Raw genomic sequence first — 115,343 nt, 5'->3', positions numbered from 1 at the left:
ATATGATCCTTGCCATTGGCTATCGTGTTCGTTCTAATATCGGGGTACAGTTTCGTACTTGGACAAGCAAAATCCTTAAAGAATATATGCAAAAAGGATTTGTAATGAATGATGAGAGATTAAAGAATCCTAAAAAGTTTGGTGAAGATTATTTTGATGAACTGTTAGAACGTATTCGTGATATCAGGGCATCTGAAAAAAGGTTCTATCAGAAGATTAAGGATATTTATAGCCTGTCTGTTGATTATAATCCTGCTCTTGAAAGTACAAAAGATTTCTTTGCAACTGTTCAGAATAAATTACTCTATGCTGTTACAGGACAAACTGCAGCTGAACTTATTACAGAAAGAGTAGATAGCTCCAAAGACAATATGGGTCTTACTGCTTTTAAAGGAGCTGTTGTTCGTAAAGGAGATATTAATATTTCAAAAAATTACTTACAAGAAGATGAGATAACCGATCTTAATCGAATTGTAACTATGTTTCTTGACCATGCGGAAGATATGGCAAGAGGGAAAACTCCTATGTCAATGAAAGACTGGGAAAACTCCCTCAATGAATTCTTGCAGTTTAGACGTAGAGAAATCTTAGAGGGAAAAGGAAAGGTTTCTCGTGAAGATATGGAGCGTAAAGTATTACAGGAGTATGCAATCTATAATACTAGGAGACTAAAGACTCCACCAGAAGATGAAATAGTAGGTGAACTACCAACAATTGAAGAATAGATTTTAAGATAACCTTGATATGTAACCTTGTTGCCGCCTAGCCCTCAAGGGTCTTCGGTTAGCGTTTTCGATGAACTCCGCTAACACTGCGCCCTTGACAGCCGCCATGTATGTGATTTTTTACTGTATTGACTCCAATCTAAAATGGCGGATAATTCCATGATAAGTGACGGATATATAGTTTTTGACGTATAAATACGGAAAAAGATGGGGGGAATTAACGCTTTAAAGGCCCAGAGTAATATAAAAAGGCAGATGGGCTTTCCCCACCCGGTAAGGGTGGGAGGAATTACTCCAGGCCTCCCACAGAGCGCTCAGGTTGTCATCCCCAAGACATTGCCCTACCCTCTCCGTGAGAGGAAAACCCATCTGCTTTAAAAATATAGAAAGAAATTAAAATGATAAAATACCGGATAAATACCTAAGGGCCGAGGCTACGGTAGCAGCATCAATAACATTTTCCATAGCGAACGTTAACTTTTCTTGATTGTAAAAGATGTCCTCTAAGGAACCTAAGTGGCATCCGGCCTGGAAATCAGGGATGCAGGCAAAGAATCCGGAACACGTTTGGCCAATAAGGATACGAATGCTGGAACGACTTTGGATGGAAATTTCATAATGGCTGCCATAAGAGTAGATGTCAGCAATACGTCCCGTCCAATTTTCTTTTTTACCATTTTCCCAACAACAGGAACATGAAAAATTCATTAAAATCCACTCCCTCCATTAATACTGGAACTCAGAAAGAACCCGTTCTAATACTTGGTGATCTGCCAATTCCAGTTGATTGGAATCCATATCAATGAGACAGTGTCGACAAATCTGATTAATGACCCTGGGAATCCCGGAAGTAAACTGATGGATACGGTTAACAACATCCTCAGGAAATAGCATCTTAAGTTGAGAAAGATTGAGATGATGCGAAATATATTCGTATGTTTGTTTCTCATCCAAAGGTGAGAGACGGTAGTGAGCGGTAATACACTGGGAAACTGCCTCAAAGGAACGAAGTTTTAAAGTATCCCTTAATTCAGGGTGGCCCACGAGGATAAGGGACAGTAAACTTTTGGCATCAATTTCAAAGTTTAGTAGGTAACGTATCTCCTTAATAGTCTGGATAGGTAAATCTTGAGCGTTATCAATAACGATGATGGGTAGGCGGTCATGAGTATCATATAAATTAACTACGGCATCACGAAACTGTTTTTTCATCCGATCCAGATAGGTTGATGGCTGTACGGATAAATAATAAAGAATTTTGCTATACAGGTTTTTTGGTTTTAAATCTGCATCATTGATATAGCAAAAAAGAAACCGTGATTTATCCAGGGAAGCATCAAGAGTGCGTAAAATTGAGGATTTTCCCATACCTGGGGACCCGGTCATAACACCAAAACCTTTCGATGCAATTATGTATTTAAGACGGGCAAGAGCTTCCCTGTGCTGTGGGAGAGAAAGTAAACCTTCCGTGGGGATTTCCCGTAAAAAAGAAAGTTGAGCCATCATTTTAAATCACCTTCCAACCCGGAAAAAGAAAGGGCTTGTTTCTTAGTTAGTTTAGTTTCGGCCAGCTGTTCCAGAAAATTCAATCCAGTAACAGGAGGTGTAGAAGAAAGCTCTTTTTGAAACCCTTTCTTGCTATGACGGTGAATTTTAGCAGGTACGGCATCCTTAAATTGTCGGCCATCATAGAAAACCCTAATTCCGCATGAAAAGTCATAGGGATCGTAACGGAGGGTAACTTTTTTACCACAAAGAAAAGGTTCCACTTCATATTGATTTGTATCCACTGAGATAATACCTGTAAGAGAGACTGTTCTTTCGTCTTTCCAAAGAAAGGCTTCTTGAAGGGTATCGACAGGTGGATGCTTCAATTGATAGGAATTTCCTATTGTTGGTGAATTATCTAAGAACAGTCAATTTGAGTTCTCTTATGGACACGAGGTAGCGGAGGCCATTAAAGATGGGTTTGAATTATTAATACCTTTCGAGAATATTAATAAAGTATACAAAATTAATACTTTATTTCCTATATTCTCCAGTAGATTGCCAGATAGAAAACGAAGGGGTATTGAAAAGATTCTCTCAAAATATGATCTTCAAGAATATGATGAGTTTAAATTATTAAAAAGAAGTGGTGCCAGATTACCAATTGATACCCTGGAATTTATTGACCCGATATTTGAAGAGTATGACATTACAATTAATAGAATCTTTTATATTGAAGGTGTGAGACATTATTTTGGTTGTGATGGGGAAGATTGTGATAAGACATTTAATTTGGACGCTGGGGATAAATTAAAATTTGAACTGGAGCCTGAAAATGAGTTTGATAAATATGCAATTAAAATTATGGATACAAAGGGGGACCATGTGGGCTTTTTACCAAGGTACTACAGTAAGAGCATGACTAATCTCCTTAAACATGGGACCAGTTATAATTGTACCGTATTAGAAGTAAATAAAGAACATCAGTGTCGTGAATGTTTGAAAGTAGAATTAGTAGTTAACGCTGATACTGTTGACACCGGTGGAATTGAAAAAATAAGTTAAGGGATTGTCAGGGGGGGTGTTGACAATCTGTTGTTAGCTGGAAAGAAATAAATCAGTCTAACAGTCCTGGGCTATGTCGACGTACCATTAGTGATATTGATCCTACCAAAGAGGTAGGGGATAGGGCTATAGCCACTTGCACCGTGGACTTTACAGCCGATGAAACGAGGCTAAAAGATGGATACGCTACAAATTAAGCTTACCAAAAACGTCACCAGTGATATGAGAAAAGTATACCAAATCTATGGTATGCTTTTTTTAGCGTGCTAAGGGAATTTATTACCACAAAAATAACCACTAAAATATAGAAAAAGTCTTGAAGGTTTTAATGTTATATGTTACCAGCATTCAACCCTTCAAGATTCCCAAAAACAAAATGATAATAACATTAATTGATACGAAAATCAATATATACAGCAACAATTTTTACTGCAATTTAGAACAAGAAATTTTGGATGAGCTTAAAAGCTGTTCACTGCTCAGGCGAAAAAATCTGAGTTATAAATTTGTCATTAATAGTCAGGAGAAACAACTTACTTGCCCTATGCTTAAGTTTCCTGATAAGAAAGAAGTTGTCCTTTGGCCATCCATTAAACTACCAAACAGAAAATACCCTGTGAATGTATATCTTTATGGAATAGCACTGTATTTCACCTCAAAAATCAGCATGAGGGAGGCTGCTTTGAGAGTGTGCCAGAAATTTGGCCTTGCCAAGTTCGGGGATCAGATTAAATTCTGGGCTATTATTCGTGAAAATTACAATGGAAAACATAAAGAACTTTATGCAGAAACTATTGCGGAATTATTAAAACATTGTAATGTAACAGTGAATGATTGCGTAATTGCGGTCGATAGAGTTGAAAAAGTTGATCGGTATATGAACCGGTATATAAACAATATAAAAGAAATACTTCAGATGCCCCGTTTAAATATAGGATTTAATGATTCGCAAAAGGAAAAAGGTCTTCAAATAGCTGATGCAATAGCAGGCAGTATATCGCGGGAATATATTTCGGGTGATTACGAAACATCTCATGCCGTTATTATAATTGACCAGATCTGTGACGATGTGAAAAGAATAAAAAAATAAAACAGTATGGTCGTTTGTGTCACAGGTACCTTGGTTCCAAGGATTTACCACTGCACCTCTGCCCACTCCCGCAGGCTGACCATACTGTACATTTCAACTTTATTTAAGTTTAATATTATTATTCACTATTTTCAATGATAAATATTCGTAAAAATAAGTGAAAATCATTCAAAAATGATAAAAAAGTTATCATTTTTACTAGCAATCTTATTTTTACGTTTATTTTACCTCTTTCTCAACTAAGGAAACATAATTATCTTTGGTAGGGATGGGGGTTAATGCCGCTTATATAACTCGCTTCTCTTTAGCCCGTTTTTCTTAGCCTGCGGCCGCCAGCTCATATTAGCGATCTGCTTATATAAGAAGCGAGGAAGGTTGGGGTCAAGGGTAATGTTCTCAAATGAGCGTCTTTGCAAAATGGTTTCTGCCAGTGCATCTAGTGTTTTCCCCAGTCGGGTGAACGGTCCTGAACCGATTGGAATACCTTGCACCATACTTCCGGCACCGATCCCGATGCCCTGCCCCCATGTCAAGTTGGCTTCCTGTGTAAAATGCTGCATCATCTCTAAAGCCAAGGTATTTTGGCAGCCGTCATAAAACCCGTTATTCACAAGCGTATATACCTTTGCCTGCGGGGCAGCCTGCGCAATAGATGGGCAAATTTGCTCCAGCTGGCGCAGCAGGTTGGCGGGAATGCCATCCACATACAAAGGAAAGGCAAACACGAGGGCGTTGCACCCGCTCATGGCGTGAAGCAATGCCGACGCATCTCCGGACGCACTATCATAACATGTGATCTCAACATCCAATGTGATTTCAACATCGGTCAAGCGCTTTTCCAGCGTCTGCAAAATGATTTTGCTTGCGCTATTCCCGCGCTTTGGGCTTGCATTTATTAAAGCAATTTTCATAAAAGCACCATATGCCCTCCATTTAGGGATCCGTAGGGATCCGTGCCTGACACCTACTTATCAACTTATTGACATCCTACATATCGTTCCTTCTCTCAGAAAATGATCTTCAAGAATATGATGAGTCTAATTTAAATTTAAAATAGATCGTTATGGGTTCCCGTACGTGTTAAAGATAGTGTTAGGACATTTTATTTGCCACATTAAATGAAAAGAAGTTTGTCTAAGGCTAGTGTAATCACTTTATAAAAGTTAATTCGTATGATATGATGTGAACAGAAAACTATTTAATTGGCGGTGACTTTAATGGGTAAGATTCTATCTTCGGAGGAACTCATGAAATACATTTTTAATATGGATAGTGAAAATTCGGTTTTTCAGTTTACAATACCAGGTAAAGGTAAGTTTACTCTTGTTTTGCAAGAAGAAAATGTGCAATCAATAAAAGCCGATGTCGAGGTAAATCCAACGCTTGAGCATATGTTTAAAAACGGTGAAGAACAATACAAGAAAGGACTTGGAATTACGACCTCCGACCTTTTAAAAACACTTTCGGAAAAGGATTTTATGTGATGGATTATCGTAATGTTATATGGACTCCTGTTGTTAGGGGAAAAATTATTGAATTTAGGAGTGAAAGATTTACTCCAGAGGAAACATTGAATTTTATTTCTCAGATTATCATAGAAACTGAAGATTTTTTAAAAAATCCTATTATCGGCAAGACTTACACAGAAGAATTCGGAAGATATAAAGGTGTATCAAGGATTGTTGTTAATAAGTTTAAGATTTATTATAAACAGTTTGATAATGATATCGTTATTATTGGGGTGTTATTCCCGGGTGAAAATAAATAGATGCATGGAAAGGTCTAGCCTACCACCAGTACTTAAACCTTAAGCACTGCCTGGTAACAACAGTGTTGCATAGATTGTCGGAGGGATTGTCGGAGGGACGGGGTTGTTGACAACCTGCTGTTAGCTGGAAAGAAAGAAATCAGTCTAATGGTCCTGGGCTATGTCGGCATGCAAATAGTGGTATTAATTCTACTAAAGAGGTGGGGGAAGAGGCTGTAGCCGCTCCACCATGGACTATGCTGCCGATGAAACGAGACTAAAAAAAGCCAAGTTCAATAACTGATGTACTGGGAAGCGAAACAGCTGCATTTTTTAGAAGTTTAAGTAACGCTTAAGTTCCTTATAGAAAATTTCTCTAGTGCCAGCCATGATAATAACCACAATATCACCATTTTCTAATGCGGAAACTCGATAGGCCAGTTCGTAGTTGGTGCGATTATAATAAATATCCATGCTAAATAATCCATTTAAGTCACCAGTTTTTGCTTGTCCAACATATGGATTTTTACGTATGCTAGTTATTGCTTCCTGAAAGGCTCTTTTTAAGCCGTTATCTTTTAGCTTCTTAAAGTACTTTTCAGCTACAGGTGTATAAATTACAGGAAGCATTTTCTAGTCCTCCGTTTCACTATCTAAGCCGAAAATTTCATCAGTACGGTCTACATAGTTAACAGAGACTTCCCTTGCCAATGCGTCAGCTTGTTCGATAACCTTTTCTATGGCTGGACGTATCTGGCGGTTAATGCGTTTAAATTCATTTAATAATTTCTGACCACTATAACCCTGATCTATAAGGTCTGATAATATCTCTTCTGCAAATGCTGAATCTTCATTTTTTACGGGTGTGAGAATCAACATATTATTTGAATAGATGCAATTTACTTCGTCTGAAAGGCCTAAAGCTTCAAAGAATTTAGCAGGAATGGTGATTTGCCGTTTTGATGATATGTGAATACGACGCTTTTCCATAGGATTTTTATCCTCTCTTTTTCTATCTAATAAAATATTATATGCTCCTTTTATTAAAATGATACATTAGTAAGGAAACTTGGTTTCCTTACTAATGTATCATATAGTATCATACTTTATTTTTTTATTAATTGTCAATAGCAGTTTCAACTAGCGAAACAACTTCGGATAATCGGTTGTGCCATGGACTATCCTATAAACATAGATCGTGTCGTCAATTAGTCGGTATACACAAATGTATTCACCGCATACCAGCTTGCGATATCCTTTCTCTTGCAGAACAGGGTCCGAATGCTCAGTGCCAAGTAAAAGATACTCACCAAGCTTTACTATGGAATCAAGCAACCTATAAGTAATTTTCTCTGCTGATACCGATCCGGCTGCAAGTAAGTGGTAATCTGCAATTCGGTCAATGTTGCCGGATGGCAGGGGGCCATTTTGTAATGGCCCTTGCCTTAAGGGTTTTGGTATTGTCTGGCCGTCAAGTGTCCCCGGTTAGCGTCTTCGATTGAATATTACGTGTTGGAGGAGCCACCAAATCTCCTGAAATAGAGCTACACAATCCGTAATATAGAGCCATTGAGTTGATGGTGGGAGCCATCTGAATATTTCACTCTTTAATAGCTCTACCTTATCGCTAAAACTTAACCACTTTTACATGAAATTAGAGCCATTTTCACGGTTGCAAGGCCATCTGTAAAAGATCAATAGCCGGTGCCCGACACCAACTTATCAACTTATTGGCATCCAAGATAGCCAACATAAGTTGTATTATCGGAATTGCATGTAAAGAGAAGGATTCTATTATCAATGGGCGGCTCCGGGTGGTGTCTGACAGAGCGCATGTGATCGGTTGTGAAATATGGGGATGAGAATCCCAGCGGGCAAGGTAGACCAACCGCCCGTAGCTTTCCACCCATGACCGGATTTGGTCCAGCTCCAAGGGACGTAAAGGGCGCCTAAATTCCCTTGCTGCCATTACTGCTGCAGCTGCAGTCGTTTCTGCAATCTTGGCCACACCTGACACTTTAGCCACATCAGCAACATCAGCAACATCAGCAACATCAGCAACATCAGCCATATCAGCCAGTTCTGCTGTTTCTCTCTTTTCTGCCCCTTTTTTCGTTGCTGCCAATTCTGTCGCTGGTGCCCCCTCTGACCTTGCTGTAATCACAGTTGTTTCCGTTATTTCCATTTCTTCCATCGCCGCCGCTGCCGCTGCCTCTATTTCTCGAGGAGTATCGGAGTTCAGGTTAAGGGAATCAGAAATAGGGTTAAAGGAATCCGGCATCAGGATAGGGGAATCAGGAATCAATTTAAAGGAATCAGCCGGAGTGGTTTCCGCCTTTTCAGGACTTATCGCGATATTTCCCGATTTTTCCGTCGGCGCAGGAATACTGCTCTCCACTTCGTTTTTGTGGGGATTTTGATGCTTCTTGAAATTAATCACCCAGATATAAGCCTTTCCCCCCACCTGATATCTTTGGATCAAGTCATGTTGGAACAGATCCTCCAGCAATCCATCCACATCACAATCATCATAGGGCAAAAGCTCAGCTTTGATTCTTTTGGGCCGATCTTCCAGACGGCCTTCCCGATCGGCAATGGTCCAAAGGCCGGCAAAAAGAATACGCCCCAAAGGTGCTATCTCTGCCAACTGGTCATTAACAAAAAATCCTGGTTTAATATTGCGAGAACGGGCCATGTTACTTTTCCTCCTCATAAACGTTAAGTTGTATTTTTATCATAAATATGAATGTTTGTTCGTTTTGTTCATTATAATTCTGGGAGGTATGATTTTCCAGATGGGCATATCAGGACATCTCCGGAAAAAGAGGACAAGAGGGACAAATGAGGATAAAAAAAACTACCGACAGCGGTAGTCTTCTTTTAGGTGTCAGAATTAACATGATTATTAGCCAAAAATTTCTTGATTTCTTTTAAAGAGAACCTTTTGTGCCCTCCTACAGTGTTGAAATAAGGGAGAAAACCATCTTTGCACCAGCGGCGCAGAGTTCTGGAGCTGACACCCAGTATTTTGCAAGCAGTTTTGGTATTAATTAATCGCTCCCCCATAATCATGGTTTGATCCATCATTTGATTCGTCGTTTCTTTAATTGTTTCATTCATTGACTTGTCCGTTTTTTCCATATTATTGATCCCTGTCCTTCCTTTCTTCTCTCAGAACATATGTTCCATAACTTGATTTTACCGAATATATGATCCCCTGTCAAGGAAATTTTTCCAAAGGGGGGCTTTGATCAGCATATTGGCAGCAAGTTCTTAAATGCCGGTATCGGCTATGGCGGATCTTGTTTTCCAAAGGATAATAGAATATCCCGCCAGTTTTTTTATCTCGAATTTGTTGACAAATCGATTAAAAAGAGTAGAATAAAAAAGTATTTAAATGGTTACCTTGGGTAACTAATTTTTATAAAAGTATAACTGGGGCTTCCGTTGGACATGGTCCGTGAAGGCGGATGCCTTTCGCTATGCTGGGCATAAGCCAATTTTCTTTAGAGGAGAGGAAAGAAAATGCAAGGATTCTTTCAACGTTATTTTTTATTGTATCGACCGCTGATCAGTAAGTTAAACGAGTTACTGGGCGAATATGAGTTGTCCTACTCGCTATGGCAGGTTATTCTTTATGTTAAAAATAATGGGCCATCCACACTTGTTGAAATTTCTGCCCACTATAACGTAGAAAATCCAACGATAACAAGGAGAGTCCAATGTCTAGAGGAGAAACTCATCATAAATGTTTTACCGGGTAAAGATCGGCGCGAAAAAATAATTCAATTGACGGAGTACGGAGAAAGCCTTTATCAAAATTGTCGGGAAAAGATAACGAATCTGGAGGCTGAAGTCATGGAGGGTATTCCGGAATCCGAACAAATTGCTGTCTTTGAGGCTCTCCCTAAACTACGGAAAAACATTCAAAACCTAAAAGGAGTCAATCATGAATAACCCTAAATTATGGACAAAGGATTTTTTAATTATCTCAATAGCCAACTTTTTTCTTTACTTTACCTTTTACTTATTGATGGTATCGATTACTGTTATTGCAACGAAAAAATTTGCAGCAACACCAAGTGAGGCTGGCATTGCTTCCGGCATATTCGTCCTTGGAGCACTGATCGCCCGTCTTTTTTCCGGTAGGTCGATTGATCGGGTGGGGTGGAAGAAGATGCTTTATTCCGGTTTTATTCTCTTTATCATCACGACATGCTTTTATTTTATAGTTAACAATATGACTTTACTTTTGTTCAACCGTTTATTGAATGGAATTACCTTTGGTATAACATCGACCGCAACAGGTACAATTGTTGCAAGGATTATTCCAAATGAGCGGCGCGGCGAAGGAACAGGCTATTACGCGCTGAGTGTAACTCTTGCGGCTGCGATGGGGCCTTTCTTAGGAATGTTTTTTATTCAGCATGCCGGTTATACGATGAATTACATACTATGTATTATTTTATTAGTAATCGGTTTAATGACGTCCTTTTTTATAAAGGTCCCCAATGTAGAAATAACACCGGAACAACTTGAAAAAAGGAAAGGATTTTCTCTTCACAATTTCATTGAAGCCAAGGCTTTTCCAATTTCAATGATTGGCTTTTTCATTGGTTTTTGCTATTCAAGTATCCTTACTTTCCTCACTCCCTATATGCAGGAGATTAACTTAGAAAGTGCCGGCAGTTTCTTCTTTATCGTGTATGCAGTATTCATTCTCATTTCAAGACCCCTTACCGGCCGCCGGTTTGATCTAAAAGGGGAAAATAGTGTCATGTATCCATCATTTTTATTGTTTGCGATTGCGTTAGCGATATTAAGCCAAGTTCATCAAGGCTTTGCCCTTTTAACAGCCGGGGCCTTGGTCGGTCTAGGATATGGAACATTAACTTCAAGCGGTCAGGCCATCTCCGTGAAAGTTTCGCCGAAGGACCGAATTGGATTAGCAACTTCGACCTGGTTTATCTTTTTGGATGGAGGATTGGGTATCGGTCCTTATATCATGGGATTGTTTATCCCGTTCATAGGTTATAGGGGTTTGTATATGGCAATTGCGGTCATCGTTTTTGCCTGCCTGTTCTTATATTTTTCCCTGTATGGCAGAAAAGCTGGGAGACTAGAACTGCAAGTTAATCGAGCTAATCGAGCTGAGGTTAAAGAGCTGACGATATAGCAGGATTTTAGCTTGATATAAAGCATATACAGATAAAAAGCCCCGATTAAGGGGCTAAATTATTACTACTCAAGCAGAAAGTCTATGATATTTTTTACTTTGATCCCAGAATAGTCATTAAAGACGGTTTGATAGTCAAGCGGTCAGGTTAAATATTTAGTAGGAAAAATCAAAGTTACATATTGACATATCTATAATTGTAGATATAATAGAAGCATGGATATTTTAGAAATTTGCAAGGCGTTAGGCAATGAAACGAGACTTAATATTTTGAAATGGTTGAAAGAACCCGAAAACTATTTCACCCGGCAGGAATATCAGGTGGATGAAAGGACTGACTGGGACATTGGGGTATGTGTGGACAGCATACAGAAAAAAGCAAATGTATCACAGTCTACCATTTCACATTATTTGGATATCATGCAGAGAGCAGGACTCCTGATTGCTGAGCGCAGAGGCAAATGGACATATTATCGCCGGAACGAGGAAACAATTCAGCGGACTGCAGATTATGTGGCGCACGAATTGTAGAAGCGGTTGATAATTTTTCGGAGGAAGAAAGGCAGAGAAATCTGCTTTTTCTCGGGCATATCATATCGACAAAACGAGATAAGTAGTTGAATAAATGAATAAACGGAGGAAATGATCATGCATTACAATAGTCCCATCGTCCGTCCTCAGACGGACGCAAACGACCTGTTTATTGAACTCACTGTAGGCTGCACACACAACAGTTGCACGTTCTGTAATTTCTATGACGGGTATCCGTTTCGGGTAGCTGACTGGAAGCAGATTGAAGAAGATTTGCAGGAGGCGGCAGCGGTTTATCCCCATACGACGAAGGTATGGGCGACGGGCGGTAATCCGTTTGCGCTTTCTGTGGATAAGTTGAAACGGTTTGCTGATCTGACAAAAGAATACCTGCCGGAAGCAAGGATTGGAACCTATGCACGGGTGAATGACCTGTATCATAAAAGCGCGGAGGAAATCCATATTCTCCACGAGGCAGGATACGATAATATCGTTCTTGGAATTGAAAGTGCGGATGACGACGTTCTTTCCCATGTGAAGAAGGGATACACAGCAGAGGACATTCTGAGGGAGTGTAAGAAGTTGGAAGAAGCTGGGATGCCCTACCGCATCATCTATCTCGGAGGACTTGCAGGTGCCGGAAACGGCGAAGAGAGTGCAAGAAGGACGGCGGCGGTTCTGAATCAGCTGCATCCGTATTACATGTTCCTGACAACAGTTGCAATTCTTCCGGGTACAAAGCTCCATCAGGAAATGCTGGACGGTACTTTCAAAGAAGAGACCGAGTTGGAGCGGTTAAAGGAATTTCGCAGGCTGATTCAGGATATGAAGAACCCAATTGGGGTGTTTTCTGCTACCTCTACGGATGTACTCGCATTTACGGCACATTTCCCGGAGGATAAAGATAAAGTGCTGAAAAAGTTCGATAAGGCAATTTCTACATTTAGCGCGGAAGACGAAGCGTATTTCAATGCAAGAAGACATGCAATGAGGTCAGTCTAAAGGGAAAGGGGCGTTTGAGTATGGAATTTAAGAAAAAACATGGCGTTCCTGAAGAATATGAGCTTGTTAGCCCCGATTAGAGGGTGCGTCTTAGGGATTTTTAATCCCGGAAAAATATCGGCATAGTTTGGTATATATTTACCGGCTATGCCGATATTTTTCTTGTTCAGTGGTGGATGTAGAAACCGATGGGTCAAATTCGCCAATACAGTTATAAACTATTTTGATACGCTGTACTCGTCTGCCGTTAATGCGCTCTGCCTTATAAACATAGATTTTTTCAACCGCTTATGATTTTGGATTGCACTTTTATTGTGGGTACTCCATTATTGTTATTGTATAATATATTTTTCAGCAAATTCACTTGGAGTCAATATCTCAGGTTTTTCAATCTCGACATCTGAAAAATCCTTATCTCCAGTAACTAAGATATCCACATCTTCAATTATTGCTGTGTTTAGCACGGGATAATCCATTTTATCCCTAATCTTAAACAAATTTTCTTTCATAACTTCAGGAGTATAAACTAACTCATAGGGTAATACAGTTAAAAATCATCAAGCGCGCCCAATTTTCCTGGAAACTTTTTCAAAACAACCCGTTTCAACTCATCGACTACAAATGAAGATAAAACAAGTCTATGCTCAAGTAAAATAGTTTCAATAACCTTATTCATAGCACTGCTTTTAAATATGAAAGCAGAAATTAAAACATTTGTATCCAGCATTATCCTCATATGTTATTTCCCTGCTTTTCTTGATGTGCTTCTCTTCTAATTTCTTTTACTAAGTCTACAACGTCATCTTCTGTTCCTAGACCTAATCTTTCTGCTTCACCCTCAAAAGAAGATTGAATCTTTTGAAGAGCCAACATAGCTGAATTTACCACAATGATGTTTCCATCCTTCTCAATAAATACTACCTTATCACCTTCTTTAAGGTTGAGTTTTTTTCTGATATTAATTGGAATTGTTACTTGCCCTTTAGACATTACTTTTGCTAATTCCATAATCCTGCCCCCTACTTTCCCTACTTTACTAATATTATATGCTAATAATGAATATTTATCAACTAATTTGAAGGTGAAATAGGGCGGGCGAAATCGAGTACGAGCCGGTGCCTTACACCAACTTATTATTGGCATCGGAAAAGCAGCCCAATTGGAACCCGAGAGGCCGGAAGAAGTACGGGTTTGAGACCTTCTGCTATGGTCCTTTGAGATGTAAGTTGTATAAGGCCGGGCCTAACTGAAAAGTCCAAGGTCGGAACGGGAGGGTGTATGTCGAGGAAGACTGGGTTGATGAGGAGATGACGACATAGGGATGTCTCTCTTAAAGTATTACGGTAATATCCTCAGGATAATTGTAATACTTTCAAAGGTGGCTCCCAACAGCGGAACTGTTTCAGTGAATTTAGGGAAAATTAGATCCATATATTTTCTATTAGATGATATTGTGACTTAAATCCTAGAAATGATAAATAAAAGCCACATTTAGGGTAAAATGTATGGAGCATTTTTAGTGTTTCGATAGGGTTGAATTGCGTATTTTCTACGACCTCATATCCAACTATGTCAGAGAGCAGGCGAAGATTTTTACTCATCCATGCTTCTACAATAAGGGGTACATCCAAATATTTTTCTAATACTTCATCAACGACAGCGTTTCTCTCAATAATTGGCTGAGTTATAATAAATGATGCACCAGCGTCTATCTTTTTTTGTAGTTTATTAAACTCAGGTTCTTTCGGTTTATATGGATTAAAAGCTACACCTAGAATAAAAGTATCTTGATATTTTTCTTTTATATATTTTAATAATTCAACAGAGGTAACTAACTCTGCCATTCCTTCAATTCCCAATTCTGAAGGTTGAAGCTTTGGCAGACGTTCTGAACCATCACCACTCAAAACTAACAGATATTTGATTCCTTTGGATTCGCATCTATCAAGGATGCTGTGTAAGTCTTCTTTGGTATGGAATGTATTAAGGTGAATTATTACCTGTTCAGGATTTATATCAAGTTTTAACTCTTCTATAATTTCTATGCCTTTAAAATAAAGATTTCCCATAGGGTTATCTCCAATACAAGCACAATAACCACTTTTCATAACTTTATTGAATTTTTTAGCAAAAAGTTGAAGATCATCTTCCAGCCTTTCGGTATCTTGTTTTGGGGGAAGTGTTTCAACAAGGTATATCTTATTTTTTATATGATTTCTCATTTATCTTACCGTCCTTTAAAAATAAATGAAGTTGCGTGCCTGACACCAACTTATCAACCATCATGACTTGCGGCACAAAAGGAGAATGAAAATAGGGTATAGATTATCTGCTTTCGTGTGAACTTATTTAGTTTTTTGATGAACTATATAGATGAACCTTAATTATTCATAAGGGCTCATCAAATAGTACCTTGTACTGCTTAGTTAAAGTGTTTCGCGATTTTATTGCTTTCACCTAAAAAGTGAAGCTCAATAAATAGAAAAAGAGTTCTAATTTTGTTAAAATGAAGTCGATAAACAAATCACAAACAAAGGAGAAACTATTTTATGACCAGTGTAAGCTTACTTCAGTTAGAAAGCAATAGTAAAATTAGCAGGAATGATCCATATTTTCGTCAATTCGAAAGCTGGTTAACGAACCCTAAGTTTCATGTTTTTAATCATGCAAATACTGTTTTGGTTATTTATGGTAATGCAGAATCGCATTGGCATGTTTATTAATGCAGCCTTGCAGCAGGTAATATCATGTTAGCTGCTCATAGCATGGGAATAGGAACTTGTTGGATCGGCTTTGCAGAACCAATTTTAAATACTAAGGAATTTAAGATAAAACATGGCATTTCTGAAGAATATGAGCTTGTTAGTACCTTGAGCATAGGTTATATGAAATTCGCTTTGCCTTCATCTAAAAGAAAAAAACCTATAATATGATTCCACTGCGAAAACCCCAATAAAATCCTCATTTCCAGGAGGAAATTAATCTCTTCATATCGAATAAACAAGTAATGATTAGAAAATAGAAGAAACAAAGAGATAAATAAATTATTTGGGGTGTTAGCAGATGTTTAGAGAAAACAATGAACATTTACAACAAAACTTATTTAATAATCTTTTTACTATGGATTCACGACTTGCTAAAAAACTTGAAAAGTCCTGGCCAGCATTCTTTTATGAACATGTTTTTTGCAAAATAGATGAAAGCTTGTTTTCTCCGTTATACTGTAGTGATAACGGACGTCCCAACTTCCCTGTAAATATTTTAATGGGTCTGGATCTAATCAAAGAAATTCGTGGATATACAGATGAAGTTCTTCTTGAAGAATACGCCTATAACTTTCAAATCTCATATGCTTTAGGCCTTAGAACCTTAGAGGAACGCTACTTTGCATCCCGAACTCTATATGAGTTTAGAGCCAGGCTTTACAATTATTCTCTTGAACATCCGGAAGAAGCAGACCTTATTTTTACTCAGTTTGAAAAACTTACAGATCATTTTATTAAAGTTGCCGGACTTGATACCGATGAAGCACGTATGGATTCCACCCAAATTATGTCCAATATAAAACTAGCTGGCCGTATCTCACTGGCTTACGATGTTCTAGTCAATGGAATAAAGGTTCCGATATCGTTGAAGATGCAAAGACCCAAGGGATTGAAATCCATTACACAGATATGACTGGCCGCAAAAAAACCAGCGATAAACTTCCTTACAATGATTTTGAGATTGAGAATAAAGAAAATATTCTTCGTTGTCCTGCAGGTCAAGAGTCCATCAGATCGGAATTTAATGAAAAAAGCAAAACACTGAGTGCCCATTTCAACCGTGAAATTTGTAATGAATGCCCCCTTAAAGAAAATTGCCGAGTCAAATTCCAGAAAAAAGATACTGTCGTACGGGTAACCCAAAAGGCCTTAGTTGCCGAAGAAACTCGCTTAAAGCTTGAAGCTAAAGAAGAACGAAAAGAAGCCACAAGTAAAAGAGCCGCTATTGAAGGAACAAACTCAACATTAAAAAGAGCACAAGAAATGGATAAACTTAGTGTAAGGGGTATCATAAAAGGCCATCTAGTTGTAGGAAAAAAGTTAATCGCCCATAATTTTCGCCAGTTAACTATATTCTTTAACGGAGATATCCGCAAAAAAGTAAAAGAATCACTCAAACCAAACCAAGGGATACCTGTCGCTATTTAACAAAGAAAAATAAAGAACTTGATGGAAAAGGTGAATAAATATGCATTGTAAACTTAAATATTACCTTTTTATATCGCGCATATGGGATTTTTAAAGAACGTTATCCTTAATTTACTACCAATAATGTGGTTAGAAAGTTAGGTTTTACTGCTTTCAGCAGTGGAATCATGAATGCATTAATGAAAAAAAGACCTTTGACCTTGAACATCCTGTCCTTAAGGACGACGGCAGCATTGGATGGACTCATTCCTGTGCGGTGCCTACATTTGACGAAAAAGGGGAGATAAAAGAATGGTTCGGTATGGCGAGTGACATCACTGTGCAAAAGAAGGCGGAAGAAGAATTTCAGCGCTATTCGGACGAACTAAAGCGGAAGGAAAAGGAGACGCTTGAGCTGATTGACAGTTTTACAGAAGGCAGCTGGATCGTAGACCCTGTGGCGGGCACGATAATGTGCTCGGAAAAGTGGGCCAAGTGCATCGATCTCGACCTTGTGCGTGTGCTCTTGGCGCACTTTATCTCCGTACTTTTCGGGCCAAGTGCATCGGTCTCGACCTTGTGCCCGAGGAAGAACGTCTGGCATATACGCATACACTGATCCATCCCGACGATACAACAGGGGGCAACTCTATTCCTTATTACATAGAAATCGGAGCCGCCAGGTTTGATCTGGAATACCGCATAAAGACCGTGGACAGCGGATATATCTGGGCGAAGCACCGGGGGAAGATCGTTTATAATGAGAAGGGGCAAGCGGTCAAGGTCTATGGAGTCACATTTGATATTACCGAGCGTAAGCACATGGAGGATGCGCTGCGGGAGAGTGAAGCAAAATATCGCACTATTTTTGAAACATCACAAGAAGGTATCTGGGTAATAAACGGCAACGATCAAACCATACTGGTAAACGAAAGACTTCAGCAGATGCTCGGCTACTCCTTTGATGAATTGATGGGCCGGTCTCCCCAGGCATTTATGGCCCCGGAATTTCAAGCCGCGGCTAATGAGAGACTGGCTGATCATATGGAAGAAAACAAGCAAGTAATAGACTACAGATTCATTAAGAAAGATGGAAGCTCTCTGTGGTGTATCCTCTCCTCAACACCGTTATTTGATAAAAACGGCAAATTTGATGGTTCGATTGCTATGTTCTCCGACATCACCGATCGCAAAAAAACCGAGATAGAAAAAGATCATTATATGAAAATCGCAGAAGAAAGAGCTGATTGGCTTCAAGCCATAATGGATTTAATACCTGCCGGTATTTGGGTTTCGGATCATACGGGAAAAGTGGTTATGGTGAATCAAGAAACGGTAAATATGTATAGGGGCAGTTCTCCCTTGTTCGGTAGCCTTGAAGAATACACTTCACATAAATTATTCCTGCCCGGCACCGACGAACCGGTAGTATTTAAACCATTCCAACCGAAGGAAGCACTGATTGGTGTGGTCTTGGATTTTGAACGGTTTGACGGCACGAGGGGGACCCAAGTCGCTTCAACCGAAGCTCTACGTGATAAGGAAGTAAATATTATCAACTATGTGGTTGTTGCAATGGATATAACTCCCCTAAGAGAGGCAGAAAAAGCTCTTAAGAAAAGTGAAAATAATGCCTTAGAATTAGTTGATAAACTGAATCAAGCGAAAGAAGAATTAACAAATGCGCTGCACCTAGCTGAGCAAAAGTCAGCCGAATGGAATGCTATCGTCGACGCAGTACCTGATGGTTTAACTGTATATGGAAAAAGTGGAGAAATTCTATATATGAATGATGCCGTCAAAAATATTATTGACAACTATGATGCATCGATATCAGATGGTGTTGAATGAAGTGTGCAACGGAGGGAGAAAGGAAGGTGAAGGATGAAAGCATACCTGGACCAACTGTTTGATACACCGTTATTTCAAAATATAAACCCCAATGATGCGAAGGATCTTCTTATCTGCCTTACACCCACGACAAAATCCTATGCTAAAGGCAATTATATCACTCGCTCCGGGGAAAATATCCATGCCATCGGTGTTGTTTTGCAGGGCATGGTGCAAATGCTGAAGGAAGATGTCTGGGGTAACAGAACTATTTTGACGGTAATGCCGGAAAAGAGCATTTTTGGGGAAACTTTTGTCTGCAGCGGATATTATAACAGCACCGTTTCCTTTCAGGCAGCTGCAGACTGCACGATTCTTTTTCTTTCTTTTGACCGGATCCTCCATTCCTGCGCCAAAGCCTGTACCTTTCATCACCGTTTGATTGACAATGTTGTGATCATGATTGCCCAGAAGAATATTCAACTGATGGAGAAGATAGAATTAACTTCGATGAAAACCCTGAGAGAAAAGATCCTGCTTTATCTTTCCTTGCAGGCACAGCGAAACAACAGGCTTTATTTTACCATCCCTATGAGTAGACTAGAAATGGCGGAATACCTGGGTGCGGAACGAAGTGCTTTGTCCCGGGAATTATCACGGATGAAGAAGGACGGCCTGATCGATTACGATAGAAATACCTTCAGGCTTTTAGGAAAGTAAACTAAAAAAAAGCAGCAGCTCTTTTTCTGGCGAAATCCCCTTTTCCATATTTGCGGCAAATACGTTGCCTAGGCAACATACCACTTTCACGAAATCGAATATAATCCAAATTGTCAGAGAGAACCTGTGTGCAGCAATAAATTAAGCTGCTATGATAAAAAATTAAAAAATTTGGGGAGGAAGATCAATGAGTATGTTCTGTTATCAATGTCAGGAAGCCGCAAAGGGAACCGGCTGCAAAGTGAAGGGCGTGTGCGGGAAAAACGAACAGGTGGCCAATCTTCAGGATATTTTAATTTACACCCTCAAAGGTGTTGCGGAAATCGTTGTTAAAGGAAATTTGGATGTAAGGGATTTCAGACAGGTAAATCAGCAAGTATTTAACAGCTTGTTTATGACGATAACCAATGCCAATTTTGATGAAAATGCCATTGAAAAAGAAATCAAGAAAATGATTGCCATGAGAAATGATCTGAGAGGCAGACTCTTTGTGGAGACCCCAAAGAGCGGATTTTTCCAAAGAATTTTCGGCGGCAAAAGCGAAGCTCCTGATCCGGCTGTGGTGTATAAACTTCATGATGCCGCTACTTTTGAGGTTAATACCAGAGAGGATATGCTGAAAAAATCAGGCACAGTAGGCGTACTTGCCACTGAAAACGAAGATGTACGCTCTTTGAGAGAACTAATCACTTACGGCTTGAAAGGTCTGGCGGCTTATGCCCATCATGCGGTAAACCTGGGCAAAGAAAAGGATGAACTCTATGCCTTTACCTACCAGGCTTTGGCTGCCACCCTCGATGACAGCCTCTCTGCTGATGATCTGGTGGCCTTGACCCTAAAAACAGGTGAACACGGTGTGAGCGTGATGGCTTTGCTGGATGAAGCCAATACTTCCAAATACGGCAATCCAGAAATCACCCAGGTGAATATAGGTGTAAGAAAGAATCCGGCTATTCTGGTTTCCGGCCATGATCTGACGGATCTGGAACAGCTTTTGAAGCAGACCAAAGGTACCGGGGTGGATGTCTACACCCATAGCGAGATGCTTCCTGCCCACTACTATCCGGCCTTCAAAAAGTACGATCATCTGGTAGGTAACTACGGCAACGCTTGGTGGAAACAGGCAACGGAGTTTGAGTCCTTCCACGGGCCGATTCTCTTTACCACCAACTGCATCGTTCCGCCGAAAAGTGAGGAATTAAAAGCCAGAATCTTCACCACCGGTGCTTCCGGCTTTCCCGGCTGCCAGCATATTGAAGCAGATGTCCAGGGCAAAAAGGATTTTTCCGAAATCATCAAGCTGGCCAAAACTCTAAAAGCACCTAAGGAAATCGAAACGGGATCCATCGTCGGTGGTTTTGCCCATGAACAGGTTTTTGCTTTGGCAGACAAAGTGGTAGATGCAGTGAAATCCGGTGCCGTAAAGAGGTTCTTCGTGATGGCAGGCTGCGATGGCAGAATGAAGAGCAGAGACTACTACACTGATTTTGCCAAAAAGTTGCCCCAGGATACCATCATTCTGACTGCAGGTTGCGCCAAATATAAATATAATAAGCTGGATTTGGGTGATATTGGCGGCATTCCCAGAGTATTGGATGCGGGACAGTGCAACGACTCTTACTCCCTGGCCCTGATTGCGCTGAAGCTAAAAGAGGTATTCGATCTTAAAGATATAAACGATCTACCCATCGCTTATAATATCGCTTGGTATGAGCAGAAGGCTGTTATCGTTTTGCTGGCTCTACTGTATCTGGGCGTGAAAAACATTCACCTGGGACCGACACTTCCGGCCTTTTTATCACCTAATGTGGCCAAGGTACTGGTAGAAAACTTCGGCATCGCCGGTATCGGCTCTGTTGACGAAGATATCGCTCTCTTCATGGCTCAGTAATGCTTCCTTATTTAATGCTTGATATCCACGACGTCTTCGTGACACGTGACAGATGACAAATAAAAACCCACCAGTAAACCATCTATGTTCGGAAATGATGTCGAAGATAGAAAGGATATTGGTGGGTTTAATGGTGCTGGACCAGTTTTAGCATAAGTAGTGGCAGAGGTTACATTCTTTTTGCTTCCATATTTAATGCCTGATATAATGGATAAACACGAAGGATGTAGTAATAAATGCCAAGGAAAATTCCTCTGGTTATTTTGTTATTTGCTATATTATCGTTATCATCTATTGGATTAGCTCACCCGGGGCGTTTGGATAGCAACGGTGGTCATTATGTGAGGAAAAGTGGAGACTTTTAATGAGATGGTGCTATGAATCTGAAAGAAAGCTACCTGTACTTGGTTATCTCGACGACATTATCATCTTGCCTGCGTTAATCGCGTTAACAATTAGGCTCATTCCCCATGATACTTTTGAGCGATTCAGGAATGAAGCCGAGGAGATATGGAAAAACGGGAAACCAAAAAAGTGGTATTACGCTATTCCGATTGCCGTGATTTGGCTGTTTATAATTTGGCTGATTATTAAAGCTGTGTTTTTGTGAAATGTTTTGGCAAGTATGCTTTACATTTGATTTAAAGGAAGGTGGCGAGTAATGCAGCGACTGGTAGTAACGGATTACAGAATAGCAGCTGATGTGTCTAAACAGCTCACCATCGCAATAGTCGCCGATCTCCATGATAGAAGCTGGGAGGCAATGCGGGAATCGTTGGACTCCCGAAAGCCGGACATCATAGCGGTTCCGGGCGATCGGTGGATTCCTCGTCTTGGAAATCCTCCGGAGCTGGTGTATGTGATTATCGGCTAAATATCCCATGAAATTCATTACTGAAACCTATTGGATTATTAGAGGAAAGATCAATAGCAAAAGATTACGGCTAATGGAATTATTTGGCAAGGACTTATTTTCTGGTATAATATAGATGTGATAGAAAATGGATTTACACGTAATAAGATCATTATGGTGAAATTGAGATTTATTAAAGGAGGTCATATAAATAGCGCAACCGGAGGACGGTTGCGCTCTGTTTATAAAGCTTTTACTGTTGATTTTTTGACTTCGTAGCGCCGGAATAAAACACGACACGCCGGAAGGAACCCCGCAAGGAGGTTGCTGTTCACCGATTTTGGCAAACATATACCTACACATGGAGCATTGTTTTGCCCTAATTGTCATGAGCAATTAGCAACAAAAGCAAACTTAAAGAGAGAAAACAAAGAAGTCTATAAAATGATTCGCAGTGCTTTTAATACCAGGAAGTATTAATGTTAAAAGACAAACAGGAGCAGGTGCACTCAGTTTCATAACACAAAACCATTGATCGCTGTCTTTGTTGTATCTAATAGCACTTCATTTTTCTTGTGCCCTTCCCCTGTGTCTTTTAAGCTCATTATTCGGATGTTTCCTCATTGGATTTCTTGATGCGACTGAAATACGGATGAATGTCAGGGTGTTGAATACCTTCTATCTTACAATCTTCGCAAATCTTTTGGCCGTTGTCTTCATAAGGTTCATCATTAGAAACTTCAAGTCCACATTTTTCGCATTTAGGCATTCTGGATCCTCCTTCATTTTACTTGAATCAATTTGAACATAATTCCTATTGCTTATTTCTTTGTGTCTAATCAAGCAATACCAAGGCAAAAAAGTTCCATTGACCATAGGTTTCTTTTTTTGTATCGATCTGGAAGCCATTATCTCTAGCGGTTTTGAACACATCAATTCCGCAAGCCTCCATTAAGGGTCTGGCATCTTTGTTTTTTCCTTGGGGTACGGATGACTCAGCCTGAGTCGTGTTTTGGTCGGATTGTCAAGTGGGGCTGGTACCAAAGGGCAATGATAATAGAGCAAATGCTTTATAATATCCTATAGCATAGGCCTCATGCTCAATCATAATGGCCTTTTGAGATAGTTTAGGTCCATCGGGGCCGGCAAGTAATAGGGCATAATCATATTCTTTAATTACTTTCCTGGTTTCTTCTGCACTGGGTGCAAATGGAGGATGTAAAGTATCTTTGTTGTATAAGGGGCATCCATATTTACACTTCAATTGCACCCATTCTGCAACGGCAATTGTATCTGTCTGAATGATCTTGGCGTTTTGAGCACCCAATTCCAGTGCTTTTTTCTGTAGTTGTTCCATTTTGCTTAAACTTTGTATCTCTTCCGCATAATAGTTATTATTTGAATGACAATGAATTTCTGCCGTTTCATCCGGCCGATAATAAGGGCATTTCTCCATGCGGCACCCGTGGGGATGGCGTGTCACATAGGTGCATACCAGATCCTTGTCTGCGGTTTCCAAGGAAACATTGAAGTACTTTTGGGCGTATTCAACTGCCTGATCCAGGGAAACCCTGACAAAAGCCTTGCAGCAGCATGGGCCCGTATGGGAGGCAATGGCATGAATGACATCCCCGACCACGCTCATGGTCTTTGATGTTTCCTGGTCTTTGGGACAGGATGCTCCTAATATCACGCTAAAACAGGCTCCCATGGCTGGAGCAATGCCGCAGACACCGGTTAATCCGCAATACCCGCCAAGGGCTTGTTTTCTCGTGCGCTGCAAAGCCTCATGAATCTGATCGTCGGTTACTTTGAGTGTTCCTTCGTTTTTCAGCGCTGCGAGGAATGATCCGGCGGCAATCCAGGCATTCTCACAACCCAACATGGGCACTCGTCCATGACCCATCAATTCCTCGGCAATCATAAATGGATTCTTTTCCGGTGTGGTTTCAATCACCTGCAAAATGACCTCAAAAAGGTCTTTTCCGTGGCAATCGTCACAAATATAGTGGTCGTTAGGACAATAAATATTGCCGATTTCAGTTTTGCCACATTGATGGCAGGTCAATTCTTTGCCCACACTTAAATAGGTTAGAGGTTGACCGCACATTTGACAGTGCTCAGTATTAGTAATGGCATTAGTCTTAGTATTAGTCTTAGTATTAGCATTTGTCTCCATAGGGTGTTGACCAACATCCTTCTTCGGAGGTCAGCAGCTTTCCGTCGACTGAGTATTGTTTAACATTTCAACCATAACAATCACCACTCCTTTTTCTTTTTGTTTTGTGGGCATAATCGATAAGAGGATTAAATGATTAATGATTAAATCTCTATTTTTGTTGAATAGCTAGCAAAAAATATCTACAGTCTTTGATGATCTTCCAGATCACCGGGTCAACTATTCAGTAATAGTTAAAGCTTGCGCGGCTTTCCGCACGGGCTATCCCTGCCTTAGTCAAGACCTTTAGATGGTGAGATGTTAAGGGCTGGGAAAGACCCGCCAACCTCGCTATCTCGTTGACGCTTTTGCACTCTAAGGAAAGAACTTCAATTATCTTAAGTCGGCTAGCATCTGCAAAGGCTTTAAAAAAGTTCTGCTCTTCGATGTAATTTTCCATTTCATCACTCAGTTGTTTTTTTTTAGAATATCATAAACGATCATTTATATCAATGATTGTTTATGCACTAACCAATTTTAATCAAGTGTAATTTGTGATATACTTTAAAAAAACAGGAGAAGAAAAGAAGAATTCATCATGTTAAAAATAAACTATTTCAATAACGTCGAAAATCATCTATTTAAATACGCATAATTGTTTCAGACACCATGAAAAATGGGAATTATGAAGGGAATATCTTCAAAAGACGAGGGGGAAATGAAACTTGGGTAATAATCATGTGAATGACTCGTATAAATGGGTTATTCTGGCGATCTCTTTTTTAATAATGATGGGTTTTGCTTTTTCCTTGCAGGCACTGCCGCCTTTATTTAGTCAAATTGCAAAGGATGTATCTTTTTCTAACTCCCAGGAAGGTATGTTAATGGGTGCTTACGCTATTCCAGGGATTTTTCTGCCCCTTTTAATAGCTTATATGGCCAACCGATTTGATATGAAGGCAATGATACTTGCAGGGTTACTAATTATGATTGTGGGAGTAACAGCATTTTCTTTAGCCGGTTTTTTTTCACTATTGTTTTTTTGCAGATTAATAGCCGGGGTAGGAGCGACGGTAGTAATAGTACTTGCTCCCATATTAATTACTATGTTTTTTGACGAAAAGAATATCGGTCTTGGTATGGGTATTTTTAACATAGCCGTACCAACAGGTACTGTTTTGGCGGCTAATCTCTTCGGTTATCTTGGAGGAGTTGTAGGATGGAGAGGCATTATGTGGATAATTGCCGGCTATTTGGCAGTGGTTTTAGCTCTGGTATTCTTCGCACTTTATTTACCTAAAAATGAAATCGGGAATAATTCCAGTAGCTCGGGGTCATCCTCAAATATCGGTGGCAATTTGGGTGTTTGGCTGCTTGCTGCTATCTGGGCTTTAGCAAACCTTCAGCTGTTATCTTATATGACCTTTGGCTCCAAGTTGTATCAGTCCCTGGGGATATCTGTCCAAAGTGCCGGATTTCTCACTAGCTTAATCATGCTTGTTTCGATTTTTCTTGCACCTATCATAGGGATAATATTTGATAAAACCGGTCGCAAGAAGCCGTATTTACTTATTGGGTCTTTCATCTCCTTAGTTTCTTTTGCTTTCTTGGCAAAAAATATCCTGCCCTTACCCTTGTTGGCTCTGGGCCTCGGGATAGGATTCACTCCGATACCTGTTTTTGTTTTTGCTTATCTCCCGCAAATAGTTAAACCGCACCAGATAGGAATGGGTATGGGGATACTGACAGTGGCCTCGAATTTAGGTACAACAATAGGGCCACCAGCACTGGGATCCATCCTTGACCTCACAGCGGGGAATTTCTCTATTGCCTTTATGGGATTGTCACTGGTATCATTAATTATCATTCTTATTACCTGGCTGGGGCTGAAACCGGTGAAAGCCGGACAAAATTATTTATAGTTGTTTTTTTGTTCAGTAGTTAGCTCTTTCGGTGCTAAATAATCATTGATGTGTTCCAGGGGTTCCGTAATACCCTTATTTGTCGAACAGATAAAAAGTGGACAACCATTAACTGTTACAGACCCCAATATGACGAGGTTTTTAATGTGCCTCGATGAAGCGGTAGAGCTTGTAGTCTTTGCATTTCAAAATGCGGAAGCAGGAGACATTATGGTTCAGAAATCACCGGCATCTACTATAGGTGATTTGGCACTGGCGATAAAGGAACTATTTAATGCTGATAATGAAATAAAGATCATTGGCACACGTCATGGTGAAAAAAGATATGAAACCCTTTTAACAAAGGAAGAATATATAAAAGCAGAAGATATGGGTGGTTTTTTCAGAGTACCCGCAGACAAAAGAGATCTTAATTATGATAAGTATTTTATTGAGGGGGACCAAAAACTTTCTGCTGAGATAGAATACAATTCCGATAACACCGATAGGTTAAATATTGAGCAGATAAAAGAAAGACTATTATCACTAGATTTTGTACGGCAAGAACTAGAGTATTATACTGCCAGAAACGAAGCAGCAATTACAACAGAATCATCAAAATAAATTCGAAAGGCCGGTATAAATTTATCAATAAATGCAGATTGCAATGCTTTGATTCGGCGATTAAACAAGCCCCTAAGGACAGCAGGTGCACGTTCTGTAATTTCTATGACGGATATCCGTTTCGGGTAGCTGACTGGAAGCAGATTGAAGAAAGCCCCGATTAAGGGGCTAAATTATTACTATTCAAGCAGAAAGTCTATGATATTTTTTACTTTGATCCCAGAATAGTCATTAAAGACGGTTTGGTCCATGGTAAGAATATATTTTGGATAATTATCAGATATGGACTCAAGAGGACGTAATTCTCGTTCTCTTGTTTTCTCATCTAAAATTGTAGCTGAGACCTGATAATAGATTTTCTCATCTGCTTTAGTTGCGACAAAATCAACCTCTAATTTACCAACTTTTCCAATTGTGACGTCGTAGCCCCGTCTTAATAGTTCCAGATAAACAAGATTTTCTAAAATATGGCCATAATCGGTATTACGCAGTCCTGCAAGTTGGTTGCGAATGCCCATGTCTACAATATAGTATTTTTCAAGGGTTTTTAGAAACATCTTCCCCTTTAAGTCATAACGATTTGCTTTGTAGATAATGAATGCATTTTCAAGCATTCTAAGATAATTATCGATCGTATCACTGGTCGTCTTTCTGCCACTGCTGGTCAGATAATCACTTATTTTTTTAGTTGAGACAATACTGCCGATATTAGCAGCTATAAATTTTAATATACTTTCAAGAAGGGCTGCATCTCTTACACCATTTCTTTTAATAACATCTTTGATCAGCACAGTATTGTATATCCCTTCCAGGAAGGGACCTATTGTATCTGGATTATCCATTAAATCAACTACAGTGGGAAGTCCACCATACTTAAGGTATTGATTAAACTTTTCTTGAAGATTGCAGATTTTATCATTTTCAGTGAAATCTAAATACTCTTTAAAGGACAATGGCTGCATTTTGATTTCAACATATCGACCAGATAGCAATGTGGAAAGCTCGGAAGATAGTAAGTATGCGTTGGATCCAGTAATATAGATATCGACATTTGCATCGACAAGAAATGAATTTACAACCTTTTCCCATGATGATACCTGTTGTACTTCGTCAAGAAGAATATAATGCTTATCACGGTTATTAATAAGTCGTTCTTTTATATAGGCATGTAGTTCTTTGTAGCTAGTTATTTCATCAAACTCAAAGGATTCAAAATTCATACGAATAATATGGTCTTTGACTACACCGTTTTCTATTAAATAGTTCTCAAAAAGAGAAAGTAGGGTTGACTTACCACAACGCCTCAATCCGGTTATGACTTTTATTAATGGCTTATCCCTGTATTGGATTAGCTGTATGAGATAAAGATCTCGATTTTTCATGAAGCCACCTCTTTCTAAGAGTATAACCAAAAAATTAAAATATATCAATAATTATCCGAGTATAGTAGAAAAAAATAAATAATAGGATGACAAATCAAATATAAAATGAAATATAACAGAAGGTGGCAGTGGGTAAAATATATGCTTGACAAACACATCAGTTTTATGATATTTTAGTTAAAATTTAATAGCTTTACCAAACCGTTGAAGCGGAGATAACGGTGATCATGATCCCAAAGAGAGCCCGTGGTGCTGAGAGTCGGGTGGAAAACAAGTCATCAAATGGACCGCTGAGGGCGCAGTCAAAGGCGAAAGCCGAGTATTCTGCGACGTGAAGGCATACGTAAGTTGCCAGGGATATGATGGTATCCTGTTAAGTGTACAGCTTTGCTGTAAAACAAGGTGGCACCGCGGATAATATTGATTATTAATTCGTCCTTGACCGATCATTTCATTAAGATAAGATCGGTCAGGGACTTTTTTATTGCTCATTTATTGCCAAAAGGAGGGAGATCATGGTCATGGTAAAACCAAGCCTTAAGGAAGTCAGAAAAATTGCCGAAACGGGAAAGTACAATGTTGTTCCTGTGAGTACAGAGATGATGTCCGACATCAAGACACCGATAGAAGTACTCAAAATCCTGAAAAATGTCTCAAACAACTGCTATATGCTGGAATCCGTCACAGGTGATGAAAAATGGGGACGATACACTTTTCTCGGCTTTGATCCAAAGCTTGAAATAACCTGCATTAACGGTCAGATGAAGATTGGTCTGCTTTCTTTTGAGACGGAAGATCCCGGAAAATATATCCGTCAGGTGCTTGATCAATATAAAAGCCCTAGGTTCGATGATCTTCCATCCTTTACCGGTGGGCTGGTGGGGTACTTTTCCTATGATTATCTGAAATATTCGGAACCGGCCTTTACCTCTGATGTCGAGGATCCGGAGGGGTTTAAGGATGTTGACCTGATGCTCTTTGATAAAGTGATCGCATTTGATAATTTTCGGCAGAAAATAACCCTGATCGCAAATATAGAGCTTGCGGATCTTGAGAAAAATTACAATAAGGCCATGATGGAGCTGGAAAACCTGAAGAAGCTGATCAAAAATGGGAAACCCTGTCTGGATGAGCCCGGTAAGCTCACCAGTGAATTTAATCCACTTTTTGATGAGGCCCGGTATTGCGCTATGGTCGAGAAAGCAAAGCATCACATCCGTGAAGGAGATATTTTCCAGATCGTGCTTTCCAATCGCCTCGAGGCCGGATTTGAGGGCAGCCTGCTCAATACTTACAGGATGTTGCGGACGATTAATCCCTCACCATATATGTTTTTTTTCGCTTCCTCGGACATTGAAATTGCCGGGGCATCACCGGAAACCCTGGTCAAACTGGAAAACGGGGTGCTGCACACCTTTCCCCTTGCCGGTACGCGTCTCCGGGGTAATTCGGAGGCAGAGGATAAAGCCTTGGAAGAGAGCCTTCTTAGTGACCCCAAGGAGCTGGCGGAGCACAACATGCTGGTGGATCTGGGACGAAACGATCTCGGCAGAATCAGTAAATTCGGCACCGTTGAGGTGAGTAAGCTGCACACCATTGAACGATTTTCCCACGTCATGCACATCGGGTCAACTGTATGCGGTGAAATACGGGAAGATAAAGATGCCCTGGATGCGGTAGATGCCATACTTCCCGCAGGTACCCTTTCCGGGGCGCCGAAAATACGTGCCTGTCAGCTGATCAATGACCTGGAAAACAACAGGCGCGGAATTTATGGCGGAGCCATCGGGTATATTGATTTTACCGGAAATCTGGATACCTGCATCGCCATCCGCATCGCTTATAAGAAAAACAACAAGGTTTTTATCCGAAGCGGCGCGGGGATTGTCGCCGATTCTGTTCCGGAGAATGAATATCAGGAATGCATCAACAAGGCGACGGTAGTTGTCAATGCTATTAAAATGGCGGAGGAGGTGGAATCATGATCCTCTTGATCGATAATTATGACAGCTTTTCTTATAACCTTTATCAGCTGATCGGCTCAATTAATCCCGATATTAAAGTGATCCGAAACGATGATATGACGACAGATGAAATTGATGCTTTGCGACCGGAAGCGATCATCATTTCGCCCGGTCCCGGCAGACCGGAGGCTGCTGGGATCTGTATTGAAACTGTACTTCGCTTTGGTGATCAATATCCAATACTGGGCGTTTGTCTGGGCCATCAGGCCATTTGCCAAGCATTCGGCGCCACGGTATCTTACGCAAAAGAGCTGATGCACGGTAAGCAATCCAGGACATTTCTTGATACGGACAGCGCCTTGTTTAAGGGTTTGCCGGAGGTCATTCCGGTGGCGAGATACCACTCTCTGGCCGTTATTGAGGACACGATCCCCCAATGTCTAAGGATCATCGCCCGTACAGAGGACGGTGAAATAATGGGTGTAAAGCATCAAGAATATAACCTTTTCGGGCTGCAGTTTCATCCGGAGTCCATCATGACACCGGATGGCCCGCAGATGCTGAGAAATTTTCTGAAAGAAATTTCTGAAAGAAATTACTGAAGCAAATTAAATGAAGCAAATTAAATGAATATAAAGCATTGAACAAATTGAGCAAATAAAACAAATAGAACTAATAGAACAAGCAGAGAAAATTGAACAAATTGAGCAAATAGAGAAAATCTAACAAAAAGAGAAAATTGAACAAATAGAACAAATAGGGAAAATTGAACAAATATAATTAATAAATGAAGGAGGAGCAGATCATGATTAAAGAAGCAATCGTCAAGATCGTTGATAAACAGGATCTTACCTTTGATGAAGCCTATGCCGTAATGAGTGAAATAATGGGTGGCGAGACCAGCCAGGTGCAAAATGCTGCTTTCTTAAGTGCTCTTTCCACCAAAAGCACAAAAGCGGAGACGATCAACGAAATCTCAGGATGTGCTGCAGCAATGCGCAGCTTTGCCACAAAGGTGGAACACGGCATGGATGTTCTGGACATCGTGGGCACCGGCGGTGACAGAGCATGCAGTTTTAACATATCCACCACGGCAGCTCTTGTTCTTGCGGCGGGCGGGGTCAAAGTAGCCAAGCACGGTAACCGCGCTGCGTCTTCCGCCAGCGGCACTGCTGATTGTCTAGAGGCACTAGGGGTCAACATCAACCAAGATCCTGTGCAGTGTGAGGAGCTTCTTCGTAAAGTAAATATCTGCTTTATGTTTGCCCAGAATTATCATACTGCCATGAAGCATGTTGGTTCGATACGCAAAGAACTGGGGATCAGGACTGTACTGAACATCCTGGGTCCCCTCACAAACCCGGCATCCCCCACCATGCAGCTGCTGGGCGTCTATGATGAAGCCTTGGTGGAACCCCTGGCGAAAGTGATCTCAAGCCTGGGTGTAAAACGTGGTCTTGTTGTTTATTGCCAGGATAACCTAGATGAGATCACGACCTGTGCCCCAACAACTATATGTGAAATCAAGGATGGCTACTACAAGACCTATGATATCAATCCGGAAGATTTTGGATTTGTGCGCTCAGCTAAGGCAGATCTTGCCGGCGGCACACCGGAGGAGAATGCGGAAATCACCCGGGGCATTCTGCGAGGGGAGCAAGGGCCAAAGCGGGATACCGTCCTGATGAATGCGGGAGCAGGATTTTATATTGCCGGCAAGGCAGCGTCCATCGCCGACGGCGTGCATCTTTCCGCTGAGATAATCGCTTCGGGTCAGGCAATGGCAAAGCTTGAAGAATTCAAGGAGGAGTCAAATAAAGGTGGCGTCAAATAAATGAGGAGTTAAATAAATGATGAAAAACATACTGAGTACCATCGCTGAGCACGCAAGGGTGCGTGTGGCGGAGAAAAAGAAAATCATACCCTTGATCAAGATGAAAGAGGCAGCTCTTTCCATGGACTGCAGAACCGGATTCCCCTTTGAACAGGCACTTAAGGGTGACGATATTGGATTTATTTGTGAATGTAAAAAAGCTTCACCGTCAGTGGGCCTCATTGCACCGGAGTTCCCTTATCTGGAAATTGCCAAGGAGTACGAAAAGGCTGGTGCAGCGTGTATTTCAGTTTTGACAGAGCCGAAATGGTTTATGGGACGGGATCATCATCTTAAGGAAATAGCAGACTCTGTTTCGATTCCGTGTCTCCGTAAAGACTTTACGATTGATGAGTACATGATCTATGAGGCAAAAATACTTGGTGCATCGGCGGTGTTGCTGATATGCTCCCTTCTTGATCGGGAAATCATCGGATCCTATCTTGATATTTGCGATAGCCTGGGGCTTTCGGCAGTTGTCGAAGTCCATGACGAGTATGAAATCTCTGAATCATTAGAAGCAGGAGCAAGGATAATCGGCATAAACAATCGCAATCTTCGGGATTTTACAGTCGATGTGCATAACAGCGAAAGACTGCGCAAACTCGTGCCGCATAACTTGCTGGTTATCGCGGAAAGCGGCATCAGATCATCGGCAGACATCGATCTGCTGAGACGGGCAAAAATTAACAGTGTGCTGATAGGTGAGACGCTGATGCGAGCAACGGACAAAAAAGCGATGCTGGATGATTTGAGAGGTAAAGGGGGTCAAGAGGTGCAAGAGGTACAAGGGGTGCGAGAGGTGCAAAATGAAAAATTCAAAAATTAAAATATGCGGCATAAAAAGAGAACAAGATATTGATTATGTGAACATGCTAAAGCCTGACTATATCGGTTTCGTATTTGCTAAGCAGAGTCGAAGATATATTACTCCTGATATGGCCGCTATGCTGCGCAAGAAGCTGTTGCCCGGTATCACCCCGGTTGGTGTTTTTGTCAATGAATATGTGGAAAAAGTGGCCGGGCTCATGCTAAGAGGTATCATTGAGATCGCCCAGTTTCATGGTCAGGAAAATGAGGATTACATCGCTGCTTTCAGACAATTGACCGGCAACCCGGTCATCCAGGCATTCAGGATCGATCGTCCTGATGATGTAATCAGAGCAGCTCAGTCCTCGGCGGATTTCATACTTTTGGATAATGGAGCCGGTGGAACAGGTACTACCTTTGATTGGACCCTGATTCAAAACATCCAGCGTCCTTTTTTCCTGGCGGGTGGACTTAATGCGGATAATGTTGATGAGGCAATCCGCCTGTCAAACCCCTATTCCGTTGACATTAGCTCTGGTGTAGAAACGAATAATATTAAGGATTACGCTAAAATGCAAAAATTCATCAACCGTGTCAGGTAGAACAGGGGACGGTTCTTTGTTTGATTCGCAGAATTCTAAACAAAGAACCGTCCCCTGTTCTATACCTGTTCTATACCCAGTTCTATAGTCTAATATTAACCACTAATCTCTTCCAGTGTTTTGCCCATAGTTTCTTTCCCCAAGATTGCGACAACCAAAGCTACCAGGATAAAAACCAGCGTTAACATGATAAATACATAGGTATAACCAACATCTGTTCCAAAGTAATTGTAAATAATCGGAACAATAAATGGCGCTGTAAAAGCTCCCACGCGGCCAAAAGCAGTAGCCCAGCCAGCCCCGCTAACCCTGGCAACAGTGGGGTAAACCTCCGGTGTATATGCATAAACACATCCCCATGCACCTAAACTAAAGAAGTAAAGCAAACAGCCAAAGAGGAGTACTTCGTTTGTGCTGCCTGCATGCCCAAACAGCCAGGCTGCAATAGCAGTACCAGCAAAATAAACTGAAAGGACCTTCTTACGACCAATCCGCTCTACCAGAAAAGCCGCACTAAAATATCCGGGAAGCTGCGCCAAACACATAATCAGTGTATATTCAAAGCTTTTCACCAAGTCAAAGCCCCGATCCACCAGAAGTGTTGGGGTCCATAAAACAAATCCATAATAACCAAAATTAATCCCAAACCAAATGATCCATAAGACAATTGTGCTCCTGATATATTTCTTGGACCATAAATCCTTAAAAGTTATACGTTGAGTTTTAACTACCTCCGGCTCTTCCTCATAACTATTTACTTCACAAACTATGCCTGCCTCTTCTTCCATACGTCTTACCAGGGCATCGGCTTCTTCAATTTTACCTACTGCTTCCAGATAACGGGGTGATTCCGGTACCACCCTTCTTAAATATGCTGCAAAAAGGGCCGGTACAGCACCAATCCAAAAAGCTACCCTCCAGCCATAAACAGGAATCAGCAGATAAGCTACCAATGATGCAACAATCCAACCCCAGGCCCAGAAACTTTCTAAAAATATGACATTGCGCCCTCTAACCCTGGTGGGAGAAAACTCGCTAACCAAAGTAGAAGCAGCCGGCAATTCTCCTCCCAGGCCAAAACCTGTAATAAACCTTAACACCAAGAGCATGGTAAAGTTAGTAGAAAAACCGGAAAGACCGCTCGCCAGACCGTAGATAATTAAAGTCCAGGTAATTACTTTTTTGCGGCCCCATCTGTCTGCAGCCATACCGGACAGAGCTGCGCCTATTGCCATTCCTAACATACCTGAGCTTCCCAGAAGTCCCAATTGCCCGGTACTTATCTGCCAGTCCTTGCCAATCGCCGCCATAACCCCGGCTACCATACCTTGATCCATGGCATCAAACATCCAACCAAATCCAACAATGATGAGAATTTTCCACATCATTGGAGTATTTGGCAAATTATCAATTCGCGCAGTTATTTTCGACATTTTTTCCCCCTCCTATTCTGCCTATTCTAATTGTTCTACCTAATCGATCGGGAAACGATATATTTCTATTTCCCTTTTCCCTCTTAAAAAGCTTAAAAATTATTTATAAATTGTTATGTTATGTGAATGGAGATCCGGAATACATATTTATCACCTCCATTACCTTAATTTACATTATATTGTCACCTTATGGTATCAATATAACAGAAGTTAACTGTATTTGTCAACTTAAAATTAGGCCATATAGTCATTTAATTTTCGGCCACTAAGAAAAAAAAATTTAGTCGTTTCATAAGCATATTTAGTTTTCAAAGAGCATTGTTTCACGATGAATGCTAACGCGCTATCGCTTGTTACACCCTGTATAAATGTTTATCAAAAACATGATAAACCTTTATACAGGGTTATTGTTTTTTTCTTCATGCCAGTTGCTGTTGTTGTAACCACTCCTTCGTTTCTTTCATGCGGTACGAGTTTCCATTCATGTTGACGATGTATGACTGATGCGTCAACCGGTCAATCATGGCCGCCGTCATCACGGGATCCTGAAAAATTTCACCCCATCGTTCGAAGGATAAGTTGGTTGTGATGATTGTCGATTTGCGACCAGCCCTCAGCGACAAATGGGTAAACAATAATTCAGATCCTTCCTTATCAAAAGATATATAACCCATTTCATCGGCAATAACCAAATCATATTTTTCAAAGCGGTTCTGGAAGGCTCGAAGAGTTTGCTCTGCTCGGCATTCTTTAATCCGGTTAATGAGGAGGGGAACAGTTGTAAACCATACTTTATATCCCTCCAGGCAGGCCTTTAAGCCTAGCCCAATACTCACATGCGTCTTGCCTGTTCCCGGGTTCCCCGCCAGAATAATGTTGCGCCCCTCCTGAATAAACTCTAATGTTTTCAGCTGCTTTAACTTCTTTTGGGCATCATCTGGCAAATCCGCGATGACCAAATCTTCAAGGTACTTTTTATGTGTAAATTCAGCCAGACGAATGCGATTATGCCGCGAGGCTTCCCGACGAGCATCACATTCCTTCTCCAGTAACTGCGCCAGAAATGCTTCATAACTGGCATCCTGCTGCGTTGACTCCCGAACTTGCTCATCCAAATGCTTACGAATCATAGGGAGTCTCAGTTCTTTGCTATATTCCAATATCGCTTCCTTAAACGCCTTGCGCGGCGCGTTACTCATGCAACGTCCTCCTTTGCTTTTGGTGTATGGGTATCAAACATGTCATCGTACATGCGAAGCTGCTGTGCTGACCGCTCTACAATCTCTTTTCCCGTTTTCGAGAGATTTGGTTGAACAACAGGCATCGCGTCACGATTCCTAGCACAAAGCACTTTAATTTTATCCGTAGTCACTTGAGCCGGATGAATTTTCTCCAGCTCCCGAATAGCTTGCTCGACTTCCGCAAATGGGACATCGTCTCGAATATATTGCAATAGCTGTATAAATTCCTTGTCTTGTTTGGTATAATATGTTTCGTATATTTCTTTTATCCTTTTAGGAGCCTGCTGCCATGCCGCACTACCGGCAAATGCACCAGGTTTTTTCCTTAGCGTATCCAAATAATGATTCAGATCAAGCCGCCACTCGTGGTTGCCGGTTAATCGCACATGCTCCGCTACCAAGGATTCCTGATGGAAGCATCGCACCCGGGTCGCATATGCTTTAATCATGATCGATTCACCTACCAAATGATCCGGTACTGAGTAACGATTCTGATCAACGATGATGGTGGAATATTTGTTCACCCGTCCATAAATCACGCGAGCTGCATCAAATGGTGGAAGGGTGGGCAGCAATGCGGGGCGCTCTTCTTCCAATCGTTCCTCCGCCGTCTGGCCGTTGTACTCATCATGGGACTTACGATTACGCTTAGTGCACACATCCTGCAAATATTGATTTGCCTCCTCCAGGGATTCAAATTCGTCCCGAAAAGCGAAGGCTTTTCGGCGAACGACCTCGACGCTTCGCTCCACATGACCTTTTTCGTTGCCCTTGCGAATATTGCAAAACCGATACTGAAAACCATAGTAGAGCGACAATTGAAGCAATCCTTGCGTCGGCTCCTTCTCCGTTCCAATAAACCTTTTCACCGCGACTTTCATGTTATCGTACACCATGGTACGATACACTTGGCCGATATGCTGGAAAAACAGGGCGTGTGCTTCCTGAAAACACTCTGTTGTTTGTTTGGTGAACAGATAAGCAAAGCGATAGTTCCCGTAAGCCGTTGTGAATACGGCCATCTGAAAAACTTGAAATTTTCCATTAATTTTTAGTTTAACCTCACCCCAATCAAATTCGCAAATGTCTCCAAGTTCATACAGAGCCTTAATAAACGCTTCCTTTGGTTTCCGTTCCAAGCTTCTAATGGTTCGAAGAACGGTACTGTAACTTAGTTGAGTACCCTCGGCTTCCAGTGCTTCAAAGATATCAATGGCTTTTTTTTGCTGCTTGTGCCGCCCCTGATTTCGCTTAGTTTCATTCTCGTCAAGATAGAACTGGATCCTGTTCACAACCTCGTCAGTCATTTTTCTTTTGGGTCGAATGCCCACAGTATACTTGGGGGCAGAAGTGAGGGTGTCGACTAGTGCCTGGATATCTGCCGACCCGCTCGACAATAATTGCTGTCTCCCTTCCTCATATTGTCCAATGTACTTTCCTACGGTGTCCCGATTGATCCCTGTTATTTTCGCAATTTCCCGGCGCGATTTCCCTTCATGAATATGCATCATTAAAATTTGTTGCTTGATGTTCATTGTGATCATCTCTCCCAGCCCCTACCTGTTGAATTTCCTCTCAAGTAGGTTAATCTATTGTGGCCGGTTTTTCAATGACTACGGTGGCCTACTATTAGATTACCATAGACAGTTAACTTCATTTTCTATATTTATTTAATATTTTAATTGATAGAATAATAGAACAGGAGTAGAACAGGGGACGGTTCTTTGTTTGATTCGCAGAATTTAAAACAAAGAACCGTCCCCTGTTCTACGCCTACCCCTGTTCTACTCGAGTTGTTAGTATTTTGGTAAATCTATAAAGGGAATTATATTTTTATGTAGAACTACATAATACATAGTACCTATAGCACATAGCACACATAGCACACATAGCACACATAGCACACATAGCACATAGCAGACATAGGGAAAATGCAAAGGGGGAAATCATATTGCTGCCTATAAAGGATAAAGAAGATTTTAAAAATCAGTATGTGGAAATATTCAGCCGTGTGGAAAGCAGCCCTCTGGAATTAGCAAACAACTCTGAAAAATACCATGCCTTGGTGACCTTAATCAAACAAGTGATGAATAAGCAATGGGTTAATAACATTCAATCCAACATTAAAGCAGATAAACGGCGTATTTATTACTTATCCATGGAGTTTTTAATTGGAAAAATGCTTTCCTACCATCTGACAAATTTGGGGATCGAAGATACTGTGCGGGAAGGATTGGCCGACTTAAATATATCCTATGACCAACTTTTGCATGAAGAAGAAGAAGCACCCTTGGGGAATGGCGGCTTGGGAAGATTGGCTGCCTGCTATTTGGATTCCATGGCCCATGATCAAAAAGCCGGTTATGGCTTCGGCTTTGGGATCCGCTATAAATATGGCCTCTTTAATCAAAGAATCGTCAATGGGATGCAGGTGGAAGAGCCGGATACCTGGCTGAGTAACGGGTATGTCTGGGAAACAATCAAAACAGACCGAATGATGACCGTTAAATTCAAAGGGAATGTCCGGTCTGAAATCAAGGATGACCGCCTGGTATTTATTCATGAAAATTATGATCCCATATGGGCGGTTCCTTATGATATTTCCTTTTTAGGTTATCATGATGAGAAAAAGGTTACCTATCTCAGATTATACAGTGCGGAGCCTATGACGCGGCAGTTCGATCTTGATGTGTTTAATCAAGGGGACTACGAGAGAGCCTCCGCATACCGGGCGGAGGTAGAAGCCATCAGCAGCATTCTGTATCCAAAGGATCAAACTGCTTCCGGCCAGGAGCTGCGCTTGAAGCAGGAGTATTTCTTATCAGCGGCCAGTATCGGGGATAGTGTTTCCTATTATAAATCGGTTTATGGTTCAGTGGATGATAAATTTGTTCAAAGAATGGCCTTTCATATTAATGATACCCACCCCGCAGTCAGCATCCCAGAATTGATGCGCATCCTGATTGATGAGGAGGGCATGGATTGGGATAAGGCCTGGGCGATTAGCAGGAATGTCTTTTCCTATACCAACCACACTATTCTGCCGGAGGCCCTGGAAACTTGGCCTGTGGAGCAATTTCGTACCTTACTGCCCAGAATTTATATGATTGTTGAAGAGATTGACCGGCGATCTCAAGAGGAAATCAGGGTTAACTATCCCGGAGATGAAAATTTGCTCATGAATACTGCTATTATCGTTGATGGCAGGATCCATATGGCCCGTTTGGCGGTCATAGGCTCTTATTCCGTCAATGGGGTTTCCAAAATTCACAGCCAAATCCTGAAAGAGAAGATCTTAGCCGCTTTTTATCGCATTACCCCGGAAAAATTTTGTAATGTTACTAATGGCGTCAGTTATCGGCGTTTTCTTCATCTGGCCAATAAACCCTTATCGGATTTAATTTCTCGAGCCATCGGTGAGGAATGGCTTTCCGATGCCAATGAACTGGAGAAATTATTAGAGTTTAAAGGGGACCGTGGTTTTTTGGAAGGGCTGGCCCAGGCAAAATACAAAAACAAGGAACGATTGGCAAATTTCGTTTCCCAGCAGCAGGGAATCAAGATTGATCCCGCCTCCATTTTCGATATTCAAGTAAAACGCTTTCATGGATATAAACGACAGCATTTGAATGTCTTAAAAATTTTAGATCTTTATAATCGCTTCAAGGAAGGGAAAACTATCCAGCCCACCACCTTTATTTTTGGGGGGAAAGCTTCTTCCAGTTATTGGCGTGCTAAGGACACGATCAAATTAATCCATACTGTCGCAGATATTGTTAATCGTGATCCCTATGTCAAAGAGTATATTCGTGTTATCTTTCTGGAGAATTTTAATGTCTCCCTGGGAGAAATCATTTATCCGGCAGCGGATATCAGCGAACAGATTTCCACCGCCGGCAAGGAAGCCTCCGGTACAGGGTGCATGAAATTTATGTTTAACGGAGCACTTACCATCGGCAGCCGAGACGGTGCTAATTTGGAAATTGCTGAGGCTGTGGGAGATGAGCATATTGCTCTTTTTGGTATCACGGCGGATCAGGCTATGGAGCTTTATGGTGATCCCGGGTATAAATCGTGGAATGATTACGCAGGTACACCCAATCTGAAAAGAGTAGTGGATCAGCTGGTCAATGGTTTTTTACAGACAGATTATAGTTTTCAGGGTATCTATGATTCTCTTTTGCAGGAAAATGACCAATATTTTGTCTTAAGGGATTTTAGCTCTTATACGGAGACTTGGGAAAGGTTAAATAATAAATATGCCGTACAAGAAAAGTGGCTGGAAAGTGCCTTGTATAATATCGCAAAAGCCGGTATCTTTTCCAGTGACCGAGCCATCCATGAATACGCGGATTTGATTTGGAAGACAGAACGGTAACGGCGCAGGGGGAGTGTTTCTCTTGCTTCCTGATTTTTAATCTGATATAATGCCCCCTAAAATACCAATGAAAAATACTGCCCCCTAAAATACCAATGAAAATTTTTACCTGCACTGGTTCATTGAAGACAAATGTTTTTAAAATTATTTCAAAATGATTTTGCAAGGAGGAAATGATGAGTAAATTATTAAAAATTGTAAGCTTGCTGACCATGGTCACATTGCTCTTAGTGACTGGATGCGCTGCCAATTCAAATAATAATGGTGATCAAAATGAGTTCACCAAAGAGAAGATCAACGGGACTCTGGAGGCTAATGAAGAGGTTTTTCAGATAACCTGGTCTCCCGACGATCAAATGGTTCTTTTTATCCAGAGCGGCAACGAAGAGAAACAGGGGATGGATGAAGCCTATTATTGGAAGGTAGGGGAGGAAGAGGCAAAGTCAGTCAGAGACGTTCAACCCACAACCCTTGGATTTTCTTGGTCTCCCGACAGCAAGTATTTTATAATCAGTGAAAAATTGGGTGAAGGGGCCGTGAATAGCATTGTCAATGCGGAAACGATGAAGGAAGGCTCATTTAAGCCCAAAAGCATGCACATCCCAGTCTGGAGTCCAGATAGTACCGCTATTGCCTATGGGAATGAGTTTCATGAGTATGGTGAAAGCTGGGGCTTCCTGGAAATATACAAAATCGGGGAAGAAAAGAATGGCTATCTCTGGAAAACCAAAAATTATCTCTATAAAGTAGAATCCTGGGACCAAGATGGGAATATCAATTACATCGAAACCGATAACCAGGGACAGGAATCTAAGAAAAGTACCCCGAATATCAGACCCAGCATATCCGGTGTCCACTTGGAAGATACTCGGGAACAGGTAATTGCCGCCATGGGCAAGGATTATATTGAAATTGCACCCAGCGAAGAATTAGGACATTTTCCTGAGCTAGTTTACCGTTGGGATTATGATGGAACCAGGGTGTTTATCGGGACTGATTCTGGAAAAGTATTAGAGATCTATACTACCTCGCCCCAGGCTGAGACCAATTTAGGGATCAAGATAGGGGATCGTGCGGAAAACGTATTTGAAGCCTATCGAGGCAAATATATTGAACCGGAAAGCATTCATGGCGGCAAGCTTTATGGGATATTTAAAGTGGAAGGTGCCGCTGCTTTAGCCTTTAACTTTGATACAGACCCAGCTCAATATCCAAGACAGATCAAACCAGATAATAAGGTCATAGGGATGACGTTAACCTATCCGGAGATCATGGATGATTCTTTTTAGGGAGTAGAACAGGGGACGGTTCTTTGTTTTATCCGCAGAATTCAAAACAAAGAACCGTCCCCTGTTCTACCCCTGTTCTACCTGATTAGGGGGCTAATTGGAATAAACCCGTACTAAGGTATTTTTCACCCCGGTCAGGGAATATGACCACCACAAAGCCTTCTTCTATATCTTTGATGCATGCCAAGGCAGCCACCATAGCTGCTCCACTGCTCATCCCGACAAACATACCTTCCTGCGCAACGATTTTTCGAGCCATCGCAAAAGCTTCCTCGGATTCAACCATCACACTGCGGTCGATCTGGGTGGGATCATATATCGCCGGGACAATAGCCTCCTGCATGTTTTTGAGGCCCTGTATATAATGGCCCAAAACCGGATGTGCCTCAACGATCTGGATATCAGGATTTTTTGCTTTTAAGCCCATGCCTACGCCCATGAGTGTGCCTGAGGTGCCAAGCGCGGAAACAAAATGGGTAACCTTGCCCTCGGTGTCCTCCCAGATTTCATGGGCGGTTGTTTCATAATGGGCAAGCTTATTATATTCATTGGAAAACTGGTTGGGCATAAAGTATTTTTCAGGATAGCTGCGGCAAAGTTCATGAGCTTTCATGATGGCTCCATCCGTTCCTTTGGAGGGATCCGTCAGAGTAGTCTTGGCTCCAAAAGCCTCAATCATTTTCCGACGTTCCACCGAAACCGCTTCACTCATCACTATTTCAACCGCATATCCCTTTACGGCACCGATCATCGCCAACCCAATCCCTGTGTTGCCTGAGGTGGGTTCAATAATGGTTTTGCCAGGTGTGAGAGCGCCGCAAGCCTCAGCCTGTTCAATCATTTTTATTGCAATACGATCTTTAATGCTCCCTGTGGGGTTAAAGCCCTCTAACATGGCGTAAAGCGGAATGTGTGGTTTGGGGTTTAATTTATTTATCTTAACGATTGGCGTGCGGCCAATAGTCTCGATAATATTATCGTACATAAGCTTTTTCCCTCCCTGATTTAATATGTAACACGATAGATGTGCTGTCAAACATATTTATTATATATGATCAGCCGTGATAAGTGTAGCAAAAGCTTGAGCGAAAAGAAAAACAATTATATGCAAGGGTGTATGCAAGGGGAAGGTTCGCCCAATGGAAGGGTGAATTTGATGAAATAAATCGATATGGCACAAGTGCTTGCTACAGTGAATTGGATGCCACCAAAATCAGTCCGGTCAAAATAAAAAAAGCACCTAAAGTTTCTAAAAATGAGATACTTTCCCCCATAAAAAACCAGCCTATGAGTAAGGTGATTATTGGCGAAACGGATAATACCAAGGATGTATTGCCGATATTACCCCATTTTATGGCTGCATAATATGCTAAATCACCGGCAAAGGTCGCAAAAAATGCTTCTATAGCTAGAAAAAACCAAGCCCGGGAAGGTATAGAATGTAGTCGAAACAGGCTACCGCTAAACCCTGCCCAAGTTCCTACCAGCAGCAATGTAATTAATGTTCTTGCCGCCAGGCCATCCATTGGATGAATTCCTCTTAAACCTATTTTTCCAAACGCTGGGGCAATTCCCCAACATATCGCTCCAAAAAGTGCAAGTAAAAAGGTATACAAAATTCATCCATCCCTCATAAATGTTTGTTACTAATGCTATTAATATTCTTCCTGAAACAAACCATTCCAGAAATTCTTGATATTATTGGACGAAAAGAATTAAAAGATGTGATAAAAAGATGTTAAATATTTCAAGTTTGGAGGAAATTAATATTGGAATACTAATTAAGGCCTAAATTCTCCATTAAATTAGCGCAGACAAAACAAAGCTAAAATTTTCGGGAATTTAGGTTAAAAATTAATTTATTTTTCGGGAGAATATTAATAATGAGAAGAATTATCCAATCCCTGCTTATGCTCATCTTAACCACTACATTTTTACTTTTTTCTCCTGTAATGTAAGCGTCAAATCAAACCCACATATTCGTCCTTTTCTTACTATGAGATAATGAATTCGAAAAGAGGGACAAAACCTCCTCCATGACAATCACAAGGAAGTGAGTGTGGCTATGATGTTAGGCCGAGTAGACACGGTTTATCTTGCAGCCGGCGCAACGGATCTTCGCAAGTCTATCGATGGCTTGGCTGTAATCGTGCAAGAGCATTTCCGCTTGGATCCATTCTCTAGGCATCTTTTTGTCTTTTGTAATCGCAAAAAGGACAAAGTCAAAGTCCTAGAATGGGGTGGCGATGGATTCTGGCTCCATTACAAGCGCCTCGAGAAAGGACACTTTCAGTGGCCAGATGGCAATAGCCAGTCACTTGCTGTCAGCCAGCGAGAATTTCGATGGCTGCTCGATGGTTTACCCCTTCATCAGGCAAGTGCCAATCCGGAAATAAGCGAGAGAATCATCATATAAAAACTGCGAAAAACCTTGATTCTATGCGGTTTTTGGCTATCTTTCATTAGCGAAAAATGATATAATAAAGCCATGGAAAACATAACTGAATCAGACGCAAACCATCCTCAAACGGATGAACATATACAAAGTCTTAAGGACAAAATTTCTGTTCAAGAGCACCAAATCGAAGAGTTGTCCGCTAAGCTGAAATGGTACGAAGAACAGTTCCTTTTAAGCCAGAAGCGGCGATTCGGTGCATCCAGCGAGAAAACCAATCCAGATCAATTAAGTTTCTTCGATGAAGCGGAACAAGAAGCCGATCCTAAGGCATCTGAACCAACGGTTGAGGAAATTACATATAAAAGACGCAAGACCAAGGGCAAGAACGACAAAATGCTTGATGATCTTCCCGTAGAGACTGTGGAATACCCCTTATCGGATGAAGCACAAACTTGCCCACAGTGTGGTGAGCATTTACATCAGATGAGTAAAGAAATCCGAAAGGAGATCAAGGTTATTCCAGCTCAGGTTAAGGTAGTCAAACACGTGCGACACGTATATACATGCCGTAACTGTGAGAAAAATGACATCTCCACGCCGGTGATCACTGCACCCATGCCTGCCCCTGTGCTTCCGGGTAGCTTTGTCTCACCGTCTTTAATGGCGTTTGTGATGGATCGAAAATATACTTTAGCTGTTCCGCTTTACCGGCAGGAGCAGCAATTCAAACACTTTGGTATTGATTTATCTCGCCAAACAATGGCCAACTGGATGATTCACGGTGCGAATGATTGGCTTGTTCATCTGTACAACCGCATGCATACCAAGCTAATTGAGCATGAGATTTTACATGCGGATGAAACGATATTGCAAGTGCTGCGTGAAGAAGGAAGAACAGCCGCTAACAAATCATATATGTGGCTGTATGCTACAGGTCATACGGATGTGCCGATCTATCTTTATGACTATCGTACGACCAGAGCCAGTAAGCATCCGCAAAACATGCTTGACGGTTTTAATGGATATTTGCATACTGATGGCTATATAGGGTATAACGGCATTCCAGGTGTCAAACCGGTCGGTTGCTTCGCTCATGCCAGAAGGTATTTTTCTGATGCACTCAAAGCCTTGCCAAAAGGCTCCGACCAGACATCTTCTGTTGCGAAAGAAGGGCTGGATTATTGTAACCAGCTTTTTCACCTAGAGCAAGGGTTCAAGGATCTGGATGCTGACGAGCGATACGACAAGCGTTTGGAACAAAGCAAACCGGTTCTTGATGTCTTCGAAGCCTGGTTAAGAACGAAGAAAAGACAGGTTCTTCCGAAAAGTGCTTTAGGAAAAGCCATTGATTACAGCCTGAAGCAGTGGGATAAACTGTGCGCGTTCTTGCTTGATGGTCGGCTGGAAATCAGTAATAACCGAGCAGAACGAGCCATCAAGCCTTTCGTAATCGGAAGAAAAAACTTCCTCTTCAGTAACACTCCGAAGGGTGCTACGGCCAGTGCAATCATCTACAGCATGATTGAGACGGCAAAGGCCAACCATCTGAGCCCTTTTCATTATTTGACGTATCTATTTGAGAAGTTGCCCAACATTGACTTGGGAAATATGGCTCAACTGGATGCTTTGCTCCCATGGTCGGACACGCTTCCGGAATCCTGCAAAGTTTCTTCAAATAACTGATAGCGTCTTAACGACATCAGAGAGAAGTTTGGGATTGAATCCCGGACGCACTTCAATAGTTGCTTTGCCTACACGAACGGGCAAAGCTTCTTGAGGTTCGCTTACTTCTAACCCGCCGATCTCCACGGAAAGCCACTGCATTTTCTTCTCTGCTGACTTGCTTTCTGACTTAAACTTACGCATCCAGTAGCGCAGCTGATTGATCTTCAATTCATGTGCTGTGCACCATGCTGTAGCCGTTTGGCCACTCGATTTAAATTCATTCACCCTGGATTTCCACATTTGGCACTTTTCAACTTTGGTCAATGAGCAGGCCTCCTTATAGTTATCATGGAGACATTATCTCATAGCTAGATTCAAAAGAATATGTGGGTAGTATTTGACGCTTACCCTGTAATGAGGTCTAGTTCTGCGGAAATTACCAGTCCGGATGACTATCCCCCCGATTATTGGAGACAAGGCATAATCTATAGTCAACCCCTTCCTTGGAATGATGCCCCCCAATTTCGCCAAATGATTAGTGAAAATAAAAACATGGTCTTAATGGCAAAATATCAGGCCACTTTAAAAGAGCCTCTGCCCGGAGAAATGAACAATGTCGGTCTTGCAGCAGACAAGTTGGCAGGAACAATGATTCCAGACGGCAAAGTTTTTTCTCAAAATAGGGAAATCGGCCCTTACACATCTGCTAACGGCTATCAGTCAGGACCTATGTACAAAGGGACAAAAATTGTCACATCTACCGGTGGGGGCGTGTGTAAAATTGCTTCCGTATTATATAATCTTGCTATTTTAAGCAATTTACCGGTATATGAACGTTATAATCATTCCATGACCGTTCCATATGTCCCGCCAGGACAGGATGCCACCGTAAGCTATGGGGTAAAAGATATACGTTTTTTAAACAATACCGGAGGGCCTATTGTTATTTGGGCGGAAACTGTAGGAAATACCTTATATATGGCATTCTATGGACAAGAAATCCCGCCCCAGGTAACATGGCACCATCAAGAATTAAAAAGAATTAAGTATTGGATAGTTTATCGGTATAACGAAAACCTGGGAAAAGGCACAGAAAGGCTGCTTGTCACAGGCCAGGACGGTTTAGTTGTCAAGTCTTGGATTACGATAGAATATCCGGACGGTGAAACAAAAATTAAAGAACTGGGTAAAAACTACTATGATGCATTGCCTGAAATAATTGAAAAAGGCCGGTAATTAACCGTCAAATATAACCCTATATTACTTAGGTGAATGAAATCAGCCTTTTGGAGGCGGCTGGTTTTAAGAAAGCTGCAGCTTGCACTTTCCATATATAGGCATGATTTGGTATTTGGGAAAGATGACATACTAAATAAGTGCACGTGCAAAGTATAAAAATTCGACCATTTTATCTTATGATAAAGATAGGGGTATGTTTATGGTACACAGAAAAAGTGTTTGGATTTTTGGTTTTGTATTTTTAATTTTGATTTTGTTTCTGGCGATAAATAACTTACATCGGGGTGTTATGATACTTCATTATCATGCTGTTAATAATGATAAATCTTCTTCGGAGAAACTGATTAGAGTTTATCCGCAAGAATTAGCCTGGCAAATGAACTACCTGAAAAAAGCAGGATATCATGTTGTCACACTGGACAAAGCTGTTGACTATCTTAAAAACGGCAGCAAATTGCCTTTTAAGTCTGTTGCTATTACCTTTGATGATGGATATGAAGATAATTTAACCTTTGCCTTACCAGTTCTAAGAAAGTATCATTACCCGGCCACAATTTTTATTCCCACAGGAGAAATCGGGGGAACAAATTCATGGGATAGGGAAAGAGTACAAAGCATGAAATTGTTGAATTGGTCCCAAATGGAAACAATGCAAAAGGAGGGTGTTTCCTTTCAGGACCACACTGTACACCATTTAAATATCACGAAAATTTCCCAAGAAAAAGCCATCTATGAATTGACAGCATCTAAGGATGTTTTAGAAAAGCATTTGAAAACAAATATTGATTATTTTGCTTATCCCTTTGGCAGTTTGCATCAAAATGCTGTGGAATTGGTGCAAAAGGCCGGTTATAAAGCTGCTTTTACAAGTTCCCCAGGTACCAATGTCTATGGGAAAACAGATTTATTCAGAATCCGCCGTATGTCTGTTAAAGAGATGCATGGAGGCTTTTGGGGACGACTGCTGTTTGTCCTGGAATTAAAATTTAGTTTCTGGAAAATCTAAAATGTGTTTATCAGTGAGTCATCTTTATGTTTAGGGCATCCTCTTAAGGGATGCCTCTTGCTTTTTTATCGCTAAATATTTTTTAGAGAAATTTTTCCGGATTCATCGGGTTATGAAAGGGGAAATATAAATTTGAAATGTTCAATTTAAGGGGGTATTGCCTATGAAAAAGTTATATTTCAGTTTTTTCAGTTTTTTAATTATAGTTTCTTTAGTGCTAAGTGGTTGTGCCCCGGTAAAGAAACCGGATAACACCAAAAAGACGGAAGTACCAAAACAGACGGAAGTACCAAAACAGATAGAAAAAAAGGAAGTTGACGAATCAAGTAGAGAAAAAAGAGAAAAAAAGAAAATTAACGAATCGACGTTGATATGGGAAAATAATCCTAAATTCCTTCAGGCAAAGAGGGATAATAATACTCCTGTAAGGCTATCAAGTTATCAAGCCACATTACCTGATCCTATCCTTCATGAACGTGATAATATTTCCCTGGCCGCGGATTATTTGGCCGGTGCTGTGGTTAAGCCTGGAGAGGTGTTTTCTTTAAATCAGAGAATTGGCAGGCGTACAGTGGAAAATGGTTTTAAACCGGGCCCAATGTATAGTGACGGACAAATTGTTTCTACCATTGGCGGGGGAGTTTGTAAAATTGCCTCTGTACTTTATAATGTGGTAGTTTCGGCAGATCAAGAGGTTGTGGAAAGATTACCCCATTCCATGACTGTACCTTATGTGCCCCCAGGCCAGGATGCTACAATATCTTATGGTACCAAAGACTTTAAATTTAAGAATACTACCGGTGCACCTATCTTGATTTGGGCTGAGAACCAGGAAGGTACGCTTTATTTGGCATTATACGGCTCTGTTCCCGCACCCAAAGTCAGATGGGTGCATCAGGTTTTAAAAAAGACACCCAGTTGGACGGAGAAGATAAATGATCCTTTACTTCCAGAGGGAACGGAAAAGGAAATATTTGAAGGTTCTCCGGGAATCAGCGTTCATTCATGGGTAATTATAACTAAGGATGGCAAAGAAACAAAAAAAGATATGGGTATTAGTTCTTATCGTCCGTCACCCCGTGTTGTGGCAAAGAGTTCAAAATAAGAAAGATATAGGTACCAATTGCTACTTATTTTATCTTACCGGAACTAAAAATTTTTTCAGGTGGCGAGTCATAGGATACTTTGTACTTACAGCATGCTATAATAAAGCTGTTAGCCTTGTTACGAGAGGGGAATAAGGATCACTCTTTATAGTGAATATAATTTTGGAGGTGATTGTATGGACAGTGACCCTGCGGATAGTAGATGTATATTTTATGCTAGGAATAGGAGGTTAACCATACAGATCACCCTGTATTATTAACCTCCTCAGTAAAGGAGGTTAATAATGTTAACAATATTTCAAAGCAGAAACGATAATATTGTGTGTTTATCAACTAATGATATGGAAAAAGGTTCTTGGATCAATCTGGTTAATCCATCAGAAGAAGAATTGCAGACGGTGGCTCAAAACACAGGAATATATTATGATTTTTTGAAGTATCCTTTGGACGATGAAGAACTGCCCCGTGTAGAAATTGAAGACAATAATCAGGTATTGATTATTATAAATGTCCCGGCGTTTCACAAGAAGGATCTGATTTATGACACCTTCCCCTTAGGAATTGTATTGACTGAAGATTATTTTGTTACCATCTGTTTGCAGCCTATTGACATATTAAAAGAATTCGCCCAGGGAAAAATTAAAGGACTGGCAACTTTTAAGAAAACAAGGTTTGTCTTCCAAATCATGCAAAAAACTGCAAACCTTTACCTAAAATATCTGAGGGAAATTAACAAAAAAACCGACGAAATTGAGTATGAACTTCAAAAATCCATGAGGAACAAGGAACTAATCCGTTTGTTGGATTTAGAGAAAAGCTTGGTTTATTTTACCACCTCTTTAAGGTCCAATGAAAAAGTAATGGAAAAATTGCTGAGAGGTAAAACCTTAAAAATGTACGAAGAAGACCAAGATTTATTGGAAGATGTTATTATAGAAAACAAACAGGCTATTGAAATGGCTGATATCTATAGCAACATTTTAAGCGGGATGATGGATGCATTTGCCTCTATTATTTCAAATAACTTAAATATTGTCATGAAGTTTTTAGCGTCAATTACCATTGTACTGGCACTTCCCACTATGGTAGCCAGTTTTTTCGGAATGAATGTGCAAATCCCTTTTCAAAATTCACCTCACGGTTTTTTTATTGTGTTGAGCATTTCATTAGTCCTTTCGGTTTTAAGTGTTATGTTTCTAATTAAACGAAATATGTTTTAGGGAAGTTACATTAACTCGCAAGGCTAGCAGATCCCAAGATATTTAACCTCAGCAGGGAAGCAGAAGAACCGTCCCCGTGATTCCCCCATCCCCGTGATTCCCGTGAAAGTATACTTAGAAGGGATGTCGATTATGGAAAAAGATTTTTTTAAAACCCACGACACCTTAAGAGAAATTTTCGATCATCTAAGCGATGCGGTTTATTTTATTGATGATCGTGGGGTCATGCTTTTTATGAATCAGGCTGCGGAAAAACTAGACGGTTATTCTCTGGAAGAAGCCGAAGGGCATACCGTTTCGGAGCTTTACGGCCTGGATACGGATCAAAGTCCCCTCCTAACCGTGGCTGCGGGCAGAAAACCTCTTCACGATCATACCTTTCGCTATTATGTGAATAACCGGGAGGTTTATCAAATCTGCAATACCTTTCCGATAGAGTTACCGGACGGCACTTGGGGGGCCTTTTCCATTCAAAAAGACGTGACCAAATTAAAAGCAACTATTGAAAAAAACATTGAACTGCAGAAACAGCTCTTTGGTTACCAGGAGGATATACCAGAGAAAAGCGGAAAAGAAGGGAAGCTTTATACCTTTAATGATATCATCGGGGAGCACCCAGTGCTTAAAGAATGCAAAAATCTGGCCTACAATGCCGCCCAAAGTGATTCTCCCATTTTTCTCTGCGGGCTGACCGGTACAGGAAAAGAATTGTTTGCCCAAAGTATTCATTCCGCGAGTAATCGAAAGGATGCTACCTTTTTAGCCATTAACTGCGCCGCCATTCCCGAAACCTTGTTGGAAGGACTTCTTTTTGGCACGGTAAAAGGGGTTTACACCGGGGCCACAGAACGTAAAGGACTTTTTGAACAGGCCAGCGGAGGCACTTTGTTTTTGGATGAAATCAATTCCATGCCCCTTTCTTCCCAGGCCAAATTATTGCGGGTGTTGGAAGAGAAATATGTGACCCCTTTGGGAAGCAATGAAAAAATTAAAATCGATACCAGGATCATCAGCAGCTGCAATGTCTTTCCCAGAGAAGCAATTCAAAAACAGCAAATCCGGGAAGATCTATTTTACCGCCTGGCGGTGATAAATATTTTGATTCCTTCTCTCTTAGAAAGAAAAAGTGATATTTTTCTTTTAGCTCACCATTTTATTTCCCTATACAACGTCAGGTATAAGAAAAAAATCCTGGCGATGGAAGACGAGGTGACCACCTTTTTCTTAGATTACCCTTGGCCCGGTAATGTACGCCAGCTAAAATACTGTATTGAATGTGCCATGAATCTGGTGAATGATGACGAAATGACAATTAAAGAGAAACATTTGCCCTTCTATTTAAAAGAAGAATCAACAAATACTCATCCGACAAATACTTTTTCTTTAGATCAGAATTTTTATCCTTTGGATGATGACATTGAAAAGATCAATATCCCCAAAAGTAAATTCTTAAAACAAGAGCCGGAGGAGAATAGTCTCTTGGGCACCATTCGCCAGAAGGAAAAGGAAACCATTGTGCAGACCTTAACCAAAAATCAAGGTAATGTTAGCAAAAGCGCCCGGGAGCTAGGACTTTCCCGGCAAACCCTGGTTTATCGCATGAAAAAATTCGGACTGAAGTGAATAAAAATTATCAATCCCCTAAAAAGCATAAAAGCTAAATGGTCAAAAAGCAAAAGATACCCATCTTTTTCAGGTGGGTATCTTTTTATCTTTTATTTTGCCATCTTTTTTTATTAGAGCAAAATATTCAACATTATGCATGATTTTTTGATCTTTTTTTGCTTTTTGCATGATTCATCGATAGGTTTAAATCTATCGGACCAGATGGACCTCTGGTTATTTCCCTTAGTAGAACTCACTTTTATCATGGCGCTATGTTTTTTATGAAGGGCAAAGATATCTTGGCATGTCTTTTGCTATAGATATAGGCATAGGTAAGCAATTATTAAATTGATTAAAATAAAAAAGGGGGTAATATTGTGACACAACAGACACAACAAAGCAAAGGCGGGAAAGAAGTTCTGATAATCTCAGGGGCAATCACTGTCGCTTTCGTCATCTTTGGGATCCTTTTTCCTGATCAGCTGAGCAGCGGCTCATCTTGGTTATTTGGCTTCTTAACGGCAAAATTCGGCTGGCTTTATCTGATTTCTGTTAGCTTTTTTGTCCTTTTTGCTTTGGGTTTGGCCATCAGCCCTTATGGCAAAATCAAACTGGGCCAAGATGATGACAAACCGGAATTCAGTAATTTTCAGTGGTTTGCCATGCTTTTCGGCGGCGGAATGGGCATCGGCCTGGTCTTTTGGTCCATTTCTGAGCCGATCATGCATTTTCTTTCGCCCCCTTCCGCAGAACCGGGAACAACAGCTGCGATGTACGAAGCCATGCGGACCGTGTTCTTTCATTGGGGCATTCATCCTTGGGCCATTTTCGCCACTGGTGGTTTGGCCTTAGCTTATTTCCAATTTAGAAAAGGTTTGCCTTTCCTGATCAGTTCCTCCTTTGAACCCCTTTTGGGTGACAGAATCCATGGACCCATCGGAAAAACCATCGATATTCTAGCTGTTTTTGCAACTATCTTCGGGGTTGCCACCAGTCTGGGATTAGGTGCCGGGCAAATTGTCGGGGGACTGAACAACATTTGGGGCATTGAGAACAACACTCTGGTGACCTCAATTGTCATCGCCGTGATTACCGTGATTTTCACCGTGGCTACCGTTTCCGGTTTGCATAAAGCCATGCAGATGGTGGCTAACTTCAAGGTTTGGCTCTCAGTAGCCTTTATGGTCTTTCTCTTCATTTTTGGGGGGACGGTATTCATTTTAAATATTTTCACTAATACCACTGGAGGTTATTTTGGCAATCTGATCCAACAAAGCCTGTGGATGGAAAATGAATCCTTTATCCAAGGTTGGACTGTTTTTTATTGGGCATGGTGGATTGCCTGGGCTCCCTTCGTGGGGCAATTTGTTGCCCGTGTTTCCAAAGGACGGAGCATTCGGGAGTTTCTTTTATCGGTGATGTTACTGCCGGCCGGCTTTGGTTTCATCTGGCTGTCCATATATGGAGGCGCAGCCTTTAATTTAGATGCGATCAGCGGGGGTGCCATCCAAGCAGCCGTCGGTGCCGATTATACCACCGGTTTATTCGCCACCTTGCAGCAGTTACCCCTTTATGCCCTGACCGGTCCCTTAGCCATTATTCTGATCTTGGCATGTTTCGTGGGGGCAGCGGATTCCGCAACCTATGTTTTGGCGATGCTTACGTCTAACGGCAGTATGAATCCCAGCAAAAATTCCCGTACCGCTTGGGGTATTGCCCAGGGCGCGGTGACTATCATTTTAATTATTGCCGGCGGATCTACCATCTTATCCATTTTACAGACAGTATCCATTGTAGCGGCATTTCCCTTTATGTTTGTGATGCTCTTTATGTGCTATTCGATTATCAAAGCATTAAGAACGGAAAAAATTTAAGTTTGTCATCCCTTGATCTTAAATAAAATAATTATTTGAAAGGAGATTTATCATGATACCTAAATTCGATGTTTTAACAAAGGAAGAAGTTTCTCAAATCCACGAAAAAACCATGGAAATTTTAGAAACAGTAGGGGTAGAATTCACCTATGATCCGGCCATTGCCATCTTTAAGGAGTGGGGTCAAAGGATAGAAGGACATCGGGTATATTTCCAAAGATCATTCGTTGAGGAAATGGTGCAAAAAGCACCGGCCTCCTTTACCCTTCATGCGAGAAATCCGGAAAAAAACGTCCAATGCAACCATAGGGATATTATTTTCACCCCTTCTTATGGACCCCCTTATATTTATGAAGCCAATGGCAACAGACGTTATTCTAACATGAATGACTACGATAACATTGTTAAACTAGCAGGAGCCAGCACCAACATCCAAGCCACCGGAGGCAATGTGTGTGAACCCAACGACGTCCCGGATGAAATCAAGCACTTAAAAATGATCTACAGCCATATCAAAAATGCCGATAAGAATTTTATGGGCAGCGCTTATGGGGAAATGGGCGCCCAAGACTCCATTGAAATGGCATCTATGCTTTTTGGCGGTCGTGATATTCTCAAAAAGAATCCGGCGCTGATTACCTTAATCAATTCCATCACCCCTTTAAAATATGACGATCGCATGCTGGCCGCAATGATGACTTATGCCGCCGCCGGTCAGGTCAATTTGATTTCTTCATTGGTCATGTCCGGTTCCACCGGGCCTGCCACTATGGCCGGTACCATAACCCTGCAAAATGCAGAGGTTTTGGCCGGGATCGTTTTAACCCAATGTATCAATCCGGGAGCCCCTGTCATTTACGGTTCCACTTCCGGCCCTGCTGATATGAGAACAGTGAGCCTTTCCATCGGCAACGCGGAAACAGCTCTTTATACCGCCGCGAGTGCCCAAATGGCTCGATTCTATGGTGTACCCAGCCGTGGGGGCGGAGGACTGAATGACAGCAAAACTGTAGATGCCCAAGCCGGTTACGAAGCCATGATGGTTTTGATGTCCGCCGCCATCTCCGGTATTAACTATGTGCTTCATGCCGCCGGTATCATGCATTATTACACTGCTTTCTCCTTTGAGAAATTCGTCATGGATGATGAAATTGCCGGTATGGTTCTAAAATACAGGAAAGGCTATGACTTTAGCGATGAAATGTTTGCTTTAAATGATATCAAAGAAGTCGGCCCAGGGGGACACTTCCTCTACCAGGCCAGCACCCTGGAAAAACATCGCCAGGAGCTAAGAATGCCCGATCTGAGTGACCGTATGGGTTATGAAGCTTGGGATGCTGACGGCCGTAAGGATACCAATACCCGTGCCAAAGAAAGATGGCAGAAAATCTTAGCCGAATATGAAGTTCCCCATTTGGATGAGGCATTGGACAAAGAGCTTTGCGCTTTCATTGAGCGGAGAAGTCAGGAGTTAATGAAATAGAAGAGTAAGCATTAAAAGCAGTAAAGATTAGTAGCAAATACTAGCAGCAAAGATTAAGAGAGCACTTTATATAGAACTGCATCACTTTAAGCTAGACAGTAGACAGTAGACCGGAGACAGAATGGTGTACGGAAACTACTGAAACTATCTTATTAAGGGATGCAGTTCTGTTTACATTTCTGCTTACTTACTTCCATTCCCTCAGGTGATAATACCAGCTTATTAAAATTTATCCGATAACTAACTGCCACTAATACCAAGATCTCTGTTTATCTGATGATCCCCACGGGAATCAATTTTCACATTTACCTCAGCCCGAGGCAGTTTTGGGCACTTCCGCAGGCAGTTCTTCAAACTCGGCGGTCAAGTCGTCTATACTCTCATTTGCTGCAGGCGGGGCTGCAGCCCCGATCTGGGCGGAAGTATCCGGGGCAGCCGGTTTATCAGCCTTATCAACTTCATCAACTTTATTGGGGCTTGATGCTGCGCTTCCTTGAGAAGGCATTGCAGAAGGTTGGTGAGCGGTTTGTTTTTCCGGCGCTTTTTTCGGAGCAGGTTGCCTTGTTAGATCCGCAGATGAACCTTCGGTCCCTTGCTCGATTTTTTCAGATTCTGCAATCTTTGCTGAAGCCTTTTTCGAATTCTCTTTTGCCTGAGCCCCCGGTGCCGGTGTTGCCTCTGTCTTTTGCTCTTGTTCAGATTTATTCAGATCTGATACCAATTTTTGGTCATCCTGATTTTCTCCCCCTTCGGTGGTTTCCTGGAGAACGGTGGGCAGCGGCGGATAAAATAATCCGTCCCAGTTATACCAGACCATAAGCATCAGCAGGAGAGGCAGCAGAGCAGCAGACCTTTTCCACCAAAACATGGAGGCCAGGAAGACAAAACCGGCGGCCAGTAAACAATAATGACAGGGGACGATACCGAAGCGCTGCCAGGTCCAAAGGGAATAACCGGTCAGGATCACGTGTACCCCCAGGGCAAACCACAAAAAGAGCGATGCTCTTTGATGATTTTTGAATACCAGGACGAAGCAAATCATATAAAAGCCGATCCCTAAAAAGGCCAGTTCATTGCCTCGCCCCCAAGCGGAAATCATGGCGAAAACCAGGGCCGCAAGCACGACCAATCTTTTATCCCCAATTATTTTCTTCATGTTCATCTTATGCTCCTTTGCGCTTAGATCAATTCTTCGGCGTACATCTTATTTTGATTGCCTCTTTTTAAAAAAATCAACTGTTTTGCTTTTTTTGATGATTATAATTCTTTTTGTAATGATATGATATGATTAAACTTATTATATTCTTTTTTCCCATATAATACAAACAAAAACAAATGCAAGAAGCCTCTCTGTGCAGTTAATTGAATAGTTATGTAAATTAATTTCAACTTATTGACGCAGGTCAAATGTTTTTCATGAAAGTCGTGCTAAAATGTACATACAAGATAAGTGAACTCGTTCAGTAAAAACAAAAAAATAAATGAAAGAAGGAGAGGAGGAGGAGACATGCAGCGCTATATTTTAAAGAATAAAAACCTAATCACATTAATCAGTGGTGTTTTAATTGCCACCGCATTTATTAACTTATGGACAGTAGGCAATATGGATATCTTTGTTTGGTCATTGGTAATTGCCTCCATACTGGGTGCAGCACCTATTGCCATCCAAGCTTATCAGGCTTTACGCGTAAAAGTAGTTAGTATTGATGTTTTAGTTACAATCGCTGTTATTGGGGCGTTATTAATTCAGAGCTATGAAGAGTCGGCAATTGTTACATTTCTATTCTTATTCGGCGCTTTTTTAGAGCAACGCACCTTAAATAAAACCCGTTCAGCCATAAAAGAATTAACTGATATGGCACCGGAAAGTGCACTAAAACAAATGGAAAATGGAGAGTTCGTAGAAGTTGAAGTGGATGATGTTGACGAAGGTGATGTTTTACTTGTCAAAACCGGGGCCAAGGTTCCTGTTGACGGTACAGTTTTGACCGGTGAAGGCAGTATTAATGAAGCAAGTATTACAGGAGAATCTCTCCCCGTGGGCAAGGATAAAGGTTCCAATGTATTTGCCGGTACCATCTTAGATAATGGAACGATCCAAATTGTTGCAGACCGTGTAGGTGAAGACACAACATTTGGTAAAATCATTGAACTGGTCGAGGAAGCACAAGACTCAAAATCAGAAGCAGAGCGTTTCATAGACCGTTTCGCGAAATATTATACACCGGCAGTTCTGGTGCTGGCTTTCATCGTATGGTTATTCACCCGGGATATTGAGCTGGCAATTACTATTCTGGTGCTGGGTTGTCCAGGTGCTTTAGTTATCGGGGTACCGGTATCAAACGTTGCCGGTATCGGAAATGGGGCCCGTCATGGAATATTACTAAAAGGCAGTGAAGTAATCAGTGATTTCAGCAGATTGGATACCATGATATTCGATAAAACGGGTACCCTAACTGTAGGAAATCCTTCGGTTGCAGAAAAAGAATATTATGGCGATAATATTGATGAAGCATTAGGATATCTTGCCAGCGTGGAACGTGAATCAGATCACCCCTTAGCAAAAGCAGTATTAGAGGAAATTGGTGCAACCACATTCTCACCGGTTGAAAATACGGAGGTTGTCAAAGGCGGCGGAATTGTCGCAAGTGTCAATGGGCACAAAGTTGCGGTAGGTAATCTTGCCCTAATGGAAAGAGAAGATATTGAAATTAATGAAAAAACGAGATCCGATGTTGAACGTTTCGAAAAAAACGGAAACTCACTGGTATTAACCGCTGTAGATGGAGAGCTGAAAGTGTTGATGGGGGTACGTGACCGGATACGTCCGGGCGTTAAAGAAGATCTTCAGAAGCTAAAGAAATTAGGAGTAAAGAACCTGGTAATGCTATCAGGCGACAACCAGGGAACTGTTGACGTGGTTAGTCGTGAGTTGGGCTTAACCGAGGCTCATGGCAATATGTTACCTGAAGATAAAGCAGCGTACGTCAGGAAGTTGATTGAAGAAAAAGGTCAGAAAGTTGCTTTCATCGGCGATGGTGTTAATGACAGTCCTTCACTAGCATTGGCAAATATCGGTATCGCCATGGGAAGTGGTACCGACGTTGCTATTGAAACATCAGATGTTGTTTTAATGAATTCAGATTTTAGTCGTTTACCCCACGCTCTGGGCTTAACAAAAGCTACGGCCAGAAATATGAAGCAAAACATTTTTATTGCGGTAGGCGTTGTATTAGTATTGCTGGCCAGTTTATTATTCAGTGAATGGATGAATATGTCAATAGGAATGTTGGTGCACGAAGGCAGTATCTTAGCAGTTATTCTAAACGGGATGAGATTATTACGTTATAAACTGAGATAAGATCAAAAAAGTAAAAACTTGACTAAATCAGAGCATTATTTAGTGAAATAGATTATAATTAAGCTACAAGAAATAAGAGTAATAAGAAAAAGTCTAAGAAAACTCAACCAAAAATAATTAATGAGAGGGGATTATAGTATGAAGTCAGCAGCAATCCAATTAGAAACTTTAACATGTCCGGCATGTATGCAAAAAATTGAAGGTGCACTTAAAGGTTTAGATGGTATCGATAAAGATTCTGCAAAAGTATCATTTAACTCAAGCAAAGTAAAACTGGATTTTGATGAAGATAAGATCTCAATCGAAGATATAGAAGGTGCAATTACTAAACTAGGTTACGATGTTATTAAATCTAAAGTAAAATAAGATGCCAGGATGGAAGCAAGGGGACGATTCTCTTGCTTCCTGATTTTTAACCAGTTGTAATGCAGTTAAATATATTTCGTACTTCAATATTTAAAGAAAATGGATCAGAAAGCATGGCACCCTAAATATTTCTTTACAAATGGAGCGTTCCTATTATAATGAAATTAAAAGAGGTGAAAATTATGACTACTTTTACGCGATCAATTTCACTTGCTTTAAAAGGTGCCGCACATGCATTTGAGGTTTTTCCGGCTGCGATCCTGAATGCCCTGGCCTTTGCAATCGTAACGGTTATCAGAATTGAACTGGATTGGCCTCAACAGGAACCTTATAATTTCTTATTTAATTGCTTGCATTGGTCTTTTGCCTTCGGAGCCATTTTCAGTTTAGCAGTTATCACCGCTTCCTGGAGCCGATTTAAAGATAAAAAAGCTTTTTATCTTAGCAATCTTCTTGGTATTGCAGGAACCGGGGTGGCTTTTCTTTTGCTTTATTTTTTTGGCAAAGCTGCACCCGATCCGAATATATCCCGCTTTAGTGTTCTTTCAATGCTTGCTGTTGCTCGTGTTACAGCGGCCATTCTGGTCAGTTTTCTGGCTTTTATCATGCTGGCCGGTTTCCCCAAAGAACAATCCGACCTTTCCCGTTCCTTCTTTATGACGCACAAAGCTTTTTTCATTGCTTTAATATACGGTAGTGTGATCATGGCCGGTGTTTCCGGGGTGGCGGGGGCAGTACAGGCTTTGCTTTATCATCAAATGAGCAGCAAAGTCTATATGTATATTGGGACAGTGACCGGATTTTTAGCATTTACCATTTTCATCGGTTATTTCCCGGATTTCCGTATGGATAGGATTGATCCTCATCGGGAAATTGCCCAAAAACAGCCCCGTTTCGTTGAGGTTCTGTTTGGATCGATCATGATCCCCATCTTTCTGGCTTTAACCGCTGTACTTCTGATCTGGGCGGGTAAAACACTATGGGGCGGCATGGGATCCTCCTTTGTGCGTCTTTCCGGCATCGCATCCTCATTTGCGATTGTTGGTATCTGGCTCCATATGATGACGGCACATCATGAAACAGGGCTTGCAAAATTTTACCGAAGGTTTTACCCCATTGCAGCGCTAATTATCCTGGCCTTTGAAGCCTGGGCATTATTCACCCAGCTGGAAAAATCAGGCCTAAAGATAACAGAATATTCCTTTATCCTGTTATGGATTTTGACTGCAGCAGCTGCTGTTTTATTAATTCTGATCAAAGACAAAGCTTATCCGGTAATTTTTTCATTAACCTGTATTCTGGCAGTAATTTGGGTATTACCGATCATCGGAGCTCATGCTTTACCGGTAACAGCTCAGGTTAACCGCCTGGAAAATCTATTAACTGAACAGGCGATGCTGCAAAATGGTGAAATAGTGCCTGCTGTTTCTGAGCCGGACAAAAAAGTACGGGAGTCAATTACTGATGCCGTCCTATTTTTGGCTTATTCCGAAGATGCCAAATTACCTGCATGGTTAGACAAGAGTCTGGGTAGAAGTGATATTTTTAAGGCAAAAATGGGTTTTGAACAGACTTGGCCGGAACCGGATGGTGTTGATGTTCCGGGCGGATACCTGGGCCTTTCCTTAACCTTGCCCGCCGAGGCTGTGGATATAAGTGATTATCGATGGTCTGTCTTGCTAAGAGAATACTATGTCAGGTCTGGTAATGATGAGGGATATACCACTTTGAAAGGTGATAAGGGAACCTATCAAATATATTGGATTATTAACGAGAAAGATAATATACCCACATTAAAAATCCTGCTTGATGAACGGGTGATAATTGAACAGGACTTGAATGATTATTTAGACCGACTTACGAAAAAATACCCACCGGGAAAATCGGCAAAATACGTACCCTCCTTCGATGACATGAGTTTGAAATTAGAAACTCCTGAGCTGAAAATGTTGCTGGTAATCAACAATATCGATATCAATGTTGATCCGTCGAATGACATCATTAATTACTGGATGAATCCCTATGCTTTATATCTCAGTGAAAAATAAGAATGAAGGGGAGATTGCACTCCCCTTCATTCATTCTTTAGCAGATTTTTGCAGATTAATGATGCTCTCCACATCTTTGTTCGCCGCAGGTGTGCCCATGATGTTCCCCGTGATGGTCGCAAGTCGCATCTGAATCAAATTTCAATTCTCCCGAAAGTAATTGATCTACTGCCTTATCGGCATCGCCGGAGACACCACCATAGAGCTTAATACCCGCTTCAGCCAGTGCCCTCTTTGCCCCTCCGCCGATACCGCCGCAAATAAGTGTATCAACACCTATCTTTTTAAGAATGTCGGCAAGTGCGCCGTGACCGCTGCCATTTGTGTTGACAATCGTGGTTACCGTAATTTTTTCGTTTTCAATATCATAGATTTTAAACCTTTCGGTGTGTCCGAAGTGTTGAAACACCTCTCCATTTTCATATGTCACCGCAATTTTCATGTTACATGCCCTCGCTTTCTATTGATGTTATTAAAATTATAATTGGCATATGCCATAAACTACATAAAGTATAATGGGATTTATATCATATGTCAATATCCCAGTTCATATCCTAATCTTGCGCATTCTGTCCCTTATATCCGGTATTAAAATCAAAAACATTATAGACATATACCCCAAATGCGATATAATAAAACTGTTAATATCATAAATCATAAACCAGGGTCATAAATATCTTGTCCAACCCTTGTCCCTCAAACGGTATACCGTAAAGGACACTTCGGATATTTCTAATTTGATAAAATAAAGAGGAGAGATTTATGGCAAGACCGATAAAATGGAGAAAAGTTTGTTCTCTGCCCGAGTGTAGTAAATTCGGACCGCTTGATTTACCTGCGGATGCGAATAATCATGTGCATATGACAGTTGACGAATACGAAACAATTAGACTGATCGATTTGGAGGGTTTTACTCAAGAAGAATGTGCCAAAAAAATGAATGTCGCTCGTACCACTGTTCAAGGCATTTATTTTGAAGCAAGAAAAAAGCTGGCTGAATCATTAGTTAACGGCAAGGTATTGTTGATTGAAGGCGGCGAATATCGTCTCTGTGACCGGGTAGGCTGCGGGCGTGGTTGCCGCAGACAAATGGTGGATTTGGAACCCCCCAATTAATTAGTAGCGGGACAAGGGGACAGGCACCTTGTCCCTCTTAAGGAGGATGCTGAATGGAAAAATGTGAAAAATGCGGAGCTGAAGTTTCTCATGATGATATTTATGAAGACAATGGCTTAAAGGTCTGTGAGGATTGTAAGTTAGAAGGGATAACGCCGCCTGAGCTTCATCCTTATTTCTCCCGTGTCAAGAAAACTGATCCCGAGACACCCAAACAGTGATTTTCATTAATGACTTTACTTTTACTGCTTTATCAATTAGAATTGTAATATGATTAATGATAATAATTAAAAAGCTATGAAGGGAAAAAGTAGGTCAGTATTTTGTTTTTCAGAGAACAGCCGGTTGGTGGGAGGCTGTAGAAAAACTGATTCCAATTACATCCCGGAGCCGCTGCCTGAACTGATAGTAGGGTTTGACGGGTACGCCCGATAAAGCGTATGAGTGTATGTGCACTTATTAAGGGAAATTCTGTGAGGAATTTTCGAGTCAGAGGTGGTACCGCAATTTCTGCCCTCTGTTCCATGTGGAGCAGGGGGCGTTTTATTTTTAATATTTGCAGAGGAGTCGTTAGAATGAAAGTTTATGAAGAATTGCAAGCCCGTGGTTTGATTGCCCAAGTCACCAATGAAGAAGAGATTAAAGAACTGGTTAATAACGGTAAAGCAACATTTTATATTGGATTTGACCCAACTGCGGATTCTTTACATGTTGGTCATTTTATGGCCTTATGTCTCATGAAGCGTTTACAGATGGCAGGAAACAAACCGATCGTCCTTTTAGGTGGCGGAACCGGCTATATTGGTGACCCTTCCGGGCGAACGGACTTGCGTTCGATGATGACACCTGAAACAATTCAGCATAATTGTGAATGTTTCAAGAAACAGATGGAAAGATTCATTGAATTCGGTGAAGATAAGGCGATCATGGTTAATAATGCTGACTGGCTCTTAAAGCTGAATTATCTTGAAGTACTGCGTGAAGTTGGGGCACATTTTTCTGTAAATAATATGCTGCGTGCCGAATGCTATAAGCAGCGCATGGAAAAGGGCCTGTCCTTCCTGGAATTAAATTATATGATTATGCAGTCCTATGATTTTTATTATCTGTTCCAGAATTACGGGTGCAATATGCAGTTTGGCGGCGATGACCAGTGGTCTAATATGTTAGGCGGTACGGAATTAATTCGTCGTAAATTAGGCCAAGATGCATATGCGATGACAATTACCTTATTAATGAATTCTGAAGGTAATAAGATGGGCAAAACGGCAAAGGGCGCTGTTTGGCTTGACCCTGACAAAACTTCTCCTTTTGAGTTCTATCAGTACTGGCGCAATGTTAATGATGCTGATGTCCTTAAGTGCATTCGGATGCTGACATTTTTACCCCTTGAACAGATTGATGCTATGGACAAATGGGAGGGCAGTCAGCTAAACGAAGCTAAAGAAATTTTAGCATTTGAGCTGACTAAGCTGATTCACGGAGAAGAAGAAGCCCAACAGGCAAAGACTGCTTCACACGCTCTCTTTTCAGGTGGTTCGGATGATTCTCATATGCCTACTACTGAAATTACAACTGAGAACTTGAATGACGGTGTGATCAATGTGGTGGATTTGTTGTTGACCTGTGGTTTAGTAGCCTCTAAGAGTGAAGCGAGGCGTCTGATTCAGCAGGGGGGAGTTTTTATTGATGATGCTAAGGTTGAATCCATTGACGATAATATTACCTCAGTTGAATTGGAGAAAGGTATCAGAATACGTAAAGGGAAGAAAACTTACCATAAGGCTTTGTTAAAGCCTAGCCAAGGTTAATATTTAAAACAAGGGATTAAACAAGAGATTAAACCGGTGATTGTAAAAGGAGGGGCAAAATATGAATTACCATGATCTACTGGCTTTTTACGGTACACTGGACCGATCTTACTTCATCGATAATGAAAATAAAAAATATGCTCATATGGATCAAGCCCTACCCATTGGACATGAACAAACCATATCCCAGCCTAGTTTAGTCTTAAAAATGACTGAGGAGCTGAACCCGGATAAGACCTGCAAGGTATTGGAGATTGGCACCGGATCCGGCTATCAAACTGCTCTGCTGGCTGAATTCTCCCAGACAGTTTTTACCATGGAAAGAATTAAAGAACTATCGGAAAAGGCAATGGAGAGACTGGGTAAATTAGGCTATTCCAACATTTTCTTTGCCATCGGCGATGGCAGTGAAGGCTGGAAGGAGCATGCACCCTACGACAGAATAATGGTCACAGCGGCCGCGGAAAAAATACCCGATGAGCTGGTAAATCAACTAAAGCCAGGAGGGAGAATGATTATTCCCGTAGGACCCCAAGGAAATCAGGAATTAAAATTGATTACTAAAGATAGTGATGGTACTATGCATGATGAAACCTTACTACGGGTTACCTTTGTTGAAATGAAGGGTAAATATGGATGGGAGTCTTCTGCCAAAAAAGATAAATAGTTGTGTAATAGTCTAAAAATTCAATATTCACCACAGAACCTGCCGCGTCCATCAAATTATTAAATCCGTCTGCAATTACGGATAAACTCCCTGAAATAATCCCGGCGGTACCTTTGCCTGCAACCAATAAGATATTAAGGATAATTCCGGTCCAACTTGCCAAGGTTCCGATTTGACCTCGCACATCAGGATTATTCGTTTCTTCACTGTTCTTTACAAAAATTCGAAGTAAGAAATCTGTCATAATACCTACCTTTGCTTTCCATAGCAAGATACCTTCTTCGTTCCAATGAAGAAGGTATCTTAATTTTTCTGCTTACCTTTTATGACTTATGTAAGAGATTGTGTATTAATGACCATGGGCATGACCATGATGGTGGCTGTGTTCTTCCCCTTCTGCCATCTTAAAGAATGTAACATAAGCTTCAACATATGCTCTGGCAGCTTTTACATCATTGATATCAAAGCTTTTGAGTGCAATCGCTTTGTTAAATTTTTCTTCCAGGGCATGGTACTCTTCCTCAGTTACCAATCCCTTCAAAGAAGACATATTGCCTTTTTCGATACTTTCATCTGCAGCAACCACTTTAGGGTCTAAAACGGTTCCGGAAGGCTTCAGGCCATCATAAGAGGCGCCTTCTCCTGCGCGGTGGATTCTGACAAAGTTCTCCAAAAACCAGCGGTCTGCGACTTCCTGAGCTTCGGTGCTCAAGGTGCGAACCTTGCGGCTTAAGTCGAAGATCCCCTTCAGTTCTTCTTCGTATTCCTCAAAAATCCACTTATAAGCGTAGTTGATGTTTCCGGTTTCTAATGCGACCTTTCCATCCTTTACTGCCGGACCGTCCATTGTGTCACAATGTGCACTGGCCTTCCGAGGCATTAGAGCCAAAATAAGTCCGATCAATATTATCATTCCCGCAAATAATACAATTCCCATTTTTCTACCTCCCTGAATATTGCTTTTACTGTACAGTACCGCCGTATCGGCATAAGTTGCATATAACTATTTAATTATACAAACTTATAGCTAATTATACCAAGGAAATTCTGCTTGGTCAACTGCAAGAGAAGGTTTGGTTTAAGCAAATAAATCAAGTTTTTTAAAAAATTGATTTATTTTGATCTATGTCAAGTTATTTTCTGAGAAAAACAGCTATAATATATATAAATGACATGAATAATAAAAGGAAAGATCAGGAAAGGAGCAATTTGAATGTCTAACTTAACATTTTCTAAAGTAATAAAAGAACACTTTCCGACATTAGCAACATACACCCCCGTATTGGCAAAGGTCCATGGTAACAATCATCCGGAATTGGCTCAGGTTCGTGATATTTTTGCAAAAATGAATACTAAGGTGCAAAAAGGCGGTTCTGATCAAGTTGATTTATCAGCAGAATTTAACGAGCTGCGTAAAATCACAAGCAATTATGCTGTCCCCAGTGATGGCTGCGAAACGTATGTTGCAACCTATCAAATGTTAGAAAGTGCTGATAAAGCATATCATTCATAAGAAAGAGAGAAAGAGAGAAAGAAAGAACGAATAAAACCCGGGAAAACCGGGTTTTATTCGTTGTAGTGGACTTCATTTTCTTTAAAAAGCAGATTCGGGTTTTCTTGGGGGAAAGAGTGAATCTTTCTTAAATGTTTGCGTAAATGTAAAGATCTGGTAAGAAAAGGCTGTCATTTATTAGTAGTTATTGATAAAATAATAAAGAAATAAAATAATTTGAGGGGGAGTATTAAATTGGAAAAATTGTTGTGTGGAAAAGAGAGAGATATATTTCTTTTTTTCCTGCTGGTTTTAGCTTTGACTCTTTCTTTTTCCGGAAGTGTTCTGGCTAAAGAAAACTCAGAACCACAGCTTGTTAATCATATTCCTGCCGGAACCGACATCAATATTCTTTTGAACGCAGGTGCTTTAAAAGATGCGATGAGTCAGAATATTCTCGGCAATACTGATAACGGCATTTTGGCACAAAATCATATAAAAAAATGTGATGTGAACGGAGACGGGGCAGTCAATATTTTTGACGTCGTCACCATCATCAATTTTGTCCAAGAGAAAGTTCTGCCAACAGCCGCCCAAAAATTAGCTGCTGATGCCAACGATGACGGAGTAATCAATATATTTGATGTGGTGCATGCAGTCAATGTGGTTATCGGCAAGATTCCGGAAGACACCCCTCCGAATGGGGAATTGCATGAGGATTACGGTGTTGTGACGGAAGTTGTTAAAAAGAATATCATATCCGATGAAATTGAGCAGATTAAGGTTTTATCAGAAAGCGGAGAAGAGGCAATATTTTCGCTTGATACAGACAGGGTGAAGCTCTTATATCAATCACTCCCGGGCGGGAGAGCAGATCTTAAAGTGGATGATTTTATTAAGTTTTCTGTTAATGACCGGAATGAAATTGACGGATTGAAAATTTTAGCCACTATCTGCGATGAAGCAATAGCAGCCCCAAATGTCATCGACGCTGATCTGAGTGATTACATAGATGAAGACAGTATGAAATTCATATGTCAAATCGAGGATGGCAACAAGAATAATAGCAGAATCAAGGTCGATGGCTTCTGGCGCACTTTCACCGATGAAACGATCATCTTCAACGGATATTACAGCAAAGGTACAGATAGTGACAATCCGGAAGCAATAGTTCAGGAAAAGGGTGATTTCCTGCGCTGGGCTGAGGATTTAGACCGAGCCCCTTGGGCCTATGTACAATTAAATGATAAAGGCTTATACGTTGAATATGTGTATATTTATGAAGAAATAGCTTTAGAAACACAGCAAGGTCTGGTTTTGGGTAAATATATGAATAACGATGATTATTGGATTGATCTTAATGCCAATGGTACCATAAAATCATATGAGTTAAAGAATCCTGGGGATTGGGCAGAAAACTCTCTTGTTGGGTATTCGATTTTGAACAACATCCTAAATGTCAACCATGTATTATTTGAGCCGGATGTATTTGCTGAAGGTGCTGATTTATACAGGGAGGAAGGATCCTGCGGTTCTATAGCAGATAATCACTACGCCCTTGTAACGGATACAGACGCGGAGGCAAATGCATTTGAAATAAACAACCGCTGGTATTACGCAGATAATCGGACCGTAATTTATGATTACAGTGATTGGTTTGCCGGTGGTGGGAATCCTCGATTTTCCGATGACCTGCAAGAAATAAAACGGGGTGATTATGTCATCTTCCTTAATAACAATAATAACAATCGAAAACTCAGTAATGGGGTCAATCTATTGATCAAGATGAATAATATTTCCGAAATTCCCGGCACTGAGTATCTTCTTCCTGACGAAGATGATCCGGAGGAAATACCTGGCACCATTTATGGTGTAATCACAGAGATCTGCAATCTGAACCCTGACAGCCGCGTCATCACAGAGATCAAAGTATTGAACTCCGAGGGCACTGAAGCCATATATAAAATTGACACGGCAAAGGTAAATTTGATTTACCCGCAAGAAGAAGGCTCCAATGAGAATGATGTGAACATTAATGATTTTATTAAATTTAATGTTAACGAAGATAATGAAATCAACAATCTGACCATTCTGGCTCAATTGGATGGCCACATCATCGTTTCTCCCAGTACCACAGGCAAGAGCACAAATTTGGGTGATTACATTGACGAAAACAATGAAAAATACATTGTCTCCTTGCAAGACGGCGACATTGATAACAAGAGAATCAAGGTTGACGGCAATTGGCTCAACGTTAAGGATGATACCGTGATATTTAATTCCGGTGAATTCATCGATGACAAGGCGGAATTAATCAAAGCCGGTGACTTGATTGAATGGGCGAAAGATCTTGGTGCAGCTGCTTCAGCTTACGTGGAATTTAAAGGCACCACCGTAAAGTACATTTATGTGAATGATGATATCCCTCCCGTTGGCGCTGTTGATTATGTCCTGGTGGTCGATAACTACAAGAAAAGTGGTGTTCCCTGGGTTCAAATCGACGTGAAAGGCATAGCCCAAAATTATGAAATAAAAGGCACTGTTCCTGCTGAGTTTGCCATTTACGACTATTCTATTCGCAGCAACAAGTTCATTGGAAAGACCATCGCATTTGATCCGGATGAAGATTTTACCTGCTATGAGGTAGTCTCTGTGAATAAAATAGACAATGCCATCGAATACAGGAAGGCAGACGGTACCACCGCCTGGATTAACACCGATAAAGACTCTATCATGTATGACTATACGGATTTTTACTGGGACGGAGATGATCCTTTTTATATCTCCGGCGTTCGCTCCATCAGTACGGGTGACCAGATCTGGTTTGAAGCTGATACTAGTGATGATAATACGGAAATTATTAACCAGCTTGCCGTCGTTACTAACTTTGACAGATAATAGATTGGTTATAGGCTGGTAGAAATTTCTTGACAAAGGGATGCTTTTTGGGTAATGTAAAATCAATAAACAAGAATAGGAGGGTTTGCTATGAGTGAATTAAAGGATAAAATAGGGAAGGCATTCGGTGAAGCCAAAGGGAAAGCAGAAATTTTAAAAGACAAAGCTGAGGACGCCTTTGAAGAAGCTAAGGAAAAAGCAGGAACCTTAAAAGATAAAGCTGAAGACGCTTTAGAAGAGGTTAAGGAAAAAGCAGAAACCCTAAAAGATAAATCAGAGGATGTTCTTGAAAAAGCGGGCAAAAAAGCAGAAGCGGTAAAAGAACAAATAGAAGATAAAACAAAAGAACTGAAAGAAAAGGCAAAAACTATGAAAGAATAATTTGAGTGATCAAATTATTTAATTTTAAAGGGTTTACCGGAAAAACATGCTTTTATACGAAAAAGATTGACTTTAATAATAGGACCATGTAATATATCTATAGTAAGCTATAATCTTATATTCTCCTAAAGGGGAGTAGTTGTGAGTTTTTTGTCAACATACTGGTCATTTGGACCTGGCAAAAAACGGCAGTATGTTTATTCTGCTTAACGAGACCTTTAGGCACATTTTAATGTGCCTAAAGGTCTTTGATTTTTTACTGGGGGGTGCAATGTATTTAATTGTTTCAAAATAAATTATTTATAAATTATTTAATTGTAACAAAGGAGTTGATTTATCATGATTACTGATTTTGATGCGTTAATCACATCTTTTTTAGTTGTGGTTCTAGGTGAGATGGGGGATAAAACCCAACTATTAGGGATGGCATTTGCCACTAGATTCAAGGCCAGAACTGTTTTAGCAGCTGTATTTGGGGCAACGGTATTTAATCATTTATTTGCTGTTATACTTGGGGGTTACCTAACTAGATTGATTCCTATGTCTACAATACAATTACTTGCCGCCATATCATTTGTCTTTTTTGGTCTATGGACTTTTAGGGGGGATACTCTTGAAGGGGAAGATAAAAAAGATTATTTTAATCCGTTTTTGACTGTATTTATCGCGTTTTTTATTGCCGAAATGGGGGACAAGACTCAATTAGCTACAATTGCACTGGCTGCTAAATATCAAAATATTTTCACGGTTTTATTGGCATCTACCGCTGGGATGATGGTATCAAACATAATAGGGATTGTTATAGGTGTAGTCATGGGTAAGAAGATCCCAGAAAGATCTGTCAAATTATTTTCAGGAGCGATATTCATTTTATTTGGGTATATTGGGATATATACATCTCTGTCAATCCCCCTTCAAAAGTGGGCAGCACTGGCTGTTATCTCTCTCATGGTATTTGGGTATATGGTATACTTACGCAGGGAAGTTGCCAAAAAAGCTGCATCTGAAAGTTAAAAAAACCCTTCTAATACACAATTGCATAAACAGAGTTCTTGGCATCAGGTGGAGTTTTTACTTCATCCGATGCTTAGAAATCGTTATCCAGGAACTTAATGCCACTTATCCCACCGCAGCAGTTCTAAAACTTGCTAAGATAACCACTTAGCAAGTTATGAACTTGCGTCAAGAAGCGGGGGTATTAGTGGCAGTTAGTTATCGGATAAATTACGGGTATGTATTAAAAGGGCTATTTATATTTTATCTTACTTGGCTTGGGTATAAACCCAAGCCATTATTTTTAAGGTTATGATAAATCATCTTTTTCAAAATACACTAACCGATTTACTTCTTTTTTTAGCTTTTCTTTTATGAATTTATTAATCATTAATATAATTACAGCAATCGTTAATCCTATTAAATAGTCGCCCATTCCTAATTCCACCAACCTTTGACTTAAACTAAGAAATACTAAGGCAATTATACTACAACATTTCTATTAGTGAAAGTCATAATAACAGGCTTAAACTCCTTGTAATAACTTAAGATAAATTTGGGGTCAAAAATCAGGCATATGTTTGATTTCAATTAAAAAGGGTTTACCGAGAAAACATACGTTTTATCCGGTAAACCCTTGTTTATGTTATGTATGTTTGGTGCGGCAGAAGGGACTTGAACCCCCACGGCTGTTCACCACTAGAACCTGAATCTAGCGCGTCTGCCAATTCCGCCACTGCCGCATCACAAGAAATAATATAACATAGAGAAAATAAAAAATCAAGGAAATTGCATAAACCTTAAAGATTTATTTTTTGTGCCTTTATTTTTCGTGCAATGGGAATTGAATTGCCGGTTAAACATGTCCGGTTAAACATGTAAAGATAAAACAAGAGATCAGATATTGTTATCTGATCTCTTGTTCTTTTTGGCTGGGGTGGCTGGATTCGAACCAACACATGGCGGATCCAGAGACCGCTGCCTTGCCGTTTGGCTACACCCCATTGACATGGTCGGGACGACAGGATTTGAACCTGCGACCACCTGATCCCAAATCAGGTACGCTACCAAGCTGCGCTACGTCCCGCAGCAGAATTTATTATATCTAAAACCAGAGAAGAAGTCAATAAAGAATTTACAGTTGACAACAATTTATAAATAATAGAAAATAAGATGAATGGTTCTGCGGGAGGTGAATATTTCAAAGGGACATTCTAGGTTTTCTTTGTTTTTTTCATTTTCGGATTAATTTTAATTAAGGAGGTTAAAGTTCAGTGAAAAAATTGATTGTTGGAATTTTTATTGTGCAAATTATCGTGTTGGTTACTGTCGGGATACCTGCCGGTGGTGCCGTGAACGCGATTTGGAAAGATCCCGCCTCCGGTATTGTCGTACGGCAAGACAACCCAACTAATACCATAGATTCTTATTATCGCTTATTGGATCAAAAAGCATATGACACTATGGTTCTGCTGTTTTCTGAAGATGCTCGGAGTGAAGATATGAAGGAACAATTTAAGGCGTATATGGAAGGAAGCGGTTTTGCAGAGGCCAGGTTAGTCAAGCTATTTCCTTCAACTGTCACGGGAGAGTTTGGGGTTGTTGGAGCAGTCCACATTCTTGAAAATAATCCGGAACAGCCGGTTTTATCTATCCTGACATTAAAGCAAAAGGATGGGAAATGGGAGATTGTACCGGATATTAATAATGGGGAAATGGAAGACATGCAGCAAGTCCTGGAAAAAGCTGTTGAAGTTTGCCAAAGAGTATCTAAGGATTCCTTTGCCGGTTTAAATGAGACTCAGAAGGAGAATGTCAAGATGCAAGCTGAAATGGGCGGTCAATATATCAGATCAAACCTGGATCAGTTAAATCAATTATTGGATGCCGTAAAGCCATAATCGGAAAGGATTTTTTTAAAAGCAATATATCAAACATTTCGCAACATCTTAATCTTGTGAATAAATGAACTAATGGATATAGAAGGATAAAAGCACGTAATGTGTCAAGTGTGATAAGTTAGTTATTCATCAATCTATAAGTAAAAGTTTTGAATAATATAATTAATTGAATTCCTTGCTTGATATAATTTTGTGCTATAATAATATTCAGAAATTTTGATTATTATGGTTATTTAAAGAGTTTTAATGAATCAGCACGGAACCAGAACTCAATGAAGTGAGGCGATATCAGTTGAAGATTGCTGTTTCTGGAAAAGGCGGCGTAGGAAAAACAACGATTTCTGCTTACATTGTCAAAAAATTTGCAGCAGAAGGATATCAGGTATACGCAGTGGATGCGGATCCGGATCTTAGTCTAGGCACGGTTTTAGGAATCGAAAGCCAGGATATCCAAAATCTTAAACCAATTGTAGATATGAGAGAGGTTATCGCCGGCAAAAGCGAAGGGGGAGGGGCATTTTATTCTCTTAACCCAAATGTGGACGATGTTTTAGATGAATATGCGATTCGTTTGGGAAACATTAGGTTCTTTAAAATGGGGGCAGTGAAGCAGGGCGGATCTTCCTGTTATTGTAGGGAGAACTCTTTTTTAAATTCTTTAATGAACGCTCTGCTCCTTGATAATAAAGATGTCGTCGTTCTTGATATGGGGGCGGGTATTGAACATCTTACCAGAGGAACTTCCCAGGGGGTAGATGTCATTGTTGTAGTTACGGAACCTACCCTTGTCAGTGTGCAGACAGCCCAGGTAGTGACGAAGCTAGCCCACGAGTTAGAAATCAAAAATGTCAAGTATATTGGCAATAAGATTCGCCGGTTGGAAGAGCAGGAATTCCTTAATAAACATTTAATACCAGAAGATATTTTGGGCTTTGTCAGTTACAATGAAGCAATGTTGGATGCAGCTTTGGGCCTGGCGCCAAAAGAAGACGCAAAAGTATTTGAACAGGACATGGATTTCGTATTTAACAATTTAATCAGGCAGATTAACTAAAGTAAGTGAGTGTGTGTATCAACAGTTCATGTTTGTAGCTATTTCACAAAACTTAATGTATATGTTGATGAAGGAGGTTTAAAGTATGCCAAGATTTAGAGAAACAACTCTACAATCGACCCCATCCGTACCTAGAAAGGAACGGATCAAGGATCCCAAAGACATTATGCGTTCCGTGGATCCTGCTGCTTTGTATATGCTGGAAAAGGCAAAAGATCAGAATTTAATCTCTTCTTATGATCGCTTTGCTGCCCAGCAGCCCCAGTGCGCTTTTGGTTATGAAGGAATTTGCTGCCGCATCTGTTTCCAGGGCCCTTGCCGCATTAAACCGGGTGATGGACCCGGAAGTAAAGGAATCTGCGGTGCTACTGCCTATACCATTGTTGCCAGAAATATCGCGCGCATGATGGCAGGGGGCGCTTCCGCTCACTCTGACCACGGCAGACACATCGTTCATGCCCTGCTCCATGCAGCAGAAGGCAAGCTTGCTGATTTTAAGGTTACCGATGTGGAAAAATTAAATAGAGTTGCAGAAAGAATCGGCATCAGTGCCGAAGGAAAGACTGAGAACGAACTGGCTGTTGAAGTATCAAAAGCAGCCTTGGAGGATTTCGGCCGCCAAACTGATGAACCTTGTACCTGGTTAAGAACGACTATTACGGACGGCAGAAACAAGAAATTTGCCGATTGCTGTATTGCCCCTACCGCTATCGATCGGTCTGTGGTGTCTTTACTGCACCAGACTCATATCGGTACGGATGCGGATCCGGTTAACATTATTTTCGGCGGTTTGAAATGCGGTTTAGCCGACTATGTCGGTATGCATATTTCCACCGATTTATCGGATGTTTTATTTGGCACCCCCAAACCTGTGGTGACCGAAGCGAATTTGGGTGTGATCAAAGAAGATAAAGTCAACGTGATTGTCCATGGTCACAATCCCATCTTAAGTCAGACGGTGGTTAATGTGGCTAAGGAAATGGAAGCCGAAGCGAAAGCAGCCGGGGCAACCGGTATTCAACTTTCCGGTATCTGCTGTACCGGTAACGAAGTACTGATGCGGTCCGGTGTTCCCATTGCCACTAACTTCTCCTCTCAGGAACTGGCCATTATGACCGGTGCTGTTGACGTGATGGTCGTAGATGTACAGTGTATTATGCCCAGCGTACAAGCAGTAGCGGAATGCTTCCATACGAAAATTGTGACTACGATGGATATCTCAAAAATACCAGGCGCCCATCATTTTGCTTTTGATGAAGAGCATGCCGTGGAAAGCGCCAAAGCAGTTATCCGTTTGGCCATTGAAGGATATAAAAACAGACAAGGCATGGTATGTGACATTCCTCAAATTAAGAGTAAGGTCATTGCCGGTTTTAGCGTGGAAGCAATAGTGGAACTCCTTGCTGCCATCAATCCGGAAACGCCCATTAAGGTACTGACTGATGCTGTAGAAGCCGGTGAGCTTGCCGGGGTTGCTCTCCTTTGCGGTTGTAATAATCTGGAATCCGTCCATGATAACAACCATTTAACCATTGCCAGGGAATTAACCAAAAACAATGTCTTCGTAGTGACGACCGGATGTTCTGCACAGGCTTTGGCCAAGGCAGGCATGATGGCTCCTGAAGCAATTGAAGAATATGCAGGTGAAGGATTAAAGAACTTCTTGAAGAGATTGGCGGATGCCAATCAGGATAAATTGACAGATGGACTGCCTTTGGTCTTCCATATGGGATCCTGCGTAGATAATTCCCGCGCCCACGATTTGAGCACGCTGATGGCAAAACAATTGAATGTTGACACGCCTAAGGTACCTTTTGTGGCCAGTGCGCCTGAAGCCATGAGTGAAAAGGCTGTTTCCATCGGTGCCGGTGCTGTGGCTATGGGTTATCCCACTCATGTTGGCACCATGCCGCCCATTGAAGGAAGTCCTTTGGTATTTGGCATTGCTACTCAGATTGCCAGTGATGTGTACGGTGGATACTTCATTTTTGAAACCGATCCCATGGTGGCTGCCGCAAAATTGCTGGCATCCCTTGATAATCGCACATGGAAACTGGGCATTCATAAAAAGACTGCCGAAAAATACGAAACTCAATTATGTGAAAATTATTAATAGATGAATTGCGATTGAAAGGAGGAAGAGTATGTCTAATTTTGATCAGATTTATGAAGGTGCAATTCAAGAAGGCAAAGAGCCCAAGAAATTATTTAAAGAAGCTTATGACGGTGCTGTGATTGCCACCAGTTATGCCGAAATTCTTTTAACTCAGGCCATTCAAAAATATGGTCCGGAGCAATTGGTGCAGTATCCTGACACTGCATATTACCTTCCTGTAATCCGTTGTTTAAGTGGTGAAGGGATCACCAAACTAGGTGAATTACCGGCTATCCTGAACAAAAAAAGGGATCAAATCAAGGAAGAGTTAACCTTTGAAAACGCCAGATTAGCCGGTGAGGCAACTGTATATGCAGCTGAAATTATCGAAGCTTTAAGATATATTGAGGGGAATCCCACTGTGGAACCTTGGACCGGATTCATCGGTGACCCGGTGGTTAGAAAATACGGAATTAAAATGGTGGACTGGACGATTCCCGGAGAGGCTGTGATTTTAGGTCGGGCCAAAACGCCGGAATTGGCCAAAAAAATCGTCAATGATCTGCAAAGCAAAGGGATGATGATGTTCCTTTGTGATGAAATTATTGAACAATTAATGGAAGTAAACGTTAAATTAGGTCTGGATTATATCGCTTATCCCCTGGGTAACTTTACCCAAGTGGTTCATGCCGCCAACTATGCTCTGCGTGCAGGGTTGATGTTCGGGGGGATTCAACCGGGATTAACGGAAGAGCAAAGAGATTATCAAAGACGGCGGGTTATGGCTTTCGTGCTCCATTTAGGAGAAAGAGATGAAGTCAAAACTGCCGCTGAACTTGGTTGTATTTATCTTGGGTTCCCCATTATTACAGATCAGCCCTTAGCGGAAGATGAAATGATACCGGATTGGTATATTTCCGAGCCTGATTATGACAAAATAGTTAAGATTGCCATGGAAGTCCGCGGCATTAAAATGACCAATATTGAAATTGATATTCCCATTAATCATGGTCCTGCATTTGAAGGAGAAACCATTCGGAAAGCCGATACCTATATTGAAATGGGCGGCGGCAAAACGGAAGCCTTTGAATTGGTGCGTATGATGGGTGCCGAAGACGTGGAAGACGGTAAAATTACCGTGGTCGGTCCGGAGATTGACAGCTTTAAGGAAGGAGATAAGGTTCCTTTAGGCATTGTCGTCGATATTTACGGCCGCAAGATGCAGGAAGACTTTGAAGGCGTTCTGGAGCGTCGTATTCACTACTTCATTAACTACGGAGAAGGTCTGTGGCACGTAGCCCAAAGAGACCTTTGCTGGCTGCGCATCAGTAAAGAAGCAGCGGAAAAAGGGTTTATGTTTAAACATTATGGTGATCTGTTGATTGCCAAGTTTAAAGCAGAATTTCCCGCCATTGTGGACCGGGTGCAAGTCACCTTTTATACAGAACCGGATAAGGTTTCCGAAATGCATAAAGAGGCACGGAAAATCTATACAAAACGTGATGACCGTATGCGTGAACTGACAGACGATTCCACGGATACCTTCTACTCCTGTCTCCTGTGCCAATCCTTTGCACCGAACCATGTTTGTATTGTAACGCCGGAACGTGTCGGCCTCTGTGGTGCAGTGAGCTGGCTGGATTCCAAAGCCTCCTTCGAAATCAATCCGAAAGGACCGAATCAGCCTATTTTAAAAGGTCCTGCCATTGATGAGGTAAAAGGCATGTATCAAAGCTGTAACGAATATGTCTACATCAATTCCAATCGCTCATTGGAAGAAGTGAATCTATATACAATGATGGATCGACCCATGACTTCCTGCGGCTGCTTCGAGGCCATTATGGCCATTGTGCCGGAATGTAATGGTATTATGATTACGACTCGTGAGCATACAGGCATGACACCCAGCGGGATGACCTTCTCCACCTTGGCCGGTTCTTGCGGCGGCGGGGTGCAGACACCAGGATTTATGGGGATCGGACGAACCTACCTGGTAAGTAAAAAGTTCATCCCGGCGGATGGCGGGATCGCCAGAATTGTCTGGATGCCCAAAGAGTTAAAAGAATTTATTCGGGAAGACTTTGTAAAACGAAGTGTTGAAGAGGGATTGGGTGAAGACTTTATTGATAAAATTGCCGATGAAACAGTTGGTATAACTTCAGAAGAAATCATGCCTTTCCTGGAAGAAAAAGGTCACCCGGCACTTGCCATGGAGTTCATGCTCTAAAAAATACAGGTCTTAAGTCCGGCGAGAGGATTTTTCCTCTTGCCGGATCATGCATATTTTGGATTCTGAAGGAAACCATTTAAGGAGAATCCCGAAATGCATACATAGATGGACTTAATTGAATTTATCTTAAAAATATCCCTGGCTGCATATGTCAATTGAGTCGAGTCAATTTTTGTTCAAAAAAGAAAGGAGTTGTGTTGAATGGGCTTAACTGGTTTAGCAATTTTTAAAGAGCTTCCCAAGAAAAACTGTGGTGAATGTGGCGTACCCACATGTCTAGCCTTTGCCATGGCTTTGGCAGCAGGAAAGGCTACCTTGGATGCTTGCCCTTATGTTTCTGAAGAAGCAAAAGAAAATTTAGGATCTGCTTCTGCTCCTCCTATCAAGTTAATCAAAATCGGTGCGGGAGACAGCAAAACCGTTGAATTAGGTGATGAAACCGTCATGTTCCGTCATGATAAGACCTTCTATCATCCTACCGGTATCGCTTTTGAAGTAGAAGATAATTTAGATGAGGCTGCTTTCGCGGCAAAATTGGAAGCAATCAAGGGTTTGGAATTTGACCGGGTTGGTCTGCATTATACGGTAGATTTTATTGCCGTAAAAAATACTTCCGGTAACGCGGATACTTTTGCGGCTGCGGTAAAAAAAGCTGCCGATGCAGCTGATTTTGCTTTAATTTTAATGTCTGAAGATGCTGCCGCTATGGAGAAGGCTGTCGAAGCTGTTACCGCCAGAAAACCTCTCATTTATGCCGCAACTGCTGACAATTACGAAGCCATGACGGCTGTGGCACAAAAATATGAGGCTCCTTTAGCTGTGAAAGGCTCCAACCTTGACGAATTGGAAGATGTGGTGAACAAGGTTGTGGCACTGGGATATAAAGAATTGGTACTTGATCCCGGCAGCAGAAACACCGTTGATGTGGTAGCTGATCTCACCCAACTGAGAAGAATGGCCATTAAGAAAAAATTCCGAACCTTTGGTTTTCCTGTAATGGCCTTTACCAGTGAAGAAGCTCCTTTGGATGAAGTAATGCAGGCTCAGGCTTATGTTTCCAAATATGCCAGCTTGGTCGTGCTCAGAACAACAGAAAAACAATTTATCCTGCCCCTCCTTTCCTGGAGACAAAATCTTTATACCGACCCGCAAAAGCCAATTCAAGTAGAATCTAAAATTTATGAAGTTGGTGCTGTGAATGAAAATTCACCGGTATATATCACAACAAATTTCTCCCTTTCCTATTACAGCGTAGAAGGCGAAGTCGAATCCAGCAAGATTCCTTCCTACATTATTCCGGTGGACACAGATGGAACATCCGTTTTGACTGCCTGGGCTGCCGGTAAGTTTGGCGGAGACAGAGTAGCCGAAGTAATGAAGGAATTGGGTATTGAGAATAAAGTCAATCACCGTAATGTCGTTATTCCCGGATATGTCGCCGTAATTGCCGCAAAATTAAAGGAAGATTCCGGCTGGAATGTCATCGTGGGACCAAGAGAATCTGCCGGTATTTCTCCTTTCGCACGAGCGAATTTTACTTCTTAAGGAGTATAAGATGGAAAAATATTCTGTGGTTTTTTTACCGGATGACATTAAAGTTGAAGTGGATGCCGGCATCTCACTGCTGGAAGCGGCACGGCAGGCAGGTATTCATGTAAAAAGTACCTGTGGTGGCAAAGGTACCTGCGGAAAATGTACCGTAAAAGTAACTGAGGGAAAGATATCCGGGGGACAGGGGAATATTCCCAAGGATCTCAAGGAGCAAGGCTATATCTTGGCCTGCAATGCTATGGTGGAAAGTGATCTCAGTGTGGAAATTCCTATGGAATTTCGCCTCCACGAGCATCAGGTTTTCCTGGATGATCAACAGGAAGGGATTGTTTCAGAAGGCAAACTAGATATTTTAGGGGATTTTCCTTTAAATGCGTTAGCAAAAAAAATATCTCTGGAATTACCCCCGCCCACTTTGACGGAAAATGCCAGCGATTACGCTCGATTAATCACAGAATTAAAGAAGCATATGGCAACGGAGAGATTAACCGTCTCCAACGCAGTATTAAAGACACTGCCTGACATTTTGCGCGCGGGCGACTGGAAAATAACAGTTACCATTGCCGATCTGGAAGAAGGTCAGGAAATCGTACGGGTGACATCGGGACAAGATGATGCTCCTGCCTATGGGGTTGCCATTGATGTGGGCACGACCACCATCGCTGTAACCCTCATTGATTTATCATCCGGAGCGGTTGTGGCCAGACAAGGTACCTATAACCGGCAAGCGGATTTTGGTGATGACGTGATTACCCGTATTGTATATGCGGATGAAAATAACGGCACGGAAAAATTACAACAGGTCGTTATGGAAACGATCAATGATTTGTTAAATAAAATTTTTGAAGAACAAGATATCAGTATGGAAGAGATTCCTGTGGCTGTTGTTGCAGGGAATACGACAATGAGCCAATTGTTTTTGGGCATCAGCCCCAAGTATATCCGTTTGGAGCCATATATTCCTGCAGCAAGTCAGTACCCAATTGTAAAAGCTAAGGACCTGGGACTAAGCATCAATCCTGAAGGAATGGTATTAAGTTTTCCCGCGGTGGCAAGCTATGTGGGCGGAGACATTGTTTCGGGCACTTTGGTGGCTGAGGTTGCCAAGCATGAAGAGCTGACTCTTTTCGTTGATATCGGCACCAATGGTGAAATGGTATTAGGGAACCAAGATTGGTTAATGTGTTGTGCCTGTTCTGCGGGACCGGCCTTTGAAGGAGGCGGTATCGCCTATGGGATGCGGGCTATGGCCGGAGCCATTGAACGGGTAGCCATTGACAAGGAGACCTATCATGTAGCTTATAAGACCATTGGAGATACCCCGCCGGTAGGGATTTGTGGTTCCGGATTGATCGATTGTTTATCGAAACTAAGAGAAGCCGGGATTATTGACCGCTCCGGCAAAATGCAGGATTTGGATATCCCCAGAATCAAAAGGGGGGACGATGGCCCTGAGTTTATTTTGGCTTTTGCGGCAGAGTCCGGTATTGATCAGGACATTGTGATTACGGAAAGTGATATTAAAAACTTGATTCGTGCCAAAGGGGCAATTTTTGCCGGGGTAAGAATTATGTTAAGCATGGCAGACATGCCTATTGAAGCGATTGATAAAATATTAATCGCCGGTGGATTTGGCAATTATTTAAATGTTCCTGACTCTGTGCGCATCGGTCTTCTGCCGGATCTTCCTGCAGAAAAATATGAGTTTATTGGGAATAGTTCCTTAAAAGGAGCTCAATTAGCACTGTTATCCAAGGAAGCCTTCCGGTATGCTGAGGAAATTGGCCGCAGCATGACATACCTGGAGCTTTCCATTGGGAATGCTTTTATGGATGAATATGTTTCCGCTTTGTTTTTACCTCATACGGATTTTTCTTTGTTTCCTTCCGTTCAAATATGATTAGGATAGGTGGTTGGTAATTGTTATGTCAACACATATTGCAGTTGTCGGCAAAGGAGGTACCGGAAAAACTACATTTTCTGCCTTGGCAATCCGGTACCTGATTGAAAAGAATCGTGGCACAGTTTTGGCAGTGGATGCAGATCCTAACGCAAACTTAAACGAGGCGTTGGGGATGGAAGTTGCCACCACAATTTCTCAATTAATTGAACAAACGAAGGATCCGAAGGCACTGCCGGTAGGTATGACCAAAGAGACCTTTATTGAGTATAAATTGCAGCAATCCCTGGTTGAAACAAAAAAGGTGGATCTTTTGGCCATGGGAGGTCCTCAGGGACCGGGATGCTATTGTTATCCCAATGATCTGCTGCGCAAGTATATGGAACTGCTGGAAAAAAACTATGATTATATGATGACTGACAACGAAGCCGGTATGGAGCATATCAGCCGGGGAATCCTTAAGGATGTGGATCAGCTCTTCGTGATCAGTGATGCTTCCGTGAGAGGTATTCGTACGGCAGGCAGGCTGGGAGAATTGGTGCAAAAGCTGAAATCAAAAATAGGGAAAACACATTTAATCGTTACCAAAGGAACTCCGGAGATCATGGAAGAACTAAAACCTGCTATTGGGGAGACGAGATTGGAAATGATTGGATGGATACCCTACGACGAAAATGTGCTCCAGTTTGATGCCTCGGGAAAGCCCTTGTATGAGTTACCCGCCGAATCACCGGCTGTAAAAGCTGTTTACGAAATTTTAGAAAAAGCAGGATTTTAATGGTTAAATATTGAAAGATATAGAAAGGAGCGTTTGCAATGGCTGTACAACTTTTAAAGGAAAGATATGCCAGTCAGGTAGGATCAGTTGTGCTCGGGGCCACCAAGGAACAAGGAGGAACTCGTTCTGTCAGTATTACAGTTGGCGGAGAAGCAACCTTGCCTTTTCAGCATTATGAAGGATCAATGCCCAATCGTCCTATTATCGCTATGGAGGTTGTTGACATTGAACCCAGCTGGCCGGAAGCTTTAATGAAAGATTTGGGTGATGTAGTGAAAGACCCTGCACTCTGGGCAAAAAAATGTGTTGAAGAATGGGGTGCGGATGTTATCTATGTGGCACTGGATGGGGCAGATCCCGATGGAGCGAATAAATCGCCTGAAGAATGTGCCAAGACAGTAAAAGATATTTTAGCCGCTGTCAGTGTTCCTTTAATCGTAGTGGGTTGCGGAGATTTGGAAAAAGACCATGATGTGATGGCCAAGGTTGCCGAAGAAGCGGCAGGGGAAAATTTACTTCTTGGTGTAGCGGAACAAGAAGACTATAAATCTCTTGTGGCAGCATGTTTAGGCGGAGGGCATTCCATTATTGCCAGATCTCCCCTTGATATTAACATCTGCAAACAGTTGAATATCCTGATCACTGAAATGAATATGCCTACTGATCGCATTGTTATCGATCCCATGATTGCCGGTCTGGGTTATGGAATTGAATATGTGTACTCGATTATGGAACGCGGTCGCATGGGTGCCTTGCAAAGCGACAAGATGTTGGCAATGCCGATGATTGTTACCGTAGGATTTGAAGCATGGAGAGCAAAAGAAGCATGGGCCAGTGAAGAAGACTTCCCCCAATGGGGTATTCAAGCCGAAAGAGGTCCGGCATGGGAAGCCATGACATCTGCTGCTTTAATTCAAGGGGGCGCAGATATCCTCTGCATGAGACATCCTCAGGCTGTGCAAGCAACAAAGAAACATATTGAACAGTTAATGGAAACAAAATAAATTTTCCCAAATAATAAAATAAGGAGGTTTGTCTGAATGATTATCATTGGTGAAAGAATTAATGGTATGTTTACTGACATTGGTGAGGCTGTAAAGACCAAAAACCCCAAACCCTTACAGGAGTGGGCCATCAAGCAAAAAGAGGGCGGTGCTCATTATATTGATCTGAACACCGGGCCATCTTGTGATGACCGGGTAGCAGGTATGAAATGGATGGTGGAAGTTGTCCAGGAAGTATGCGATCTTCCTTTGGTGCTGGACTCCACCAACTATGACGCTATCGAAGCCGGTTTAAAATTATGTAAAAAACCTGCGATGATCAATTCTGTTCCCGCTGAGCGTCCCAAAATTGAAAGAGTTTTCCCCATGGCTGTAGAACATAATGCTCAAATTATCGGATTGACCATGAATGAAAAAGGGATCCCCAAAAATGCGGATGCTCGAGTTGCCTTGGCTATGGAATTAGTCGCTGCAGCTGATGAATTTGGTCTGCCCATGGAAGATCTTTTCATTGATCCTTTGATTCTTCCGGTAAATGTTGCCCAAGACCATGTACCTGAGGTTCTGGAAGCCATCCGCCAAATTAAGTTCCTTGCTGATCCGGCACCAAGAACCGTTTTGGGATTAAGTAATGTTTCCCAAAAATCTCCTGACAGACCTCTCTTGAACAGAGTGTACTTGGCTATGGCTGCCGCCTGCGGCCTGGATGCTGCCATCGCTGATGCTAATGATGATTCCTTAATGGAAACTGCCGCATCTGTAGAAATTCTCTTAAATCAAGCCATTTATTGCGATTCTTATGTTAAGGTTTATAGAACCAGATAAAACAGACCCATAGAATAAAAAGCCCCATCCGCAAGGAGGGGCTTTTCAAATTTCCAAAACTTGATCCTGCCTTCAAAAACTCCATCTGCCTCAAGAACCTGCTTGCCTTGCGCACTAAGTCTGGAACATAGGGATAGTAAAAAATTATGATGATCAGAGGGGCTTTCTTATCAAGGAAAAGAATATTTAAATTATTTAAAAAAAAAGATTAAAAAAAGAGGATTTAGAAAAAATTTACCGCATTATTTATAGATATGTTTATGGTACAATGGATAATAAATTGATTATTACTTGTAGTAAGGAGGAAATAAAGTGGAAAATCGTTTTAAAAAATCATTACTGGATCCCAATACTATGTCTGTCACCTGGGAATTGGTTCCGGGCAGAGGTTCCAGAGAAAAATCTCAAGAAAGTGCATTGGCAGCAGCAGAAGCAGCTGCTAAAGGTGGTAAGGTACACGCGTTAACGATTACGGATAATCCCGGTGGCAATCCGGCAATGATGGCTGATTATCTGGGTGAAGAAATTTTGAAAAAAGGTATTGAGCCTTTGGTGCATTTTACTTGCAAAGATAAAAACCGTAACCAAATGGAGAGTCAGCTTTATGCCCTGGATCGGGCAGGTGTACGCAATCTTTTGGTGATGACCGGTGATTATCCTGTATCCGGCTTTGAAGGCAGACCTAAACCTGTTTTTGACCTTGATCCCACACATGTCTTATCTCTGATTCGTGATATGAACAATGGTTTGGAGTATCCGGGGATGAAAGGAATGATCAAGCACCAGGCCAGTGATTTCTTTGCCGGTGCCGCCGTATCACCCTTTAAAGCCAACGAAGCAGAACAAATGGTTCAGTATTATAAGTTAAAGAAAAAAGTGGCTTCCGGAGCCCAGTTTATTGTGCCTCAATTAGGTTTTGATGCCAGGAAATTCCATGAATTGATTCAATTTATGAAACTGAATAATCTTGATGTACCTGTGGTAGGCAACATTTATATTCTTCCTTACGGAGCAGCGCGCATTATGAATCAGAACCAACTGCCCGGATGTGTTGTGACGGACAAGCTGCTGGCAAAACTGGATGAAGAACGACAGGCTGAGGATAAGGGCGCAGCAGAACGTCTGCTCAGAGCTGCTAAGATGTATGCTTTCATGAAAGGAATGGGTTATGCCGGCGTTCATATCGGCGGACATAACATTAAATATGAACAGGTAGAATATATTATTGATAAAGGGGAAGAATTAAGTGCCAATTGGATGGACCTTTTACCAGAATTTGACTTCCCCATGGATAACGGTTTCTACTATTACGAAAAGGATTACAAAACCGGCTTGAATACAGAAATACCCACGCAGCGGAAAGGACGTCCTTTGGACACGGAAGTGGAATTCACCTATCGTATTTCACGACTTGTTCATAGCATGATGTTTGAACCGGGCAAGAATTTCTTTGGACTGATGAAAAATGTTTCCAAAAAGGTGGATGGGAAGAGTTTGGAACGGCCTTATCATACCATAGAGCATCTGGCAAAGGTAATGCTCTATGATTGCAAAGACTGCGGCGACTGTGCCCTCATGGATATTGCTTATGTTTGCCCCATGTCCCAATGTCCCAAAAATCAGCGTAACGGAGCATGCGGGGGCAGTTTTAACGGCTGGTGTGAAGTTTATCCCAATGAAAAGAAATGTATTTATGTGCGTGTTTATTCCCGCTTGAAGGATTACGGTCAGGAAGATCAGTTAGACACCTATAAGATTGCTCCCTGCAACTGGGATCTGCACCAGACATCTTCCTGGATTAACTTCTATACCGGGAAAGATCACTCTGCGGAACGTTTGGGCTTAACGGAAACTCAAAAGGATGCACCTGCAGCAGACAAAAAATAACAGAAAATTAATTGACATCCCTGGGACCGGGTGATAAAATAATTCAAAATTGCATATTCAAACCCAATGACAGGGAAAAGTAAGATGAGGCAGCACTGGCAGAGAGCCGGGGATGGTGGAAAACCGGCAGGCAAATCATCTGAACAGCCGCCCCGGAGGGGAAGAATGAAAGGCAGCCGCCGATTAGTTCTTTTCGGGTAAAACCGTTATCTGACTCAAAGCTTCGTTTCAGGGAATTTTCTTTGATACGATGAATTAGGGTGGTACCACGAGCATAAGCCTCTCGTCCCTTTACCGGGATGAGGGGCTTTTAATTTGATGAATGGAGGGTATGATATGAGAGAGAATATGAGAGAAAAGATCTTGAAAATTTTAGAGTCCAATGGCAGAATTCCTTTCGAACAATTGGCAGTCATGGTGGATCTCAGTGCCTCAGAAGTAGAAGAGATCATCAGGGAATTAGAAGACGAAAAAATCATCTTAAAATATTCTGCTGTGGTAAATTGGGAAAAGGCGGGCTTGGAGGAGTCGGTAGCCATTATTGATGTCAAAGTTGCACCTCAAAGGGAAGTTGGTTTTGACGCGGTGGCCCAGAGAATTTACCGCTTTCCCGAAGTGCGTTCCGTATCATTGATTTCCGGAGATTATGATCTTTCTGTTTCCATTGAAGGAAAGAGCATGAAGGAAGTAGCTTCATTCGTTTCTCAGAAGCTTTCCAGTATTGATGGGGTCTTAGGCACCAGTACCCACTTTGTTTTAAAAAGATACAAGGTGGCGGGTGTTGTTTATGAAGATGAATATGAGGACCGAAGGGAGCTGGTCAGCCCATGAGCTTCAATCCTCAGGATTTTATCACCCCCGGGGTGAGGGATCTTCCCCCATCGGGGATCAGAAAATTTTTTGATCTTGTAACAGAAATGAAAGATGTGATCTCTTTAGGGGTTGGAGAACCGGATTTTGTATCTCCCTGGCATGTGCGGGAAGCCTGTGTCTACTCTCTGGAAAAGGGCTATACTATGTATACATCCAATTATGGCCTGCCGGAACTTCGTTATGAGATTGCTCAATATCTGGATCAAAGATTTGGTGTTGCTTACGATGAAAAAAAAGAAATCATCGTCACGGTGGGCGCCAGTGAAGCGGTAGACATTGCCTTGAGAACAATTTGTTCTCCGGGAGATGAGGTTTTAATTCCTGAACCTTGCTATGTGTCCTATAAGCCATGTGTGGCTCTGACCGGTGCCATTCCAATGGTGATACCTACCACCGTGGAAAATGAATTTAAGCTAACTCCCCAAATGCTGGAGACCTATATTACGCCAAAGACCAAGGCCATTATCTTAAGCTATCCCAATAATCCTACCGGAGCGGTAATGACCGGGGAGGAATTAGCGGCCCTTTGCAAAGTCATTGTCAAACATAATTTGATCGTTGTTTCTGATGAAATCTATGCCGAGTTAACCTATGACGGGGTGCACACCTGTATTGCCTCCTTGCCGGAGATGCGGGACCGAACCATCCTGATCAACGGCATGTCCAAAGCCTTTGCCATGACGGGCTGGCGGATTGGTTATCTCTGCGCCCATGAAGATTTCATTGAGAATATGGTCAAAATACACCAATATACCATGCTTTGTGCACCGATCATGGGTCAAAAGGCAGCGATCGAAGCCTTTCGTTCCTGCCGGAAAGAAGTTGATCGTATGAGGGAGGAATATGACCAAAGAAGGAGAATCATTTATAAAAGAATGCAGGATATGGGTCTGGAAGTTTTTGAACCAAAGGGTGCATTCTATATTTTTCCTTCCATTCAAAACACCGGTTTAAGTTCTGAGGAATTCGCCGGTGCATTGCTGAAGGAGGAAAAAGTGGCTGTCGTACCAGGTAGTGCTTTTGCCGATTGCGGAGAAGGATTTCTGCGTTGCTCTTATGCTTCTTCCATCAAAAAAATCACTCTGGCGATGGACAGAATGGAACGGTTTGTTTCCAAGCGAATAACAACATCTCTCCAGGACTGTCACAATTAAAGGAATGCTGCTGTCATTCTTAAGGTGACTGCCGGAGATGGAGCGGGGGTGGCAAAAATTAAAATTTCATTTCTTGGAGCGGCACGGGTAGTAACAGGATCATGCTATTTATTGGAGCACCAACAGACTAAATTTTTAATTGATTGCGGGATGTTTCAAGGCAGCAAAAGTTTAGAAGAACACAATTACCGGGAATTTCCTTTTAACCCCGGAGAGATTGATTTTGTTCTCTTAACCCATGCCCATATTGACCACAGCGGTCTTTTACCCAAACTTTATAAATCGGGTTTTTCCGGTCCAACATATGGGACCTCAGGGACGGTGGAATTATGCAAGATCATGCTCCCGGACAGCGGTTATATTCAGGAATCGGAAGTTGAACGAAAGAACAAAAAAGCACGCCGGTCCGGAGGAAAAGAACTGACGCCGATTTATACGGCCCAAGATGCGGAAGCATGTGTCCGCTTTTTTGAGAAGAGACCATACAACCTTGAATTTGAACCTGCTCCGGGGATCAAAATAACTTTTCGGGATGCCGGCCATATTTTAGGATCTTCGATCCTGGAATTAGTTTATGAAGAAAACGAACAAGTTAAAAAGATGGTCTTATCCGGTGATTTAGGCAGAAGCAATCAACCGATTTTAAATGATCCCTATATCGTTCAGGAAGCAAATTACCTGGTGTTGGAAACCACCTATGGGGATCGCTTTCATGATGATCCCATAGATAATGATGAACGCATGGCCCAAGCGATTAATGAAACCTTTCAACGGGGCGGTAATGTTATCATTCCCGCTTTTGCCGTGGATCGCACCCAGGATCTGTTATATACTTTGAATCGCTTGATGGACGATGGGAAAATCAATCCTCAATCCATTTATGTTGACAGCCCTTTAGCCATCGCAGCGACAGAAATTTTTTGCAAACATCCCCAGTATTTTGATGAAGAAACGAAGGAATTCATGGAGGAAAGGCAGGGATGTCCTTTCCATCTGAAAAACCTCAATTACTCTCATACAGCCGAAGAATCCATGGCATTGAATAAGATTAAAAGCGGAGCTTTAATCATCTCTGCCAGCGGCATGGCAGAAGCAGGACGCATTAAGCATCATCTTAAACACAATCTCTGGCGCAGAGAATGTACGGTGATCTTTGTCGGTTATCAAGCCGAAGGAACCTTGGGCCGCCGTATTGTGGACGGTGCCAAAAAGGTTAAAATTCATGGCGAGGAAGTCGTTGTCAAAGCTCGGATTTTGATGCTGGAAGGCTACTCCGCTCATGCCGATCAAAAAGAATTGGTGCATTGGCTGGACGGATTTAAAAAGATCCCGGAGTACATCTTCTTAACCCATGGGGAAGAAAAGGGAACTGAGCATTTTGCTCAGATTCTGAAAGAAAAATATCAGGCTCAGGCCATTGTGCCCAGCATGGGCGAGGGCTATGAGCTGGAAGGAAAAGAACCTATGACCAGTGTTTGCGGCTGGGAACCGAGACCTTTGGAATATCCCAATGATGTTTACGATCAAATTATGGAGCTTCTCCAGCCCATGCTGCGCAGTGAATTAACATCGAAATTATCCCAGATCAGGGATTATATTAAAAAGATTGGTTAAGATGAAAAGAGCATTTTAAAGAAAAAAGAGCCTGCCTCATCAAACTGAGGGAAGGCTCTTTAAACTGTCTTTGAGATCAGGATTAATTTTTGGCAGCACCAATTTGACGGCATGAATATTCACTGATAAAACGTTCAATGAGGTGATTTCGTCAATCTTTTCCTGGGTGATTTGCTGCAGACGGGTCATGACGTCTGGAAGTACATAACCATAAATTAGCGAAACGTATATATGCAGGTGAATGCCCAGATCAGAATTTTCTATGGAGGATTTCACCACCCGGTCCAGACCGGTAACATCTGCGGTTATATGTTTAATGATGTCGATGATGACATTATTGGCAATATAGAATTTTCCCATGGAACTGAAGGTTGGACGTACCTGCGTTTGTTCAACCCACATGTGCTTGGAGGCAGAGGGCAGATGATCCGAAGTGTTTTTGTGAAAAAGGGTACGGATCGGGTTAAAAAAATTCCCTGAAAATCTTCGTTTTACCTCAACAGTGGGCGCAGGAACAACATGGGTGCCATACTTTTCCCTGATAAATTTTGCTTTTGAGATACTTTCCGGTGCTACCACGTCTTCAATGTGAATGATGACGCCGGGCTGGGGCAGATCAAGCCGGGCAGCTATTTTTTCTGTCATGGAAAGGGAGGTGCCCAGAATCAGAATGCTGGAGGGCTGACATTCCTTAATCTTATTTTTTACTTCTGCCGCATGATCATCCTCCGTAAAAAGGGCAGTTTTGATAGCGCCTACTTTGGTGGGCGCCTGTTTTGCCGAAGTACCGGCTAAGATCCGGCTGCCCTGAATTAACAGTCCGTCATCTATAATCATATCTGTATTGTATTCCTGGGCAATCACAATGGCATGGTGGCTTTTCCCTGTGCCGCTGGAGCCAATAAAAGCAATGGTATGCATAAGTCAACTCCCTTGTTATCGATATGAAGCAAGTTCTTAACGCGAATGAAGCTTCCTTTGCTCCATATGAGTGTTTGAACTGTAATAACATAATAACATAAATTTTATGATGATACGAATTAATCAGAGTAGGAATAAATTTTCTCATGTCGAAGTTATCCTTAGGATAAACAGGACCTGTAACGGGATCTAATAGTAGTAAAACAGGAGGTAATTTTTTTGAGAGCAATCATTATCGGTGCAGGCAAGGTGGGCTTCAGCATTGCCCAAATGCTCTCTCAGGAGGAACATGATGTCGTCGTCATCGACCGGATCGGGGAAAGGCTGGACACGGTTGCGGAACATTTGGACGTCCAGGTTCTAAGTGGGAATGGGGCCAGCCCTTCTGTTCTGATGGAAGCCGGGGCGGAAGGTGCGGAATTATTGGCGGCGGTCACAGAAGCAGATGAATTGAATATTGTCTCCTGTCTTGTAGCCAGGTCACTTGGAGTGAAACGTACCATTGCGCGGGTGCGTAATCCTGAATATGTGGATTTGGATCATTTGACCCATAAGGAAGCTCTAGGGATTGATCTGATCATTAATCCGGAAAGAGTCACGGCCATGGCCATTGCCCGTTTGGCAGCCAATGCGGAAGCCAAGAACGCGGAGTATTTTGCTGATGGAAAAATTCAGTTATTAGAACTGGAAATCAAGCCTGATACGAAGGTTGCCGGAACCGCATTAAAGGATCTGAGCAGTCCGCATCCTTTTTTGATTGTAGCTATTTTACGGGATGGCAAGGTGGTGATACCCCGGGGCAAAGAAAAATTAAAACTTGAGGATAAGGTATTTATTTTAGCTCAGACCCATGAAATGAGGAAAATCGAAGAAATTTTCGGTCAACGCCACAAGGAGGTGGAAAACGTGGCGATTTTAGGAGGAGGCAGAGGCGGCTTTTATCTGGCCCAACAATTTGAAAATGCCCATGTCCACGTCAAAATCATTGAGAAAGACTTAGCGCGCTGTCAATTTCTAGCGGAACGGTTGAATCACAGCCTTGTGATTCATGGGGATGGTGCTGATCTCCAATTATTGGAGGACGAAAATATCGGTGCGACAGATTTATTTGTTGCTTTGACGGGGGACGATAAGTTAAATTTATTAGTAACGCTCTTAGCGAAACATTTAGGCGCAAAAAAAACCATTGCTCAAATCCGCCGATCGGATTATAATCCATTGGTAGAAAAAGTAGGGATTGACCGGGTAGTGAGTCCGCGCAAATTAACCGCCGGAGCCATCCTGGGGTTTGTCAGAAAGGGTAAGGTGATATCCGTTACCTTGCTTGATGATACAGAAGCTGAAATCACAGAATTTATTGTGCCGGAAACCTATCGGCACCGGGGGAAAGCATTAAAAGACATCGCTTTTCCCGCGGGGGCAATTATCGGTGCTTTGGTGCGGGATAATAAGGTGATTGTACCCGGCGGGCATGATATAATATTGTCGGGAGATCGGGTCATTATATTTACGTTGCCTAACTACAGTCAAAAAATAGAGAAATTCTTTTCTTAAGTTTCGGAGGATGCACCGGTGCGGTTTCAATTGGTTTTTAGCATTTTAGGCAAGATACTCTTAATTATCGGGGGGTGCATGGTATTTCCCCTGTTATGGTCCTTGTATTATCACGAAAAAGATGTCCTGGGCCTTTTTTATGCCATGATGAGCACCATTTTGGCCGGCGGGTTGCTGTGCTTTTTTCTCAAATCCAAAGAAACTATCCGGCAAAGGGAAGGTTTTGCCATCGTGACTTTAGGATGGATCATGGCATCCCTTTTCGGGGCTTTGCCTTATCTGTTCACCGGAACCTTAACATCTTTTACAGATGCTTTTTTTGAGACGATGTCCGGGTTTACCACCACCGGAGCCAGTGTATTGGGCAATATTGAGGTGCTTTCCCATGGGATTGTGTTTTGGCGCTGTTTGACCCATTGGTTGGGCGGGATGGGATTTATGCTTTTATTTGTCGCATTGCTCTCGCAAATTGGAGGGGGCGGGCTGCAAATGTTTAAAGCAGAAGCGCCCGGCGGCCGGCTGGCCGAGAAAATTAAACCCCGGATTCAGGATTCGGCAAAAATCCTCTGGGCTACCTATGTCATTTTATCCTTGACGTTGATGATCTTATTGCTCTTAGGTGGCATGAATTTCTTTGATTCTCTATGTCACGCTTTCGGAACCATGGCCACAGGCGGTTTCTCCACGAAAAGCCAAAATATTGGGTACTATGACAGTTCTTATATTCAATGGATGATAACTTTTTTTATGTTTGCCGCCGGGGCCAATTTAGCCTTGTTTTATCAAAGTATTTATAAAAGAACCTTTGTTTTCTGGAAAAATGAAGAGTTTCGCTTATATTTGCTGATTACATTAACAGGAGTGCTCCTGGTTTTTCTTGATTTAATGAGAAACCAGCCGGGCGGGGTGGAAGAAACCCTTCGGATGGCAGCTTTTCAAGTTGTATCCATGCTTACAACCACAGGTTATGCCTCGGTGGACTTTAACCAATGGCCGGTCTTTTCCAAAATTATGTTGCTGTTAATCATGTTTGTCGGGGGGTGTTCCGGCTCTACGGGAGGCGCAATCAAAGTAGGACGGCTGCTGATTCTGATCAAACACACCTGGGTAGAAATATTCAGACTAATTCATCCTAGAAGCATCAAATATTTAAAAATCGGTCATAAAATAGTTCCGGAAAACATTGTGCTTAATACTTTGCAATTTTTCTTTTTGTATATCACGATTTTTTTTATCGGCACGGCGGTGATGGGTGCACTGGGCCTGGATATGGTTGAATCTTTGACGTCGGTTATTTCGTCATTAAGTAACGTGGGATTTGGTTTGGGGGATGTGGGTCCATCAGGAAATTTTGCCCATATACCGGGGGCGGGTAAATGGATGCTTTGTTTTCTGATGTTATTAGGACGGTTAGAAATTTTTACAGTATTAGTTTTATTTTTACCTGAGGTTTGGAAAAAAGCCTGAATCCATGCTCTTCAGGGTTTGGCGGGGAAATTAATTTATGAAGGATGGATAGGTGAGGAAATGTGATAGAAAATAAATGGGAAAAAAGATGTTTTTTTAGTGTACACGCTGAGAGCACCCATGTGCCTAACCTAATATTAAAAAACTATCGTGATTTAGACTTAACAGAGAAAGAATTAGTCTTTATCATTCAGTTAATTATGATTGGTAATTATGGCACCCTTTCTGTGAAGGAGATTGCCAGGACACTCAATATGGGAGAAGCTGTTGTAAAACAAAATTTAGCATCTTTGATGGAAAAAAGCTTGATTGTCGTTGAAAATGTACAAATATCGGGTCAAATGGTACCGCGCTATTTTTTAGATGGTTTATATGATAGAATGGTTGATATTTGGGCCCTGGAGATGGCTAAAAAGAATCAAACTCAAGATCAGGATCTCAGATCCCCTGATCAAGCACAGAAATTTAAAGTTGTTTTATCCTCCATCGAGAAAGAATTTGGACGTCCTTTGACACCGATTGAAAATGATAAAATCATGGAGTGGTTGGAGCAGCTTGGGTTTGATGCGGATCTGGTGTTGGAGGCGCTGAAAAGAACAGTGCTCAGAGGGGTGTATAATCTTAATTATATCGATCGCATTCTGTTGGAATGGAAAAAATCAAATATTCGTACCGTCCATGAAGTGATCGCTTTTGAAAATCACAAAATGAATAAGAATAAAAAAGCAGTCAAGAAAACGATCTACCCGAAAAAAAGCATGAAAAATTTTGATGATCTATATGAATTGTAAAGGAACATGCTCTGATGGATAAAATTTCTCAATATTTAAACCGTCATTATCTAAAAGTTCGACCGGATACCCCTTCAGATGTCAAAAAAGTACGTTGTCACCTTTGTCAGGATCAGGGTATTATTATTAAAGGAGACCTGGCTTATCAATGTCATTGCGTCAAGCAAAGATCTGTGATGAAACGATTTGCCTCGGCGAATATGACGCCTTTTTTGGCCCATCATACCTTTGATCAGTTCGATCTGGCCTTTTATTCCCCTCATCTGCGCCTGGACAAGGATGGTCCGACTTATCGGGCCATGGCCGAGAAAGCAGTGGAAGGTGCGAAAAAGTTTGTGGCACAATATTTGGAAGAAAAAACGGGACAGGGCATTCTTTTAAACGGTGCTGTGGGCAGCGGTAAGACCTTTTTGGCCGGAGCTATCGCCAATGCTCTTTTGGAGCACGACAAACAGGTTTTGTTTTTAGTCGTACCCGATTTTCTGGATGATATTCGAGGGACTTATCAAAAACAAGGAGAATTCAGTGAAGCAGATTTAATGAATGCAGCGCGCAATACTGAAGTCCTGATTTTGGATGATCTGGGTGCCCATAATTATTCGGAATGGACCCAAAATAAGATTTTTTCATTAATTAATTATCGGATGAACCATGGGTTACCCTGTGTGATCACCACAAATTTAACCATTGAAGAAATGAATGAAGTGATTGGAGAACGGACTGTTTCCCGAATTATTGAGATCTGTAAAATTTACCGAATGCATGTGGAGGTCGATATTCGGGTTGCGATGCGCAAATGGTAGTGATGGATAAATGTTTGGGTCAAGAGGCTTATAAAGGAAAAATGATCTGGAGGACAAGTTGATATGGTTACGGTGGCCCTTAGTCAATTGAATATCCAATCAGGTGATTTGAAAGGAAATTTAGATCGGGTCAGAGCACATATTCAATCAGCTGCTCAATTAAAAGCGGATATGATCATATTACCGGAGTTATGGAATACGGGATATGATTGTGCTCATTTTGATCAAACAGCCCAATCCCTGCGTGGTAAATGTATTTCTGCGCTGAAGAAATGGGCACGGGAATATGAGATCTTTATTTTTGGGGGAACAATCCCGGAAAAAAAGGACCAAAAAGTTTATAATACCTGTGCAGCAATCGATCAAAAAGGTGAAGTTGTGGGGAAATACCGAAAAATTCACCTTTTCCCAGGCGGATTACAGGAAGACCGGTATTTTGCACCGGGAGAAGAATGGGGATTAATCGAGACACCCTGGGGGATGGCCGGAATTGTGATCTGCTATGACCTAAGGTTTCCGGAATTAGTACGAAATTTAGTACTTAGAGGCGCACAGTTTATCGTCGTTCCTGCCCAATGGCCTGTAGAAAGAATGGAGCATTGGAGCATTTTATGCCAGTCCAGGGCATTGGACAATCAGGTTTTTGTCCTTGGTGTCAATCCTGCCGGTAAAAATGAAAGTCATCGTTATGCGGGACACTCCTTAATTGTTTCTCCTTGGGGCGAAATTCTCAAGGAAGGGAGCGAGGATGAAGAATTGGTTGTTCTGGAAATCGATTTGCAGGAAGTTGATCGGATCAGAAAAATTCTGCCAGTTTTGCAGGACAGAAGAAATATTCTTGATGAAATCGATAATAGTCTGTTTTAGGGAGTAGAACAGGGTAGAACAGGGGACGGTTCTTTGTTTGAAGGCTTAAAAATTTTATTAGTAGTTAGTGATTGGTAATTAGTAGTTAGCTAATAAAATAAAAAAAAGCCATGCGGCTTTTTAATGTGAAAGGAAAATGGCGCGCCCGGCAGGATTTGAACCTGCGACCTCCGGAATCGGAATCCGTCACTCTATCCCCTGAGCTACGAGCGCATGAAACTATACTAACATTTAATAATTTTAACTTAATTGATCCTTGAAGTCAAATATATTTTTAATATTTATATGTCATAATGATATGGGGAGGAAAGGATTTTGGGAAATTTTAATCTTGATGTCACATTAAAAAAAGCGCTGGATGAATTTCAAAGCAAAAATCCCATGGAGATGGCATGGAAATCCGGCACAGAATTTCAGGAAGGTCAATTTAGCATGGGTTTTTTGGGAACACCGGTTGAGGTGACCTATCCGGAAGGGATCCTGCGTGAACAAAATGGGGGAAAAGAGCTGGGATTGATTGAAAGAATCCTGGTACTCCATTATTTAACCTTTGCCGGGGGCAGTCCCATCCTCAATCAGAAAATTTCTTATAAGGAACTCCCAGGGGGGAGTATCTATATTGAACCTTTTACCAATCGATGTATCCGGCCTCTCATCGCCTTATTCGGTGATGACTTAACATCCTTCCAAACTACAGCGGAAAAGTGCGGGGGTATGCAAGAATCCTATGGTGATAGCAGTTACTGTTTTTATCCTTTGCCAAACATCCCTGTAACCTTCGTACTTTGGGCGGCGGACGAGGAGTTTCCCGCTAACGGAAATATTATTTTTGATGCCTCGGCGGGAGATTATTTGCCGACCGAAGATTATGCTTTTCTCTGCGGTATGTTGGTGGGGAAATTAAAGCAAAGCAAAAATCATTAGAATATCTTAGAATCAGAAAGGAAGATCAATTATGGAATCAATGATTAGAGACATTCATCTTGCCCCCCAGGGGCAATTAAAACTGGATTGGGTAGCAGCTCATATGCCTTTACTTAATCAGATTAAAAATAATTATGAGAAAGAGCTTCCTTTTCGCGGCAAGAAAGTAGTGATTTGCCTTCATTTAGAAGCGAAGACCGGCTACTTGGGCCAGGTTATCAAAGCAGGAGGCGCCGATGTTTGTATGGTGGCCAGTAATCCCTTATCAACCCAGGATGATGTGGTGGCGGCCTTGGTGGATAGCGGGATACAGGTTCATGCCTGGTATAATGCCACGGACGAAGAATACAAAATGCATTTACATCGAGGGTTGGACTTCCATCCTGATTTGGTGATTGACGACGGGGGAGATTTGGTATCTACCCTGCATAAAGAACGACCCCAACAACTGACAGAGATTATTGGCGGATGTGAAGAGACAACCACGGGCATACTACGCTTAAGGGCCATGGAAAAAGATGGTACCCTGAACTTTCCCATGGTTGCCGTCAATGATGCCTTTTGCAAGTACCTCTTTGATAACCGCTACGGAACCGGTCAGTCTGTCTGGGACGGTATTAATCGTACCACTAATCTGGTGGTGGCAGGGAAGACGGTTGTGGTCGCCGGGTATGGCTGGTGCGGAAAAGGGGTAGCCATGAGAGCGAAGGGCTTAGGTGCCCGGGTGATTGTCACAGAGGTTGATCCCATCAAGGCCATTGAAGCCATTATGGATGGATTCACGGTGCTGACCATGGAAGAAGCCGCTCCCTTAGGGGATTTCTTTATTACTGTGACCGGGAACGTAGATGTCATCCGTAAGGAGCATCTGGCAGTGATTAAAGACCAGGCCATTCTTGCCAATGCCGGTCATTTTGATGTGGAGGTTTCCAAAAAAGATTTATCTGCCTTAGCTGTCTCCAAGCTGAGGGTGCGCAACAACATTGAGGAATATGTTCTAAAGGATGGCAGAAAGATCTACCTGCTGGCCGAGGGGCGTTTAGTGAATTTAGCCGCGGGAGACGGTCATCCGGCGGAAATTATGGATATGACCTTTGCCCTTCAGGCTTTGTCTTTGCAATATATCTTCGAACATCGGGACGAGCTGTCTCCTCATGTTTATGAAGTTCCCCGGGAAATTGATCAAAAAGTTGCGGCGATGAAATTACATACTCTGGGAGTTAAAATAGATAATCTGACGGAACAACAAAAGAAATATTTAGCAGGATGGGAAAACTAGTAGATACAGGAGGATTCATTGATGTCAAGAGAAGAAAAATTGGCTAAGTTATCAGAAAAAAGGGAGATGGTCCTGAACGGCGGAGGGCCTAAAAGAATTGAAAAGCAGCATCAAAGCGGTAAGTTCACCGCTCGGGAGCGCATTGAGAAATTATTGGATCAAGGAAGCTTTGTCGAGCTGGATCAGTTTGTCGTGCATCGGGGCACTGAGTTCGGCATGGCGGATGTGAATGCTCCCGGTGAGGGGGTAGTGACGGGTTACGGCACCATTTTGGGCCGTCTGGTCTATTTGTATGCCCAGGATTTTACGGTTTTAGGCGGGTCACTTGGTGAAATGCATGCGGCAAAGATATGTAAGGTCATGGATTTAGCAATCAAGATGGGGGCACCCTTTATCGGCATCAATGATTCGGGAGGAGCGAGGATCCAGGAAGGAATTGATGCTTTAAATGGATACGGGGAAATTTTTAAAAGAAATACCATGGCTTCCGGTGTCATCCCTCAAATTTCTGTGATTATGGGACCATGTGCCGGGGGGGCGGTTTATTCACCGGCCCTAACCGACTTTATCTTTATGACGGATCAAACCAGTCAGATGTTTATTACCGGTCCCCAGGTGATCAAAGCTGTTACCGGGGAAGAGGTCAGCGGTGAATCTTTGGGAGGAGCTCTGGCCCATAATCAGATGAGCGGGAATGCCCACTTCTTTGCCGCGGATGAAGATGAATGCTTTTGGCAGATTAAAAAGCTCTTAACCTATCTCCCCTTAAATAATTTAGATCCGGTACCTTTGGTGCCCACCAATGATCCGGCGGATCGTATGGACGAGCTTTTAGAAACGGTGGTTCCGGATGATGCTAATAAAGCTTATAATATGATGGATGTGATTACTGCTTTGGCGGATGACGGAGAGTTCTTCGAAATCCAGCCCCACTATGCAAAAAATATCCTCATCGGGTTTATGCGCTTAAACGGCATGTCCGTAGGGGTCATCGCCAACCAGCCCAAGGTGATGGCCGGCTGCCTGGATATTAATTGCTCGGACAAGGCCAGCCGCTTTATCCGTTTTTGTGATGCTTTTGGCATTCCTCTTTTGACCATCGTGGATACCCCCGGTTATCTTCCTGGGGTAGAGCAAGAGCATGGGGGGATTATTCGCCATGGCGCGAAGCTCCTGTATGCATATTCGGAAGCCACAGTGCCCAAAATTCAGCTCATTACGCGCAAAGCCTATGGGGGTGCATATTTGGCCATGTGTGCCAAATCCTTAGGGGCGGATGTGGCTATTGCCTGGCCCAGTGCGCAAATTGCCGTCATGGGTGCCCAGGGGGCAGCCAATATTGTCTTCCGTAAAGAAATCGAGGGGGCGGAAAACCCCAATGAAAAGCGTGAGGAAATGATCGGTGAGTATGAGGAGAAGTTCTCCAATCCATACTGTGCGGCTGCCCGAGGTCTTGCTGATATGGTGATCGAACCGGAAAAGACCAGATATTATTTGATCAAATCCCTGGAATCCCTGATGACGAAGCGGGAGAGCCGTCCGGGTAAAAAGCACGGTAATATGCCGTTATAAGATTATTAGTGAATTCATCAAAGGAGGGACATGCCTTGGCATTCGATAAAGCAAAAAATCAGGGGACGGAAATACCGCCGGCGGTGGTGGCAGCGATTACTGCCTCCTTATGTGCCATGATCGGAAAACCAGCCTCTGAATTTACATATAAATCGATTCAGCGTGTTTCCGGCCGTGCGTCTCGTTGGTCGATGGCAGGAACAGCAGATCTTATTTTATCTCGTCAGAGAATATTGGAAAGGGGAAATAGCTAATGAGAAAATTTCATGTCGTCGTGAATGGAGAAACCTTTGAGGTGGAGATAGAAGAAGTTAAAAATGCAGGGCAAAATGCAGCCGGCCCGGCACCGGTAAAAATTGCGGCAGATGTGCCGAAAGCACCTCCTGCCCAGCCTGCTGCCACGAAACCCGCTGCACCTAAACCAGCCGCAAGCGGTGCCGCCAATGAGGTAACCAGTCCGCTGCCGGGCACAATTTTGAACGTCATCGCAAAGGAAGGACAAGATGTTCAGACTAATGAACTGGTGCTGATTGTGGAAGCAATGAAAATGGAAAATGAAATCGTGGCCCCCTTTGCCGGGACCATTCAAGGGATTCATGTAAAAAAAGGCGACAGCGTACAGGCCGGGGATTTGTTATTTACCTTAAAATAATGATGTCTAGTTGATGCCTCCTCAGGGGGCATTTTCTGTTTTTTGCAGGAATATTTCCTTAATTGTAGAAACAGAAAGGAGGAAAGGAGTTTGATGGGGTGGATTTTGTCGTTTTAGATCTTGAAACAACAGGCTTGGACTGTCAAAAAGACGAGATCATTGAGATTGGTGGGGTGCGCATCTCCCACGGCATTTTATGTGAAGAGTTTTCAACCTTAGTCCATCCGGAGGGGCGTATTCCGGAAGAAATCGTAGCACTGACAGGAATTGATGATCAAATGGTGCGGGATATGCCATCTTTTTCTCAGGTACTTCCCCAATTAGAAGATTTTATTGCCGGGTCGGTGCTGGTGGGGCATCAAATTTCCTTTGATTTAAGCTTTATGCCCTTTCATATCAAAGAAAGTGTTCCCTCATTGGATACCATCGAAATGGCAAAAATACTGCTTCCCTATGAATCTAGTTTTGCTTTAGGGGATTTAACCACGTCTTTAGCCATCGAACATCAGGCTGCCCATCGGGCCCTGGGTGATGCCAGAGCGACAGCTTATTTATTTCTCCACCTCTGTGAATCGTTAAAGAGCCTGGAACTGATTGTTCTGGAATCATTGCACTTTTTATATGAAAAGAAGAATACCCCATTAGGAGATTTAATCAAAGAAGAATATGCCCGGCGTCTGCGTCATTTTCCTCAGGAAAAGATCAAATCTCCATATTTTTTTCTGCCTGTAAATAACAAGGATTTCTTTCCCGGGGCAGAAACACCAAAAGAAATCAATGAATCGGTTCGCTTGGAATCCCAGGAAATTACCGATCTGTTGCAGCCTGGCGGCAGTATTGATACTGCCATCCCCGGTTTTCGCTATCGTTCTCAACAGGAAGAAATGGCCCAAGGGGTGGCGGCACGATTTAATCAAGGCGGTTGTTTTGTGGTGGAGGCAGGTACAGGTACGGGGAAATCTCTTGCTTATTTGCTGCCGGCTGTGCTTTGGAGTGTTAAGTCAGGGCACAAAGTGGTAGTAAGTACCCATACCATTAATCTCCAGGAACAGCTGATCAAAAAAGATATCCCTTTGGCTAAAGAAATCACCGGCAGGGATTTTTCTGCTGCGATTATCAAAGGCCGAGGTCATTACCTGTGTCTCAGGAAATGGGAAGATTTTTTTAAGGAACCGAATGAGGAATTGCTGCCCTTAATCAGACGATTGGTACTTTGGGCGCGGGATACAAGAACAGGGGATATTGATGAATTATCATTAAATAAAAAAGAAATGAGTCAATGGAAAGGGCTGGCGGCCGGCAGTGAAACCTGTTTTAATACCAAATGCCGCTTTTATCGGGGACAATGCTTTGTTTCCCAGGCCAGGAAAATGGGAGAACAAGCCCAGCTGGTCATCGTGAATCATTCCCTTCTATTGGCCAATGCCGTCGTCGGTGATAATATTTTACCGGATTATAAATATTTAATTATTGACGAGGCCCATCATCTGGAACAGGAAGCGGAAAAACAATTTTCCTTGGCCATTAATTATTATGAATTACTGGGGCTGCTCCAAAAACTGCAACGGGGTAATCTCACCAGATCGGGCGGGATTTTACAGCAGATCATGGCAAAAATTAATAAATGGACCGGTTTGGACCAGGATACCAAGGATGAATTGATTCAGGTATTAACGGAAGCAAAAGAAGGGGTGGAATTAAGCTTAGCTTCCTTAAGGGAATTCTTTCAGATGTTTTCAGATTATTTTGGCTCCCATTGGTCTGAAAACGAGACCTATGTTCAAACCCTGCGCATTCTGCCCCAGCACCGCAATCATCACCATTGGATGGGGATCTCAGCATCAGGAGAAAATTTAAGCCTGCAATTAAGAAACCTTATCATGCTGATGGGGAAGATTGGAGAAAAGGCGCAAATCATCGAAACGGAATTTGGCATGGAGATTAAAGAAATTCAGGAACTAAAGGTACTGATGGAGAAGATGCATCAGGTAGTCCAAAGCCTTACGATTCTGCTCCCGGGTAGGGAAGAGTCATATGTCAGCTGGGTGGAATACAGCGGACAGCAATACTTTCCCATGATTCACATTTCTCCCGTAGAGGTGAAAGATCAGCTTCAATCATATCTTTTTGCCTCAAAATCGGCGGTGATCTTGACCTCGGCAACCTTAACCGTCGAGAACAGTTTTGATTATTTTATCGAAAGCATTGGCTTAAGCCAAGGGGATGCTCCTTTACACACTTTAAAAGTGCCGTCACCTTTTAATTATCAGGAACAAGTGTTATTAGGCATCATTTCAGATCTGCCGCAACCGGGAGCTGCATCCGATTTTTTGTTAACTGATCATGTGGCAAAAACTTTGGTGCAGCTGATTACCGCAACCAGAGGGAGAACATTGGTGCTATTTACCTCTCATCATCAATTGAAACAAGTTTATGAACAAATTTATCGACCTTTAAAACAAGAGGGGATTACCATCTATGCCCACGGGGTTACCGGGAATAGAAACCGCATTCTGGAAGGATTTAAAAATAATGAACACAGTGTCATGCTTGGTGCGAATAGCTTTTGGGAAGGGATTGATGTGGTGGGGGAAGCATTATCCCTGGTCGTGATTGTGAAATTGCCTTTTTGGCCTCCTTCTTTACCCACTGTTTCGGCGCGTCTGGATCGCTTTAAAGAGCGCCGTTTAAACGGTTTTCGTCGTTACAGTCTTCCCCAGGCGATTATCCGTTTTAAACAGGGTTTTGGCCGGCTGATTCGTTCCCATTCCGATTATGGTGCTTTCTGTATCCTGGATAAAAGGATTATCGAAAAAAATTATGGCAAGACCTTTTTAAAGTCTCTGCCCGGGATGACCACTGTCGTGGGTACAACCAATGAATTGACGGAAACGATCCATCAATGGTTAAATAAGAAAGGCGGGGAACTGTAAAGTTTACCTTCCTGCGGTCAAGAAAAAATGATAGAATAAGTAATGGCCTTTGAGAGGGAGGGATTGGCTATGAATAATCTACCCGTCGCAAAAGAATCCTTTCCTTTTCTTTTGATGAGCGGAGTTTTAATTTGGTTATTATATTTGGTTGAGCCATGGCTCAGTATCATTCCCGGAATATTTTTTCTGTTCACACTCTTCTTTTTTCGTAACCCCCAGCGTAGAATTGTTTTAGATGAGCATGCGGCTTTATCACCTGCAGATGGTGTCGTCATGGGGATTACGAAGGTGAAGGAAACAGAGTTCTTAAATGAGGAAGTTTGGAAGGTTTCCATATTTTTGAGCATTTTTAATGTGCATTTTAATCGCGCTCCGGTTCGGGGTACAGTAGAAAGAATTAAGTATATGCCCGGTAAGTTTATCCCGGCTTTTAAGAGCCATGCCTCGGAGATCAATGAAAGAAATTATCTGGTTTTAAATACGGGAAGATCCAGGATTATGGTGTGCCAAATCACAGGTTTTGTTGCCCGCCGCATTGTATGTTGGTCAAAGGAAGGTGATCACCTTACACAGGGAGCACGTTTCGGTTTAATTAAATTTGGTTCATGTACAGAAATTTACCTGCCTTTGGAATATAACCTTTCGGTGCAAAAGGGGAGTAAAGTGAAAGGCGGATTGTCGGTGATTGGAAGGTGTTCTGAATGAGTTTAACCATTGTCCCTTCATTATTTACCATCGCGAACTTAATTTTTGGAATTTTAGCAATTTTAAATACATTGTGGGAACAATATTATGACGCGTCAATTTTTATTATTTTGGCGATGATCATGGATGTACTTGATGGAAAAGTTGCCCGGAAATTAGATGTTTCATCAAATTTTGGCAAGGAACTGGATTCCCTGGCGGATGTTGTTTCCTTCGGAGTTGCGCCTGCTATTCTAGTTTATACCCAAAGTTTAGAGCATTATCAATGGCTCGGTTTAGCAGTGATTATTTGGTTTGCTGTTGCCGGAGCCCTTCGTTTAGCCCGCTTCAATGTCATCACAACATCCGGATATTATCAGGGGATACCGATTACGGTAGCGGGAAGTTTTCTGGCATTCTTACTTTTATTTGCTCATATGATTAACCCGCTGGTTATGCTGTTGATCACAGCAATATTAGGATTTTTAATGATCTGTACCTTCAGGGTACCAAAAATATGAAAATTGGGCACCAAAAACTTTCAACTGAATAGAATATTTTAAGTTCAGTTGAAGGGGCGTGAAAGACCGTGCGCGTATATTTCATTAAATTACCTGATTTCCTGAGAAAAATTTTAAAGAAAACCCTCAGACAATAAGAAGATGCGATTTTCCGCATCTTCTCTTTTCTATCATTCCATTTTGAATATGATTATTTTACCCCGGTTATGCCGCCGATTATGGATGCCAGTACTGCATAGACACTTTTCATGGCCAGGGCAGACCAGGAAATATCGCTGCCGAGAGACAGGAGCAGGGAAATGATGACAAAGGTCACCCCGATGGTCAGTCCGTGGATCATCCCTTTATTTCCTGCGGTTTGAGCAGCTATGCGGCCACCGAAAAACAAGGCGGCGGCGGTAATGATCACGCCTAAAGGCTGCATCCATTGTTCATTTAATGGCGAGAAGTAAAAAACGAAACCAGACAATAAGGAGAGCAGAATGATCAGAAGATATGTTATCATCAGACCTCGAAGCATAGGATTCAATCTGCCTGGAAAGTTACAGGAAAGCTTGTTTTTTATTGCCAAAGGAAGGCCTCCTTTATAAATTGATTTGTACAATCTATGCGGAAAAAATGGAAATTATGATTTTTAAATTTGCCTTCAAGAACTTTGTATTAAGATATATATCTAATCGATTGGTTTTGCTTGACTGATGTGGATAAAATACATAAAATAAGAGAAGTGTTTTATGTTAATTTTTTTAAGATTTTGTTGATATTTGAATTATTAATCTTATGATAGAGGAAGGAATTGTATGTTTGAAATTTCTGTACAGGATCATTTTGATGCTGCTCATTTTTTAAAAGAATATCAGGGCAAATGTGCCAAGATCCATGGTCATACCTGGCAGGTAGAAATAAAAATTCAGGGAGAAGATTTAGACAAAACCGGGATGGTAGTTGATTTTTCTGTGGTCAAAAATGAACTGAAGAAGGTTTTAGATCCTTTGGATCATGTTTTGATCAATGAACTCACAGCTTTTCATGAGACGAATCCGACTGCGGAAAATATTAGCTGTTATATTTTTCAGGAGATGTCCAAAGCCCTGAGTAATTATCCGGTCTGGGTATCCCGGGTGACCGTTTGGGAATCCCCGGGAGCGGCAGCTGCTTATTTTGAAAAAGAATGAGGAGGTGCCCGGATGAAAGGAACCTTGCATGAAATCTTTTCTTCCATTCAAGGGGAAGGTCTTTATGTTGGTGTGCGGCAGATTTTTCTTCGTTTTACGGGATGCAATCTCCATTGCAGCTACTGTGACACCAATGACTCCACTGCAGGCTATCGGGAGAAATTCCCTGTAGAAATGGATCCTGGGACAAGCCGTTTTGAATATTATCGAAACCCGGTTGCGCCGGAAGAGCTGCTGAAAATTGTGCTGCAGCTGAAGCCGGAAATCCATCATTCCCTTAGTCTGACAGGGGGAGAGCCGTTGCTGCAAGCTGATTTTTTAGCAGAGTTTCTTCCTTTGTTCAGGGGCAGATGTCCCGTGTTTCTTGAGACCAACGGTACCTTACCGAAAAATTTAAGCAAGCTGCTGCCCTATCTTGATATTATCAGTATGGACATCAAACTGCCCAGTGTGACCAACTATGCCTGTTGGCATGATCAGGAAGAATTTATCAATATTGCTTTAGAAAAAGAGCTATATGTGAAGGTGGTGTTGACTGAAAATACCACCCAGGAAGAGCTGGAGCAAATCATGAAGCTGATGGCAAAGGCTGATCCAGGGATTCCTTTGGTTTTACAACCGGTTACTCCTGTTAATAGGGTGCGGGAGATGATTCCGGGGAAATATATACAGATCCAGGATTATTTTGGAACTGCTTTAAAAAATGTCAGAGTGATTCCACAAACTCATAAAATTTTAAATTTACTGTAGAAAGGATAAATGAAATGGATAAAGCACGGATAGAAAGAGCAGTGAGAGAGATCATTGAAGCGATCGGAGAAGATCCGGAAAGAGAAGGATTGGTGAACACACCAAAAAGAGTAGCCCGCATGTACGAGGAAATTTTCAGCGGCTTAACAGAAGATGCGAGAGAGCATTTAAAGGTACAATTTTGCGATGAAAAACATGAGGAAATGATCCTGGTAAAGGATATCCCTTTATATTCCATGTGCGAACACCATTTGATGCCTTTTTACGGAAAAGCTCATGTGGCCTATATCCCGAAAAGAGATGGTAAGATTACCGGATTATCCAAATTAGCACGCACGGTAGAATGCTTTGCCAGACGTCCCCAGGTTCAGGAACGGCTGACCACGCAGATTGCGGATGCGATTATGGAAACCTTGGATGCTCAGGGCGTATTAGTTGTGATTGAAGCAGAGCATATGTGCATGACCATGAGAGGGGTCAAAAAGCCGGGCTCCGCGACCCTTACCTCTGCAGTCCGAGGCAGATTTGCCACCAGCCAGGCAACAAGAGCGGAAGCTTTTTCTTTAATTAAAATTTAAGGAGGGGCGGTCATGGATGAGACAAATATAGAAACCGACCACAAAACTTCAGGTAAAATGGAGCTCATCGCTGTCAAGGATTTTGCGGCCTGGGATGATATGTACCAGGTAGTGGATTTTTTGAATAAAAGCTTGAAAGCACATAATCTGATGTTTGGACTGAGAAAAGGAGACTCAGCTGCCATGACCATCACTATTTATGAGGTTTGATCATGGGCAGAGCCAAAAAAGTTATTTGGGAAATTGTCAGCACGATTATCATTGCCGGATTGATTACCCTTATTGTGAAGTTTTTTCTTTTTGATAATCGGATCATTCCCACTTCATCCATGTATCCAACCATCTTTGCAGGAGATATGGTTCTGGTCAATAAGCTGGTTTATCGTTTTGGAGATCCTGAGCGAAAGGATATCATCGTTTTTGAAGCTCCGCCGGAACCGGAGATAAGTGGGGATGATATGATTAAAAGGGTGATTGGGCTGCCGGGAGAAAAGGTGGAAATAAAAGAAGGGACAGTATATATCAATGACCTGCCATTGACGGAACTGTATCAAAACGAAGCACCCCAATATCAATTTGGACCGCAGCAAGTACCTGAGGATTATTTATTTGTTTTGGGAGACAATAGAAACATGAGCTTTGACAGCCATCTTTGGAGCGATCCATTCTTGAGCATGGACTCCGTAAAAGGAAAAGCTTTTTTTCGTTATTGGCCGTTAAAACGTATGGGGAGATTGGAGTCTGAGGAGGATTAAAATGAAAATTCTGATAACGAATGATGATGGGATTCAGGCAGAGGGGATCCAGGCATTAAGAAGAGCGCTCAGCGAAATTGGTACTGTTAATATGGTGGCCCCCAGTTATGAAAGAAGTGCAACCGGTCATGGCATTACCGTGCATAAACCAATTCGGGCCCAAAAGATCAAATTAAAAGATTCGGATCAGGATCATTGGTCTGTGGTGGGAACACCTGCTGATTGCGTGAAATTAGCCTTAGAAACACTACTATCGGAACCTCCTGATTTGATAGTCTCCGGTGTCAATCACGGGGCCAATCTGGGGACAGATGTTCTCTATTCCGGTACTGTTTCTGCCGCCATTGAAGGCATGATCAACGGATTGCCTTCCATCGCAGTTTCCTTGGATGATGATGCCCTGGTTGATTTTAGTTTTGCCGCTGATTTTACAGCCAGATTGTGTCAGCTTTTAAGATTGAAAGGCTTCCCGTCACAAACCTTATTAAATGTAAATGTGCCTGGTGTCGAAGCCCAGTATATTCAAGGGGTACGGGTGACTAAGTTAGGTGACCGCCGTTACACTAATACCATTGAAAGCCGCAAAGATCCCCGGGGCAGAGAATATTTTTGGCTGGCCGGTGATGTGATCAACCAGGAGGGCGATGAAAATTCTGATGTTGAAGCCGTCAAGAATAATTTTGTTTCGGTCAGCCCGATCCATTTTGATTTAACCAATTATCAGGTCATCGATACCATAAAATCCTGGGGATTTGAAGATTTGATCTCTAAAATCTAGGAAAGCCATTTATTGAAAAAGGGCAGCCTTTTTAAAGTATGAAGGGGCAAACCGCCAATCATTAAAAGAATCCCAAAATATAAGAGGGAAGTAAGTCCAATCAGAAGCAGGATGGTTAAAGGCAGATTATTGATGATCGGTCTGAGCCAATGATCCAAGAGCATCAGTGCTGATAATGATATCATCCCTGAGATCATAGGTTTGATAATGATTTTGTTTAAGGGTAATGCGATGCCCGTGAATTTCATCAAATAAAAAATATTTAAGGTGCAGCCGGTGAAATTGCTTAAACTTAACGCGATGGCTGCACCTTTTATTTCCAGACCCTTTACAGGTGTGAGCAGCAAAATACCCAGGATGAGACATAGTCCGGAACATAAATTATTAAAAAGAAGCATTTTTACGCGTCCTAATCCCTGAAGAATACTGTTCATGGTCTGCTGGAGATAGCAAAAGAGGCCGCCCAGAGCCAGAACTTTCAAAGCTTCTCCCGCTTCCGGGGCATGAAAAACCAAACCGCACAATTCTGTGGCATAAAAAAACAAGATGGTCATGCTATGAATGGTAAAGGCAGATGTGATCCATAGGGATTCTGTGATGCGATGTTCCAGGAGCTTTTTCTGACCTCCTGCCGACAGCTCCGCTACGGCAGGCATCACAGATACAGCCAAAGACATGGTAATGATACTGGGTAAATGGAGCAGCGTCATCGCGACGCCGGAATAACGCCCATAGATCTCGGTCGCTGTGCGCATACTGTTCCCTGCTAAAATCAATCCCCTGGGGATCAAAGAAGCTTCCAATGTCAAGAGGGTGCTGGACAGGAGCCTGGTTAATGTCACAGGGGTGCCAAAGGTAAACAGCCCTTTCAGGATGGAGAGGGAGCTGCTTGTTGCAGGAGCAGGAAGGAGAACTTTGCTTCTTCTTTTTTGCCAATGATACTTAGCCAACATAAAAAGAAGACCGCCTAATTCCCCCGCGACTGATGCCACAGCTACACCTACCACTGCAATTTCAAGACCATATTTGCGAAGCTTAATGGTTAAGGTCAGGCCCACAATTACCCGAATGATTTGTTCAATGGTCTGACTGAAACCAATGGCGGATATTTGTTTTGTACCTTGAAAATAGGCACGATAAACGGAGCAGACGGCAACGAGGAAAATAGCAGGGATCATGGTGACAAAACAATAATAAATGCGGCTGTCCGGAACAAAGTGTTTGACGATCACAGGGGCAAAATAAATAACCAGGGTGGTAGTGATGAGTCCGGAAGCGGTTAACAGGATGAGGGTTAAACGAAAAATTCTGTTAATATTACCCCAATTACCTTCTGCTGTTTCCTGAGCGATCATTTTTGACATGGCCAAGGGGATACCCCAGGTTGTCAGGACCAAGATAAAGGTATAAAAGGGATTGACCATCTCGATTAAACCAATGCCTTCCGCACCAAGAAACCTGACCAGGATGACCCGATATAAGAAGCCTAAGATCTTGATTAAAAAGTTCGATATTAAAAGAATCATGGCTCCAAATAAATAACCTTCTTTTTTCATTTTAACCTCACTGTAGGATCAAGCATGACCTGTTTGACAATCAATGCAGCAAAAGTTTTAGCTTGTTCTTAGGATAGAAATATGCGGGTTTGGGGTATTATATTACCAATTAATGGGGAACATGTTAAATACATGATCAGTATAAAAAAGTATGGGAAAAATTCTTCTTGAAAAAAGGGTTTTTGGGGATTCAGGGATAATATATAACTTAACAATAAATTAATTAATTCTTATCTTATTTAGTTGGATCAATCTAAATTTTTCGGAGCTGAAGGAGGATACACATGAAGGTTTACTTGTCGGAAAGTATTAGAAATATCGGTATTGTCTCTCACCAGGGCGCTGGGAAAACATCATTGACTGAGTCCATGCTATTTAATACGGGGGCAACCAATCGTTTAGGCAAGGTTGATGAGGGCAATACCGTAGCTGATTATCATCCTGAGGAGATTAAACGTAAAAGTACGGTTAATGCTTCCTTGGTTGCCTGTGAGTGGCTAGATACGAAAATTAATTTGCTGGATACCCCTGGTTTTTCTGACTTTTTTGGTGAAGTGAAAGGCGTTTTGCGCGTTTCAGATTGTTTGCTGATGCTGGTTGATGCCGTGGCAGGTGTTGAAGTAAGTACGGAAATCGTTTGGGAGCTGGCTGATGAATCAAATCTTCCCCGCATCGCTTTTATTAACAAAATGGATCGGGAGAATGCTGATTTCGTCAAGGCACTGGATTCCATGCGGGAAAAACTGACGCAGCAAATTGTGCCCATCCAGTTTCCCATCGGGTCAGAAGCGAATTTTAACGGCATCATCGATTTAATTGAGATGAAGGCATATCAATACGACGGGGGAAAATCCTCAGAAATTCCCATCCCGGATGATTTGATGGCGGATGCGGAAACTTATCGGGAAATGATGATTGAGGCCGCGGCTGAAGGTGAAGACGAATTAACGATGAAATATCTGGAAGGGGAAGAACTGACCGACGGAGAAATCATTGCCGGATTAAAAGCCGGTGTGATGGCAGGAAAAGTCGTTCCGGTTTTATGTGGTTCTGCCCTTAAAAATATTGGTGCAGATCTTTTACTGAACATTTTGGTGCACTATGCTCCTACTCCTCTAGAAAAGCTGGAGGATCAGGATGCTCCCAATAAACCGATGGCTTCCTTGGTATTTAAGACCATGGCCGACCCCTATGTGGGCCGCATCAGCTTTTTCCGAGTATATCAAGGATCTTTTAAAAGTGATTCTACAGCATATAATCCCAGAAAAGAAGCTGATGAAAAAATCAGCCAGCTTTTTACCATGCAAGGGAAGAACCAATTGCAGTTGCCGGAATTAAAATTTGGGGATATCGGGATTGTGGCGAAATTGGCCCAAACCAACACCGGAGATACCTTAACCACCAAGGACAGCGGTGTTGTTCTGGATGGGATTGATTTCCCCATCCCCACTCTGACTGTTGCCATTGAACCAAAGACAAAAGGGGATGAAGATAAATTAGGTACCGGTATCAGCCGTTTATTGGAAGAAGATCCTACCCTGCGTTTAGAGAAAAATGTGGAGACCCATCAAACCCTTTTAACGGGAATGGGGGAAGCCCATATTGATATTACCATCGACCGTTTGCAGCGAAAGTTTGGCGTAGAGGTAAAAACAAATGAGGCGTTAGTACCTTATCGTGAAACCATTAGAGGTTCTGCCACTAAAGTGGAAGGAAAACACAAAAAACAATCTGGCGGCCATGGCCAATTCGGGCATGTTTATATTGATGTGGCCCCATACCCAGAGGGTGAGTTTGAGTTTACGGAAACTATTTTTGGTGGTTCCGTACCGCGCCAATATATTCCGGCCGTAGAAAAAGGGGTGCGGGAATCTATGGTAGAGGGGATTCTGGCCGGTTATCCTGTGACCAATATTAAGGTAAATTTACAGGATGGTTCCTTCCATCCCGTGGATTCTTCAGAGATGGCTTTTAAGATTGCTGCTTCCTTAGCTTTCCGCAAAGCTTGTGAACAAGCAAAGCCTGCCCTTTTAGAACCCATTATGAATGTAGAAATTCATGTTCCGGATCAATTTATGGGTGATATTATGGGGGATTTAAACAGCAAACGCGGGCGCATTCTTGGTATGGAAAAAAGCGGAAACATGCAGGTGATTAAAGCCAATGTACCCCTTTCCGAGATGTATCGGTATGCTATTGATTTAAAATCCATTACCCAGGGCAGAGGCTCCTTTGTCATGGAGTTCTCCAGATATGAAGAAGTGCCCTCCATGATGTCAGAAAAGATTATTGCCGCTGCCAAAGCTGCCAAAGAGTAAAAATAAGATAGTTTAATATTTGATTCATTTATCAAGAGGCTGTTGCAAAACGTTTAATTGAAAACGTAGGGTGACACGCCTCTTTTTATTATGCTTTATAGATAGTACCTTGATTTATAGTACTGTGTAAGATCTATTATTGCTGATATAGTGTTTATTTCATTTTTCACAGAATCTAAGAGGGATAGATTTATATTGTCTCAGGTAAATTTTCCTTTTGTATAGCAACTGCTTTATTGGTTAGAAAAGAGGAATTGACAGAAAGGTCGAGAAGATAGATAAAAGAATAAATATTATCCTGGTGAAGGGAGTTTTAAAATGCTGATAAGGGAATGCGTTCAGAATAATTTCATTGCTGTTACGAGTCATGAATTTATAAAAAACGTTCACAAAATTGCAATGGATCAACGAGCGACCTATATTGTGGTCAAGGAAAAGAATCGCATTAGAGATATCTTTACAATATGGGAGTTGATTGAGGCTTATTCTTCATGTCCTAACGGAACTATGGATAATATTAAAAGCAAAGAAAACTTTGCTGTCTTATCCGACCAGGATAACGTTACAACCCTTTCTCGTTTAGACCAGAATATGGCAGTTGTTGTTGACCGCGAGCAACAGCCTGTGGGCGTTATAGATGGTTTGAAAATCTTAAAGAAACTGGCTGCTCCCGCGCTTTTCGAACACGGAAATCTAGAAAAAGATGAATACGCAAGTGTTCTTCACCATTTAGGCGAAGAAGTGTTAATTGTTGATGGAGGCGGGATTGTTTTATATTTAAATCCTGCTGCTGAAACTGTGAATGGAGTGAAAGAAAAAGATCTTTTGGGGAAACATGTCAGGGATTTAGAAAAAGAAAATATTATTTCAACTAGTATTTCATTAATGGTATATCAAAAGAAAGAAAAAGTAGATATGATGCAGCATCTAAAATCAGGAAAAACAGTATTAGCTACGGCTGTACCTACTTTTGACGAGCAAGGCAACATCAAACGAGTTATATGCACTTCGAAAGATGTGGATGAGATCAATAGTTTGAAAAGTAAAGTAGAAAATCAAAGCAGGGAAATTATTGAAAAAAATCAACAAATAGATAAAATGCGCGAAGCATTATTTCGGCAGACAGAGTTTGTCTGTTCCCATGAGCAATTAGAGGAAATTAAGGAGAAATTCCTTAAAATTGCCAATACGGATCTAACTGTTTTGATTCAGGGTGAATCCGGTGTAGGCAAGGAAGTTGTAGTTCGATTATTGCATAATCTTAGTGCGCGCAGCAAATATCCACTCATAAAAATAAACTGTGGTTTGATACCGGAAAACCTGATTGAATCGGAACTATTCGGTTATGAAAGCGGTGCATTTACCGGTGCGAATAAAAATGGTAAGCTTGGGAAAATAGAGCTTGCGCATAACTCTACCCTATTCTTGGATGAAATTGGTGAGATGCCATTGCTTCTTCAAGTGAAACTTCTGGAATTTCTGCAAGATAGAAAGATTACACGTATTGGAGGTACCAAAAGAATCGAAATTGATACCAGAGTTATCGCGGCTACAAATCGTGATTTACATGACATGGTTATAAAGGGTACCTTTCGCAAAGACCTCTATTATCGCTTGAATGTATTTCCTTTGCACATCGCACCGTTACGTGACAGGAAGGATGACATACCTGTTTTTCTGGAGTATTTTCTGGGTAAATTCAATGACAAATATAAATTCAATAAGAAAATTACCCCAGAGGTTTTTGAGGAATTAATTAATTATTATTGGCCAGGTAACGTTAGAGAACTTGAGCATACTGTAGAGAAAGCAATCATAAATAGCGATTCTGATCTGATTACAAAAGAAGATTTTAACTTATTGCCAGCTGTGGAAGGAGAAACACGCGGCCGTGTGATTTGCACTGGACTGATGCCTTGGAAATCGGCAAAACGTGAACTAGAAGTGCATTTGGTAAAAAAAGCTTATGATCTATATAAGTCGACATATAAGGCGGCAGATGCATTAGATGTAAGTCAATCAACGGTTGCTAAAATCTTAAAAAACTTAAATAAGTAAAAAATGAATTACTTAAGTGAAATATTGCTTAAGTCAAAAACCAATCATAGTTAGGTTTACGACAAAAGAATAAACAAAAAAAGCAATGATGAACAAAATATTCATCATTGCTTTTTTTGAGGGGCATTCATTCCTCATATTCATTGAGTTTTTTAAACATAAATTTTGGCAAGATTATTGCATATCTTATCTGTATCGCTATGAAGTCTGAACATTTAATTGAAACCAATGCATTATTCACTACAACGATGGTAAGTAAAATAAAATGAAAGGAGAAGAGTTTTCAAGTCAAATTAATTTTGTAAGATGTGGAGATAGTTACATTGGTTCATGACAGGTGATGAACTTTCAACCGCTAGAATACGCCCATGGTAAACAAGGTTGAGATAGATCATCTTTATGAAATCATAACGTATCCGCAACAAGTTGTATCAGTAAAGTTGGATTTGGTAACGAAATTATGGTTTCTTTCGATGCAGGGACAATTACACGGTTCCTATGTGAGATACAGAATACTTCAGAAGCGAATTTTGAGCTGCCAAAGTTAGACAAATAAGTATCCATTGAAATATCCCTTCTTTTTGTTTCATAATGTAGCATCCTTGTGATGATGCAATATGAGATATTGGAGGGTGTGTAAGTTCCATCAAAAATAATTTAGGGAGGTGTAATTTATGGGTTTTAATCCATATGCGGGACAGAATCTTTTAAACGGGTTTGGTTTGCATGTGTTGTCCGATGATGAGCTGTATGCCATTCATTGTGCTACATTGCATGTGCTGCAGCATACCGGTATTAGAATTCTTAGTCAGGAAGCCCAGGATATTTATGATGGCGGAGGCGCCATTGTGGACCGCATGAACAATA

The 115,343-nt window shown here is 41.7% G+C and carries 112 protein-coding genes, 4 tRNA genes, 5 pseudogenes and 2 other annotated features (2 of these 123 cut by a window edge); of the genes and pseudogenes, 84 read left to right on the top strand and 37 right to left on the bottom strand.

Annotated elements, in window-relative coordinates; all coding sequences use genetic code 11:
- On the top strand, positions 1-725 hold the 3' portion of the coding sequence (locus CEQ75_RS15095; RefSeq protein WP_242965256.1) for a virulence RhuM family protein. It extends 271 nt beyond the left edge of the window; the window shows 725 of its 996 coding nt (coding positions 272-996); its start codon lies off the left edge, out of view; the stop codon is at positions 723-725.
- Between the two features lie 393 nt (positions 726-1,118).
- Here the strand turns inward: CEQ75_RS15095 and CEQ75_RS15090 are convergent, their stop codons facing one another.
- From CEQ75_RS15090 to CEQ75_RS15080, 3 genes are read right to left on the bottom strand one after another with little or no spacing between them, the layout of a single operon-like run.
- Entirely contained in the window at positions 1,119-1,433 is a 315-nt protein-coding gene (locus CEQ75_RS15090; RefSeq protein WP_089610808.1) for a DUF6618 family protein, read from the bottom strand.
- An 18-nt stretch (positions 1,434-1,451) separates the two neighbouring features.
- Complete coding sequence (locus CEQ75_RS15085; protein WP_089611925.1) at positions 1,452-2,231, bottom strand: ExeA family protein; 780 nt, start codon at positions 2,229-2,231, stop codon at positions 1,452-1,454.
- Entirely contained in the window at positions 2,228-2,599 is a 372-nt protein-coding gene (locus CEQ75_RS15080; RefSeq protein ID WP_157677493.1) for a Mu transposase C-terminal domain-containing protein, read from the bottom strand. The genes CEQ75_RS15085 and CEQ75_RS15080 overlap by 4 nt, the downstream gene beginning before the upstream one ends.
- 16 nt (positions 2,600-2,615) lie before the next feature.
- On the opposite strand from CEQ75_RS15080, the gene CEQ75_RS15075 reads away from it, so the two are divergent.
- Both CEQ75_RS15075 and CEQ75_RS15070 read left to right on the top strand, forming a co-directional pair.
- On the top strand, positions 2,616-3,278 hold the full coding sequence (locus CEQ75_RS15075) for an HIRAN domain-containing protein (RefSeq protein WP_089611923.1): 663 nt from the start codon (positions 2,616-2,618) through the stop codon (positions 3,276-3,278).
- A gap of 328 nt (positions 3,279-3,606) precedes the next feature.
- Complete coding sequence (locus CEQ75_RS15070; protein WP_089611922.1) at positions 3,607-4,368, top strand: DUF3800 domain-containing protein; 762 nt, start codon at positions 3,607-3,609, stop codon at positions 4,366-4,368.
- Positions 4,369-4,643: 275 nt separating this feature from the next.
- Here the strand turns inward: CEQ75_RS15070 and CEQ75_RS15065 are convergent, their stop codons facing one another.
- A complete protein-coding gene (locus tag CEQ75_RS15065; protein WP_089611921.1) occupies positions 4,644-5,279 on the bottom strand; it encodes an NAD(P)H-dependent oxidoreductase in 636 nt (211 codons plus the stop codon).
- A 336-nt stretch (positions 5,280-5,615) separates the two neighbouring features.
- Here CEQ75_RS15065 and CEQ75_RS15060 point away from each other — a divergent pair, with 336 nt between their 5' ends.
- Positions 5,616-5,852: a hypothetical protein gene (locus tag CEQ75_RS15060; protein ID WP_198306562.1), complete on the top strand. Its 237-nt coding sequence runs from the start codon at positions 5,616-5,618 to the stop codon at positions 5,850-5,852.
- On the top strand, positions 5,852-6,136 hold the full coding sequence (locus CEQ75_RS15055; protein ID WP_089611919.1) for a type II toxin-antitoxin system RelE/ParE family toxin: 285 nt from the start codon (positions 5,852-5,854) through the stop codon (positions 6,134-6,136). The genes CEQ75_RS15060 and CEQ75_RS15055 overlap by 1 nt, the downstream gene beginning before the upstream one ends.
- A 312-nt stretch (positions 6,137-6,448) precedes the next feature.
- Here the strand turns inward: CEQ75_RS15055 and CEQ75_RS15050 are convergent, their stop codons facing one another.
- From CEQ75_RS15050 to CEQ75_RS15025, 5 genes are all read right to left on the bottom strand, one after another.
- Complete coding sequence (locus CEQ75_RS15050; RefSeq protein ID WP_089611918.1) at positions 6,449-6,745, bottom strand: type II toxin-antitoxin system RelE/ParE family toxin; 297 nt, start codon at positions 6,743-6,745, stop codon at positions 6,449-6,451.
- Positions 6,746-6,748: 3 nt separating this feature from the next.
- The gene (locus CEQ75_RS15045) at positions 6,749-7,105 is read right to left on the bottom strand and encodes an AbrB/MazE/SpoVT family DNA-binding domain-containing protein (protein WP_089611917.1); all 357 of its coding nucleotides are present in this window, start codon (positions 7,103-7,105) and stop codon (positions 6,749-6,751) included.
- Positions 7,106-7,255: 150 nt separating this feature from the next.
- Positions 7,256-7,510, bottom strand: coding sequence for a type II toxin-antitoxin system RelE/ParE family toxin (locus tag CEQ75_RS19595; protein ID WP_420828430.1), 255 nt, complete (start codon positions 7,508-7,510; stop codon positions 7,256-7,258).
- Positions 7,511-7,781: 271 nt separating this feature from the next.
- Positions 7,782-8,810, bottom strand: coding sequence for a hypothetical protein (locus CEQ75_RS15035; protein ID WP_089611915.1), 1,029 nt, complete (start codon positions 8,808-8,810; stop codon positions 7,782-7,784).
- A 185-nt stretch (positions 8,811-8,995) separates the two neighbouring features.
- Positions 8,996-9,256: a MerR family transcriptional regulator gene (locus tag CEQ75_RS15025; protein ID WP_089611913.1), complete on the bottom strand. Its 261-nt coding sequence runs from the start codon at positions 9,254-9,256 to the stop codon at positions 8,996-8,998.
- Between the two features lie 87 nt (positions 9,257-9,343).
- On the opposite strand from CEQ75_RS15025, the pseudogene CEQ75_RS19590 reads away from it, so the two are divergent.
- The 5 genes and pseudogenes from CEQ75_RS19590 to CEQ75_RS15000 form a co-directional block, all read left to right on the top strand.
- Positions 9,344-9,439: pseudogene (locus tag CEQ75_RS19590) on the top strand (hypothetical protein); the annotation flags it as partial.
- Positions 9,440-9,640: 201 nt separating this feature from the next.
- Positions 9,641-10,072, top strand: a complete 432-nt coding sequence (locus CEQ75_RS15015; protein ID WP_089611912.1) for a MarR family winged helix-turn-helix transcriptional regulator — start codon at positions 9,641-9,643, stop codon at positions 10,070-10,072.
- Positions 10,065-11,291 (top strand): MFS transporter, encoded by a 1,227-nt coding sequence (locus tag CEQ75_RS15010; RefSeq protein WP_089611911.1) that lies wholly within the window; start codon positions 10,065-10,067, stop codon positions 11,289-11,291. The genes CEQ75_RS15015 and CEQ75_RS15010 overlap by 8 nt, the downstream gene beginning before the upstream one ends.
- Before the next feature lie 216 nt (positions 11,292-11,507).
- A complete protein-coding gene (locus CEQ75_RS15005) occupies positions 11,508-11,822 on the top strand; it encodes an ArsR/SmtB family transcription factor (protein WP_089611910.1) in 315 nt (104 codons plus the stop codon).
- A 117-nt stretch (positions 11,823-11,939) separates the two neighbouring features.
- The gene (locus CEQ75_RS15000) at positions 11,940-12,824 is read left to right on the top strand and encodes a radical SAM protein (protein ID WP_157677491.1); all 885 of its coding nucleotides are present in this window, start codon (positions 11,940-11,942) and stop codon (positions 12,822-12,824) included.
- 138 nt (positions 12,825-12,962) lie between these two features.
- Here the strand turns inward: CEQ75_RS15000 and CEQ75_RS14995 are convergent, their stop codons facing one another.
- The 5 genes from CEQ75_RS14995 to CEQ75_RS14975 all read right to left on the bottom strand — a co-directional run bounded on the left by CEQ75_RS14995 (position 12,963) and on the right by CEQ75_RS14975 (position 15,046).
- The gene (locus CEQ75_RS14995; protein WP_089612666.1) at positions 12,963-13,100 is read right to left on the bottom strand and encodes a DUF4368 domain-containing protein; all 138 of its coding nucleotides are present in this window, start codon (positions 13,098-13,100) and stop codon (positions 12,963-12,965) included.
- A 56-nt stretch (positions 13,101-13,156) separates the two neighbouring features.
- Complete coding sequence (locus CEQ75_RS19050; protein WP_242965255.1) at positions 13,157-13,333, bottom strand: hypothetical protein; 177 nt, start codon at positions 13,331-13,333, stop codon at positions 13,157-13,159.
- A gap of 38 nt (positions 13,334-13,371) precedes the next feature.
- Positions 13,372-13,560, bottom strand: coding sequence for a PIN domain-containing protein (locus CEQ75_RS19045; RefSeq protein WP_242965254.1), 189 nt, complete (start codon positions 13,558-13,560; stop codon positions 13,372-13,374).
- Entirely contained in the window at positions 13,557-13,832 is a 276-nt protein-coding gene (locus CEQ75_RS14985) for an AbrB/MazE/SpoVT family DNA-binding domain-containing protein (protein WP_089611908.1), read from the bottom strand. Before CEQ75_RS14985 ends, CEQ75_RS19045 begins: the two co-directional genes overlap by 4 nt.
- 413 nt (positions 13,833-14,245) lie before the next feature.
- Complete coding sequence (locus CEQ75_RS14975) at positions 14,246-15,046, bottom strand: methylenetetrahydrofolate reductase (protein ID WP_089611907.1); 801 nt, start codon at positions 15,044-15,046, stop codon at positions 14,246-14,248.
- A gap of 513 nt (positions 15,047-15,559) precedes the next feature.
- Between CEQ75_RS14975 and CEQ75_RS19040 the strand changes: the two are divergent.
- From CEQ75_RS19040 to CEQ75_RS14940, 10 genes and pseudogenes are all read left to right on the top strand, one after another.
- Positions 15,560-15,757: pseudogene (locus CEQ75_RS19040) on the top strand (nitroreductase family protein); the annotation flags it as partial.
- Positions 15,758-15,887: 130 nt separating this feature from the next.
- Entirely contained in the window at positions 15,888-16,502 is a 615-nt protein-coding gene (locus CEQ75_RS18725) for a transposase (protein ID WP_198306561.1), read from the top strand.
- Complete coding sequence (locus CEQ75_RS18720; RefSeq protein ID WP_198306560.1) at positions 16,499-17,017, top strand: transposase; 519 nt, start codon at positions 16,499-16,501, stop codon at positions 17,015-17,017. Before CEQ75_RS18725 ends, CEQ75_RS18720 begins: the two co-directional genes overlap by 4 nt.
- A gap of 301 nt (positions 17,018-17,318) precedes the next feature.
- Positions 17,319-17,615 (top strand): hypothetical protein, encoded by a 297-nt coding sequence (locus CEQ75_RS18715; protein ID WP_198306559.1) that lies wholly within the window; start codon positions 17,319-17,321, stop codon positions 17,613-17,615.
- Positions 17,576-18,847 carry a PAS domain-containing protein gene (locus CEQ75_RS14960; protein WP_198306558.1) on the top strand — a complete coding sequence of 424 codons (1,272 nt, stop codon included), beginning with the start codon at positions 17,576-17,578 and terminating at the stop codon, positions 18,845-18,847. Before CEQ75_RS18715 ends, CEQ75_RS14960 begins: the two co-directional genes overlap by 40 nt.
- A 33-nt stretch (positions 18,848-18,880) precedes the next feature.
- Positions 18,881-19,546 carry a Crp/Fnr family transcriptional regulator gene (locus CEQ75_RS14955; RefSeq protein WP_089611905.1) on the top strand — a complete coding sequence of 222 codons (666 nt, stop codon included), beginning with the start codon at positions 18,881-18,883 and terminating at the stop codon, positions 19,544-19,546.
- A 187-nt stretch (positions 19,547-19,733) separates the two neighbouring features.
- Complete coding sequence (hcp, locus tag CEQ75_RS14950) at positions 19,734-21,437, top strand: hydroxylamine reductase (protein ID WP_089611904.1); 1,704 nt, start codon at positions 19,734-19,736, stop codon at positions 21,435-21,437.
- 236 nt (positions 21,438-21,673) lie between these two features.
- Positions 21,674-21,802 (top strand): YHYH domain-containing protein, encoded by a 129-nt coding sequence (locus tag CEQ75_RS19585; RefSeq protein ID WP_094069551.1) that lies wholly within the window; start codon positions 21,674-21,676, stop codon positions 21,800-21,802.
- The gene (locus CEQ75_RS14945; protein ID WP_089611903.1) at positions 21,802-22,047 is read left to right on the top strand and encodes a YkvA family protein; all 246 of its coding nucleotides are present in this window, start codon (positions 21,802-21,804) and stop codon (positions 22,045-22,047) included. The genes CEQ75_RS19585 and CEQ75_RS14945 overlap by 1 nt, the downstream gene beginning before the upstream one ends.
- A gap of 51 nt (positions 22,048-22,098) precedes the next feature.
- Positions 22,099-22,311, top strand: coding sequence for a hypothetical protein (locus tag CEQ75_RS14940; protein ID WP_089611902.1), 213 nt, complete (start codon positions 22,099-22,101; stop codon positions 22,309-22,311).
- 583 nt (positions 22,312-22,894) lie between these two features.
- Here CEQ75_RS14940 and CEQ75_RS18710 read toward each other — a convergent pair.
- The 4 genes and pseudogenes from CEQ75_RS18710 to CEQ75_RS19580 form a co-directional block, all read right to left on the bottom strand.
- Entirely contained in the window at positions 22,895-23,059 is a 165-nt protein-coding gene (locus CEQ75_RS18710; RefSeq protein ID WP_198306557.1) for a hypothetical protein, read from the bottom strand.
- 66 nt (positions 23,060-23,125) lie between these two features.
- Positions 23,126-23,254 (bottom strand): annotated as a pseudogene (locus tag CEQ75_RS19665) (DUF2284 domain-containing protein); the annotation flags it as partial.
- Positions 23,255-23,314: 60 nt separating this feature from the next.
- Complete coding sequence (mbdU, locus tag CEQ75_RS18445; protein WP_476728654.1) at positions 23,315-24,544, bottom strand: metal-binding double selenoprotein MbdU; 1,230 nt, start codon at positions 24,542-24,544, stop codon at positions 23,315-23,317.
- Between the two features lie 148 nt (positions 24,545-24,692).
- Positions 24,693-24,908 carry an ArsR/SmtB family transcription factor gene (locus CEQ75_RS19580; protein ID WP_089611900.1) on the bottom strand — a complete coding sequence of 72 codons (216 nt, stop codon included), beginning with the start codon at positions 24,906-24,908 and terminating at the stop codon, positions 24,693-24,695.
- Positions 24,909-25,173: 265 nt separating this feature from the next.
- Here CEQ75_RS19580 and CEQ75_RS14920 point away from each other — a divergent pair, with 265 nt between their 5' ends.
- Together CEQ75_RS14920 and CEQ75_RS14915 are read left to right on the top strand one after the other, a co-directional pair.
- Positions 25,174-26,370: an MFS transporter gene (locus CEQ75_RS14920; RefSeq protein ID WP_242965246.1), complete on the top strand. Its 1,197-nt coding sequence runs from the start codon at positions 25,174-25,176 to the stop codon at positions 26,368-26,370.
- A gap of 42 nt (positions 26,371-26,412) precedes the next feature.
- Positions 26,413-26,973, top strand: a pseudogene (locus tag CEQ75_RS14915) (polysaccharide biosynthesis protein); the annotation flags it as partial.
- A gap of 179 nt (positions 26,974-27,152) precedes the next feature.
- Here the strand turns inward: CEQ75_RS14915 and CEQ75_RS14910 are convergent.
- Positions 27,153-28,355, bottom strand: a complete 1,203-nt coding sequence (locus CEQ75_RS14910) for an ATP-binding protein (protein ID WP_089611899.1) — start codon at positions 28,353-28,355, stop codon at positions 27,153-27,155.
- 521 nt (positions 28,356-28,876) lie between these two features.
- Between CEQ75_RS14910 and CEQ75_RS14905 the strand changes: the two genes are divergently transcribed.
- The 5 genes from CEQ75_RS14905 (at position 28,877) to CEQ75_RS14885 (ending at position 33,604) form a co-directional block, all read left to right on the top strand.
- A complete protein-coding gene (locus CEQ75_RS14905) occupies positions 28,877-30,340 on the top strand; it encodes an anthranilate synthase component I family protein (RefSeq protein WP_089612664.1) in 1,464 nt (487 codons plus the stop codon).
- Positions 30,337-30,921 carry an anthranilate synthase component II gene (locus CEQ75_RS14900; protein ID WP_089611898.1) on the top strand — a complete coding sequence of 195 codons (585 nt, stop codon included), beginning with the start codon at positions 30,337-30,339 and terminating at the stop codon, positions 30,919-30,921. The genes CEQ75_RS14905 and CEQ75_RS14900 overlap by 4 nt, the downstream gene beginning before the upstream one ends.
- Before the next feature lie 203 nt (positions 30,922-31,124).
- Entirely contained in the window at positions 31,125-32,153 is a 1,029-nt protein-coding gene (trpD, locus tag CEQ75_RS14895; protein ID WP_089611897.1) for an anthranilate phosphoribosyltransferase, read from the top strand.
- Positions 32,154-32,169: 16 nt separating this feature from the next.
- Positions 32,170-33,021 (top strand): indole-3-glycerol phosphate synthase TrpC, encoded by an 852-nt coding sequence (gene trpC, locus CEQ75_RS14890; RefSeq protein ID WP_242965244.1) that lies wholly within the window; start codon positions 32,170-32,172, stop codon positions 33,019-33,021.
- Complete coding sequence (locus tag CEQ75_RS14885) at positions 33,002-33,604, top strand: phosphoribosylanthranilate isomerase (protein WP_089611896.1); 603 nt, start codon at positions 33,002-33,004, stop codon at positions 33,602-33,604. Before trpC ends, CEQ75_RS14885 begins: the two co-directional genes overlap by 20 nt.
- Before the next feature lie 95 nt (positions 33,605-33,699).
- Here CEQ75_RS14885 and CEQ75_RS14880 read toward each other — a convergent pair whose 3' ends face one another.
- From CEQ75_RS14880 to istA, 3 genes are all read right to left on the bottom strand, one after another.
- Positions 33,700-35,037, bottom strand: coding sequence for an MFS transporter (locus CEQ75_RS14880; RefSeq protein WP_089611895.1), 1,338 nt, complete (start codon positions 35,035-35,037; stop codon positions 33,700-33,702).
- 419 nt (positions 35,038-35,456) lie between these two features.
- Positions 35,457-36,236, bottom strand: coding sequence for an IS21-like element helper ATPase IstB (istB, locus tag CEQ75_RS14875; protein ID WP_089608935.1), 780 nt, complete (start codon positions 36,234-36,236; stop codon positions 35,457-35,459).
- Positions 36,233-37,822: an IS21 family transposase gene (gene istA, locus CEQ75_RS14870; protein ID WP_089608934.1), complete on the bottom strand. Its 1,590-nt coding sequence runs from the start codon at positions 37,820-37,822 to the stop codon at positions 36,233-36,235. Before istA ends, istB begins: the two co-directional genes overlap by 4 nt.
- Before the next feature lie 410 nt (positions 37,823-38,232).
- Here istA and CEQ75_RS14865 point away from each other — a divergent pair, with 410 nt between their 5' ends.
- Both CEQ75_RS14865 and CEQ75_RS14860 read left to right on the top strand, forming a co-directional pair.
- Positions 38,233-40,656, top strand: a complete 2,424-nt coding sequence (locus CEQ75_RS14865; protein ID WP_420838529.1) for a glycogen/starch/alpha-glucan phosphorylase — start codon at positions 38,233-38,235, stop codon at positions 40,654-40,656.
- Between the two features lie 173 nt (positions 40,657-40,829).
- A complete protein-coding gene (locus CEQ75_RS14860) occupies positions 40,830-41,945 on the top strand; it encodes a TolB-like translocation protein (protein ID WP_242965240.1) in 1,116 nt (371 codons plus the stop codon).
- Between the two features lie 85 nt (positions 41,946-42,030).
- Here CEQ75_RS14860 and CEQ75_RS14855 read toward each other — a convergent pair whose 3' ends face one another.
- Complete coding sequence (locus tag CEQ75_RS14855) at positions 42,031-42,930, bottom strand: PLP-dependent cysteine synthase family protein (protein ID WP_089611893.1); 900 nt, start codon at positions 42,928-42,930, stop codon at positions 42,031-42,033.
- 202 nt (positions 42,931-43,132) lie between these two features.
- On the bottom strand, positions 43,133-43,561 hold the full coding sequence (locus CEQ75_RS14850; RefSeq protein WP_157677489.1) for an EamA family transporter: 429 nt from the start codon (positions 43,559-43,561) through the stop codon (positions 43,133-43,135).
- A 449-nt stretch (positions 43,562-44,010) separates the two neighbouring features.
- Between CEQ75_RS14850 and tnpB the strand changes: the two genes are divergently transcribed.
- Both tnpB and tnpC read left to right on the top strand, forming a co-directional pair.
- The gene (gene tnpB, locus CEQ75_RS14845; RefSeq protein WP_089610481.1) at positions 44,011-44,361 is read left to right on the top strand and encodes an IS66 family insertion sequence element accessory protein TnpB; all 351 of its coding nucleotides are present in this window, start codon (positions 44,011-44,013) and stop codon (positions 44,359-44,361) included.
- Between the two features lie 72 nt (positions 44,362-44,433).
- Entirely contained in the window at positions 44,434-46,026 is a 1,593-nt protein-coding gene (gene tnpC / locus CEQ75_RS14840; protein ID WP_089610849.1) for an IS66 family transposase, read from the top strand.
- Here the strand turns inward: tnpC and tnpA are convergent.
- Positions 46,015-46,332, bottom strand: a complete 318-nt coding sequence (gene tnpA / locus CEQ75_RS14835) for an IS66 family insertion sequence element accessory protein TnpA (protein ID WP_089610477.1) — start codon at positions 46,330-46,332, stop codon at positions 46,015-46,017. The two genes, tnpC and tnpA, sit on opposite strands and share 12 nt — an antisense overlap.
- Positions 46,333-46,422: 90 nt before the next feature.
- On the opposite strand from tnpA, the gene CEQ75_RS14830 reads away from it, so the two are divergent.
- The 7 genes from CEQ75_RS14830 (at position 46,423) to CEQ75_RS14800 (ending at position 55,541) form a co-directional block, all read left to right on the top strand.
- Entirely contained in the window at positions 46,423-47,244 is an 822-nt protein-coding gene (locus CEQ75_RS14830) for a VanW family protein (protein ID WP_198306556.1), read from the top strand.
- A 202-nt stretch (positions 47,245-47,446) separates the two neighbouring features.
- Positions 47,447-48,253 (top strand): polysaccharide deacetylase family protein, encoded by an 807-nt coding sequence (locus CEQ75_RS14825; RefSeq protein ID WP_157677488.1) that lies wholly within the window; start codon positions 47,447-47,449, stop codon positions 48,251-48,253.
- Between the two features lie 163 nt (positions 48,254-48,416).
- Positions 48,417-49,358, top strand: coding sequence for a VanW family protein (locus CEQ75_RS14820; RefSeq protein WP_089611889.1), 942 nt, complete (start codon positions 48,417-48,419; stop codon positions 49,356-49,358).
- A 285-nt stretch (positions 49,359-49,643) separates the two neighbouring features.
- Positions 49,644-50,579 (top strand): magnesium transporter CorA family protein, encoded by a 936-nt coding sequence (locus CEQ75_RS14815; RefSeq protein WP_089611888.1) that lies wholly within the window; start codon positions 49,644-49,646, stop codon positions 50,577-50,579.
- Between the two features lie 132 nt (positions 50,580-50,711).
- The gene (locus CEQ75_RS14810) at positions 50,712-52,202 is read left to right on the top strand and encodes a sigma-54 interaction domain-containing protein (RefSeq protein WP_242965238.1); all 1,491 of its coding nucleotides are present in this window, start codon (positions 50,712-50,714) and stop codon (positions 52,200-52,202) included.
- A 359-nt stretch (positions 52,203-52,561) separates the two neighbouring features.
- Positions 52,562-54,058, top strand: coding sequence for a glycine betaine uptake BCCT transporter (locus CEQ75_RS14805; protein ID WP_089611887.1), 1,497 nt, complete (start codon positions 52,562-52,564; stop codon positions 54,056-54,058).
- Between the two features lie 52 nt (positions 54,059-54,110).
- Entirely contained in the window at positions 54,111-55,541 is a 1,431-nt protein-coding gene (locus CEQ75_RS14800) for a trimethylamine methyltransferase family protein (RefSeq protein WP_089611886.1), read from the top strand.
- 310 nt (positions 55,542-55,851) lie between these two features.
- Here CEQ75_RS14800 and CEQ75_RS14795 read toward each other — a convergent pair whose 3' ends face one another.
- A complete protein-coding gene (locus tag CEQ75_RS14795; protein WP_157677487.1) occupies positions 55,852-56,697 on the bottom strand; it encodes a hypothetical protein in 846 nt (281 codons plus the stop codon).
- 351 nt (positions 56,698-57,048) lie between these two features.
- Between CEQ75_RS14795 and CEQ75_RS14790 the strand changes: the two genes are divergently transcribed.
- From CEQ75_RS14790 to CEQ75_RS14780, 3 genes are all read left to right on the top strand, one after another.
- A complete protein-coding gene (locus CEQ75_RS14790) occupies positions 57,049-58,902 on the top strand; it encodes a heavy metal translocating P-type ATPase (protein ID WP_089611884.1) in 1,854 nt (617 codons plus the stop codon).
- 138 nt (positions 58,903-59,040) lie between these two features.
- Entirely contained in the window at positions 59,041-59,268 is a 228-nt protein-coding gene (locus tag CEQ75_RS14785; RefSeq protein WP_089611883.1) for a heavy-metal-associated domain-containing protein, read from the top strand.
- 182 nt (positions 59,269-59,450) lie between these two features.
- Positions 59,451-61,316 carry a DUF4153 domain-containing protein gene (locus tag CEQ75_RS14780; protein WP_089612660.1) on the top strand — a complete coding sequence of 622 codons (1,866 nt, stop codon included), beginning with the start codon at positions 59,451-59,453 and terminating at the stop codon, positions 61,314-61,316.
- Positions 61,317-61,371: 55 nt separating this feature from the next.
- Here the strand turns inward: CEQ75_RS14780 and CEQ75_RS14775 are convergent, their stop codons facing one another.
- Positions 61,372-61,758, bottom strand: coding sequence for a NifB/NifX family molybdenum-iron cluster-binding protein (locus CEQ75_RS14775; protein WP_089611882.1), 387 nt, complete (start codon positions 61,756-61,758; stop codon positions 61,372-61,374).
- A gap of 320 nt (positions 61,759-62,078) precedes the next feature.
- On the opposite strand from CEQ75_RS14775, the gene CEQ75_RS14770 reads away from it, so the two are divergent.
- The 4 genes from CEQ75_RS14770 to CEQ75_RS14760 all read left to right on the top strand — a co-directional run bounded on the left by CEQ75_RS14770 (position 62,079) and on the right by CEQ75_RS14760 (position 64,910).
- Entirely contained in the window at positions 62,079-62,432 is a 354-nt protein-coding gene (locus tag CEQ75_RS14770) for a DUF134 domain-containing protein (RefSeq protein WP_089611881.1), read from the top strand.
- Positions 62,433-62,485: 53 nt separating this feature from the next.
- The gene (locus tag CEQ75_RS18705; RefSeq protein WP_198306555.1) at positions 62,486-62,653 is read left to right on the top strand and encodes a hypothetical protein; all 168 of its coding nucleotides are present in this window, start codon (positions 62,486-62,488) and stop codon (positions 62,651-62,653) included.
- A gap of 67 nt (positions 62,654-62,720) precedes the next feature.
- Positions 62,721-62,953, top strand: a binding site (T-box leader).
- 54 nt (positions 62,954-63,007) lie between these two features.
- Positions 63,008-64,243: a tyrosine--tRNA ligase gene (gene tyrS, locus CEQ75_RS14765; RefSeq protein WP_089611880.1), complete on the top strand. Its 1,236-nt coding sequence runs from the start codon at positions 63,008-63,010 to the stop codon at positions 64,241-64,243.
- A gap of 61 nt (positions 64,244-64,304) precedes the next feature.
- The gene (locus tag CEQ75_RS14760; RefSeq protein WP_089611879.1) at positions 64,305-64,910 is read left to right on the top strand and encodes a protein-L-isoaspartate(D-aspartate) O-methyltransferase; all 606 of its coding nucleotides are present in this window, start codon (positions 64,305-64,307) and stop codon (positions 64,908-64,910) included.
- On the opposite strand, the gene CEQ75_RS19575 is transcribed toward CEQ75_RS14760, so the two are convergent.
- Positions 64,849-65,154: a cation efflux transmembrane domain-containing protein gene (locus CEQ75_RS19575; RefSeq protein ID WP_089611878.1), complete on the bottom strand. Its 306-nt coding sequence runs from the start codon at positions 65,152-65,154 to the stop codon at positions 64,849-64,851. The two genes, CEQ75_RS14760 and CEQ75_RS19575, sit on opposite strands and share 62 nt — an antisense overlap.
- 105 nt (positions 65,155-65,259) lie before the next feature.
- On the bottom strand, positions 65,260-65,847 hold the full coding sequence (locus tag CEQ75_RS14750; RefSeq protein ID WP_089611877.1) for a DUF6448 family protein: 588 nt from the start codon (positions 65,845-65,847) through the stop codon (positions 65,260-65,262).
- 276 nt (positions 65,848-66,123) lie between these two features.
- Between CEQ75_RS14750 and CEQ75_RS14745 the strand changes: the two genes are divergently transcribed.
- The 4 genes from CEQ75_RS14745 (at position 66,124) to CEQ75_RS14730 (ending at position 70,695) form a co-directional block, all read left to right on the top strand.
- Positions 66,124-66,423: an iron-sulfur cluster repair di-iron protein, ric gene (locus tag CEQ75_RS14745; protein WP_089611876.1), complete on the top strand. Its 300-nt coding sequence runs from the start codon at positions 66,124-66,126 to the stop codon at positions 66,421-66,423.
- Between the two features lie 234 nt (positions 66,424-66,657).
- Complete coding sequence (locus CEQ75_RS14740) at positions 66,658-69,300, top strand: dockerin type I repeat-containing protein (RefSeq protein WP_089611875.1); 2,643 nt, start codon at positions 66,658-66,660, stop codon at positions 69,298-69,300.
- Positions 69,301-69,390: 90 nt separating this feature from the next.
- Positions 69,391-69,681, top strand: coding sequence for a hypothetical protein (locus tag CEQ75_RS14735; RefSeq protein WP_089611874.1), 291 nt, complete (start codon positions 69,391-69,393; stop codon positions 69,679-69,681).
- 339 nt (positions 69,682-70,020) lie between these two features.
- The gene (locus CEQ75_RS14730; RefSeq protein ID WP_089611873.1) at positions 70,021-70,695 is read left to right on the top strand and encodes a TMEM165/GDT1 family protein; all 675 of its coding nucleotides are present in this window, start codon (positions 70,021-70,023) and stop codon (positions 70,693-70,695) included.
- Between the two features lie 289 nt (positions 70,696-70,984).
- Here the strand turns inward: CEQ75_RS14730 and CEQ75_RS19250 are convergent, their stop codons facing one another.
- From CEQ75_RS19250 to CEQ75_RS14715, 4 genes are all read right to left on the bottom strand, one after another.
- On the bottom strand, positions 70,985-71,110 hold the full coding sequence (locus CEQ75_RS19250) for a hypothetical protein (protein ID WP_257913838.1): 126 nt from the start codon (positions 71,108-71,110) through the stop codon (positions 70,985-70,987).
- A 221-nt stretch (positions 71,111-71,331) separates the two neighbouring features.
- Positions 71,332-71,417: transfer RNA gene (locus CEQ75_RS14725), tRNA-Leu, on the bottom strand.
- Between the two features lie 186 nt (positions 71,418-71,603).
- Positions 71,604-71,678 (bottom strand) — tRNA-Gln (locus CEQ75_RS14720).
- A gap of 6 nt (positions 71,679-71,684) precedes the next feature.
- Positions 71,685-71,761: transfer RNA gene (locus CEQ75_RS14715), tRNA-Pro, on the bottom strand.
- A gap of 187 nt (positions 71,762-71,948) precedes the next feature.
- On the opposite strand from CEQ75_RS14715, the gene CEQ75_RS14710 reads away from it, so the two are divergent.
- The 13 genes from CEQ75_RS14710 to CEQ75_RS14650 all read left to right on the top strand — a co-directional run bounded on the left by CEQ75_RS14710 (position 71,949) and on the right by CEQ75_RS14650 (position 89,540).
- Positions 71,949-72,575, top strand: a complete 627-nt coding sequence (locus tag CEQ75_RS14710; protein WP_089611872.1) for a hypothetical protein — start codon at positions 71,949-71,951, stop codon at positions 72,573-72,575.
- Between the two features lie 292 nt (positions 72,576-72,867).
- Positions 72,868-73,629: an ATP-binding protein gene (locus CEQ75_RS14705; RefSeq protein WP_089611870.1), complete on the top strand. Its 762-nt coding sequence runs from the start codon at positions 72,868-72,870 to the stop codon at positions 73,627-73,629.
- A gap of 85 nt (positions 73,630-73,714) precedes the next feature.
- On the top strand, positions 73,715-75,742 hold the full coding sequence (gene cooS, locus CEQ75_RS14700; RefSeq protein ID WP_089611869.1) for an anaerobic carbon-monoxide dehydrogenase catalytic subunit: 2,028 nt from the start codon (positions 73,715-73,717) through the stop codon (positions 75,740-75,742).
- A gap of 31 nt (positions 75,743-75,773) precedes the next feature.
- A complete protein-coding gene (gene acsB, locus CEQ75_RS14695; RefSeq protein ID WP_089611867.1) occupies positions 75,774-77,951 on the top strand; it encodes an acetyl-CoA decarbonylase/synthase complex subunit alpha/beta in 2,178 nt (725 codons plus the stop codon).
- A gap of 204 nt (positions 77,952-78,155) precedes the next feature.
- Positions 78,156-79,499, top strand: coding sequence for an acetyl-CoA decarbonylase/synthase complex subunit gamma (gene acsC / locus CEQ75_RS14690; protein ID WP_089611865.1), 1,344 nt, complete (start codon positions 78,156-78,158; stop codon positions 79,497-79,499).
- 10 nt (positions 79,500-79,509) lie between these two features.
- Positions 79,510-81,405: an ASKHA domain-containing protein gene (locus CEQ75_RS14685; protein WP_089611863.1), complete on the top strand. Its 1,896-nt coding sequence runs from the start codon at positions 79,510-79,512 to the stop codon at positions 81,403-81,405.
- A gap of 25 nt (positions 81,406-81,430) precedes the next feature.
- Positions 81,431-82,183 carry an ATP-binding protein gene (locus CEQ75_RS14680; protein ID WP_089611861.1) on the top strand — a complete coding sequence of 251 codons (753 nt, stop codon included), beginning with the start codon at positions 81,431-81,433 and terminating at the stop codon, positions 82,181-82,183.
- Positions 82,184-82,221: 38 nt separating this feature from the next.
- Complete coding sequence (cdhD, locus tag CEQ75_RS14675) at positions 82,222-83,187, top strand: CO dehydrogenase/acetyl-CoA synthase subunit delta (RefSeq protein WP_089611859.1); 966 nt, start codon at positions 82,222-82,224, stop codon at positions 83,185-83,187.
- A 36-nt stretch (positions 83,188-83,223) separates the two neighbouring features.
- Positions 83,224-84,012 (top strand): methyltetrahydrofolate cobalamin methyltransferase, encoded by a 789-nt coding sequence (locus tag CEQ75_RS14670; protein ID WP_089611857.1) that lies wholly within the window; start codon positions 83,224-83,226, stop codon positions 84,010-84,012.
- A gap of 312 nt (positions 84,013-84,324) precedes the next feature.
- Positions 84,325-85,899 (top strand): methylenetetrahydrofolate reductase C-terminal domain-containing protein, encoded by a 1,575-nt coding sequence (locus tag CEQ75_RS14665; RefSeq protein ID WP_089611856.1) that lies wholly within the window; start codon positions 84,325-84,327, stop codon positions 85,897-85,899.
- 57 nt (positions 85,900-85,956) lie between these two features.
- Positions 85,957-86,193 (top strand) — a binding site (T-box leader).
- A 42-nt stretch (positions 86,194-86,235) separates the two neighbouring features.
- Positions 86,236-86,730 (top strand): Lrp/AsnC family transcriptional regulator, encoded by a 495-nt coding sequence (locus tag CEQ75_RS14660; RefSeq protein WP_242965235.1) that lies wholly within the window; start codon positions 86,236-86,238, stop codon positions 86,728-86,730.
- The gene (locus tag CEQ75_RS14655) at positions 86,727-87,926 is read left to right on the top strand and encodes an aminotransferase class I/II-fold pyridoxal phosphate-dependent enzyme (protein ID WP_089611855.1); all 1,200 of its coding nucleotides are present in this window, start codon (positions 86,727-86,729) and stop codon (positions 87,924-87,926) included. Before CEQ75_RS14660 ends, CEQ75_RS14655 begins: the two co-directional genes overlap by 4 nt.
- A gap of 48 nt (positions 87,927-87,974) precedes the next feature.
- Complete coding sequence (locus CEQ75_RS14650) at positions 87,975-89,540, top strand: MBL fold metallo-hydrolase RNA specificity domain-containing protein (RefSeq protein ID WP_157677486.1); 1,566 nt, start codon at positions 87,975-87,977, stop codon at positions 89,538-89,540.
- A gap of 39 nt (positions 89,541-89,579) precedes the next feature.
- Here CEQ75_RS14650 and CEQ75_RS14645 read toward each other — a convergent pair whose 3' ends face one another.
- Positions 89,580-90,461, bottom strand: coding sequence for an Asp23/Gls24 family envelope stress response protein (locus CEQ75_RS14645; RefSeq protein ID WP_089611851.1), 882 nt, complete (start codon positions 90,459-90,461; stop codon positions 89,580-89,582).
- A 219-nt stretch (positions 90,462-90,680) separates the two neighbouring features.
- Between CEQ75_RS14645 and trkA the strand changes: the two genes are divergently transcribed.
- The 5 genes from trkA (at position 90,681) to CEQ75_RS14620 (ending at position 95,943) form a co-directional block, all read left to right on the top strand.
- Positions 90,681-92,015: a Trk system potassium transporter TrkA gene (trkA, locus tag CEQ75_RS14640; protein WP_089611849.1), complete on the top strand. Its 1,335-nt coding sequence runs from the start codon at positions 90,681-90,683 to the stop codon at positions 92,013-92,015.
- An 18-nt stretch (positions 92,016-92,033) separates the two neighbouring features.
- Complete coding sequence (locus CEQ75_RS14635; RefSeq protein WP_089611847.1) at positions 92,034-93,482, top strand: TrkH family potassium uptake protein; 1,449 nt, start codon at positions 92,034-92,036, stop codon at positions 93,480-93,482.
- Positions 93,483-93,544: 62 nt separating this feature from the next.
- Entirely contained in the window at positions 93,545-94,273 is a 729-nt protein-coding gene (locus tag CEQ75_RS14630; RefSeq protein ID WP_089611846.1) for a DnaD domain protein, read from the top strand.
- A 14-nt stretch (positions 94,274-94,287) separates the two neighbouring features.
- Positions 94,288-95,076 (top strand): ATP-binding protein, encoded by a 789-nt coding sequence (locus CEQ75_RS14625; protein WP_089611844.1) that lies wholly within the window; start codon positions 94,288-94,290, stop codon positions 95,074-95,076.
- 63 nt (positions 95,077-95,139) lie between these two features.
- The gene (locus tag CEQ75_RS14620; RefSeq protein WP_089611842.1) at positions 95,140-95,943 is read left to right on the top strand and encodes a carbon-nitrogen family hydrolase; all 804 of its coding nucleotides are present in this window, start codon (positions 95,140-95,142) and stop codon (positions 95,941-95,943) included.
- A gap of 137 nt (positions 95,944-96,080) precedes the next feature.
- On the opposite strand, the gene CEQ75_RS14615 is transcribed toward CEQ75_RS14620, so the two are convergent.
- Positions 96,081-96,156: transfer RNA gene (locus CEQ75_RS14615), tRNA-Arg, on the bottom strand.
- A gap of 102 nt (positions 96,157-96,258) precedes the next feature.
- Here CEQ75_RS14615 and CEQ75_RS14610 point away from each other — a divergent pair.
- From CEQ75_RS14610 to pssA, 8 genes are all read left to right on the top strand, one after another.
- Positions 96,259-96,867: a DUF3786 domain-containing protein gene (locus CEQ75_RS14610; protein ID WP_089611841.1), complete on the top strand. Its 609-nt coding sequence runs from the start codon at positions 96,259-96,261 to the stop codon at positions 96,865-96,867.
- Positions 96,868-96,898: 31 nt separating this feature from the next.
- Positions 96,899-98,146, top strand: coding sequence for an adenosylhomocysteinase (locus CEQ75_RS14605; protein ID WP_089611839.1), 1,248 nt, complete (start codon positions 96,899-96,901; stop codon positions 98,144-98,146).
- Positions 98,147-98,167: 21 nt separating this feature from the next.
- Positions 98,168-99,718, top strand: coding sequence for an acyl-CoA carboxylase subunit beta (locus tag CEQ75_RS14600; protein WP_089611837.1), 1,551 nt, complete (start codon positions 98,168-98,170; stop codon positions 99,716-99,718).
- Between the two features lie 35 nt (positions 99,719-99,753).
- The gene (locus tag CEQ75_RS14595) at positions 99,754-99,972 is read left to right on the top strand and encodes a hypothetical protein (protein ID WP_089611835.1); all 219 of its coding nucleotides are present in this window, start codon (positions 99,754-99,756) and stop codon (positions 99,970-99,972) included.
- A complete protein-coding gene (locus CEQ75_RS14590) occupies positions 99,972-100,370 on the top strand; it encodes a biotin/lipoyl-containing protein (RefSeq protein ID WP_089611833.1) in 399 nt (132 codons plus the stop codon). Before CEQ75_RS14595 ends, CEQ75_RS14590 begins: the two co-directional genes overlap by 1 nt.
- Positions 100,371-100,468: 98 nt before the next feature.
- On the top strand, positions 100,469-103,303 hold the full coding sequence (locus CEQ75_RS14585) for a helicase C-terminal domain-containing protein (protein WP_089611831.1): 2,835 nt from the start codon (positions 100,469-100,471) through the stop codon (positions 103,301-103,303).
- Positions 103,304-103,372: 69 nt separating this feature from the next.
- Positions 103,373-104,008, top strand: a complete 636-nt coding sequence (locus tag CEQ75_RS14580) for a phosphatidylserine decarboxylase family protein (protein ID WP_089611830.1) — start codon at positions 103,373-103,375, stop codon at positions 104,006-104,008.
- Positions 104,005-104,508, top strand: coding sequence for a CDP-diacylglycerol--serine O-phosphatidyltransferase (gene pssA, locus CEQ75_RS14575; protein WP_089611828.1), 504 nt, complete (start codon positions 104,005-104,007; stop codon positions 104,506-104,508). Before CEQ75_RS14580 ends, pssA begins: the two co-directional genes overlap by 4 nt.
- A gap of 190 nt (positions 104,509-104,698) precedes the next feature.
- Here pssA and CEQ75_RS14570 read toward each other — a convergent pair whose 3' ends face one another.
- Positions 104,699-105,079, bottom strand: a complete 381-nt coding sequence (locus CEQ75_RS14570) for a TIGR04086 family membrane protein (RefSeq protein ID WP_089611826.1) — start codon at positions 105,077-105,079, stop codon at positions 104,699-104,701.
- 229 nt (positions 105,080-105,308) lie between these two features.
- Between CEQ75_RS14570 and queD the strand changes: the two genes are divergently transcribed.
- Genes queD through surE form a run of 6 tightly spaced genes read left to right on the top strand, consistent with a single transcriptional unit; the run spans position 105,309 to position 108,544 of the window.
- A complete protein-coding gene (gene queD, locus CEQ75_RS14565) occupies positions 105,309-105,683 on the top strand; it encodes a 6-carboxytetrahydropterin synthase QueD (protein ID WP_089611824.1) in 375 nt (124 codons plus the stop codon).
- Between the two features lie 12 nt (positions 105,684-105,695).
- Entirely contained in the window at positions 105,696-106,433 is a 738-nt protein-coding gene (locus tag CEQ75_RS14560) for a 7-carboxy-7-deazaguanine synthase QueE (protein ID WP_089611822.1), read from the top strand.
- Between the two features lie 14 nt (positions 106,434-106,447).
- Positions 106,448-107,011, top strand: coding sequence for a GTP cyclohydrolase I FolE (gene folE, locus CEQ75_RS14555; protein WP_089611820.1), 564 nt, complete (start codon positions 106,448-106,450; stop codon positions 107,009-107,011).
- 12 nt (positions 107,012-107,023) lie between these two features.
- Positions 107,024-107,221: a YpmA family protein gene (locus tag CEQ75_RS14550; RefSeq protein WP_089611818.1), complete on the top strand. Its 198-nt coding sequence runs from the start codon at positions 107,024-107,026 to the stop codon at positions 107,219-107,221.
- 2 nt (positions 107,222-107,223) lie between these two features.
- Positions 107,224-107,766, top strand: coding sequence for a signal peptidase I (gene lepB / locus CEQ75_RS14545; RefSeq protein ID WP_089611817.1), 543 nt, complete (start codon positions 107,224-107,226; stop codon positions 107,764-107,766).
- Between the two features lies 1 nt (position 107,767).
- Entirely contained in the window at positions 107,768-108,544 is a 777-nt protein-coding gene (surE, locus tag CEQ75_RS14540) for a 5'/3'-nucleotidase SurE (protein WP_089611816.1), read from the top strand.
- Here surE and CEQ75_RS14535 read toward each other — a convergent pair.
- Positions 108,541-110,100 (bottom strand): putative polysaccharide biosynthesis protein, encoded by a 1,560-nt coding sequence (locus CEQ75_RS14535; RefSeq protein ID WP_089611814.1) that lies wholly within the window; start codon positions 110,098-110,100, stop codon positions 108,541-108,543. The two genes, surE and CEQ75_RS14535, sit on opposite strands and share 4 nt — an antisense overlap.
- 284 nt (positions 110,101-110,384) lie before the next feature.
- Here CEQ75_RS14535 and fusA point away from each other — a divergent pair, with 284 nt between their 5' ends.
- The 3 genes and pseudogenes from fusA to mttB form a co-directional block, all read left to right on the top strand.
- The gene (fusA, locus tag CEQ75_RS14530) at positions 110,385-112,418 is read left to right on the top strand and encodes an elongation factor G (protein WP_089611812.1); all 2,034 of its coding nucleotides are present in this window, start codon (positions 110,385-110,387) and stop codon (positions 112,416-112,418) included.
- 318 nt (positions 112,419-112,736) lie between these two features.
- Complete coding sequence (locus CEQ75_RS14525) at positions 112,737-114,476, top strand: sigma 54-interacting transcriptional regulator (RefSeq protein ID WP_089611810.1); 1,740 nt, start codon at positions 112,737-112,739, stop codon at positions 114,474-114,476.
- 674 nt (positions 114,477-115,150) lie between these two features.
- Positions 115,151-115,343, top strand: a pseudogene (gene mttB, locus CEQ75_RS14520) ([trimethylamine--corrinoid protein] Co-methyltransferase) (it continues 1,274 nt past the right edge of the window).

It is taken from the genome of Dehalobacterium formicoaceticum, from assembly GCF_002224645.1.
Taxonomy (GTDB): Bacteria; Bacillota; Dehalobacteriia; order Dehalobacteriales; family Dehalobacteriaceae; genus Dehalobacterium; species Dehalobacterium formicoaceticum.
Note: the sequence above shows the minus strand (reverse complement) of the source record. Positions and strands in the feature narration are given on the sequence as shown.

Coding starts and splice junctions, on each gene's coding strand:
- CEQ75_RS14905 (WP_089612664.1), top strand. CDS start 28,877: ATGGTAAAACCAAGCCTTAAGGAAGTCAGAAAAATTGCCGAAACGGGA.
- CEQ75_RS14680 (WP_089611861.1), top strand. CDS start 81,431: ATGTCAACACATATTGCAGTTGTCGGCAAAGGAGGTACCGGAAAAACT.
- acsC (WP_089611865.1), top strand. CDS start 78,156: ATGGGCTTAACTGGTTTAGCAATTTTTAAAGAGCTTCCCAAGAAAAAC.
- CEQ75_RS14880 (WP_089611895.1), bottom strand. CDS start 35,037: ATGTCGAAAATAACTGCGCGAATTGATAATTTGCCAAATACTCCAATG.
- pssA (WP_089611828.1), top strand. CDS start 104,005: ATGAGTTTAACCATTGTCCCTTCATTATTTACCATCGCGAACTTAATT.
- CEQ75_RS14590 (WP_089611833.1), top strand. CDS start 99,972: ATGAGAAAATTTCATGTCGTCGTGAATGGAGAAACCTTTGAGGTGGAG.
- CEQ75_RS14775 (WP_089611882.1), bottom strand. CDS start 61,758: ATGAAAATTGCGGTGACATATGAAAATGGAGAGGTGTTTCAACACTTC.
- CEQ75_RS14785 (WP_089611883.1), top strand. CDS start 59,041: ATGAAGTCAGCAGCAATCCAATTAGAAACTTTAACATGTCCGGCATGT.
- istA (WP_089608934.1), bottom strand. CDS start 37,822: ATGATCACAATGAACATCAAGCAACAAATTTTAATGATGCATATTCAT.
- CEQ75_RS14790 (WP_089611884.1), top strand. CDS start 57,049: ATGCAGCGCTATATTTTAAAGAATAAAAACCTAATCACATTAATCAGT.
- queD (WP_089611824.1), top strand. CDS start 105,309: ATGTTTGAAATTTCTGTACAGGATCATTTTGATGCTGCTCATTTTTTA.
- acsB (WP_089611867.1), top strand. CDS start 75,774: ATGTCTAATTTTGATCAGATTTATGAAGGTGCAATTCAAGAAGGCAAA.
- CEQ75_RS14860 (WP_242965240.1), top strand. CDS start 40,830: ATGATGAGTAAATTATTAAAAATTGTAAGCTTGCTGACCATGGTCACA.
- CEQ75_RS14940 (WP_089611902.1), top strand. CDS start 22,099: ATGCAGCGACTGGTAGTAACGGATTACAGAATAGCAGCTGATGTGTCT.
- tyrS (WP_089611880.1), top strand. CDS start 63,008: ATGAAAGTTTATGAAGAATTGCAAGCCCGTGGTTTGATTGCCCAAGTC.
- CEQ75_RS15000 (WP_157677491.1), top strand. CDS start 11,940: ATGCATTACAATAGTCCCATCGTCCGTCCTCAGACGGACGCAAACGAC.
- CEQ75_RS14910 (WP_089611899.1), bottom strand. CDS start 28,355: ATGAAAAATCGAGATCTTTATCTCATACAGCTAATCCAATACAGGGAT.
- tnpC (WP_089610849.1), top strand. CDS start 44,434: ATGGAAAACATAACTGAATCAGACGCAAACCATCCTCAAACGGATGAA.
- CEQ75_RS14535 (WP_089611814.1), bottom strand. CDS start 110,100: ATGAAAAAAGAAGGTTATTTATTTGGAGCCATGATTCTTTTAATATCG.
- CEQ75_RS15050 (WP_089611918.1), bottom strand. CDS start 6,745: ATGCTTCCTGTAATTTATACACCTGTAGCTGAAAAGTACTTTAAGAAG.
- CEQ75_RS14955 (WP_089611905.1), top strand. CDS start 18,881: ATGAAAGCATACCTGGACCAACTGTTTGATACACCGTTATTTCAAAAT.
- CEQ75_RS15055 (WP_089611919.1), top strand. CDS start 5,852: ATGGATTATCGTAATGTTATATGGACTCCTGTTGTTAGGGGAAAAATT.
- CEQ75_RS14885 (WP_089611896.1), top strand. CDS start 33,002: ATGAAAAATTCAAAAATTAAAATATGCGGCATAAAAAGAGAACAAGAT.
- CEQ75_RS14550 (WP_089611818.1), top strand. CDS start 107,024: ATGGATGAGACAAATATAGAAACCGACCACAAAACTTCAGGTAAAATG.
- CEQ75_RS14745 (WP_089611876.1), top strand. CDS start 66,124: ATGTCTAACTTAACATTTTCTAAAGTAATAAAAGAACACTTTCCGACA.
- CEQ75_RS19050 (WP_242965255.1), bottom strand. CDS start 13,333: ATGAAAGAAAATTTGTTTAAGATTAGGGATAAAATGGATTATCCCGTG.
- tnpB (WP_089610481.1), top strand. CDS start 44,011: ATGATGTTAGGCCGAGTAGACACGGTTTATCTTGCAGCCGGCGCAACG.
- CEQ75_RS14660 (WP_242965235.1), top strand. CDS start 86,236: ATGAGAGAGAATATGAGAGAAAAGATCTTGAAAATTTTAGAGTCCAAT.
- CEQ75_RS15015 (WP_089611912.1), top strand. CDS start 9,641: ATGCAAGGATTCTTTCAACGTTATTTTTTATTGTATCGACCGCTGATC.
- CEQ75_RS19045 (WP_242965254.1), bottom strand. CDS start 13,560: ATGAGGATAATGCTGGATACAAATGTTTTAATTTCTGCTTTCATATTT.
- CEQ75_RS19585 (WP_094069551.1), top strand. CDS start 21,674: ATGCCAAGGAAAATTCCTCTGGTTATTTTGTTATTTGCTATATTATCG.
- CEQ75_RS14780 (WP_089612660.1), top strand. CDS start 59,451: ATGACTACTTTTACGCGATCAATTTCACTTGCTTTAAAAGGTGCCGCA.
- fusA (WP_089611812.1), top strand. CDS start 110,385: ATGAAGGTTTACTTGTCGGAAAGTATTAGAAATATCGGTATTGTCTCT.
- CEQ75_RS14600 (WP_089611837.1), top strand. CDS start 98,168: ATGTCAAGAGAAGAAAAATTGGCTAAGTTATCAGAAAAAAGGGAGATG.
- CEQ75_RS19580 (WP_089611900.1), bottom strand. CDS start 24,908: ATGGAAAATTACATCGAAGAGCAGAACTTTTTTAAAGCCTTTGCAGAT.
- CEQ75_RS14900 (WP_089611898.1), top strand. CDS start 30,337: ATGATCCTCTTGATCGATAATTATGACAGCTTTTCTTATAACCTTTAT.
- istB (WP_089608935.1), bottom strand. CDS start 36,236: ATGAGTAACGCGCCGCGCAAGGCGTTTAAGGAAGCGATATTGGAATAT.
- CEQ75_RS14760 (WP_089611879.1), top strand. CDS start 64,305: ATGAATTACCATGATCTACTGGCTTTTTACGGTACACTGGACCGATCT.
- folE (WP_089611820.1), top strand. CDS start 106,448: ATGGATAAAGCACGGATAGAAAGAGCAGTGAGAGAGATCATTGAAGCG.
- CEQ75_RS14605 (WP_089611839.1), top strand. CDS start 96,899: ATGGAATCAATGATTAGAGACATTCATCTTGCCCCCCAGGGGCAATTA.
- CEQ75_RS15035 (WP_089611915.1), bottom strand. CDS start 8,810: ATGGCCCGTTCTCGCAATATTAAACCAGGATTTTTTGTTAATGACCAG.
- CEQ75_RS15065 (WP_089611921.1), bottom strand. CDS start 5,279: ATGAAAATTGCTTTAATAAATGCAAGCCCAAAGCGCGGGAATAGCGCA.
- trpD (WP_089611897.1), top strand. CDS start 31,125: ATGATTAAAGAAGCAATCGTCAAGATCGTTGATAAACAGGATCTTACC.
- CEQ75_RS15085 (WP_089611925.1), bottom strand. CDS start 2,231: ATGATGGCTCAACTTTCTTTTTTACGGGAAATCCCCACGGAAGGTTTA.
- CEQ75_RS14730 (WP_089611873.1), top strand. CDS start 70,021: ATGATTACTGATTTTGATGCGTTAATCACATCTTTTTTAGTTGTGGTT.
- CEQ75_RS19250 (WP_257913838.1), bottom strand. CDS start 71,110: ATGGGCGACTATTTAATAGGATTAACGATTGCTGTAATTATATTAATG.
- CEQ75_RS14525 (WP_089611810.1), top strand. CDS start 112,737: ATGCTGATAAGGGAATGCGTTCAGAATAATTTCATTGCTGTTACGAGT.
- CEQ75_RS15010 (WP_089611911.1), top strand. CDS start 10,065: ATGAATAACCCTAAATTATGGACAAAGGATTTTTTAATTATCTCAATA.
- CEQ75_RS14855 (WP_089611893.1), bottom strand. CDS start 42,930: ATGTACGATAATATTATCGAGACTATTGGCCGCACGCCAATCGTTAAG.
- CEQ75_RS14800 (WP_089611886.1), top strand. CDS start 54,111: ATGATACCTAAATTCGATGTTTTAACAAAGGAAGAAGTTTCTCAAATC.
- CEQ75_RS14825 (WP_157677488.1), top strand. CDS start 47,447: ATGGTACACAGAAAAAGTGTTTGGATTTTTGGTTTTGTATTTTTAATT.
- CEQ75_RS15045 (WP_089611917.1), bottom strand. CDS start 7,105: ATGGAAAAGCGTCGTATTCACATATCATCAAAACGGCAAATCACCATT.
- cdhD (WP_089611859.1), top strand. CDS start 82,222: ATGGCTGTACAACTTTTAAAGGAAAGATATGCCAGTCAGGTAGGATCA.
- CEQ75_RS14810 (WP_242965238.1), top strand. CDS start 50,712: ATGGAAAAAGATTTTTTTAAAACCCACGACACCTTAAGAGAAATTTTC.
- CEQ75_RS15025 (WP_089611913.1), bottom strand. CDS start 9,256: ATGGAAAAAACGGACAAGTCAATGAATGAAACAATTAAAGAAACGACG.
- CEQ75_RS14685 (WP_089611863.1), top strand. CDS start 79,510: ATGGAAAAATATTCTGTGGTTTTTTTACCGGATGACATTAAAGTTGAA.
- CEQ75_RS18715 (WP_198306559.1), top strand. CDS start 17,319: ATGGCGAGTGACATCACTGTGCAAAAGAAGGCGGAAGAAGAATTTCAG.
- CEQ75_RS15090 (WP_089610808.1), bottom strand. CDS start 1,433: ATGAATTTTTCATGTTCCTGTTGTTGGGAAAATGGTAAAAAAGAAAAT.
- CEQ75_RS14945 (WP_089611903.1), top strand. CDS start 21,802: ATGAGATGGTGCTATGAATCTGAAAGAAAGCTACCTGTACTTGGTTAT.
- CEQ75_RS14750 (WP_089611877.1), bottom strand. CDS start 65,847: ATGGGAATTGTATTATTTGCGGGAATGATAATATTGATCGGACTTATT.
- CEQ75_RS14975 (WP_089611907.1), bottom strand. CDS start 15,046: ATGAGAAATCATATAAAAAATAAGATATACCTTGTTGAAACACTTCCC.
- CEQ75_RS18705 (WP_198306555.1), top strand. CDS start 62,486: ATGGAAAAATGTGAAAAATGCGGAGCTGAAGTTTCTCATGATGATATT.
- cooS (WP_089611869.1), top strand. CDS start 73,715: ATGCCAAGATTTAGAGAAACAACTCTACAATCGACCCCATCCGTACCT.
- hcp (WP_089611904.1), top strand. CDS start 19,734: ATGAGTATGTTCTGTTATCAATGTCAGGAAGCCGCAAAGGGAACCGGC.
- CEQ75_RS14820 (WP_089611889.1), top strand. CDS start 48,417: ATGAAAAAGTTATATTTCAGTTTTTTCAGTTTTTTAATTATAGTTTCT.
- CEQ75_RS14795 (WP_157677487.1), bottom strand. CDS start 56,697: ATGAAGAAAATAATTGGGGATAAAAGATTGGTCGTGCTTGCGGCCCTG.
- CEQ75_RS14655 (WP_089611855.1), top strand. CDS start 86,727: ATGAGCTTCAATCCTCAGGATTTTATCACCCCCGGGGTGAGGGATCTT.
- CEQ75_RS14670 (WP_089611857.1), top strand. CDS start 83,224: ATGATTATCATTGGTGAAAGAATTAATGGTATGTTTACTGACATTGGT.
- CEQ75_RS18710 (WP_198306557.1), bottom strand. CDS start 23,059: ATGCCTAAATGCGAAAAATGTGGACTTGAAGTTTCTAATGATGAACCT.
- CEQ75_RS14985 (WP_089611908.1), bottom strand. CDS start 13,832: ATGGAATTAGCAAAAGTAATGTCTAAAGGGCAAGTAACAATTCCAATT.
- lepB (WP_089611817.1), top strand. CDS start 107,224: ATGGGCAGAGCCAAAAAAGTTATTTGGGAAATTGTCAGCACGATTATC.
- CEQ75_RS18720 (WP_198306560.1), top strand. CDS start 16,499: ATGACTGGCCGCAAAAAAACCAGCGATAAACTTCCTTACAATGATTTT.
- CEQ75_RS15060 (WP_198306562.1), top strand. CDS start 5,616: ATGAAATACATTTTTAATATGGATAGTGAAAATTCGGTTTTTCAGTTT.
- CEQ75_RS14560 (WP_089611822.1), top strand. CDS start 105,696: ATGAAAGGAACCTTGCATGAAATCTTTTCTTCCATTCAAGGGGAAGGT.
- CEQ75_RS14620 (WP_089611842.1), top strand. CDS start 95,140: ATGGTTACGGTGGCCCTTAGTCAATTGAATATCCAATCAGGTGATTTG.
- CEQ75_RS15070 (WP_089611922.1), top strand. CDS start 3,607: ATGTTATATGTTACCAGCATTCAACCCTTCAAGATTCCCAAAAACAAA.
- CEQ75_RS14770 (WP_089611881.1), top strand. CDS start 62,079: ATGGCAAGACCGATAAAATGGAGAAAAGTTTGTTCTCTGCCCGAGTGT.
- CEQ75_RS14625 (WP_089611844.1), top strand. CDS start 94,288: ATGGATAAAATTTCTCAATATTTAAACCGTCATTATCTAAAAGTTCGA.
- CEQ75_RS14815 (WP_089611888.1), top strand. CDS start 49,644: ATGTTAACAATATTTCAAAGCAGAAACGATAATATTGTGTGTTTATCA.
- CEQ75_RS14735 (WP_089611874.1), top strand. CDS start 69,391: ATGAGTGAATTAAAGGATAAAATAGGGAAGGCATTCGGTGAAGCCAAA.
- CEQ75_RS19575 (WP_089611878.1), bottom strand. CDS start 65,154: ATGACAGATTTCTTACTTCGAATTTTTGTAAAGAACAGTGAAGAAACG.
- surE (WP_089611816.1), top strand. CDS start 107,768: ATGAAAATTCTGATAACGAATGATGATGGGATTCAGGCAGAGGGGATC.
- CEQ75_RS15005 (WP_089611910.1), top strand. CDS start 11,508: ATGGATATTTTAGAAATTTGCAAGGCGTTAGGCAATGAAACGAGACTT.
- CEQ75_RS14580 (WP_089611830.1), top strand. CDS start 103,373: ATGAATAATCTACCCGTCGCAAAAGAATCCTTTCCTTTTCTTTTGATG.
- trpC (WP_242965244.1), top strand. CDS start 32,170: ATGATGAAAAACATACTGAGTACCATCGCTGAGCACGCAAGGGTGCGT.
- CEQ75_RS14645 (WP_089611851.1), bottom strand. CDS start 90,461: ATGCATACCATTGCTTTTATTGGCTCCAGCGGCACAGGGAAAAGCCAC.
- CEQ75_RS14830 (WP_198306556.1), top strand. CDS start 46,423: ATGAGGTCTAGTTCTGCGGAAATTACCAGTCCGGATGACTATCCCCCC.
- CEQ75_RS18725 (WP_198306561.1), top strand. CDS start 15,888: ATGTTTAGAGAAAACAATGAACATTTACAACAAAACTTATTTAATAAT.